81 protein-coding genes (1 of these 81 cut by a window edge) are annotated in these 85,121 nt (G+C 69.6%); 30 read left to right on the top strand and 51 right to left on the bottom strand.

The window, feature by feature from the left end; all coding sequences use genetic code 11:
* Positions 1 to 162 precede the first annotated feature (162 nt).
* From ABZV40_RS04150 to ABZV40_RS04115, 8 genes are all read right to left on the bottom strand, one after another.
* On the bottom strand, positions 163 to 915 hold the full coding sequence (locus tag ABZV40_RS04150; protein ID WP_355435453.1) for an FtsQ-type POTRA domain-containing protein: 753 nt from the start codon (positions 913 to 915) through the stop codon (positions 163 to 165).
* Positions 912 to 2,294 carry a UDP-N-acetylmuramate--L-alanine ligase gene (gene murC, locus ABZV40_RS04145; protein ID WP_355435450.1) on the bottom strand — a complete coding sequence of 461 codons (1,383 nt, stop codon included), beginning with the start codon at positions 2,292 to 2,294 and terminating at the stop codon, positions 912 to 914. The genes ABZV40_RS04150 and murC overlap by 4 nt, the downstream gene beginning before the upstream one ends.
* Complete coding sequence (murG, locus tag ABZV40_RS04140) at positions 2,291 to 3,394, bottom strand: undecaprenyldiphospho-muramoylpentapeptide beta-N-acetylglucosaminyltransferase (RefSeq protein ID WP_355435448.1); 1,104 nt, start codon at positions 3,392 to 3,394, stop codon at positions 2,291 to 2,293. The genes murC and murG overlap by 4 nt, the downstream gene beginning before the upstream one ends.
* A gap of 83 nt (positions 3,395 to 3,477) precedes the next feature.
* Positions 3,478 to 4,944 (bottom strand): putative lipid II flippase FtsW, encoded by a 1,467-nt coding sequence (gene ftsW, locus ABZV40_RS04135; protein ID WP_355435445.1) that lies wholly within the window; start codon positions 4,942 to 4,944, stop codon positions 3,478 to 3,480.
* Positions 4,941 to 6,308: a UDP-N-acetylmuramoyl-L-alanine--D-glutamate ligase gene (gene murD / locus ABZV40_RS04130; RefSeq protein ID WP_355435442.1), complete on the bottom strand. Its 1,368-nt coding sequence runs from the start codon at positions 6,306 to 6,308 to the stop codon at positions 4,941 to 4,943. The genes ftsW and murD overlap by 4 nt, the downstream gene beginning before the upstream one ends.
* Before the next feature lie 2 nt (positions 6,309 to 6,310).
* Positions 6,311 to 7,396 carry a phospho-N-acetylmuramoyl-pentapeptide-transferase gene (mraY, locus tag ABZV40_RS04125; RefSeq protein ID WP_355435439.1) on the bottom strand — a complete coding sequence of 362 codons (1,086 nt, stop codon included), beginning with the start codon at positions 7,394 to 7,396 and terminating at the stop codon, positions 6,311 to 6,313.
* Positions 7,393 to 8,853: a UDP-N-acetylmuramoyl-tripeptide--D-alanyl-D-alanine ligase gene (murF, locus tag ABZV40_RS04120; RefSeq protein ID WP_355435436.1), complete on the bottom strand. Its 1,461-nt coding sequence runs from the start codon at positions 8,851 to 8,853 to the stop codon at positions 7,393 to 7,395. Before murF ends, mraY begins: the two co-directional genes overlap by 4 nt.
* Positions 8,850 to 10,391, bottom strand: coding sequence for a UDP-N-acetylmuramoyl-L-alanyl-D-glutamate--2,6-diaminopimelate ligase (locus ABZV40_RS04115; protein WP_355435433.1), 1,542 nt, complete (start codon positions 10,389 to 10,391; stop codon positions 8,850 to 8,852). Before ABZV40_RS04115 ends, murF begins: the two co-directional genes overlap by 4 nt.
* Positions 10,392 to 10,666: 275 nt before the next feature.
* On the opposite strand from ABZV40_RS04115, the gene ABZV40_RS04110 reads away from it, so the two are divergent.
* Together ABZV40_RS04110 and ABZV40_RS04105 are read left to right on the top strand one after the other, a co-directional pair.
* The gene (locus ABZV40_RS04110) at positions 10,667 to 11,416 is read left to right on the top strand and encodes a universal stress protein (protein WP_355435430.1); all 750 of its coding nucleotides are present in this window, start codon (positions 10,667 to 10,669) and stop codon (positions 11,414 to 11,416) included.
* Between the two features lie 44 nt (positions 11,417 to 11,460).
* Positions 11,461 to 16,422, top strand: coding sequence for a TIR domain-containing protein (locus tag ABZV40_RS04105; RefSeq protein WP_355435427.1), 4,962 nt, complete (start codon positions 11,461 to 11,463; stop codon positions 16,420 to 16,422).
* Between the two features lies 1 nt (position 16,423).
* Here ABZV40_RS04105 and ABZV40_RS04100 read toward each other — a convergent pair whose 3' ends face one another.
* The 5 genes from ABZV40_RS04100 to mraZ form a co-directional block, all read right to left on the bottom strand.
* Positions 16,424 to 17,587, bottom strand: coding sequence for a putative glycoside hydrolase (locus ABZV40_RS04100; protein ID WP_355435424.1), 1,164 nt, complete (start codon positions 17,585 to 17,587; stop codon positions 16,424 to 16,426).
* Positions 17,588 to 17,820: 233 nt separating this feature from the next.
* Complete coding sequence (locus ABZV40_RS04095) at positions 17,821 to 19,731, bottom strand: penicillin-binding protein 2 (protein ID WP_355435421.1); 1,911 nt, start codon at positions 19,729 to 19,731, stop codon at positions 17,821 to 17,823.
* Positions 19,731 to 20,315 carry a hypothetical protein gene (locus tag ABZV40_RS04090; protein WP_355435418.1) on the bottom strand — a complete coding sequence of 195 codons (585 nt, stop codon included), beginning with the start codon at positions 20,313 to 20,315 and terminating at the stop codon, positions 19,731 to 19,733. Before ABZV40_RS04090 ends, ABZV40_RS04095 begins: the two co-directional genes overlap by 1 nt.
* Entirely contained in the window at positions 20,312 to 21,265 is a 954-nt protein-coding gene (gene rsmH, locus ABZV40_RS04085) for a 16S rRNA (cytosine(1402)-N(4))-methyltransferase RsmH (protein ID WP_355435415.1), read from the bottom strand. Before rsmH ends, ABZV40_RS04090 begins: the two co-directional genes overlap by 4 nt.
* 166 nt (positions 21,266 to 21,431) lie before the next feature.
* Positions 21,432 to 21,863 (bottom strand): division/cell wall cluster transcriptional repressor MraZ, encoded by a 432-nt coding sequence (mraZ, locus tag ABZV40_RS04080; RefSeq protein WP_355435413.1) that lies wholly within the window; start codon positions 21,861 to 21,863, stop codon positions 21,432 to 21,434.
* Between the two features lie 453 nt (positions 21,864 to 22,316).
* Between mraZ and ABZV40_RS04075 the strand changes: the two genes are divergently transcribed.
* Genes ABZV40_RS04075 through ABZV40_RS04065 form a run of 3 tightly spaced genes read left to right on the top strand, consistent with a single transcriptional unit; the run spans position 22,317 to position 27,029 of the window.
* Complete coding sequence (locus tag ABZV40_RS04075; protein WP_355435798.1) at positions 22,317 to 23,318, top strand: MoxR family ATPase; 1,002 nt, start codon at positions 22,317 to 22,319, stop codon at positions 23,316 to 23,318.
* 2 nt (positions 23,319 to 23,320) lie between these two features.
* Positions 23,321 to 24,586 (top strand): DUF58 domain-containing protein, encoded by a 1,266-nt coding sequence (locus ABZV40_RS04070; RefSeq protein WP_355435410.1) that lies wholly within the window; start codon positions 23,321 to 23,323, stop codon positions 24,584 to 24,586.
* Between the two features lies 1 nt (position 24,587).
* Positions 24,588 to 27,029 (top strand): DUF3488 and transglutaminase-like domain-containing protein, encoded by a 2,442-nt coding sequence (locus ABZV40_RS04065; protein WP_355435407.1) that lies wholly within the window; start codon positions 24,588 to 24,590, stop codon positions 27,027 to 27,029.
* A 58-nt stretch (positions 27,030 to 27,087) separates the two neighbouring features.
* On the opposite strand, the gene ABZV40_RS04060 is transcribed toward ABZV40_RS04065, so the two are convergent.
* On the bottom strand, positions 27,088 to 27,486 hold the full coding sequence (locus tag ABZV40_RS04060; RefSeq protein WP_355435404.1) for a DUF3040 domain-containing protein: 399 nt from the start codon (positions 27,484 to 27,486) through the stop codon (positions 27,088 to 27,090).
* 508 nt (positions 27,487 to 27,994) lie between these two features.
* Here ABZV40_RS04060 and ABZV40_RS04055 point away from each other — a divergent pair.
* Positions 27,995 to 29,503 (top strand): M48 family metallopeptidase, encoded by a 1,509-nt coding sequence (locus ABZV40_RS04055; protein ID WP_355435401.1) that lies wholly within the window; start codon positions 27,995 to 27,997, stop codon positions 29,501 to 29,503.
* A 37-nt stretch (positions 29,504 to 29,540) separates the two neighbouring features.
* Positions 29,541 to 30,641, top strand: a complete 1,101-nt coding sequence (locus tag ABZV40_RS04050; protein WP_355435399.1) for a DUF4034 domain-containing protein — start codon at positions 29,541 to 29,543, stop codon at positions 30,639 to 30,641.
* A gap of 232 nt (positions 30,642 to 30,873) precedes the next feature.
* On the opposite strand, the gene ABZV40_RS04045 is transcribed toward ABZV40_RS04050, so the two are convergent.
* The 3 genes from ABZV40_RS04045 to ABZV40_RS04035 all read right to left on the bottom strand — a co-directional run bounded on the left by ABZV40_RS04045 (position 30,874) and on the right by ABZV40_RS04035 (position 34,027).
* Positions 30,874 to 31,536, bottom strand: coding sequence for a hypothetical protein (locus ABZV40_RS04045; RefSeq protein ID WP_355435396.1), 663 nt, complete (start codon positions 31,534 to 31,536; stop codon positions 30,874 to 30,876).
* Between the two features lie 85 nt (positions 31,537 to 31,621).
* A complete protein-coding gene (locus tag ABZV40_RS04040; RefSeq protein ID WP_355435393.1) occupies positions 31,622 to 32,896 on the bottom strand; it encodes a DNA polymerase IV in 1,275 nt (424 codons plus the stop codon).
* Between the two features lie 33 nt (positions 32,897 to 32,929).
* Complete coding sequence (locus ABZV40_RS04035; protein ID WP_355435390.1) at positions 32,930 to 34,027, bottom strand: amidohydrolase family protein; 1,098 nt, start codon at positions 34,025 to 34,027, stop codon at positions 32,930 to 32,932.
* 12 nt (positions 34,028 to 34,039) lie between these two features.
* Here ABZV40_RS04035 and ABZV40_RS04030 point away from each other — a divergent pair, with 12 nt between their 5' ends.
* Positions 34,040 to 35,350 carry a glutamine synthetase gene (locus ABZV40_RS04030; RefSeq protein ID WP_355435387.1) on the top strand — a complete coding sequence of 437 codons (1,311 nt, stop codon included), beginning with the start codon at positions 34,040 to 34,042 and terminating at the stop codon, positions 35,348 to 35,350.
* On the opposite strand, the gene ABZV40_RS04025 is transcribed toward ABZV40_RS04030, so the two are convergent.
* The 6 genes from ABZV40_RS04025 to ABZV40_RS04000 form a co-directional block, all read right to left on the bottom strand.
* Positions 35,331 to 35,849: a sigma-70 family RNA polymerase sigma factor gene (locus ABZV40_RS04025; RefSeq protein WP_355435795.1), complete on the bottom strand. Its 519-nt coding sequence runs from the start codon at positions 35,847 to 35,849 to the stop codon at positions 35,331 to 35,333. The two genes, ABZV40_RS04030 and ABZV40_RS04025, sit on opposite strands and share 20 nt — an antisense overlap.
* 209 nt (positions 35,850 to 36,058) lie before the next feature.
* On the bottom strand, positions 36,059 to 36,736 hold the full coding sequence (locus tag ABZV40_RS04020) for a sigma factor-like helix-turn-helix DNA-binding protein (protein WP_355435384.1): 678 nt from the start codon (positions 36,734 to 36,736) through the stop codon (positions 36,059 to 36,061).
* Positions 36,737 to 36,787: 51 nt separating this feature from the next.
* Positions 36,788 to 37,354, bottom strand: a complete 567-nt coding sequence (locus tag ABZV40_RS04015) for a sigma-70 family RNA polymerase sigma factor (RefSeq protein ID WP_355435381.1) — start codon at positions 37,352 to 37,354, stop codon at positions 36,788 to 36,790.
* An 85-nt stretch (positions 37,355 to 37,439) separates the two neighbouring features.
* Entirely contained in the window at positions 37,440 to 38,156 is a 717-nt protein-coding gene (locus tag ABZV40_RS04010) for a class I SAM-dependent methyltransferase (protein WP_355435378.1), read from the bottom strand.
* Positions 38,153 to 38,722, bottom strand: coding sequence for a sigma-70 family RNA polymerase sigma factor (locus tag ABZV40_RS04005; RefSeq protein ID WP_355435375.1), 570 nt, complete (start codon positions 38,720 to 38,722; stop codon positions 38,153 to 38,155). The genes ABZV40_RS04010 and ABZV40_RS04005 overlap by 4 nt, the downstream gene beginning before the upstream one ends.
* A 100-nt stretch (positions 38,723 to 38,822) precedes the next feature.
* On the bottom strand, positions 38,823 to 39,542 hold the full coding sequence (locus ABZV40_RS04000) for a class I SAM-dependent methyltransferase (RefSeq protein WP_355435372.1): 720 nt from the start codon (positions 39,540 to 39,542) through the stop codon (positions 38,823 to 38,825).
* A 33-nt stretch (positions 39,543 to 39,575) separates the two neighbouring features.
* Between ABZV40_RS04000 and ABZV40_RS03995 the strand changes: the two genes are divergently transcribed.
* The 6 genes from ABZV40_RS03995 to ABZV40_RS03970 are packed head-to-tail and all read left to right on the top strand — an operon-like array spanning position 39,576 to position 44,605.
* Complete coding sequence (locus tag ABZV40_RS03995; protein ID WP_355435369.1) at positions 39,576 to 40,421, top strand: ParA family protein; 846 nt, start codon at positions 39,576 to 39,578, stop codon at positions 40,419 to 40,421.
* Complete coding sequence (locus ABZV40_RS03990) at positions 40,414 to 41,175, top strand: DNA-formamidopyrimidine glycosylase family protein (RefSeq protein WP_355435366.1); 762 nt, start codon at positions 40,414 to 40,416, stop codon at positions 41,173 to 41,175. Before ABZV40_RS03995 ends, ABZV40_RS03990 begins: the two co-directional genes overlap by 8 nt.
* 32 nt (positions 41,176 to 41,207) lie before the next feature.
* Positions 41,208 to 42,458, top strand: a complete 1,251-nt coding sequence (locus ABZV40_RS03985) for a cytochrome P450 (RefSeq protein ID WP_355435363.1) — start codon at positions 41,208 to 41,210, stop codon at positions 42,456 to 42,458.
* 51 nt (positions 42,459 to 42,509) lie between these two features.
* Positions 42,510 to 43,067 (top strand): RNA polymerase sigma factor, encoded by a 558-nt coding sequence (locus tag ABZV40_RS03980; RefSeq protein WP_355435360.1) that lies wholly within the window; start codon positions 42,510 to 42,512, stop codon positions 43,065 to 43,067.
* Positions 43,064 to 43,585, top strand: a complete 522-nt coding sequence (locus ABZV40_RS03975; RefSeq protein ID WP_355435357.1) for a hypothetical protein — start codon at positions 43,064 to 43,066, stop codon at positions 43,583 to 43,585. Before ABZV40_RS03980 ends, ABZV40_RS03975 begins: the two co-directional genes overlap by 4 nt.
* 42 nt (positions 43,586 to 43,627) lie before the next feature.
* Positions 43,628 to 44,605 carry a quinone-dependent dihydroorotate dehydrogenase gene (locus ABZV40_RS03970; protein WP_355435354.1) on the top strand — a complete coding sequence of 326 codons (978 nt, stop codon included), beginning with the start codon at positions 43,628 to 43,630 and terminating at the stop codon, positions 44,603 to 44,605.
* Here the strand turns inward: ABZV40_RS03970 and ABZV40_RS03965 are convergent.
* The 8 genes from ABZV40_RS03965 to rimO form a co-directional block, all read right to left on the bottom strand.
* A complete protein-coding gene (locus ABZV40_RS03965; protein ID WP_355435351.1) occupies positions 44,586 to 45,800 on the bottom strand; it encodes a glycosyltransferase family 2 protein in 1,215 nt (404 codons plus the stop codon). The genes ABZV40_RS03970 and ABZV40_RS03965 overlap by 20 nt on opposite strands.
* 171 nt (positions 45,801 to 45,971) lie before the next feature.
* Positions 45,972 to 47,225 (bottom strand): solute carrier family 23 protein, encoded by a 1,254-nt coding sequence (locus ABZV40_RS03960; protein ID WP_355435347.1) that lies wholly within the window; start codon positions 47,223 to 47,225, stop codon positions 45,972 to 45,974.
* Between the two features lie 167 nt (positions 47,226 to 47,392).
* Positions 47,393 to 48,214, bottom strand: coding sequence for a hypothetical protein (locus tag ABZV40_RS03955; RefSeq protein WP_355435344.1), 822 nt, complete (start codon positions 48,212 to 48,214; stop codon positions 47,393 to 47,395).
* A 34-nt stretch (positions 48,215 to 48,248) separates the two neighbouring features.
* Positions 48,249 to 49,100 carry a PspA/IM30 family protein gene (locus tag ABZV40_RS03950; RefSeq protein WP_355435341.1) on the bottom strand — a complete coding sequence of 284 codons (852 nt, stop codon included), beginning with the start codon at positions 49,098 to 49,100 and terminating at the stop codon, positions 48,249 to 48,251.
* A gap of 358 nt (positions 49,101 to 49,458) precedes the next feature.
* Positions 49,459 to 49,881 carry a helix-turn-helix transcriptional regulator gene (locus ABZV40_RS03945; protein ID WP_355435338.1) on the bottom strand — a complete coding sequence of 141 codons (423 nt, stop codon included), beginning with the start codon at positions 49,879 to 49,881 and terminating at the stop codon, positions 49,459 to 49,461.
* Between the two features lie 102 nt (positions 49,882 to 49,983).
* Positions 49,984 to 50,463 carry a CinA family protein gene (locus ABZV40_RS03940; protein WP_355435335.1) on the bottom strand — a complete coding sequence of 160 codons (480 nt, stop codon included), beginning with the start codon at positions 50,461 to 50,463 and terminating at the stop codon, positions 49,984 to 49,986.
* Complete coding sequence (gene pgsA, locus ABZV40_RS03935; protein WP_355435332.1) at positions 50,460 to 51,038, bottom strand: CDP-diacylglycerol--glycerol-3-phosphate 3-phosphatidyltransferase; 579 nt, start codon at positions 51,036 to 51,038, stop codon at positions 50,460 to 50,462. The genes ABZV40_RS03940 and pgsA overlap by 4 nt, the downstream gene beginning before the upstream one ends.
* Positions 51,035 to 52,456, bottom strand: coding sequence for a 30S ribosomal protein S12 methylthiotransferase RimO (rimO, locus tag ABZV40_RS03930; RefSeq protein ID WP_355435329.1), 1,422 nt, complete (start codon positions 52,454 to 52,456; stop codon positions 51,035 to 51,037). Before rimO ends, pgsA begins: the two co-directional genes overlap by 4 nt.
* An 80-nt stretch (positions 52,457 to 52,536) precedes the next feature.
* Between rimO and ABZV40_RS03925 the strand changes: the two genes are divergently transcribed.
* The 8 genes from ABZV40_RS03925 (at position 52,537) to ABZV40_RS03890 (ending at position 58,274) form a co-directional block, all read left to right on the top strand.
* Positions 52,537 to 53,229, top strand: coding sequence for a hypothetical protein (locus ABZV40_RS03925; protein WP_355435325.1), 693 nt, complete (start codon positions 52,537 to 52,539; stop codon positions 53,227 to 53,229).
* A gap of 56 nt (positions 53,230 to 53,285) precedes the next feature.
* Positions 53,286 to 53,735: an amino-acid N-acetyltransferase gene (locus tag ABZV40_RS03920; RefSeq protein ID WP_355435791.1), complete on the top strand. Its 450-nt coding sequence runs from the start codon at positions 53,286 to 53,288 to the stop codon at positions 53,733 to 53,735.
* A 63-nt stretch (positions 53,736 to 53,798) separates the two neighbouring features.
* Entirely contained in the window at positions 53,799 to 54,650 is an 852-nt protein-coding gene (locus ABZV40_RS03915; RefSeq protein ID WP_355435323.1) for a MerR family transcriptional regulator, read from the top strand.
* The gene (locus ABZV40_RS03910) at positions 54,634 to 55,422 is read left to right on the top strand and encodes a hypothetical protein (protein ID WP_355435320.1); all 789 of its coding nucleotides are present in this window, start codon (positions 54,634 to 54,636) and stop codon (positions 55,420 to 55,422) included. The genes ABZV40_RS03915 and ABZV40_RS03910 overlap by 17 nt, the downstream gene beginning before the upstream one ends.
* Positions 55,423 to 55,492: 70 nt before the next feature.
* Positions 55,493 to 55,918 (top strand): hypothetical protein, encoded by a 426-nt coding sequence (locus tag ABZV40_RS03905; protein WP_355435317.1) that lies wholly within the window; start codon positions 55,493 to 55,495, stop codon positions 55,916 to 55,918.
* Positions 55,915 to 57,069 (top strand): YcaO-like family protein, encoded by a 1,155-nt coding sequence (locus ABZV40_RS03900; RefSeq protein WP_355435314.1) that lies wholly within the window; start codon positions 55,915 to 55,917, stop codon positions 57,067 to 57,069. Before ABZV40_RS03905 ends, ABZV40_RS03900 begins: the two co-directional genes overlap by 4 nt.
* A gap of 3 nt (positions 57,070 to 57,072) precedes the next feature.
* Positions 57,073 to 57,726: a nitroreductase family protein gene (locus tag ABZV40_RS03895; protein WP_355435312.1), complete on the top strand. Its 654-nt coding sequence runs from the start codon at positions 57,073 to 57,075 to the stop codon at positions 57,724 to 57,726.
* A gap of 83 nt (positions 57,727 to 57,809) precedes the next feature.
* Positions 57,810 to 58,274, top strand: coding sequence for a phospholipase (locus ABZV40_RS03890; protein WP_355435309.1), 465 nt, complete (start codon positions 57,810 to 57,812; stop codon positions 58,272 to 58,274).
* A 148-nt stretch (positions 58,275 to 58,422) separates the two neighbouring features.
* Here the strand turns inward: ABZV40_RS03890 and ABZV40_RS03885 are convergent, their stop codons facing one another.
* Positions 58,423 to 60,798, bottom strand: a complete 2,376-nt coding sequence (locus ABZV40_RS03885; protein ID WP_355435306.1) for a DNA translocase FtsK — start codon at positions 60,796 to 60,798, stop codon at positions 58,423 to 58,425.
* A 118-nt stretch (positions 60,799 to 60,916) separates the two neighbouring features.
* Between ABZV40_RS03885 and ABZV40_RS03880 the strand changes: the two genes are divergently transcribed.
* On the top strand, positions 60,917 to 61,690 hold the full coding sequence (locus ABZV40_RS03880) for a lysophospholipid acyltransferase family protein (RefSeq protein WP_355435303.1): 774 nt from the start codon (positions 60,917 to 60,919) through the stop codon (positions 61,688 to 61,690).
* Here ABZV40_RS03880 and ABZV40_RS03875 read toward each other — a convergent pair.
* Genes ABZV40_RS03875 through ABZV40_RS03865 form a run of 3 tightly spaced genes read right to left on the bottom strand, consistent with a single transcriptional unit; the run spans position 61,587 to position 65,900 of the window.
* Complete coding sequence (locus ABZV40_RS03875) at positions 61,587 to 62,264, bottom strand: hypothetical protein (protein WP_355435300.1); 678 nt, start codon at positions 62,262 to 62,264, stop codon at positions 61,587 to 61,589. The two genes, ABZV40_RS03880 and ABZV40_RS03875, sit on opposite strands and share 104 nt — an antisense overlap.
* Before the next feature lie 48 nt (positions 62,265 to 62,312).
* Positions 62,313 to 63,086, bottom strand: coding sequence for an alpha/beta hydrolase (locus tag ABZV40_RS03870; RefSeq protein ID WP_355435297.1), 774 nt, complete (start codon positions 63,084 to 63,086; stop codon positions 62,313 to 62,315).
* 9 nt (positions 63,087 to 63,095) lie between these two features.
* Positions 63,096 to 65,900 (bottom strand): BTAD domain-containing putative transcriptional regulator, encoded by a 2,805-nt coding sequence (locus ABZV40_RS03865; protein ID WP_355435295.1) that lies wholly within the window; start codon positions 65,898 to 65,900, stop codon positions 63,096 to 63,098.
* 104 nt (positions 65,901 to 66,004) lie between these two features.
* Between ABZV40_RS03865 and ABZV40_RS03860 the strand changes: the two genes are divergently transcribed.
* Positions 66,005 to 66,619: a class I SAM-dependent methyltransferase gene (locus ABZV40_RS03860; RefSeq protein ID WP_355435292.1), complete on the top strand. Its 615-nt coding sequence runs from the start codon at positions 66,005 to 66,007 to the stop codon at positions 66,617 to 66,619.
* 12 nt (positions 66,620 to 66,631) lie between these two features.
* On the opposite strand, the gene ABZV40_RS03855 is transcribed toward ABZV40_RS03860, so the two are convergent.
* Complete coding sequence (locus tag ABZV40_RS03855) at positions 66,632 to 67,429, bottom strand: F0F1 ATP synthase subunit A (RefSeq protein ID WP_355435289.1); 798 nt, start codon at positions 67,427 to 67,429, stop codon at positions 66,632 to 66,634.
* Between the two features lie 160 nt (positions 67,430 to 67,589).
* Here ABZV40_RS03855 and ABZV40_RS03850 point away from each other — a divergent pair, with 160 nt between their 5' ends.
* The gene (locus tag ABZV40_RS03850) at positions 67,590 to 68,828 is read left to right on the top strand and encodes a DUF4143 domain-containing protein (RefSeq protein ID WP_355435286.1); all 1,239 of its coding nucleotides are present in this window, start codon (positions 67,590 to 67,592) and stop codon (positions 68,826 to 68,828) included.
* Between the two features lie 7 nt (positions 68,829 to 68,835).
* Here the strand turns inward: ABZV40_RS03850 and ABZV40_RS03845 are convergent, their stop codons facing one another.
* The 6 genes from ABZV40_RS03845 to thyX form a co-directional block, all read right to left on the bottom strand.
* Complete coding sequence (locus ABZV40_RS03845; RefSeq protein ID WP_355435282.1) at positions 68,836 to 70,515, bottom strand: ribonuclease J; 1,680 nt, start codon at positions 70,513 to 70,515, stop codon at positions 68,836 to 68,838.
* Complete coding sequence (gene dapA, locus ABZV40_RS03840; RefSeq protein WP_355435279.1) at positions 70,512 to 71,408, bottom strand: 4-hydroxy-tetrahydrodipicolinate synthase; 897 nt, start codon at positions 71,406 to 71,408, stop codon at positions 70,512 to 70,514. Before dapA ends, ABZV40_RS03845 begins: the two co-directional genes overlap by 4 nt.
* Before the next feature lie 19 nt (positions 71,409 to 71,427).
* Complete coding sequence (locus tag ABZV40_RS03835; RefSeq protein WP_355435276.1) at positions 71,428 to 72,039, bottom strand: TIGR03085 family metal-binding protein; 612 nt, start codon at positions 72,037 to 72,039, stop codon at positions 71,428 to 71,430.
* A gap of 2 nt (positions 72,040 to 72,041) precedes the next feature.
* Positions 72,042 to 73,481 carry a serine/threonine-protein kinase gene (locus ABZV40_RS03830; RefSeq protein WP_355435273.1) on the bottom strand — a complete coding sequence of 480 codons (1,440 nt, stop codon included), beginning with the start codon at positions 73,479 to 73,481 and terminating at the stop codon, positions 72,042 to 72,044.
* 70 nt (positions 73,482 to 73,551) lie between these two features.
* Positions 73,552 to 73,953 (bottom strand): ACT domain-containing protein, encoded by a 402-nt coding sequence (locus ABZV40_RS03825; protein ID WP_355435270.1) that lies wholly within the window; start codon positions 73,951 to 73,953, stop codon positions 73,552 to 73,554.
* A 5-nt stretch (positions 73,954 to 73,958) separates the two neighbouring features.
* On the bottom strand, positions 73,959 to 74,663 hold the full coding sequence (gene thyX / locus ABZV40_RS03820; RefSeq protein ID WP_355435267.1) for an FAD-dependent thymidylate synthase: 705 nt from the start codon (positions 74,661 to 74,663) through the stop codon (positions 73,959 to 73,961).
* 57 nt (positions 74,664 to 74,720) lie between these two features.
* Between thyX and ABZV40_RS03815 the strand changes: the two genes are divergently transcribed.
* Together ABZV40_RS03815 and ABZV40_RS03810 are read left to right on the top strand one after the other, a co-directional pair.
* Entirely contained in the window at positions 74,721 to 75,236 is a 516-nt protein-coding gene (locus ABZV40_RS03815) for a toxin-antitoxin system HicB family antitoxin (RefSeq protein ID WP_355435264.1), read from the top strand.
* 5 nt (positions 75,237 to 75,241) lie between these two features.
* Complete coding sequence (locus tag ABZV40_RS03810; protein WP_355435261.1) at positions 75,242 to 76,132, top strand: DUF4097 family beta strand repeat-containing protein; 891 nt, start codon at positions 75,242 to 75,244, stop codon at positions 76,130 to 76,132.
* Between the two features lie 87 nt (positions 76,133 to 76,219).
* Here the strand turns inward: ABZV40_RS03810 and ABZV40_RS03805 are convergent, their stop codons facing one another.
* The 3 genes from ABZV40_RS03805 to ABZV40_RS03795 are packed head-to-tail and all read right to left on the bottom strand — an operon-like array spanning position 76,220 to position 78,330.
* On the bottom strand, positions 76,220 to 76,714 hold the full coding sequence (locus tag ABZV40_RS03805) for a hypothetical protein (RefSeq protein ID WP_355435258.1): 495 nt from the start codon (positions 76,712 to 76,714) through the stop codon (positions 76,220 to 76,222).
* 18 nt (positions 76,715 to 76,732) lie between these two features.
* The gene (locus ABZV40_RS03800) at positions 76,733 to 77,341 is read right to left on the bottom strand and encodes a TetR family transcriptional regulator (RefSeq protein WP_355435255.1); all 609 of its coding nucleotides are present in this window, start codon (positions 77,339 to 77,341) and stop codon (positions 76,733 to 76,735) included.
* A gap of 5 nt (positions 77,342 to 77,346) precedes the next feature.
* Positions 77,347 to 78,330, bottom strand: a complete 984-nt coding sequence (locus ABZV40_RS03795; protein WP_355435252.1) for an aldo/keto reductase — start codon at positions 78,328 to 78,330, stop codon at positions 77,347 to 77,349.
* A 131-nt stretch (positions 78,331 to 78,461) separates the two neighbouring features.
* Between ABZV40_RS03795 and ABZV40_RS03790 the strand changes: the two genes are divergently transcribed.
* Together ABZV40_RS03790 and ABZV40_RS03785 are read left to right on the top strand one after the other, a co-directional pair.
* Positions 78,462 to 79,004 carry a helix-turn-helix domain-containing protein gene (locus ABZV40_RS03790; RefSeq protein WP_355435249.1) on the top strand — a complete coding sequence of 181 codons (543 nt, stop codon included), beginning with the start codon at positions 78,462 to 78,464 and terminating at the stop codon, positions 79,002 to 79,004.
* On the top strand, positions 79,001 to 79,867 hold the full coding sequence (locus ABZV40_RS03785; RefSeq protein ID WP_355435246.1) for an SRPBCC domain-containing protein: 867 nt from the start codon (positions 79,001 to 79,003) through the stop codon (positions 79,865 to 79,867). The genes ABZV40_RS03790 and ABZV40_RS03785 overlap by 4 nt, the downstream gene beginning before the upstream one ends.
* A 28-nt stretch (positions 79,868 to 79,895) precedes the next feature.
* Here the strand turns inward: ABZV40_RS03785 and ABZV40_RS03780 are convergent, their stop codons facing one another.
* Complete coding sequence (locus tag ABZV40_RS03780; RefSeq protein WP_355435243.1) at positions 79,896 to 80,402, bottom strand: hypothetical protein; 507 nt, start codon at positions 80,400 to 80,402, stop codon at positions 79,896 to 79,898.
* A gap of 21 nt (positions 80,403 to 80,423) precedes the next feature.
* Complete coding sequence (locus ABZV40_RS03775; protein ID WP_355435240.1) at positions 80,424 to 80,966, bottom strand: GNAT family N-acetyltransferase; 543 nt, start codon at positions 80,964 to 80,966, stop codon at positions 80,424 to 80,426.
* Between the two features lie 70 nt (positions 80,967 to 81,036).
* On the opposite strand from ABZV40_RS03775, the gene ABZV40_RS03770 reads away from it, so the two are divergent.
* The gene (locus ABZV40_RS03770) at positions 81,037 to 82,239 is read left to right on the top strand and encodes a crosslink repair DNA glycosylase YcaQ family protein (RefSeq protein ID WP_355435788.1); all 1,203 of its coding nucleotides are present in this window, start codon (positions 81,037 to 81,039) and stop codon (positions 82,237 to 82,239) included.
* Here the strand turns inward: ABZV40_RS03770 and ABZV40_RS03765 are convergent.
* From ABZV40_RS03765 to ABZV40_RS03750, 4 genes are all read right to left on the bottom strand, one after another.
* Positions 82,231 to 82,773: a GNAT family N-acetyltransferase gene (locus ABZV40_RS03765; protein WP_355435237.1), complete on the bottom strand. Its 543-nt coding sequence runs from the start codon at positions 82,771 to 82,773 to the stop codon at positions 82,231 to 82,233. The two genes, ABZV40_RS03770 and ABZV40_RS03765, sit on opposite strands and share 9 nt — an antisense overlap.
* A 296-nt stretch (positions 82,774 to 83,069) precedes the next feature.
* Positions 83,070 to 83,507, bottom strand: coding sequence for a hypothetical protein (locus tag ABZV40_RS03760; RefSeq protein WP_355435234.1), 438 nt, complete (start codon positions 83,505 to 83,507; stop codon positions 83,070 to 83,072).
* On the bottom strand, positions 83,504 to 84,241 hold the full coding sequence (gene dapB, locus ABZV40_RS03755; RefSeq protein ID WP_355435232.1) for a 4-hydroxy-tetrahydrodipicolinate reductase: 738 nt from the start codon (positions 84,239 to 84,241) through the stop codon (positions 83,504 to 83,506). The genes ABZV40_RS03760 and dapB overlap by 4 nt, the downstream gene beginning before the upstream one ends.
* Positions 84,238 to 85,121, bottom strand: partial view of a pitrilysin family protein gene (locus tag ABZV40_RS03750; protein WP_355435230.1) — the 3' portion only. The gene runs 511 nt beyond the window's last position; the window shows 884 of its 1,395 coding nt (coding positions 512-1,395); its start codon lies off the right edge, out of view; the stop codon is at positions 84,238 to 84,240. Before ABZV40_RS03750 ends, dapB begins: the two co-directional genes overlap by 4 nt.

Here is an 85,121-nt window from a genome sequence, read left to right as displayed (position 1 = left end):
CTGTTGGGGGGGGCGGTTGGCGCAGGGGGTTGGCTTTGGTGGCCCCCCTCAGCGGCTGTGGGTGGACTCCGGGCCCCAACACCCCACGGCAAGGGTCGCGCTTGGCCGGGCATGTCGCGCAACAAGATGGAAGAGGCTCGGTCTTTGCGGACGCCGCAACAGCTAGGAAACCGTGGCCAGGTCTGGAGACGACACGTCGTACGCCGTGCCGGGCCGGGAAAGCAGCACCAGCAGCACGGCCGCCTTGCGCGGCGTGTCGTCGGAACTGCCCCACTTCACCACGCGGTTACCGCTCAGCGTCAGCTTCACGTCGGCGCCGGACGTGGCCGACAGCTGCACCACGTCGGGCCGCAGCTTCTCCGGCAGGTCGTTCAACACCCCGACCGCGGCGCGAGTGGCCGGGTCAGCGGGCGACGGCGCGGCCAGGACCAGTTCCGGCACGCCCGGTGCCGCCGCGGGGAGGACCGCGTAGTCCTTGCCGGTCGAGTCGACGAGGTGGAAGCCGTCGGGCAGCTTCACCGAGCCGACGGGTACGCGTTCGGTGATCAGCAACCGGACCGTGCCCGGCAGCTGGCGTTCCACCTCGACGGCGGCGACGCGGGGCACGGCGGCCACGCGCTCGTGGATGCCGACGAGATCCAGGCGCACCAACGGGGAGCCGGGCTCGATGGCGGCGGCGCGACGGACTTCGTCGTCGGTCAGCACCACGGCACCATGCACGTCTACCTGGTGGACGCCCAGCAACGGCGTGAAGAACACGCCGTACGTCAAGCCCACGATGGACAGCAACGTCAGCAGCGCGACCAGGCGGCGGCGCAGGATGATCCTGCGCCGCGCCCGGTACTCGGCGCTCTTCGGCCTCCGGTTCGAGGCTTGGCGAACTCGTGTGGACCTGCCACGAACCGGGGCACTCATGACGGCTCTTCGAGTGGCAGTGCGCTGACGATCTCGGGGCCGAGCATCGTCACGTCGCCCGCCCCCATGGTGATCACCAGGTCGCCCTCGCGGACGAGCGACGCCACCAGTGCGGGCACGCGGTCGAACGACGGCTCGTAGTGCACGGAAGCCGTCACCTGGTCGGCGATCAGCGCGCCGGAGACACCGGGTTCCGGTTCCTCGCGGGCGCCGTACACGTCCAGCACCACGACCTCGTCCGCCAACGACAACGCGGCGGCGAACTCACTGGCGAACATGCGGGTGCGCGAATACAGGTGCGGTTGGAACACCACGACAACACGGCCCGCCGCGGCGACCGGACGCGCCGCACGCAGCTGCGCGTCGACCTCGGTCGGGTGGTGCGCGTAGTCGTCGTAGACGGACACGCCACCGGCACGGCCCTTGAACTCGAACCGCCGCCGCACGCCACCGAACGCCGCCAGGCCTTCGAGCAGCCCGGCCTGGTCGGCACCGAGCTCCAGACCGGCCAGCAGCGCGGCCACGGCGTTCAACGCCATGTGCTCGCCCGGCACGGCGACCTGGACCTCGACCGCCACGCCGTCGATCTCGACCGACGCCAGGCCGCCGCTCTCCGACGGCTTGTAGTCGATGATCCGCGCGTCCGCGGCCGTCCGGCCGTACTCGCGCACGCGGATGCCGCGGGCCCGGGCCTCGGCGATCAACCGCGCGGCACCGGGATCGTCCACACAGGACACCAGCACGCCGCCCGGCACGATCCGGTCGAGGAACGAGTCGAACACGGCCGTGTACGCCTCAACGGTGCCGTGGTGGTCGAGGTGGTCCGCCTCGACGTTCGTCACGACGGCCACCGACGGCGAGAAGAACAGGAACGAGCCGTCGGACTCGTCCGCCTCCGCCACGAACACCCCGCCGGTGCCCTGGTGCGCGTTGGCGCCGGACTCGTTGAGGTCGCCACCGATGGCGAACGACGGGTCCAACCGGCAGTGCTGCAACGCGACGGTCAACATCGAGGTGGTCGACGTCTTGCCGTGCGTGCCCGCGACACACACCACCCGGTGGTCTTCCATCAACCCGGCCAGCGCCTCCGCACGACGCAGCACCGTGATGCCGCGTTCGAGAGCAGCCGAGTACTCCGGGTTCGACGGTTTGATCGCGGTCGACACCACGACCTCTGTCGGTCCGCCGACCAGCTGATCCAGGTTCGCGGCGTCGTGCCCGACGGCGATCCGCGCTCCCTGGGCGCGCAACGCCAGCACGGTCCGCGAGTCCTTGGCGTCCGAACCGGACACCTGCGCACCGCGCGCCAGCAGGATCCTGGCGATGCCGCTCATGCCGGCACCGCCGATGCCCACGAGGTGAACGCGTTCGAGGCTCACTTCTTGATCACCTCCAGCACGGTGCGGGCCAGGACCTCGTCCGCCTCGCGACGGCCGGTGCCCAGCGTCGCGGCGGACATCTGCGCCAACCGGCCGCGGTCCGCCATCAGCGGCACGACCAGGGACGCGACCTTCTCGGGCGTCAGCTCCTCGTCCGGTACCAGCAGGCCACCGCCGGCGGCGACGACCGGACCGGCGTTGAGGGCCTGCTCGCCGTTGCCGATCGGCAGCGGCACGAACACCGCGGGCAGACCGACCGCGGACACCTCGGCGACGGTCATCGCGCCCGAACGGCACAGCACGGCGTCCGCGGCGGCGTACGCGAGGTCCATGCGCTCCAGGTACGGCACCGGCACGTACGCGGGTGCACCCGGAACCTGTTGCACCGCAACGCTGTTCTTCGGGCCGTACGCGTGCAGCACACCGACGCCGGCACGGGCGAACTCGGCCGCCACCGGCGCCACGGCCTCGTTGATCGACCGCGCGCCCTGCGAGCCGCCGAACACCAGCAGCGTCGGCGCGTGCGGGTCCAGGCCGAAGAACCGGCGGGCCTCGTCGCGCAGCGCCGCGCGGTCCAGCGTCGTGATGGACTGGCGCAGCGGGATGCCGATGATCTGCGCGTCGGTCAGCCCGGAGTCCGGCACGGCCGCCGCGACGTGCTCGGCGAACTTGGCGCCGACCTTGTTCGCGAGACCGGCCTTGGCGTTGGCCTCGTGCACGACGATCGGCACGCGGCCACGCGCGGCCAGGTAGGCGGGCAGCGCCACGTAGCCGCCGAACCCGACGACGACGTCCGCGCCGACGCGTTCGAGGACCTCACGCGTCTGCTTCACCGCGCCGCGCACGTTCAACGGCAGCTTCAGCAGGTCCAGCGTGGGCTTGCGCGGCATCGGCACCGGTGGGATCAGCTCCAGCGGGTACCCGCGGGCCGGCACGATCTTGGTCTCCAGGCCGCGCGCGGTGCCGAGCGCGACGACGCGTGCGTCCGGTCGCAGCCGCATGACCGCGTCGGCCAGCGCCAGTGCCGGCTCGATGTGTCCCGCGGTGCCACCACCTGCGACGACAACGCACGGACCACTGGGGGCGGGGTGCCCGGTCAAGACTTGCCTCCGGTATTCGTCTTCGGATCTGCAAGTACCGCCAACCGGGGTGTCGGCGGTACTTGCAGACGCCAGTTCAGGGATCAGTTGTATCGCCCGCGACCGCGGGTCGACCGGCCTTGTTCGGAACGGCTCTGGTTCACCCGCCGTGTTTCGCGGCGACGGTACTCCGACGGTGGAGCGGACCTTCCTGCCATACGACGTTCGTCGACGACCGGGAGTTGCGCGGTGCGCCTGCCCGGTGCGCGCGGCGGCGTGGACGGGCGGACCGGCTTGCGCTTGGGCGGCGGCCGGTACGCCTCGGGCGCGGGCAGCTTGAGCAGCCCGCCGACCCGGCCGGGACCGAGCGACCGCAGCGCCGCCACGGCGTCGGGCTCGTGCCGCGCGCAGTTCGCCAGGATGCCGAACACGATCATGGTCATCACGACCGACGTGCCACCGGAGGAGATCATCGGCAGCGTGATGCCGGTGACGGGCAGCAGCCGCACGACGTAACCGATGTTGATCGCGGCCTGCGCGACCAGCCACACCGTCAGGGTCGCGGACACGATCCGGATCCACGGGTCGGTGTTGCGCGCCGCCACCCGCAGGCCGATCCACGCGAGGCCGCCGAACAGCGCCAGCACCAGCGCGCACCCGACGAACCCGAGCTCCTCGCCGATGACCGCGAAGATGAAGTCCGACTCGACGTTGGGCAGGTACCGCCACTGCGAGCTGCCCTGCGCGAGCCCCTTGCCGAAGAACCCGCCCTCGGCCAGCGCGAACATCGCCTGCCGCGCCTGCAGGCCCGCTCCCTGCGGATCGGCGTTGGGGTCGAGGAACGACGTCACGCGCTGCAGCCGGTACGCGGCACCGATCGCGAGCACGACGGCACCGGCCAGCGCACCGCCGGCGATCACGCCGAACAACCGCATCGGCGCGCCCACGAACCACAGCAGGCTGATCAGCACCACGCCGAGCGTGATCGTGCCGCCGAGGTCGGGCTGCAGCATGACCAGCGCGAACACCAGCATCGCGACCGGCACGACGGGCACGAGCAGGTGCCGGTACTGCGACAGCAACGCCCGCTTGGTGACCAGGACGTGCGCGCCCCACAACGCCAGCGCGAGCTTCACGGCCTCGATCGGCTGGAACGAGATCGGCCCGACGGTGAACCACGACCGGGCGCCACCGCGGACGTCGCCCAACGGTGTCAGCACCAGCGCCAGCAGCAGCACGCCGACGCCCATCGCGGCGGTCGAGAGGTGCCGCAGCCGTCTGAGCGGGAACCGCAGCACCAGCCAGAACAGCACGGCACCGATGCACACGAAGATCAGCTGCTTCTGGAATACGCTGTACGCCGACACACCCGACGCGACCTGCCCCGGCGCCGAGGCCGACAGCACCATCACCAGACCGAGCACGGTGAGCATGCCGAAGATCGCGAGCAGCAGGTGGAAGTCGGCGAGCGGACGGCTCAGCCACGCGGTCAGCCCGCCGCGCAACGACGCGATGCGACCCGCGGGCCGCACCTTGCGCTTGGGTCTCGTCTTCTCCGCGACGACGCTCATCGGCCGATGAGCTCCTGCACCGCGGCCGTGAACGCCTGCCCGCGATGGGCGTAGTCGGTGAACATGTCCATGGAGGCCGCCGCCGGCGCGAGCAGCACGGTGTCCCCCGGCCTCGCGAGTTCCTGAGCAGCCCGTACCGCGACGGTCATGGGCTCATCGTCCCCCGTGTCAAGCACACGAACGGGGACATCCGGCGCGTGTCGCGCCAGCGCGTCCGCGATGACCTGGCGGTCCTGGCCGATCAGCACCGCGCCGCGCAGCCGGTGCGCCTCGGTGCGCACCATCTCGTCGACCGACGCGCCCTTGAGCAGGCCGCCGGCGATCCAGACGACGCTGTCGAACGCCCGCAGCGATGCCACCGCGGCGTGCGGGTTCGTCGCCTTCGAGTCGTTGACGTATCGGATGTCGGAGGAGTCCACGGCGACGAGCACCGCGCGGTGCGCCGCCGGTTCGAACGCCTCCAGGCCCTCGCGCACGGCCTCGGACGGCACACCGTAGGCACGTGCCAGCGCCGTGGCGGCGAGCGCGTCCGCGATGCCGGGAGGACCGGCCGGGCGGATCTTCGCCACCTCGACCAACGGCTCGTCGTCGGCGAACGCGCGGTCGACCAGCCAGCCGTCGCGCACGCCGAGCTGGCCTTCGAGCGGCTCGTCCAGGGTGAAGCCGACCCGGTCGCGGGCGGGCGAGGCCTCCAGCAGGTCCACGACGAGGTCGTCGTCGAGCCAGCCGATCGCCACGTCACCGGTGAGGATCCTGGCCTTGGCCTGCGCGTAGGCGTCCATGCCGCCGTGCCAGTCGAGGTGGTCCTCGGCGAGGTTGAGCAGCGCGCCCGCCTGCGGCCGCACCGACGGCGACCAGTGCAGCTGGAAGCTCGACAGCTCCACGGCGAGCACCCGGCGTCCGGCCAGCAGCGCGTCCACCACGGGCAGACCGACGTTGCCGCACGCCACGGCGTCCGCTCCGGCCGCGTGCAGGATCGACTCCAGCATGCCGACCGTGGTGGTCTTGCCGTTCGTGCCGGTCACCGCCAGCCACACCGGCGGGTCGGCCAGCTCGGCGGCCATCCGCCAGGCCAGCTCGACCTCGCCGATCACCTCGATGCCCGCCGACGCGGCGGCCGCGAGCAGCGGGCTCGACGGCTGCCAGCCGGGACTCGTGACGACCAGCGAGGTACCCGCGGGAGGTTCGGTCAGCCCCGGCACCAGCTCGACGCCTTCGAGCAGCGTCTCCAGCGCCATCAGCCGTTCCGGCGACGAGTCCGTCACCACGACCTCGGCGCCCGCCGCGAGCAACGCCTCGGCGGCGGACCGGCCGGTCACGCCAGCACCGGCGACCAGTACCCGTGAACCGGCCAGCTTCGTCATCCCTAGAACCCGCCCGTCAGCCACTCGCTGTAGAACACGCCGAGCCCGAACATGCAGCAGATGCCCGCCATCAGCCAGAACCGGATGATGACGGTGGTCTCCGCCCAGCCTGCTAGCTCGAAGTGGTGGTGGAAGGGGGCCATGCGGAACAAGCGCCGCCGTGAGGTGCGGAAGACCGCGACCTGCAGCGCCACCGACAGGGCCTCGACCACGAACAGGCCACCGATGACGATCATCAGCAACTCGGTGCGGGTCGCGATCGCGAGACCCGCGACCAGGCCGCCGAGCGCGAGCGACCCGGTGTCACCCATGAAGATCTTGGCCGGGGCGGCGTTCCACCAGAGGAAGCCGATGCAACCCGCCATCGCGGCCGCGGCGATCACCGCCAGGTCCAGCGGGTCGCGCACGTCGTAGCACCCGGCGACGGCGTAGCTGGAGCAGTTGTAGCGGAACTGCCAGAACGAGATCACGACGTACGTGCCGAGCACCATCGCCGACGAACCACCGGCGAGACCGTCGAGGCCGTCGGTCAGGTTCACGGCGTTCGACCACGCGGCGACCATGCCGTAGCAGAAGACGATGAACCCGACGACGCCGAACGAGACCACGGTGATGTCGCGGACGAACGACAGGTTGACCGACGCGGGCGTCAGGCCGTCCTTGTTCGGGAACTGCAGCACGAGGATCGCGAACGTGATCGTCGCGATGAACTGGCCGACCAGCTTCGCGGTCTTGTTCAGGCCCAGGTTGCGCTGCTTGCGGATCTTGATGAAGTCGTCCAGGAAACCGACGATGCCGAGCGACGTCGTCAGCATCAGCACGAGCAGACCGGACGCCGTCGGGTTCTGCCCGGACGCCGAGGCCGACATCGAGTTCACCAGGTGCGTGCCGAGGTAGCCGGCCCACATCGCGACCAGGATGGCGACGCCGCCCATGGTCGGCGTACCGCGCTTGGTCTTGTGGTGCTGCGGGCCGTCCTCGCGGATCTCCTGGCCGAAGCCCTGACGGGAGAAGATCTTGATCAGGTAGGGCGTCAGCAGGATCGACACCGCGAGTGCGATCGCTGCCGCGATCAGGATGCTCTTCACTTGGTTCCTGCCTCCAGCAGGGCCTCGGCGATGCGCCACAGGCGGTAGGCGTTGGATGCCTTGACCAGCACGACGTCACCGGGCCGGACTTCCGCGCGCAGCAACGCGATCACCGCGTCCACGTCCGGCACCAGAACGGATTCCTCTCCCCAAGATCCTTCCAGGTGCGCTCCCTGGTGCATCGCGCGGGCCGCGTCTCCGATGACGACGAGCTTGCTGATGTCCAGGCGCACCACGAGGCGGCCGATCTCGTCGTGCTCACGAACCGCGTCTTCGCCCAGTTCCGCCATCGGGCCGAGGACGGCCCAGCTGCGGCGGGCGGGGGTGGTGGCGCGCGAGATCGTCGCGAGCGCCTTCAACGCCGCCCGCACCGAGTCCGGGTTCGCGTTGTACGCGTCGTCGATGACGGTGACGCCGTCCGGCCGGTCGGTGATCACCATGCGGTGCGCGGAAACCCGCTCCGCGGCGCCGAGCCGTTCGGCGACCTCCTCCGGCGTGGCGCCCAGCTCCAGTGCGATCGCGGCGGCGACCAGGGCGTTGCCGACCTGGTGCAGACCGTTCAGCCCGAGCCTGACCTGCGCGTCGCCCTTGGCCGTCTTCAGCGTGAAGGTCGCACGGGCCTGCTCGTCGAGCACGATGTTCTCGGCGCGCACGTCGGCGTTCGGGTTCTCACCGACCAGCACGACCTTGGCCCTGGTGCGGCTCGCCATGCCCGCCACCAGCGGGTCGTCGGCGTTGAGGATCGCGACACCGTCTTCCGGGAGCGCCTCGACGAGCTCGCCCTTGCCCTGCGCGATGCCTTCCCTGGAGCCGAACTCGGACAGGTGCGCGCTGCCGACGTTCAGCACGGCGCCGAACTTCGGCGGCGCGACCTCGCACAGGTTCGCGATGTGGCCGATGCCGCGCGCGGACAGCTCCAGCACGAGGAACTTCGTGTCCTCTGTGGCCCTGAGCGCGGTCCAGGGGTGGCCGAGCTCGTTGTTGAAGGAACCGGGTGGCGCGATGGTCTCACCGGTGGGGCTCAGCACCTGGGCGATGAGGTCCTTCGTGGACGTCTTGCCCGCCGAACCGGTGATGCCGACGATCGTCAGGTCCTTGAGCCGGTCCGTGACGTGGCGGGCGAGCTTCGCGAGCGCTTCGAGCACCGCGGCGCCCTCGCCGTTCTTGTCGCCCGCGAGCACGTAGGCGTTGGCGTGCCTGGTCGGCACCGGCGGTGCGATCACCGCGGGGGCGTCGACCTCCCGGCCGGCCAGCACGCCGACAGCACCGGACGCGACCGCCTGGGCGGCGAAGTCGTGGCCGTCCACGCGTTCACCGGGCAGCGCCAGGAACAGGCCGCCCTCGGTGATCTTGCGGGTGTCGAACTCGATGGAGCCGGTGACCACCGGGCTGCCATCGGTTGCGTGCAACCGTCCGCCGACGATCTGAGCGATCTCGGCGAGCGTGAGTGCGATCAACGGTGCGCCTTTCTGATCGCGGCGGTCAGCGTCTCGACGTCCGAGAACGGGTGGATCACGCCGGCGATCTCCTGTCCCGTCTCGTGTCCCTTGCCCGCCACGACGACGACATCGCCCGGATGTGCGAGCTCCACGGCCTTGAAGATCGCGAGCTTCCGGTCACCGATCTCGAGCACCTCGCCCCTGTTCTCGGCGGCGAGGGCCCCTTCGAGCATGGCGGCCCGAATGGAAGACGCGTCTTCGCTCCTCGGGTTGTCATCGGTGATGATCAACACGTCGGCGCGCTGCGCGGCCGCCTCGCCCATCAGCGGGCGCTTGGCCCGGTCGCGGTCACCGCCGCAGCCGAGCACGATGATCACCCGGCCGTCGGTCTTGGCGCGCACGGCGTCCAGCGCGAGCGCGACTGCGGCGGGCTTGTGCGAGTAGTCGACGACCGCCGTGAACGCCTGGCCCTCGTCGACGCGCTGCATCCGGCCGGGCACCTGGACGTTCGCGAGACCGTCCCGGATCGCCTCGCCGGGGATGCCCTCCGCGTGCAGGCAGGCGATGGCGACCAGCGCGTTCGCGATGTTGAACGTGCCGGCCAGCGGCAGGTGGATCCGGAGGTCGCCGTCGGGGCCGTGCGCGGTGAACGTCTGCTCACCGGTCGGGCTCACCTCGACACCGCTCGCGGTCCACGTGGCGGGCTTGGTGGTGGCGACGGTGATCGTGTGGTCCTTGACGAGCCGGGGACCCCAGTCGCCGTCGACGCAGACGATCTCCCTGCGCGCGCGGCCGTCGAACAGCTGCGCCTTGACCTGGAAGTACTCCTCCATGTCGGCGTGGAAGTCGAGGTGGTCCTGGCTGAGGTTGGTGAACGCGCCGACCTCGAACTCGGTGGCGGCGACGCGGCCCATGTGCAGCGCGTGGCTCGACACCTCCATCGCCACGTCGGTGACGCCGCGCTCGGCCATCACCGCGAACAGCGCCTGCAGGTCCGGTGCCTCGGGCGTGGTGTGCGAGCTGCCGAGCTGCTCGGTGCCGATGCGGGTGCCGACCGTCCCGATGAGACCCGTCTGCCGTCCCGCGGCCTTGAGCACCGACTCGATCATGTACGTGGTCGTGGTCTTGCCGGACGTGCCGGTGACCCCCCACAGCCTGACCTTGGTCGACGGCCGTCCGTAGACGTGCGCGGCGAGCAGCCCCACGACCTCGCGCGGCCGCGGGTGGATCAGCACTGGCACGTCCTTCAGGGCTCCGACACTAAAAACAGGGCGCGCGGCTCCGGCCTCGTCCGTGAGCACCGCGACCGCGCCGTTCGCGAGAGCCGTCTCGGCGAAGTCGGCACCGTGCACGCGAGCACCGGGCAGCGCGGCGTAGAGGTCACCGGGGACCACGTGCTGGGCACGCAGAGTCACCCCGGTCACCTGGACGTCGGCATGCGCGGGCCTGGTCAGGTGCACGTCGGCGACCGCGGCGAGAGCAGCCGCGGATGCAGGTCGGATGCGGGCGGGGCGGGGCGGGGCGGTCGCGACCTTGCCCTCGAGCTTGGCAGGCACGGGCAAGAGGCTACCGGCGTGCACGGAGTGGCCGAGCGGCGCGTTGGCGTTCGGGTGATGATCGGCCGCGATGGGCCGATCGAGTGGCCGTTTCCGCTGGTCCTGCGGAGTGAGCCCGTCCGGCGGAACAAGTTCCTGCCCGCTTTGTGACTTCCGACCCTGTGGACGCGAGGACACGCGCGGTGAGGTGGAGACGGCAGGAGGCGGCGATGAGAACAACCACGACGGTGCAACCCAGGAGGTTTTCCTTCTGGGCACCTGATTTCAGTCGTTCCGTGACGGTCGGGGTCGACACTTCCGAAACCGCGTACCACGCGTTCGAGTGGGCGGCGCGCCACGCGTGGTCGTTGCGGACGGATCTTCAGGTGTACCTCGCGGACCCCGGCGACACGACGGTCCAGCGGGTCCTCGAACGACTCCCCATGCTCACCGCCCACTTCCGCCCGAGCGGTGACGACCCGGTGGCCGCACTGGTGAGGGCGTCGGACTCGAGCGCGACCTTGGTCTTGGGGTGCAAGGGCGAACAGCACCGCAGCCTGGGTCTGGGGTCCCTCGTCCTCCCGGTGTTGCGCCGCGCGCGGTGCGGAGTCGTAGTGGTGCGCGGACGGCCCCCGGCGATCCGTGGCGAGTACGGCTGGATCACCGCCGCCGTCGGCGGGTGCGAGGACCCGGTCGTGCTGCGGCGCGCGGTCGAGTTCTGCCGCACCCGCCGAGCGTCGCTGCGCCTGCTGCACGTCCACCCGCCGGCCCTGCACGGCGTCGTCATGCCCCGCGACGAGGCCGCCGTCCGGCGCGCGGTGTTGTTCCTGCGTACCACGGCCCCCGAGCTGACACCAGAGGTCGTCGTCGAGTCCCGGCACCCGCACGAGACACTGGCCTCTTTGGACTCCGACCTCGTGGTGGTCGGGCGCGGCGGGCAGAACGACGGCTTCGGCCTGATCACGCGGGCGGCTTTGTACCACGCTTCGTGCCCGGTGCTGGTGGCTCGGCCGGAGCCCCTTCACGACGATCGGGTGGTGCCGTGACCGATAGCTCGTTCGGGGACGCACGAGCTATCTAGCATGGGCTGATGCAGCCCGCCGCGACCACGCTCCGAGGCGCCCTGCTCGTTCTCGGTCGGAACGACCCGGCGTGGCTGGACGAGGTCGACCGGCAGCTCGGCAACGTCCTGACCGGCACCGAGCTGCACAAGTCGATGCACGGCATCCTGGGCTGGATCGCTTCGGGCAGCGAGGTGCCGGAGCTCGTCAGGGACGCGCTGCGGCACGCCGTCGAACGGTTGTCCTCCGTCCGCCGCGGCCGAGCGAGGCTCGAACTCGTCTCGGCGATCCACACCACGATCTTGGCGCGGACCTTCTTCGACCAGGTCCGCACCACCCTGGCCGAAGTGTTCGAGCTGCAGGTCAACGCCGCGCGCAACTGGCACCAGGAAGAGCACTCGTTCGTCTCGTACCTCTACTCGGACGACCTGCCGGTGCTCGACAGCGCACGAGCCCTCGACGCACATTTCGAGGACGTCAGAAGCTGGGTGGCCGACCGCGCTGAACGGGTGCACCGCGCGCTGTACCGACTACATCCTTGCCCCGGCATCGGAGTGCTGTCGGATTTCGGCTTCATCGACGCGACGACGTCCGCGTACTCGACGTCCTTCACGACGTTCGCCCAGGACGTGCCGGAGTTCGCGGTGTGGCTGGAAGCGACCGCCGAGCTGCTGCCGTCGCCGCGGGACCGTCCCCCGGTGGAAGGTCCGCTGGAGCGGCTGAGCCGCGCCAACCAGGCGCTGGTCACTCAACCCCTGGCGGGTGAATCCCACCTGCCGACCCTCGACCAGCTTTACGTCAGGCCGGCCTTCCGGACCGTGGCGGCAAGCCCTTCAGCGAGGTTCACCGACGACAGGTGGTGGTCGGAGGTCCCGGAGCGAAACGACTTCGAGCTGACCCTGGCCAGACATCTCAGCAGCCCTCGGGCCACCAGGGCGCCGCTGCTCGTGATCGGTGACGCCGCCGGGGGGAAGTCGGCGCTGACCAGAATGCTCGCGGCCTTCCCGCCGATGGGAGACGAGGCGGTCGTGCGCGTCCCGTTGCGATCGGCAAACCCGAGCCTGGCGGTGGCGGACCAGGTCGACGAAGCGTTGCGGTACTTCACGGGCGGCCAGGTCACGTGGGACGACCTCGCCGACCTCGTGTCCGTCGTCGTGCTCGACGGGTTGGACGAGTTGTCGTCGTCGAGGCCCGACAGCAACTACCTGTCCGAGGTCGTCAGGTTCCAGCAGAACGAGGCCGCCTGGGATCGCGCGGTCGCGGTCGTGGTCACCTCGCGCCCGTCGGGCCTGGATCACGTGCTCATTCCCGACCGCGTACCGGTGGCCCGGCTGGAACCGTTCGACGACGTGAGGATCCGGGCGTGGATCGAGCGGTGGAACGCAGCGACAGCGGGTACGCCGCGGCGACCTCTGCGAGCCGAAGCCGTGCTCGCCCACGCATCGCTGGCACGGCAGCCACGGCTGCTCTTCATGATGGCCAGGTACTTCACCGACCCGTCGATTCCGGAGCCACCCGGCAACCTCTCCACCACCGCTCTGCAGCAGCGGCTGCTGGAACTCCGCGCGCAACGGGTCGGCGTGGCGCCGGACCTGCTGGCCGTGGCGGCGCTGGGCATGTTGAACCGCAGCCGGCAGTGGATCTCCAAGGCCGAGTTCTCCGACGATGTCAGGGCGCTCGGTCTCCAGAGCGCCCAGGTGGACGACCTCCAGCTGCGATCAGGCCCCCTCGCCGACTTCCAGATCGCGTCCTACCTGTTGAAGTTGCTCACCGAACCGGACGACGAACTTCTCTTCGCGCTGCTCAGCCACGCGGACCTGAGCACACGGCCGTCCGTCCTGACGACGGCGGCGGAGTTGGCGCGCCCGGTGGCCACCCAGGTCCTGACCACCTTGGCCAGGAACTACCACCGGCCGCGAACGGGTGGACATCCGGCATACCGGCCAACGCCCCGTCCGTCCGAGTCGACCTTCACCGCGAACCTGCACCTTCTGCGTACGCACATCACGGCCGGCAGCAGTGCGGCCCAGCCGGAATCGGCGCGGACCGGCGTCGAGTTCGTCCATCGCGGGCTGAAGGCGGGCACCGAGCCGGTCGGACAGGTCACCTGGTCCTCCGACGGGCAGTTGCTGAGCATGAACTCCGGTCGCCGGATCAGGTACTGGACGATCACCGACGGCTCCGCCCCGCGCGAGCGGGAATCACATCCCGACGTCACGGACGTCACCTGGCACCCGACCAGGCCGATGGCCGCGGTCGTGCAGCGCGAGGACGGCGCGAACCACCGGATCGTGCTCGTCAGTTTCGGCAACGGGGAGACCAGCGAGCTCCGCCCGGTGAGACACGGCACTCGCATCAGCTGGTCGCCCAGCGGCGCGGAACTCGCGCTCCTCGACCCCTTCGGACTGCTGATCATCGGGGTTGCCACCGGCCGCACCCTGCGCGAGCGCGAGTTCAGCAGAGTGTCCACGCGGTACGTCCCGAAGCCGCGCTGGACCCGCGACGGGCGTCATGTCCTGGTGGTTCATCGCCAGAACGTGCGTCTGCTCCGCTCCTCCGACCTGGCACGGGTGTGGGAGCGGCACCTTGGCGGTGAGGCACTTGAGGTCTTCGTGTCCGACGAGAAGCACGCGATCGGCGTGTTCGCCGGCGAGGAGCACGCGCTCGTCCTGATCCACGACCTCGTCGCCGACAAGGCGGTCGCGGTGCTCAACGAGCACAAGGGTCCGCTCCTCAGCGCCAAGTTCTCCCCGGACGGTTCGCTGCTCGCGACCCTGGCCGAGGACGACACGGTGAAGATCTGGCGGTCCCGGGACTGGCAGTGCGTCGCCACCCTGGAGAGGAAACACGTCGAACGCCGCGGCGGACTCGCCTTCCACCCCACCAAGCCCCTGCTCGCGGTCAAGGACGGCAACACGGTCGACATCGTCCGCCTCGACCACGAGGTGCTGGATCGCATCGGCCCGGCGAAGACCGCCCGCCGGTACACCAACGCGAAGGTGGTGCTCGTCGGCGACACCGGCGTCGGCAAGTCCGGTCTGGGCCTGGTGCTGAGCGGCAAGCCGTTCGCCCCCACCGAGTCGACGCACGGCCGCACCGTGTGGACGTTCGAGAAGACCTACGCGACCCTGCCGAGCAGCGACGTGCAGACGCGGGAGACGCTGCTCTGGGACCTCGCCGGCCAGCCCGGCTACCGGATGGTGCACCAGCTGCACCTCAACGAGGTGGCCGTGGCTCTGGTGGTGTTCGACGCGCGCAGCGAGACCGACCCGTTCGCCGGCGTGCAGTACTGGAGCCGGGCGCTCGCGCAGGCCCGCAGGCTCGACGGGGCGAACGCCGTGCGGATGCGCGTGTACCTCGTCGCGGCCAGGGCCGATCGCGGCACCGCGGCCGTGAGCCAGGAACGGATCCAGGAGACCCTCAAGGCGTTCGGGTTCGACGGGTACGTCGAGACGAGCGCCAAGGAGGGTTGGGGTGTCGGCGACCTCGTCCGCTCCATCCGCGACGGCATCGACTGGGACGCGCTGCCCGTGGTCAGCTCCAACGAGCTGTTCGAGGCGATCAGGGACTTCGTGGTCGAGGAGAAGCAGCAGGGCCGCATTCTGTCCACTGTGGACGACCTCGTGCACAGCTTCCGCCGCACCCAGCCGGACGCGCCGTCCGCCGAGGAGCTCAGCGGCAGCTTCACGGCCTGCATCGGACGACTGGAAAGCGTTGGCGTGGTGCGGAGGATGTCGTACGGCGACTACGTCCTCCTGCGCCCCGAACTGCTGGACTCCTACGCTTCGTCGCTGGTCCAGGCCGCGAAGGACGAGCCGGACGGCCTGGGCTTCGTCCGGGAGGACGACGCGCTCGAAGGTCGCTTCCGGATTCCCAAGGACGAGAAGCTGACCCATCCGCAGCAGGAACGGATCCTGCTCAACGCCGTCGTGCAGGAGCTCCTGCGCAGGGAGATCGCACTGAAGGAGGTCACCGACCGGGAGGTCGACCTGATCTTCCCCTCGCAGTTCACCCGGGAGCGGCCCGACGCGCCGCGGCTACCCGGCCAGGACGTGGTGTTCGCGTTCGACGGCCACCTGTACTCGATCTACTCGACGCTGGCGGTGCGGCTGGCGCACTCGCGGTTCTTCGAGAAGGACGAGATGTGGCACAACTCCGCCACCTACAAGGCGGACGCGGGCCTGTGCGGCATCACCATCCGCGAGGTCGAGGAGGGCAAGGGCGAGCTGGCGCTGTGCTACGACGAGCAGGTGGTGCCGCTCGTGCGCAAGCAGTTCGAGGCCTACGTCGTCGAGCACCTGGAACAACGCGCCGGTGAGGTCACGATGCGGCGGGTGCGCAGGTGCGGGCTCTGCGGCTACACGATTCCCGACGACCTCGTGCGGGGCAGGCGGGCGCGCGGCAAGACGAAGATGACCTGTCCGCAGTGCGACGACTTCGTCATCCCGCTCGTCGACGGCCCCGACGAGGTCGGCGACGTCCGCCCCGCAGTGGCCGAGATGAACTCCAACGCGAACGCGCAACGGGACGAGGACGTCGCGGCGACCACGCTGCGGGGCAAGCGGGAGGCCGGGGACTACGACGTCTTCCTGTGCCACAACGTCCGCGACAAGCCGCAGGTGCTCAAGATCGTCGCGGAGCTGCACCGGCGCGGGATCCTGCCGTGGCTCGACGTCCACGACATCCAGCCGGGCTCGCGGTGGCAGCAGGAGATGGCCAAGGGCATCGAGAAGAGCCGGTCCGCCGCCGTGCTCATCGGTCCGGCGGGGCCGGGACCGTGGCACGAGGCGGAGATGGAGCTCATCAACGACTGGTCGGCGCGCAACAAGAGCCGCCGGGTCATCCCGGTCATCCTCGACGGCACCGACGGCGACCCGGAACTTCCCGGCTTCCTGCGGGTCTGGTCGACCGTCGACATGCGGACGGCCGACCCCGACCCGATCGAGCAGCTGGTCTGGGGGATCACCGGCAGGCATCCCCGGTGGCTCTGACTCAGCAGGACTTGCGGAGGATCGACCCGGTCGTGCCCGGCAGCGCCACCGAGCGGACGGACGCGCCCTTCTCGTTGGTCTGCGGCTCAGACAGCCGCACGGTGACGGCACGGCTGCCCGTCTTGTTCGCGTTGACGAGCACCGTGCCGCACGCGAAGTCACGCCGGAAGACGTTGGTGGTCACCTCGTAATACGAGCCGGCCGGTTCGCCGAGATCCCAGTCGTACTCGGCATGCCACGCGGACGCGTTGTCGTAGCGGTCGGTCTCCTCGATGTCGGAGATCGCCGCGTGCGAACCGGCGGCCAGCAGGTAGCTCGCGAAGGCGTAGCGGAACGGCTGCTCGGCTCCGCTGTGGTGCGGCTGCACCCAGGTGATCTTGCCCTTGGCCTCGTTCTCGGTGATCTGCGCGATCTGCCGGCTCCAGCCTTCGGGGTACTCGGAGAGCAGGTCCGTGTCGCTGAAGGTCAGCCACCACTCGTCGAAGCCGCCGTCGAGGTACTCGACGTAGCTGTCCCAGGCGCCCTCGTGCAGGCGGGCGTTGGACATGTTGGCGACGGTCTTGAGGCCCGCGTCGACGAACTTCTGCCGGGTGTTGGCGAGCATCGAGCGGTACGCGTCGCGCATCGCCTCGTCGGTCGGGTACGCCGCCGGGCAGACGCCGTCGTGGTAGGTGTCGCAGGCGAACAGCGCGTTGTCCATGAACACGCCGTCGAAGACGTTCCGCGACGACGCGATCACGTTGTCGGCCCAGGCGTTCTGGTAGTCGGTGTTGCCGACGTCCATCTGCCAGTGGCCCTCATATCCGCTGTATTCGAAACGCTCACCGTTTGAGTCGAGAAGAAACCACTCAGGGTGATTGACCGAGGCCTCGCAGTAACCGACACCGGTCGGCAGATCGGTGTTGTCGACGCCGTTCTCGCACGCGTAGCTGCGAGTCGAGGAAAGGTCTTTGTAGACGAACGTCCGGATCTTCGGATTGGCCGCCTTGAACTTCGCGGCAAGATCACCCTCCCAGGCGTTGAGCACGACGTACGAACGCCGCCGCGCTTCCTTGGTGATCATTTCATCAGTGGTCGGCGTGCTGTTCATGTGCAACCAGTACGACTTCGCCGTGGGGCTGCTTTCCCCCGCTTGGGCTGCGGGCACCAGGGTCACCGCCAGCACACCCGCCAAGATCGAAATTCCGAATGAACGCACGCCGAACCCCATCTCGCCTTGCACTCCGATTTCGGAGTATTAGACGGGACAAAGTTCGTCTCATTTGTAGTGAGCAACGCGAAAATTTTCACTGTTAATCGGAAAAGGCGGTGAGTTTCGTCATTGCCACGCCTGCGCGTGTCTCAAATCACTTGAAGAACCGGGGCGCGTCACGAACAATGCGCGCCCCGGCGGACGAGCTACATCTGCAGCTGCACGTACGGCGTCTGCTCCGCCGACATCGGGATCTGGAACCGCTGCGTCAGGTAGGTGGCGATGTCGTGGAACAACGGCGCCGCCGTACCGCTGAACTGGGTGCCGTGCGGGTTGTCGAGCATGATGCCGATGACGTAGCGCGGGTGGTCGGCCGGCAGGATGCCGCCGAAGGTGATCCAGTACTGCGACTGCGAGTAGCACTTGCAGTTCTGGTCGATCTGCTGCGCGGTACCGGTCTTGCCCGAGATCTGGTAGCCGGGCAGCGCGGCCTGGGGGCCGGTGGCGGTCTGGTTCGCGTCGCGGGGGTTGACCTGGGCCACGTAGCGGAACATGTCGCGGACCGTCTTCGCGGTCTGCGGCGACACCACGCGGACGCCGTCCGGGCGCGGCTTCTCGGACCGAGCGCCCTCCTCGCCGATCTCGGCGCGGATCAGGCGGGGCGGGATGCGCAGGCCGTCGTTGGCGATGGCCTGGTACATGCCGGTCATCTGCAGCAACGTCATGGAGAGGCCCTGGCCGATCGGCAGGTTGCCGAACGTCGAGCCGGACCACTGGTTCAGCGGCGGCACCACACCGGCCTCCTCGGCGGGCACACCGGAGTTGGTGCGCCGGCCGAGACCGAACTTCTGCAGCATCTCGGCGTAGCGCTCCTTGCCGACCTCCTGCGCCGCCATCAGCGTGCCCACGTTCGAGGACCTGGCGAAGACGCCGGTGAACGACAGGGGCACGGTGCCGTGCCCCCACCAGTCCTTGATCGTGCGGTCGGCGACCTTGATCGAGCCCGGCACCTGCAGCACGTCGTCCGGCTTGAACAAGCCGTACTCGACGGCCGCCGCCGCCGTGACGATCTTGTTCACCGAACCCGGTTCGAACAGCGAGGAGACCGCCGCGTTGCGGAGCTGGTCCTCGGTGGCCTTGCCGAAGTCGGTGGGGTCGTAGGTCTTGTCGTTGGCCATGGCGACGATCTCGCCGGTGCGGCTGTCCAGCACGATCGCCGACGCGGTCTTGGCGCCCGACTTCTTGGCGTAGTCGGTGACCATCCGCTGCACGGCGTACTGGGTGTCGACGTCGATCGTGAGCTCGAGGCTCTTGCCCGGCTGCGGGCGCACGAGCTCCTGCTCGGTGTTCGGGATGACGAGCGTGTCGTCGCCGGACATGGTGTCGACCACGCGCCGTCCCATGCGGCCGGCGAGCACGTTGTCCTGCGAGTTCTCCAGGCCGAGGATGCCCTGCGTGGTCGGCGGCTTCTCCTCCTGGCGCCAGTTCGCCGCGCCGATGATGTTCGAGGCCAGCTCGCCGTTCGGGTAGATCCGCTTGGCGCGGTACTCCGAGCCGATCTCGGCCGGGTACTTCGCGACGATCTTCGCGGCCTTCGCCGGTTCCGCCTCACTGACCAGGACCTCGTAGCTGATGTCCTTGACCAGCTGCTGGTAGACGGTCTCCTCGTCGGTCTTCTCGCCGTTGACCTCCGGGCCGAGCGTCGACGAGATGAACTTGGCGACCTCACGCATGTGGTCTTCGTAGGAGAGCGGGTACTGCTTCGGGTCCTTCTGGTGGGCGGCGTCCCAGTTCTTCCTGGCTCGCTGCGGAAGGATGTAGAGGGCCCTGACCTCGACGGAGAACGCGAGCTGGTTGCCGTTGCGGTCGAGGATGGAGCCCCGGCTGGCCGCGATGTTCTGGCGCGTCGTGCGCTGCAGCTTCGCCTGCTCCGAGAGCTCCTTCGAGTCCAGGCCCTGCACCTGCACCAGCTTCACGGCGGCGAGCACCAGCGCGCCGATCAGCAGGATGCGGCCGATGGCGAAGCGCATCCGGCTGTTGCCGCCGAGCCGTGCGGCGGGGCGAGGACCGCGCACCGACAACGGGCGGCGCGGCCCCCTCTGCTGGGGACCCGGCATCAGCCACCCGCCGGAGGCGTCTGGTTGCCCGCGGGCGGGTTCTGCCCCGCCGGCGGCTGCTGACCCGCGGGCGTCTCGGAGGACGGCGGCGGCGGAGGTGTCGACTTGGTCGGCGCGCTCGGCTTGCCGAACTCCTCGATCGAGCCGTCCGGGTTCTGCCGCAGCCGAGCCGGGTTCGTCGGCTCCACGAGGCCCATCTCGCCGGCCCGGCGCGCGAGGTCGGTCGGCGACTCCAGCAGCGCGACCTCGCGGCGCAGCTGCTCCGTCCGCAACTGCAGCTTCTCCGCCTCGGCCTTCGCCTCCTGCAGGCGGTAGGTGTCGGCGGCGGCCTGGGTCGAGAAGTACATGATCCCGGCGACGCCCGCGCCCAGCACGAGCATCACCAGCACCACGAACGGCGCCTTCGACGCGGGCTTGGGCTGCGGCGCCGCGGCACCGCCCCGCAGGTTCTGGGCGCGCTGGGCCCGGCGCGCGTAGGCACGTTCGGCACCGGCGGTCCGCCGCCGCGCCTTGTTCTGCTCTTCCGCCTTCTTCTTGGAAGGGTCGCGGGGCGACGGCCCACCGACCCTCGCGGGTGCCGTCATCTCGGTTCTCCGATCCGTTCCGCCGCCCGCAGCCGCACCGGCGCCGCGCGCGGGTTGTCCTCGATCTCCTGCTCCGACGCGAGCTCCGCGCCCTTCGTGAGCAACCTGAGCTCCGGTCCGTGCCCCGGCAGCTCGACCGGCAGACCCGGCGGCGTCCTCGACTTCGCCAGCTCCGCGAACGCCTGCTTCACCATCCGGTCCTCGAGCGACTGGTACGACTCGACGACGATCCGGCCGCCCACGCCCAGCACGCCCAGCGCGGCGGGAAGGGCCAGCCGCAACGACTCCAGCTCGCCGTTGACCTCGATCCGCAGCGCCTGGAACGTGCGCTTGGCCGGATGACCGCCGGTGCGCCGCGACGCCGCGGGGACGACGTTGTACAGCAGCTCGACGAGCCGCCCCGAGTTGGTGAACGGCGCCTTCTCGCGTTCCTTCAGCACCGCCGAGGCGATCTTGCCCGCGAACCGCTCCTCGCCGTAGGTGGAGAGGATGCGCGCGAGGTCGCCGTGCGAGTAGGTGTTGAGCACGTCCGCCGCCGTCATGCCGGTGCCCTTGGACATCCGCATGTCGAGCGGCGCGTCCTTCGAGTACGCGAACCCGCGCTCCTCCTCGTCCAGCTGCAGCGAGGACACGCCGAGGTCCATCAGCACACCGTCCACACGGGAGTAACCGAGGTCCGCCACGGCTTCGTCGATGTGGTCGTAGGTGACGTTGACGAGATGGACGCGATCACCGTGACGCGCCAGGCGTTTCCCGGCCATCTCGATGGCCTGCGGGTCGCGGTCGAGCCCGATGAGCGTCAGCTCGGGGTGCGCGCTCAACAGCGCGTCGGAGTGGCCGCCCATGCCGAGCGTCGTGTCGACCACGACGGCGGGCCTGCCTTGCAGCGCCGGAGCGAAGAGTTCCAGGACGCGGTCCAGCAGCACCGGAACGTGCCGCGGCTGATCCATCGTCCCTCGACTCCCCTGATGCGCGTTCGGGTGACGTCAGGTCCCCGCCCGCCCGTCGGACCTGGCGCCGGGGAAGGTGCGCCAGGGCCGGTAGTCGAGCGGACCGAGGCCTCACGGCACCCGAATCGCGTGTGGAACATCCGGCCTGTTGCTCGGCTGACCGCCATCAGAAGACGCCCGGTATGACCTCCTCGCGAGCCGTGGCGTAGCCGTCCTCGTGCTCGTCGAGATAGGTCTGCCAGGCCTGCGCGTCCCAGATCTCCAACCTGGTGAACGCGCCGACGACCACGCACTCCTTGGTCAGCCCGGCATACCGGCGCAGTTCCGGTGCGATCAGAACGCGGCCCTGACCGTCCGGACGCTGCTCGTCCGTACCTGCGAACAGATAACGCTGATAGGCGCGTACGGCGTCGTTGGTGAACGGCGCCTCGGCGACCTTCCTCGCCATCTGCTCGAACTCAGCCCGGGGAAACACGTACAGGCAGTGGTCCTGGCCTTTGGTGACCATGAGACCTCCCGCCAGTTCGTCCCGGAACTTCGCAGGCAGTGTCAGCCGACCCTTGTCGTCCAGGCGCGGGCAGTGAGTGCCGAGGAACACGGCAGCCACCTCCCTTGCCGGGCGACGGACCGGCAGCGGGGCCCCCGTCTGCCCCACCGGCCGCCACAGTACCCCACTTTTCACCACAGTCAACGCTGAAACAGGTGTTTGCACACCAACTCGTGACTCGTTTGCCCAGGTAGACAAGGGTGGGGAGGCGTGGGGGGACGGTGGGGGACGCGCTCCGGCTCCACCTGCGCGAGTGAGGGTTCTGGCCCGATTCACCACTCGAACGGCCTAGAAATTTCCGCCAAAACGAGGGGTTGAGACGCGTTGGTGGGGGAAGGTGGAAACTGGTGGGGCGAACCCGATGTAGCCCGCAGGTGTAGGGCACTTAGCCGTGGTTTGACACACTGCGTGAAACGCTCACACGTCCGTGTTCCGGACACGGCTGCTGGAGGTTTAGTGACACCGGGAAGCCCAAGCGCGAACAGCCACGCGCCGGTCGATCAGATCCTCGGGGAGTTGCACGGCGCCGTCCAGCGGATCGCCGCCAACGTCGAACGGGTGCTCGTCGGCAAACCCGACGTGGTCCGGCTCGCCCTCGTGACGCTGCTCGCCGAAGGGCACCTGCTCGTGGAGGACGTGCCGGGCGTCGGCAAGACGTCCCTGGCGAAAGCGCTTGCCCGTTCCATCGACTGCACCGTGAGCCGCGTGCAGTTCACGCCGGACCTGTTGCCGAGCGACATCACCGGCTCCTCCATCTACAACCGGCAGGAGAACGACTTCGAGTTCCGGCCGGGACCGATCTTCGCGAACATCGTGGTCGGCGACGAGATCAACCGCGCCTCCCCCAAGACGCAGTCCGCTCTGCTGGAGTGCATGGAGGAGCACCAGGTCACGGTCGACGCGAACACCTACCCGCTCGGCTCGCCGTTCATGGTGATCGCGACGCAGAACCCGATCGAGATGGAGGGCACCTACGCCCTGCCGGAGGCCCAGCGCGACAGGTTCACCGCGCGCGTGTCGGTCGGTTATCCCGACCCGGCCGCCGAACTGGCGATGGTCGACGAGCACGCGGGCCACAACCCGCTCGACGACCTGCGGCCCGTCTCGGACGCGGCCCAGGTCCTGCGGTTGATCGAGGCCGTGCGCCGGGTGCACCTCTCCCCCGAGGTGCGCCGGTACGCCGTCGAGCTGGTGTCGGCCACGCGCCGGCTGCCGGAGCTGCGGCTGGGCGCGTCGCCGCGGTCGACGTTGCACCTCGTGCGTGCCGCACGGGCGCAAGCCGCGCTGGCGGGTCGTGACTTCGTTGTGCCCGACGACATCCACGCGATCGCGATCCCGGTGCTCGCGCACCGGCTCGTGCTGACCGCCGAGGCGCAGGCCGCCCGCCGGTCCCCCGCCGAGCTGATCAGGGCGCTGCTGCAACGGGTTCCCGTTCCGACCGCGGCACTCGACCCGAGCGCAGCCTTTGTCCGCAGCATCAACAACAACGCAGGGACACCACGCTGACGATGCGCACCGCACTCTCCGGTCTGACCACACGCGGAAGATGCTTGCTGGCCGCGGGGTTCGCCGCCGGAGTGTGCGCCGCGGTGCTGAACGAACGCGACCTGCTGCGGGTCGCCGCCTTCGTGATCGCGCTGCCCCTGCTGGCCGCGTGGCTCGCGACGAGGGCACGGGTGGGGCTGCACGCCGCCCGGTTCCTCGCGCCGAGCCGCGTGCCGGTGGGGGCCGCGTCCGAGGTGAAGCTGGACCTGCGCAGCACCGGCCGGTTGCCGACGGGCGGGCTGATGCTCGAGGACACCGTGCCGTACGCGCTGGGCGCGCGGCCGCGGTTCCTCGTGGAACGGTTGCCGCGCAACACGCCCACGTCGTTGCGCTACCCGCTCAAGCCGGTGATGCGCGGCATCCAGCAGGTCGGTCCGCTGATGGCGCGGATCACCGACCCGTTCGGCCTCGCGGAGTTCGACCGCGAGCTGGCCGGCCGGTCGCGGCTGGTCGTGGTGCCCCGGGTCGTGCGGCTGGCCGGGCTGCCCGGCGGTTCCGGCATGGGCGCGGGCGACGACGGCTCGGTGCGGCTGCGGGCCGGTCAGGGCGAGGACGACGCCGTGGTGCGCCCGTACCGGCACGGCGACGACCTGCGGAAGGTCCACTGGCGGTCGACGGCCCGGCGCGACGAGCTGATGGTGCGCGTCGAGGAACGCCCGTGGCGCGGCGGAACGACGGTGCTGCTGGACCACCGGGTGTACGCGCACCGTGGCAGCGGCCCTACCGCGTCACTGGAATGGGCGATCTCGTTCGTGGCGTCGATCTGCCTGCACCTGCACCACTTCGGCCACCAGGTGCGCCTGGTCTCCGAGGACGGGCGGGTGCTCGCGGGCGGGTCGTCCGACGGCGGGCACAGCGACCACGTGGTGCTGGACTCGCTCGCCGCGCTGCAGGGTTCGCACCGGCGTGAGCTCAGCGCCGGCATCGACCCCGGCGCGGGCCAGGAGGTCATCGCGGTGCTCGGCGGCGTGTCCCCGGCGTCGGTGGAAGAGCTGATCAGGTACCGGCCGCGCGGCATGCGCAGCCTGGCCGTGCTGCTGGACGTGAACGCCTGGGCCGGCGGCTCCGACGCCACCGCGCCCGACCCCGAGGACGCGCGGCGGTTGCTGAGCAGCGCGGGCTGGGGTGTGGCGATCGCGAAGCCGTCGGCGTCGATGCAACAGGTGTGGCAGGAGTTGTGCGCCTCGGCCAGCCACCGGGGGCCGTCCATGCGCTCGGAGGTGGGCTGAGATGGGGTCGCGTTCCGCTCCCGCGAAGGGCGCCGAACCGGAGTGGTTCACCTCGGCCACGCCGTGGATCGCGGCGCTCGCCGTGCTGTGCGCGTCGACCGCGCTGTCCGGCGTGATCGAGGGCGACCTGTGGCTCGTCCGGATCGGCGTGGTGATCGTCGCGATCACCGTGACCGGTGCGTTCCTGCGGGCGACCAGGCTCACCCCGCCGCTGGTCGCGATCGCCCAGGTGTTCGTGCTGTTGTGCCTGCTCACGGCGTTGCACACGCGGTCGGGCATCTTGCTGTTCATCCCCGGTCCGCAAGCGCTGGGCGACCTCGGCGACGTGCTCTCGGAGTCGGTCGCGCAGGTGCAGACCGGGGTGCCGCCGGTGCACGCGACACCGGCGATCCAGGCGCTCGTGGTGCTGGCGATCGGCCTGGTCGCGGTGCTGGTCGACACCCTCGCGGTGGCCGCGGCGGCCCCGGCGGCGTCCGGGCTGGTGCTGTTGTGCGTGTTCGCGGTGCCCGCGTCGCTGGCCGACGAGATGCTGCCGTTCTGGACGTTCGTCCTCGGCGCGGCGGCGTTCGCGATGCTGCTCGCGGTCGACGGGCAGCACCGGCACGAGGCCTGGCGCGGCCGGCTCGGATCGGGTTCGGCGAGCGGCTCCGGCGGCTCGGCGACGGCGGTGGCGGGCATCGCGATGGTGATCGCGTTGATCGTCGGCGCGGGCTTCACGATCGTCGGCACGGTCGGGCGGCTGCCGATGGGAGGCAGCGGTGGCGGCGGCAAGGGCGGCATCGGGCTGAGCGAGATGACGTCGTTGCGCGGCATGCTGAACCGCGGCCGGACCGCCGAGGTGTTCTACGTGCGCGGCATGACCGAGCCGACCTACATGCGCGCGACCACGCTCGCCAAGTACGTGCCGGACAAGGGCTGGGAACGCGGCACCGACCCCGGCGGCCAGCCCGCGCGCGGCGAGCTGCCCCCGCAGGCCGGTGACCGCGGCGAGGGCAAGACGACGCGGATCGACATCGAGCCGCGCGACTGGCGGAGCTTCTGGCTGCCGACCTACGGCGCCGTCCGCCGCATCGACACCCCGGACGACGACTACCGCTTCGACGTCAAGAAGGGCGTGATCTTCAGCCAGCGGGAACGCGAGCCGGACCCGTACACGATCGACACGGTGCTCTCGACGCCCACCAAGCAGTCGCTGCGCCTGACCCCGGACTCGAAGAACGCGGTCGACGCCGAGTACTACAAGTTCGACGGCGTCGAGCAGAAGGTCGTCGACCTCGCGAACAAGATCGTCGAGGGCGCCACCAACAACTTCGACAAGGCCGCCGCGCTGACGTCGTACTTCAACAACCCGGTCAACGGGTTCAAGTACGACCTCAAGACCCAGGGCGACGTCACCAAGGACGCGCTGACCGACTTCGTGACCAAGGGCAAGGTCGGCTACTGCGAGCAGTTCGCGTCCGCGATGGCCGTGATGGCCCGCGTGGTCGGCCTGCCGTCCCGCGTGGCGATCGGCTTCACCGCCGGCGTCCAGTCCGCCGACCACTCGTACCGCGTGATCAGCACCGACGACGCGCACGCGTGGGTCGAGATCTTCTTCCCGAACCACGGCTGGATGACCTTCGACCCGACGCCGATCTCCGACGGCCGCGGCATCGTGCCGCCGTACCTGCGCGAGACCTCGCCGGGCGCGGAGGAGCAGCCGACCGCCGAGACCAAGACCGAGACGGTGGCACCGTCCGCGTCCGGCTCGGCCAAGCCGTCCGCGAAGGCCGACGGTGACCAGGGCGACCAGGGCCAGCAGCAGGCCCTCCAGGAGGACACCTCGAAGGACTGGGTCCCGTACGCGCTGCTCGCGGCCTTCGTCCTCGCACTGGTCTTCCAGCTCGTACGCCTCTTCAGGGCGAAGGGCAAACGCGTCACCGGCGCTGTCTCCACGGCACTGTGGGCCGTCGTGGCGCTGCTCGCCGCGGCATGGCTCTCGTACATCCTGATGGCGCTCGTCCTGCTGCTGCTCGCCACGGCCACCCCTGCGGCAATCCGTGCGCTGCGTCGGCGCAGCCGGCTGCACGAGGTCTCCCGGCTGGGTCCTGGCGCGGCCACGGCCGCGTGGAGCGAGCTCCTGGCGGAGTCGATCGACCGCGGCGCGCTCGTGCCGCCGTCCGAGACGATCCGGACCGCTGCCCGGCGGCTGGCGCGCGAGCACAACCTCGACGACGCCGGCAAGGACGGCCTGCGCGTGGTCGTCGGGGCGATCGAGCGGTCCTGGTACAGCGCGAACCCGGCAGCCGACCCGGCACTGCCCGGAGCGCTGGCCGCGGTGCGGCACTCGTTGCGGCAGAACGCGCCGTTGTCGTTGCGGGCGCGGCTGTTCCCGAAGTCGGTGCTCAAGCCGAGCCCCGCCCCGGTGGCCGAGACGCCCGAGCGCGAGCCGGTAGGCGTCTAGCTCCTCCGACGCGAAAGGGCCCGCTCCCTCACGGGGGCGGGCCCTTCGGTACGAAGGCTTACTGCTCCTCGTCGAAGCGACGACGGAAGCGCTCCTCCATCCGTTCGGAGAACGAGCTGCGGCTGCGCGTCGGCCTGCCGTCTTCCTGCGTCCCCTCGGCGACCTGGTCTCCGCGACGCAGCGTCGTCAGGGTGATGAGCATGCCGAAGAACATGAGCAGGAAGCCGAAGACGCTCACGACGGGAATCCCGACGATGGCGAGCTTCGACAGGAAGCTCACACCGGCGACGAGCGCCGCCACACCTACTACGAACAACACGATGCCCTGTACACGGCGCCGCTTGGACGGCCGCCGCAACTTGGCGCCTCGTACGGTGGATGCGAACTTCGGGTCTTCGGCGTAGAGCGCGCGCTCGATCTGGTCGAGCAGTCGCTGCTCGTGCTCGGAGAGTGGCATCGTTCCTCCTCCGGCACAGCGGTCGCGGGCGCCGGGTGTACTCGGTTTCCGCCGAACCCGGCGGACGACCCACCCTGGGGACGTCACTCTCCAGGATACGATCCGCGCGGCCCGGCGACTACCCAGTCGGCCCTCTCATACGGTCGGTTCTGTCACCATCATCCTTCTAGGGCAGCGGTGAGGCCGTCGTGAGGCCTTCCTGCGGCCCTTGCAGTCGCGCTTTCAGGCGTTCGATCCCCCTCCGGCACGGAGCGTGACGTCGCGGAGCCACCCGTCTCAGTTGGGAGCTGTCCGACGTTCCGGGCTCAGGTTGCGCCCCGGAAGGCGCGGACGATCGTCGTCTCACCGGTGTTGCTCGCGCGGACGCCATCCCGCAGAGGTACGAGCAGCGGCCGATCGACCGGTTGACGGGTTCGCCGCTCATTCGCCGTTGAGTCGTGATCGTCCATGATGCACACTGCGTGCTGCCGCCGTCTGTGCGCGGCACCGGGGGAAGGTCGCTCTGCTCATGCGTGTTTCGTTGCGTGCTGCCATCGCGGTCGCGCTGCTGGTCGGGTTCTACGTGCTCGCCTCGGGGTTGATCGGCGGGCTGCTCGCGTTCGAGGCGTACGCGTTGGTGAACCGTCCGTTCGTCGGCCTGAAGCTGCTGTTCTTCGTGGCGCCCGTGGTCTTCGCGCTCGGCAAGGGCCTGATCTCGCTGGAGCGCCGCGTGCAGGACGGCGAGGTGCCCGGCACCCTCGTCACGCCCGCGGAGCAGCCCGCGCTCTGGGACCTGGTCCGCCGCCTGGCCGTCGACGTGGGCACCCGCCCGCCGGACGAGATCCGGATCTTCGCCGAGGCGAACGCCGGTGTCGCCGAGGACACCCGGTTCCTGGGGCTGCGCGTGCTGAAGCGCAGGATGTTCATCGGTGCTCCTCTGCTCACCTCCTTGACCGAGAAGCAGCTCATCGCCGTGCTCGCGCACGAGCTGGGGCACTACGCCAACAAGGACACCCGCCTCGCCGGAGTCGTTGTCTCCGGCCGCAACGCCATGCTGCGCGCCGGCTCGCACATGAACGCCGAGCACTGGTTCCAGCGCATGATCGTCAAGCTGTTCCGCAGCTACGCCAAGCTCTACTTCCGCGTCTCCCGGGCCATCAGCCGGCGCCAGGAGTTCGCCGCCGACCGCTTCGCGGCTCAGCTGGCCGGCTCCTCCGCGGCCTCGTCCGCACTGCGCGAGCTGGCGGTGATCGATGTCGCGTGGGCGCTCTTCACCGACCGCCACCTCACCGTCGCGTGGGAGCTCGGCTACCTCCCCGCGACGTTCTTCGACGGCTTCGCCCGCCTGCGCACCGCCCCCGAGCTCCGCGAGGAGCTGGAGGAGATCCGCCGGCACCCGTCCGACCCCGACCGCGGCCCGTACGACACGCACCCACCGCTGCCGGACCGCATCGCCGCCATCGACGCCCTGGCCCTGGAACCCGAGTCGGGCTGGGGCGACCGCCCGGCGGTCGAACTGCTCACCGACCCGATGCCGCTGCTCGACTCGGCCGTGCTGAACTCCCTGAACGCCGAAGCCGGTTCGAAGCAGCGCGTCGACTGGGCCACCCTCGGCCACATCGGCGCCCGAGCCCGCGTGGTGCACGGCACCGAACGGCTGTTGCAGGCGGCCGCCGAGGCGATGAACCAGCCGCCGTCACTGACGACGGTCCTCGACGCGCTCGACGCGGGCCGGCTGGCCGACCTGAGCACGGCGACCCCCGGCAACAGGGAAGCCGGCGCCCGAGCCCGCCGCGAGATGGCCCGCGGCGAGGTGCTGCCCGAGCTCTCCGCCTTGGTGGCACTGGCGTTCTCGGACGCGGGACTCGCCCGCTGGGAACTGGACTGGCTGGGGCGTGCCACGTTCGTCACCTCCTCCGACGACTTCGACATGGCCGGCCACCTGGACGCCGCGGTGGCCGACCACGGCAGCACCGAGGGCCTGCGCGAGGCGCTGGCCGTGGCCGGTGTCGCGCCCGGCTACCGCCCGGCGCGCTGACCGCCACCGACTTCCGCGCCTCGACTGGAGAAATCCCGTGGTCCTCTCCCTCCTGTTCAAACCCAAGGAACTCATCACCGTCATCCGCCTGATGCGCGAGGCCAAACGCCTCGGCGTCGAGATCGAAGACCTCCCCGACGACGTCGTGGCGGCCCACGTGCTGCCCAAGACCCACCCCGAGCGCTACGGACTGGTCCCCGACGCCGAGGTGACCACCTCCACGCCCATCGAGGACCTGGCCCTGGCCGCCGTGAAGGACGACGTCCGCGCCGGCAACTGGCAGAACGCCGCCGACCTGGTCGCCACCACCCTCGGCGACTGGGACCGCCGCCAACGCGTCGTCAGGGCCCTGGCCGACCTGGCCGCCAAGGACGACACCTGGATGACGGCCTGGCAAGCGGCCCGCCCAGGCGACCCGCACTGGGCCGTCGTGCACGCGATGTCGCTGGTGTCCCTGGCTTGGGACATCCGCGGCAGCGCCGCCGCCTCCGAAACCACCCGCTCGCAGTTCGACGGCTTCCACCGGGTGCTGCTCGAAGCCCGCGAAGCCGCAGCGGTGGCCGCCTCCGCGCTGCCGGAGGACCCGACGCCCTGGAACACGATGCTCACCCTCGCGCGCGGCTTGCAGGTGTCGCACGACGAGTTCCGTGTCATCTGGACCGAGCTGATCTCGCGGGATCCGTTGCACCACAACGGACACCAGCAAGCCCTGCAGTACTGGTGCCGCAAGTGGCACGGCTCCGACGAGATGGCGCTGGAGTTCGCGCTCGCAGCCGCCGCCAAGTCGCCGAAGTTCCTGGCGTGGCCGCTGCACGCCGCTTACGAGGCGCAGAGCACCTCCCCGGGCATGTGGAAGTCGCCTGCGGTGGTGGCCTCCTTGGACGCGTTGCTGGACCGGTTGGCTGATCAGGGCTCGGACACGTACTCGGTTCGCGACGACCGGGGTTATGCGGCCTTCGCACTGATTCAGCTGCAGCGGTTCGAGGAGGCGGTGGGGCAGTTCCGGGCTTTGGGCGCCTTGGCCGATGCCGGGCCTTGGGACTACTCGGAGCAGCCTCGGCTCGTGTTCCTGGCGTCTCGCGGGGAGGCGGTCACGGCCATGGCTCGGGGCAAGGGAGTCAAGGCTCCGCTTCGGTAGGAGGCATTCGAGGGCTCCAGTTCCTGGGCTCGAGTTGGGTTGGGGACAGCTAGGGCTTGCGGGTGCAGGCCTGGCTCGGGCACGAGTCGGTTTGGTTCGGACTCCGGCAAGGGCTCTCACAGCAACGGTTTCCGGCGAACCGAGGCACACCGGCGCGAGCGTTGGGCAGCGGCCTGGCGCGGGCGCCAGGCGCGCCGTTCTGTGGGCCTGTCGATCCCTTGTGGGGCAAGGGTCAGCCGACTGCGGCCGGTACGCGGGCCGGGGTGAGGGATGGTGGGGTTCGGCGTTCCAGCACCGCGCGTTCCAGTTGACGGGCCGGGGACTCGCCCAGGAGTTTGCGGGCCAGGGCCGTGCCTCGGGTTGGGGCGAGGGCCAGTTCCATGCGCAGGGCCTGGACGCCTACGAAGTGGCTCACCTCTTCCAGGATGGCTTTGGTGTCGGGGATGGACTTGGTTCGGCGGACCGCGTCGATCGCGGCTCGTTCCAGCGGGGCCGTGTGGAAGCCTCGGCGGACCACCGGTTTCGGGAGGCGGTCGGTGTGCTCCAGGCGCAGGGCGCCGTAGCCCATGGCTCGGGAGCGGCGTGGGGCCAGGACGTGGATCGGGCCCAGCAGCGGGATCGCGGACTTCATGCCGTGCAGGCAGAGGGCGTCGAAGGCGGTGAGCATGGCGCCTTCGCCCGCGTACATGAGGGCCGCGTGGACCAGCTGGGTGCGGCTGGGGCCCGCTCGGCTCAGGAGCAGGATGCCCGGTAGGAGACGTTGCCACGGGCCACCTGGACGGCAGCGTTGCTCTACCAGGGGCGGGGTCAGTCCTATGTGGAGCAGGGCGGCTGCCGGGGCTACCCGGTGGTCGAAGAGGGTGCCGAGGGCTTCGAGGTCGATGGGGTGGCGCATGGGTTCATGGTGCGCCGGATGCGGGCGGGGGAAGTGGGGCGAGCCGGAAGCTGTGGACAACTTCCGGGTTGTGGACAAGTCGCGATCACTCGGGCTTGGGCTCGAACTCGGCTGTCCTGTCCGGACTGTTGCCGAGCAGGGAGGCCGGACGGACAGCCAGTGAGCCGAAGCGGGAACGGGCCTGGTCAGCGGCTTGCTCGGCTTCGCGCCAGCCGCGTTCCGGGGCGTCGAAGATCAGTTGCTGGGCCGAGTCGGCGTTGTCAAGACCCTCTATTCGGACGCCGATCAGGCGGACCGCGCCGGGCGGGACCTGGGTGTCGAGGAGCTCGGCGGCGATGCGGTAGACCTCCTGGGTCACGTCGGTCGCCACCGGCAGGGTTCGGGAGCGGGTGATCGTGGTGAAGTCCGAGAAGCGGACCTTGATGGAGACGGTTCGGCCGCGCAAACCCTTGGCGCGCAAGGAACCCGCCGAGCGTTCCGACAAGCGCAACAGCTCGCGGCGCAGCAGCTCGCGGTCGTGGTGGTCCACCTCGAACGTTTCCTCGGCGCCGATCGACTTCTCGCGCGTCACGGGCACGACCGCGCGCTCGTCGACGCCGGCGGCCAGGGCGAACAGGTGCTCGGCGAGAGCGACACCGACCATGCGGCGCAGGCGGGGCAAGGGCGTCGCGGCGACGTCGGCGACCGTCTCCAAGCCCAGTTCCTCGAGGCGCGCAGCGGTTTTCGCGCCGACACCCCACAACGCGGACACCGGCAGCGGGTGCAGGAAGTCCAGCACGGCGTCGGACGGCACGACCATCATGCCGTCGGGCTTGCACATGCCGGAGGCCAGCTTCGCGAGGAACTTCGTCGGCGCCACGCCCACCGAGCACGTCACCGAGTGCTCGGCGAACACGCGCGACCGGATCAGCTCCCCGACGCCACCCGGCGTCAGGCCCAAACGGCGAAGTGCACCGCCCACGTCCAGGAACGCCTCGTCGAGAGAAAGCGGCTCCACCAACGGCGTGATGTCGCGGAAGATCGCCATGACGCCGCGCGAGACCTCCTGGTAGAGGTCGAACTGCGGTGGCAGGTACACGGCGTGCGGGGCCAGACGGCGCGCGTGCGCGGTCGGCATCGCCGAACGCACGCCGTACTCGCGAGCCAGGTAGTTGGCGGAGCACACGACACCGCGACCGCCGACACCGCCGACCACGACCGGCACCGAGGCGAGCTCCGGCCGTTCGCGGATCTCCACCGACGCGTAGAAGGCGTCCATGTCCACGTGCAGCATCCGACAGCCCGTGTCGTCGGGCCAGACGCCATCACGGGCACGGAACCGGTCGCGCAGGCCGCGTGGCAGGTTCGCACTGCGACCCATGAACACCCCCTCGAACGCCAGTTCGAGGGAATCCTACAGTTTGTACACCCGTGCCGCGTTCTCCGACGCGATGAGTCGCGCGATCCGGTGCGCGTCCTCCTCCAGGAATGCGTCACGACGCAAACCGTCGGACAGGAAGTCGGACAACGCGCGCCGGAACAGCAACGCGCCGAGGTAGTACAACTCGGGCAGACCGAACGCGTCCGACGAGAACAGGAACTTGCCGTAAGGCACGATCTCCAACGCCTCCGCCAGCACGCGCGGCGCCTGATGCCCCAACCCGTGCGTGGCGAGCCCGAGGTCGCAGAACACGTGCGGGAACACCTGCGCGAGATACCCGGCCTGCCGGTGGAACGGGTAGTTGTGCAACAACAACACAGGCACACCCAGACGAGCAGTCGCCCGCAGGAACGGCGTCAGCAACGACGGATCGCATCGGTGCAGATCGAGGTCCGAGTCGCCATAGCCCACGTGGAACTGCAACGGCAGCCCGGCGTCCAACGCCTCCCACGCCAGCCAAGTGATCACCACCGGATCGGCCAGCCGCCCGCCCGGCCACGCCTTCACCGCCGCGACAACGTCCGCATCGGCAGGCCGCACCCCGGGCAACGCGAGCCCGATCCGGTACGCCGCAACGGATTTCGCGCCGACCGCACCGCCGGACGCCAGCCGCGCACGCACCGCGGACACGAACTCCGCAGGCGCGACCGAAGGCCGCAACGACTCGGCCAGGTGCTCCAACCGCACGATGTCGTGCGAAACCGCTCCCGCCAGCGACGAGAGCTCCGGGCCCGACAGCAGCCGATCGGGCTGGAACCCGCCGTCCACCAGGAAGGTGTGGATCCCGGACGCCATCAGGAACGTCCGCGACACCTCGGTGATGTGCAGCGAATTCCTCCGTTCGAGGTACGCCGCAGCCGACGCGTGCCGGGGCAGGTCCAGCAGCGGAGCGCACCACCGCCGCACCGCGAACCCCAGCGCCGAGTCGAAGAACGACCCGCCCGACGGCCCCGCCGAGTCGCCCTCCAGGAGCAGCGACTCGAACTCCTCACGCGTGCTGTCGACGCGCAGCACACCGTGGCAGTGGTGATCTATCAGCCCGAGTTCGGCGACGAACGGCAAGATGCCCATAACCTTAGGATCGTGGACTCTGCGGAGCGGGACCAGCGGTTCGACCGGGCGACGGAACTCTTCGACGGGCTGAACGCCAGGGACGTGCGCGTCGTGGCGCTCACCTGGGTCGACAACAGCGGCATCGCGCGCACCAAGTCCGTACCTCTGCGCCGGCTGGCCCACGCGGCGGCACACGGCGTGGGCGCCTCACCGGTGTTCGACGTGTTCCTGTTCGACGACTGGATCATCCAGGGCCGGTTCGCCGGCGGGCCGGTCGGCGACCTGCGCCTGCATCCCGATCTCGACCGCCTCACGGTGCTCGCGGGACAGCCGGGCTGGGCCTGGGCACCCGCCGACCGCCACTTCCAGAGCGGCGTCCCGTACCCGATGGACCAGCGCCTGCAGGCCCGCAAGGCCCGGCAGAACCTCGCCGACCGGGGCCTCACCGCCAAGGCGGGCTTCGAGATCGAGTGGTGCGTCGGCAAGCCCGACACCGACGACTACGTCCCAGCCACGAGCGGTGCAGCCTATGGACACGCACGGCAGGTAGAGCTGTCCGACTACTGCGTGGACGTCCTCACGGCGTTGGACCAGCAGGACGTCGAGGTCCTCCAGTTCCACCCCGAGTACGCCGCCGGTCAGTTCGAGGTCTCCACGGCACCGGAAGACCCGGTCGCAGCAGCAGACACCGCCGTACTCGTCAAAGAAACCATCCGCGCCATCACGATCCGCCACGGCATGCGCCCGTCGTTCTCCCCCAAGGTGGTCAACGGCGGCGTCGGCAACGGCGGCCACCTGCACCTCAGCCTCTGGCGCGACGGAACGAACCTCTTCGAGGACTTCCAGGACGAGGCCAGGCAGTTCAGTGCGGGCGTCCTCAACCACATCCGCGCGTTGTGCGCTGTCGGTGCGCCCTCTCTCGCGAGCTACCTCAGGCTCGTGCCGCACACGTGGTCGGCACCGTTCGTGGCGTGGGGCGAGGAGAACCGCGAGACCGCGCTCAGGCTGATCCGGGACAACCTCGAGATCAAGTGCTTCGACCTCACCGCGAACCCGTACCTGGTCGTCGCGGGCGTCGTCGCGGCCGGTCTGGACGGCATCGCCACGCAGGCCACGCTCCCCGAGGGCCTCAACGTCGATCCGGCGCTGCTGGACGGCGTCCCGCGGCTGCCGGCGTCACTGCGGGAGGCCGTCGAGGAGTTCGAGAAGGACTCGGTGCTCACCGAGGCGTTCGGCAAGGAGCTGGCGGGCACGATCGCGGACGTGCGGCGCGGCGAGATCGAGCGCTACAAGGACGCGAGCCCGCAGGGCATCGCGAACGTCACTCGCTGGCGCCACTGAGTTCTTTGCGCAGCCGCGTCAACGCCCGGTGCTGAGCCACCCGCACCGCGCCGGGCGTGGAGCCGACCGCCTCGGCCGTCTCCTCCGCCGACAACCCCACCACCACGCGCAGCACCACGATCTCGCGCTGCTTCTCGGGCAACACGCGCAGCAGAGCAGCCATCTGCGCGGACAACTCCCCTTGCACCGCACGCTGCTCCGGTCCGGCCTCCGCGTCCACCGACTCGGGCAGCTCGGGCACGGGCTCCGCGCGGTTCCTCGTGAAGCTCCGGTACGAGTCAGCGACCTTGTGCGCCGCGATCCCGTACACGAAGGCCAGGAACGGCCGCCCCTGATCGCGATACGACGGCAACGCGGTCAGCACAGCGAGGCACACGTCCTGCGCAACGTCGTCCGCCGACGCGAACGATCCAACGCGCGCGCGGCAGTACCGCACGACCAACGGCCTGATGGTCCCGAGCAGCCGGTTGATCGCCGCACGATCCCCCGCCACGGCCAGCGCGACGTGGCTGTCCGCCGCCTCGGGCCGGCTGGAGTAGTAGGAGGGCGCCGGCGGGTCGACCGGCTCCTGGCCGCCCACGCCCGCCGTCCGCTCGACCAGCGAGTCGAGCGTTTCCTTCGAGACGTCGACCGCACCGCCCACGGACGAGCGCTGAACGGCCTCCGCGGGGACCTTGCGATGCAGACCGGGTGTGAACTCCACGCGGATCACCGTTCCTCGTCCGTGTGCTGGCGTGCGGTGAGGCGGGCGCGCCGGAGCCGTCCCTCGACGGCACGCGGGGTGAGCCGCGTGAGCTCGGCGATCTCCGCGTGCGAGTAGCCCTGCTCGTGCAGGATCAGCAGTCGGCGGCTGTCCTCGCTCAACGCCGCGAACGCCGCGTTGGCCGCCTGCTGCTCTACGACCGCGTCCTCGGGGTTTCCCTCGGCCACGACCTGTTCGAGCGAGGCGAACGAGTCCAGCAGGTCCACGTCCCGCCAGCCGCTCATGCGCGTCTGCCAACGCCGGTAGACGTTCGGGAACGCCAGCACGCACGCGTTGACGAAGTACTCGTTCAACGGCTGCCCGTGCTCGACCGACCACTCCCGGCCCAGCAGGCCGCGCTCGCAGAAGATCACGAACCCCTCGAAGACCGCGTCGCTCGCGAGCTCCTCGGCCTCGTCCAGCGGAATGGCCTGCTGGTGCAGGTACCGGCCGTGCCGGCCGCAGCGGGCGAACATCGCCCCCGACCGCACGAGCTTGGTAACGATCGTGAGTCCGTGCCCGAGAAGCTGGCGGTGGAACTGGTCCCAGCGCGACCCCGTCAGTCCTGACTCGCGGAAGTGCTGCACGAGCACCCCGTCGACGCGCAGCCGTTCGGCGGCGTGCGCTGGGTCAGAACTCCTCATGCCCTTAGGTATGTCGTTTGGATGCATTTAGCCCACGCGCCCAAACGAGATTCACCCGATCGGGACACTGGCGGCGGCGATCTCCTTGCGCAAACGCCCCAATGCCCGGTGCTGAGCGACGCGGACGGCGCCCGGCGTCGACCCCACTGCCTCGGCGGTCTCCTCAGCGGAGAGACCCACCACAACGCGCAGCACGAGGATTTCGCGCTGCTTCTCCGGCAGCATCCGCAACAGCTCGCCCATGGTGCCGTTCAACTCGACCTGAAGCGCGAAGTCCTCCGGCCCGGTGCCGCGCGACGCCTGGTCGGGCACCTCGGCCATCGGCTCCGCACGGTTGCGGGCGAGGGCGCGATGCGCATCGGCGACTTTGTGCGCCGCGATCCCGTAGACGAACGCCAGGAAAGGCCTGCCCTGCTCCCGGTAGTTCGGGAGCGCTGTCAGCACGGCCAGGCAGACGTCCTGCGCGACATCGTCCGCAGTTGTCGCGGAACGCCCCACACGCGCGCGACAGTACTTCACCACCAACGGGCGCAGGTAGCGAAGCAGCTGCTCAACGGCCCTGCGATCACCCTGCACGGCCAGGTTGACCAGCTCCGCGGATAACGCCGAACTTTCCATCCGAAGCTTCCCCTCCTCGACATCCCGTGGGAGAGACGTGCGGAACGTCACTCCTTATGCGGAAAGTAGGGAGAAACTTCAAACGTCACCCGTTCGGCGCAACCATCAGCGGTTGGTAATAGGCGTGGAGCAACCACTCCACGTAACCGAAACCCGCGCGTGCCGCCAATTCGGTGAGTTCATGACGGGTAATCGCCCAATATCGTGCCTTGCTCACCACCACACGCCACGAATCGGCCTCGTGCAGCTGGAACATCTCCAACTCGTACCGGTCACCATCCCAGTGCCAGAGCTGGAACCACACGACACGACCAGGCCCGACGGACGGTGGTGTCGACAACGGCCGTTCGCGCCGGATCGTGTCGTAGTCACGCGTCGAGAGAATGAGCCGACCACCAGGCCGCAGCACCCGTCGCATCTCTCGCAACGCCGCAAGGACGTCATCAGCGGCCAACAGGTGCGGCACGGCGTTGTCGGCAGCGAGCACGACGTCGAAGGAGTCATCAACGAACGGCAACGCACGCATGTCTGCCGCAAACGCGGGCAACGACACCCCACGCGCGAAAGCCTCCGCAACGGCCCGAGAAGCCGCCTTGGGGCTCAGATCCGACCCGACTACGGAGTAGCCGCACTGAGCCAGACCGATCGCCTGCGTCCCGATGCCGCACGCGCAATCGAGAACGCGCGCGCCGAGCGGAATGAACTCCGAGAGCTGCGCCGCCTGCCGAGCCATCGACGCGTCCCAGTCCGGGAACATCAGGTCGTACGTCCCGGCCAGCCCGTCGTAGAAGGCGCCGGTCAAATCAGCTCCTCGACCCCCACCGACGACCGCAGTTTCGCCAGCGCCCGGTGCTGAGCCACCCGCACGGCACCCGGCGTCGACCCGACCGCCTCGGCCGTCTCCTCCGCCGACAGTCCGACGACGACGCGCAGCAGCAAGATCTCGCGCTGCTTGTCCGGCAACCCGTTCAGCAGCCGGCCCAGCCGCACCGAGAGCGACCCGAGCAGCGCGTTCTGCTCCGGGCCGACCGTCAGCGACGGCCCGTCCGGCACCTCGGCCACGGGCTCTGACCGGTTGCGCGCCGACCCCCGGTGCACGTCCGCCACCTTGTGCGCGGCGATGCCGTACACGAACGCGAGGAACGGCCGGCCCTGGTCGCGATACGTGGGCAACGCCGTCAGCACCGCCAGGCAGACCTCTTGCGCCACGTCGTCGGCCGACGCGTACGCGCGTTCGCCACGACCGACACGCGCACGGCAGTACCGCGACACGAGCGGCCGGACAGACGTCAGCAACCGTTCGACGGCACGCCGATCACCCGCGACAGCCTCGTTCACGAGTGAAGCCAGCAAGCCGGAACTCTCCATGGCGTCAGTCCCTACGTCGGCAGCGGACACAACTATCTTTCGCCGCAAAGTCGTTTGGGACCAGTCACCGGGACCACGAACCCCGGGAACTAAGACTCTGTCAGGCGGAACGGCGGGCGAGTACGTGCAAGCGGGCGGCGACGTCCCTGAGCGGAGACCGGGTGGCGGCAGCCAGTTCCAGTTCGGCGAGCGCGTCGGCGGCACCGGGGTTCGCGTCCAGCACCACGCCGGGCACGAGGTCGGAGACGATGCCGTGACCTTGCAGGAGCTCGACGGAAAGTCCTGCCTCCAGGACCAGCTTCTCAAGCCCTGGAACGTCGAATCTGCGTTGCAACGGATCACGCGTGCCCGCGAGCTGGCCCGCGTCGTCGTCCAGCAACCGCCGCGCGTCGACGATACGGCCCGCGATCGCGCGGTGCAGGATCGCCGCGAAACGGTTCGCGACCAGCACCGACACCGCGCCGCCGGGCGCGACGGCCGCGGCCAGCGAGGTGAGTGCGGCGGGGGCGTCGTCCACGACCTCCAGCACGCCGTGTGCGAGCACCAGATCGGCCTCACCAGGGGAAACGCCGAGCGAGTCGGTGTCGCCCTGGACCGCGTTGATGGTCACCCCGGCCTCGCGCGCGCGGGTGTTCAACGTGGCGAGTGCGTTCGGCGACGGCTCGACGACCGTGACCGCACAGCCCGCCGCGGCGAGGGGCACGGCCCAGACGCCGCTGCCACCACCCACGTCGAGGACGCGCGGGGGTTCGCCACCCCGGCGCGTGCGGGCGGCGGCCAGTTCGGCGTCGAGCACCCTGTGTACGGCGTCCGGTCGCATGGCAGTAAGAGTAGGAGACCCTAGAGTAGGTCTGTGCATACGGTGTCCGTGCTCAGCCTCAAGGGAGGCGTCGGCAAGACGACGGTGGTTCTCGGCCTCGCCTCGGCCGCGCTCCGTCGTGGCGTCCGCACGCTGGTGATCGACCTCGACCCGCAGTGCAACGCCACGTCGACGCTCGAACCGGAGGAGTCCAAGGCGAGCATCTACGACGTCCTGCAGGACCCGTCCGAGGAGAACCTGGAGCAGGCGATCCGCCCGAGCAGGTGGGGCGACGGCATCGACGTGCTGTCCGGGTCGGAGGACGCCGAGCTGCTCAACCACCCGGACCCGAACGAGTCGCGGCTGCACCGGCTGAAAGACGCGTTGCGCACGTTGCGTGACATGTACGACGAGTTCCCGTACCAGCTCGTACTGCTCGACTGCCCGCCGTCGCTGGGCCAGCTGACCCGCTCGGCACTGGTGGCCGCGGACCGCGCGTTGCTGGTCACGGAACCGACGATGTTCGCGGTGGCGGGCGTGCAACGGGCCTTCGAGGCGGTGCAGAACGAGCGCGAGCAGAACAACGCGGACCTGCAGCCGCTGGGCGTCGTGGTGAACCGGGTGCGGCCGCGGTCGCACGAGCACCAGTTCCGCATCGACGAGCTGCGCGACATCTTCGGCCCGTTGGTGATGCCGGTGGCGTTGCCGGACCGTCTGGCCGTGCAGCAGGCACAGGGCGCGTGCATGCCCATCCACGAGTGGGGCACGCCGGGTGCGCGCGAGGTGGCGCTGGCGTTCAACCTGCTGCTCGCCCGCATCCAGCGCATCTCCCGCAGCCGGCGCCGCGCGGTGCACCAGGACTTCGACGACGACGAGATCCAAGAGGCGGTGGATGCCTGAGGGCGACACCGTCTTCCTGGCCGGGCACCGCCTGCACGAGGCCCTGGCCGGGAAGACGCTGCGGCGCGGCGAACTGCGCCACCCCCGGCTGTCCACCCTGGATCTGGCCGGGCTCGACGTGCTCGGGGTGCGCACCTACGGCAAGCACATGTTCACCCGGTTCTCCGACGGGAACAGCCTGCGCAGCCACTTCCGGATGGACGGCGCGTGGCACCTCTACCGGCCGGGCGAGCGCTGGCGGCGTCCCGCGCACCAGGCCCGCGCGGTGTTCGAGGTCGACGACCGGCAGGCCATCGGCTTCGCGCTGCACGACATGGAGTTCGTGCCGACCGCCCACGAGGATCGGCTGATCTCGCATCTCGGACCCGATCTGCTCGCGCCGGACTTCGACGCCGCCGAGGCCGTTCGGCGGTTGACCGAGGACCGTTCGCGGCCGATCGGTCTCGCGTTGTTGGACCAACGGGTCATGGCCGGCGTCGGAAACCTGTACCGCGTGGAAGTTTGTTTCCTGCTGCGGGTTTCGCCGTGGGCGCCCGTGTCGTCGATCGACGCGGAACGCGCGGTTGCGTTGTCCCGCAAGCTCTTGCAGGCCAACCAGTGGCGGCCGGAACAGATCACGACGTCTGATCCGCGGGTCAAGAACTGGGTTTTCGAACGCACCGGCAAACCGTGCGTGCGTTGCGGCACAAGGGTCCGATCGGGCGACATGGATGCCAGAACTGTGTACTTCTGTCCCAGTTGCCAATCCGTTTGAACCGCGGCCGCGTTCTGTTCGTGTCCTCGAACATGGCGGTCAATCTGGATGCCCTGCGCCCCGGCTTCACCGAGGACCCGTACGCGGTGCTGAAGGACCTGCGGGAAGCAGGCCCCGTGCACCAGATCGAGGTCTTCGGCATGTCCATGTGGCTGGTGACCCGCTACGCCGACGTGCGCGCCGCGCTGAACAACCCGTTGCTGGCCTCTCACGGCTCCGCTGCCGGCCCCGTGCCGCGTACGTACCCCATGGTGGCCGGAGGGTGGTTCAGCGACGTTGCGGACCACATGCTGATGAGCGACGTACCGGACCACACGCGCCTGCGCCGTGCCGTGTCGCGTGAGTTCACTCCGCGCCGCATCGCCGCGCTGCGCCCGCGCATCGAGCAGGTCGCGTCGTCGTTGATCGACTCGTTCGTGAACGACGGCCAGTGCGACCTCATCTCGTCGTTCGCCTCGCCGCTGCCGGTCACGGTGATCATGGAACTGCTCGGCGTGCCCGAGGTCGACCGCGAGAACTTCAAGTACTGGGCCGACGTCGTGACCGGCGTGAACGAGGGCGACCACGAGCTGGTCGCGGGCATCCACGAGGAGGCGTCCGGGTACCTGCGCGACCTGGTGGCGTGGAAGCGGACCTCCGGCGACACGGACCTGATCGGGTCGCTGGCCCGCGTGACCGGTGAGGACGCGCTGAACGACCGCGAGCTGGTGTCGTTGGCGTTCCTGCTGCTCGTGGCGGGCTACGTCACGACGATCGACCTGATCGGCAACGGCATCCTCGCCCTGACGCGCAACCCCGAGCAGCAGGAACTGCTCGCGCGGTCGCCGTCGCTGCTGCCGGGCGCGATCGAGGAGTTCCTGCGGTTCGACCCGCCGACCTCGCACGCCACGCTGCGGTTCGCGCGGCCGGGCCTGCAGATCGGCGGCGTGCCGATCCCACCCGGTGACGTCGTGCTGCTCTCGCTCGCGTCGGCGAACCACGACGCGGCGCGCTACCCGCGGGCCGACGTGCTGAACATCGAGCGAGCCGACCGGCAGCACCTCGCGTTCGGGCACGGGATCCACTTCTGCCTGGGCGCACCGCTCGCGCGGCTGGAGGGCGAGATCGCGTTCCGGACGTTGCTGCAACGGTGTCCCGGGCTGGTGCTGAACCCGGACGAGCCGCTGGCGTGGCGGGTGTCGATCAACATCCGGGGGCTGAAGTCGCTGCCGGTGCGGTTCCGGACCAAGCCCGCCATGCCGCTGGACGAACAGGCAACGATCAAGGTGCCCAAGCCGTCCTGACTCGCGTAACGGCGTTGCCGGAAGTCGGCAACCATCAACGTGAGCCAGCCGATGACAGTCCCAGTTCCAGTCCACCCGCCACCGCTCGCCCCCGCGGCGCGCGCGTTCGAGGCGATCTACCAGGCCGAGTTCGACGTCGTGATGGCGTACTTCGCCCGGCGCACCGCCGAACCGCAGACCGCCGCCGACCTGACCGCGGACACGTTCGTCGCCGCCATCACGTCGTTCGGCAGCTTCGACTCCTCTCGCGGTACTGCGCGCGCCTGGTTGTTGGGCATCGCCCGCCGTGTGTTCGCACAGCACTGTGAGGCCGTCACGCGCGGCCGGGACGTTGTCGTGCGCATGACCGGCCGACGCGCGCTTTCCGGTGACGAGATCGACGACCTGGTGGGCCGCATCGACGCCGAACGCGCGGGCCGCGACCTGGTCGCCGCCCTGTCGACGTTGCCGGCGCTCGACCGCGAGGTGGTCGAGCTCGTCGACCTGGTCGGCATGACACCGAAGGAAGCCGCGGCCGTGCTGGGCGTCTCGTCCGGCGCGGTGCGGATCAGGCTTTTCCGGGTGCGCGGCAAGATCCGCGACCTGGCGGCACACGGGGGACAGCGATGACTTTCAAGGACAACCTCCTGGAGGACCTGATGAGCGAGCACGGTGCGGCGCTGGTGGACGCGCCGGAGCAGCGCAAGAGGTCCGCACGGCCGTTGCTGGTGGCGGCGGCGGTGCTGGCGGTCGCGGGCGCGGCCACGGTGGCGATCACCACGAGCGGCAACGCGCCGGAGGCGTGGGCGGTCACCAAGAACGCCGACGGCTCGGTCACGGTGTCCATCCGGGACATCAAAGGAGTCGACGCGGCCAACGCGAAGCTGCGCGAGTACGGCATCCACGCCAAGGCGGTGCCGATGTCGAAGGACTGCGCCGACCTGGACGAGAGCAAGCTGCTCAAGGGCGGTTACGCGGTGCCACGCACCAGCGAGGACGGCTCGGTGACGATGAGCGCAGGCGACGTGCCGGCCGGGTACACCGTGCTGCTGGGCGTGTCGAACCTGCCGAACCGCGCGACCGGGCTGGGCCTGACCGCACCGACGCAGGACCCGGCGCCGAACTGCTTGGCCGAGGTCGGTAGCTGAGGGCCGCGCGCCCACCCTGAACTGGCGTTATAGGGTGGGCGCGTGGTTTACAAGCAGGTGGTTCGCAGGGCGTTGTTCGGGATGCACGGCGGCGACGCGGAGCGGGTCCACGAGACCACGCTGAACGTCATGGCCCGCCTCAGCCCGCTGGCGAGGTTCGCCCGCAACCAGAACAACCCGCGCACGGTGTTCGGTGTCCGCTTCCCCAACCCCGTCGGGCTCGCGGCCGGTCTGGACAAGGACGGCAGGGCGCTGCCGGCGTGGGCCGCGCTGGGGTTCGGGTTCGTCGAGGTCGGCACGGTCACCTGGCACGCCCAGCCGGGGAACCCGAAGCCGCGGCTGTTCCGGTTGCGCGAGGACGAGGCGATCATCAACCGGATGGGCTTCAACAACGCCGGAGCCCAGGCGCTGGCGCGGAAGCTCGACCGGACGACGCTGCGGGCGCCGCTCGGCATCAGCCTCGGCAAGTCCAAGATCACGCCGGTCGAGGACGCCGTGCAGGACTACCTGAACTCGCTCGAAGCGCTCAAGGACCACGGCGACTACTACGCGATCAACGTCAGCTCGCCCAACACGCCAGGTCTGCGCAGCCTGCAGGACAAGGGGGCGCTCACCGAGCTCGTGCGGGCCCTCACCGCGGCCACGGACAAGCCGATGCTGGTCAAGATCGCGCCGGACCTCACGGACGACGCCATCGAAGAGGTCATCCAGGTGTGCGTGGACAACGGCATCAAGGGCCTCATCGCCACGAACACGACCCTCAGCCGTGAGGGCCTCAAGAGCGCCCTCCGGAACGAGGCCGGTGGGCTCAGCGGCCGTCCGCTCACGCGGCGGGCCAACGAGGTGGTCCGGTTCATCACCAAGAACAGCGAGCTGCCGGTCATCGGGGTCGGTGGCATCGCGACTGCCGACGACGCCAAGCGCATGATCGACGCCGGGGCGAGCCTCGTGCAGATCTACACCGGGTTCATCTACGAGGGACCGGGGCTCGTCAGCCGGATCAACCGGGCGCTGAGGTGAGCGTGCGCTCCACGTGCTCCCAGCGGCCGACCGGACGGCAGCCGCGCAGCACGGTCAGCAGTGAGCGCACCACGGCGACGAAGTCGACGAACACGATCACCATCAGCAACGGGTAGGCGAACGGCACAAGCGCCAGCAACGGCGTCTTGGCCCGCCACGGTTCGGTCAGGTCGCCGACGATCGTGAAGAAGGCGACGCCCGTGTAGACGGCGCACAACAGAAGGATGCCGGTGAACCAGCCGGTCTGGAACGTTGCGCTGACGACGACGTACACGAAGAGAGGTTCGAACAGCACGAGAACCTCCCCTGCTGCCGTGTACGGCAGGTGCAGCCACGAGAGAAGGCGCGAGCAGGACGTACCGAAGAAGAGCGAGCGGTGTTTGTAGAACGCTTGCAGACGGCCGAACTTCCAGCGGAACCGTTGACGCAGCAGGCCGTGCAGTGACGGCACGGCCTGGGTGTGGGCGATGGCGTCGGCGGCGAAGATGATCCGCCAGTCGTAGTTGCCGCGCACGGACAGGATCTTCATGGAGAAGTCGATGTCCTCGGTCATCGTGTCGGTGTCGAAGTAGCCGCACGCGCGCACGATCGAGGTCCGGAACATCGAGCCGACACCGCCGATCACGTACTCGCAGTTGAACACCGTGTAGCCCTGCTTCAACCGGTGCACCACGGCGTACTCGAGCCGCTGCACCCACCCCAGCACGCCCTGCGGACAGGCGATCTTCACGTTGGCCGCGGCGGCGAGCACCACCGGGTCGGCGAAGTGCGCGACCATCCGCGCGACAGCCGTCCTGGACAACGTCGAGTCGGCGTCCAGCACCATCACCAGCCCGTCGCCGACGAGGCGCATGCCGGTGTTGATCGCCGCGGCCTTGCCCGCATTCGGTTGCGAGACAACACGAACGCGCGCACCGAAGCCCTGCAGCGCGGCGACCGTGCCATCGCTGGAACCGTCGTCGACCACGATCACCGACACGTCGGCGTAGGTGCTGTCGAGGACCGACCGCACCGCACGGGCAACGCACAGCTCTTCGTTGTACGCGGGAATCACGACCCACACCGGTGGCGCGTACGGCGACGGCCGCGCGCGGTGCAACGACAGGTCGTAAAGATCAGCCGCCACCAGGACGACGCACACCCGCACCACGCCGATCGCCGCCAGCGGCACCATGAGCCACGTCAGCGAGGTCATCGGCGGTGCCGGAGCAGAAGGATGCGGGACGCGACCAGACTGCCCGCGATGACGGCGCAGGCCAGGAACAGCACCACGTAGTACGCGGCGACCATGGCGGAACTCCCTCCTTGGACCGGAAGCAGGATCGGTCCGAAGTGGAGGGACGAAAACCACACGAAGGTGTGGCCGCTAGTTACGACGTGCTGCCCTCAGCCAGCGCATCACCGGGTGCAGGATCACGACCAGCAGCGAGCCCCAGACCAGGCCGCCCATCTGCAGGTCGCCGATCTCGATGGTCAGGTCGCCGACGCCCGCCACCAGCGCCGCGCCGCCGACCATCGCGTTCGCCGGGTTGGCCAGGTCCACGCCGCGGTCCATCCAGATGCGGACGCCGATGAGCACGATCAGGCCGTAGAGCACCAACGTGCAGCCGCCGAGCACTCCCGGCGGGATGGTGCCGAACAGCGCGATGGCCTTCGGGGAGAACGCAAGAGCGGCGGCGAACACACCGGCGAACGCGAAGGCCGCCGTCGAGTAGACGCGGGTCACGGCCATGACGCCGATGTTCTCGGAGTACGTCGTCGTTCCGACGCCGCCGCCCAGGCCGGACAGCGCGGTCGAGAGGCCGTTCGCGATGATCGCGTCACCCGCGCTGCCGTCGAGGTTGCGGCCGGTCAGGGCCGCGACCGCCTTCACGTGCCCGACGACCTCGGCGACCAGCACGATCACCACGGGCAGCATCAGCAGCACCACGGACGGCCGCAGCTCCGGCTGGTAGAGCTTCGGCAGGCCCACCCACGCGGCGGCGCGCAGGTCGGCGAACTTGGCGTCGGGCACGGCGCCGAACAGCACGCCGCCGATCCAGATCGCGACGAAGCCCACGAGGACCGAGAACCGGAACAGCAGGCCGCGGCCCAGGACGCCGGCCAGCAGGATCACCACGGTGGTCAGGGCGGCCAGCAGGGGCTGCGCGGCGAAGTTCGAGGTGGCCTGGTGCGAGAGGTTCAGGCCGATGATGATCACGACGGCGCCGCTGACGACCGGCGGCATGACCGACTCCAGCAGGCGGACGCCCAGCGCCTTGACCGCGATGCCGACGACGATGACCAGCAGGCCCGCGGCGACGACGCCACCGAGCTGGGCGGCGGTGCCCTGTTCACGGGCGGCCACGAGGGGGGCGACGAAGGCGAAGGACGAGCCGAGGTAGCTCGGGACGCGGTTCTTGGTGATCACCAGGAACAGCAGCGTGCCCAGGCCGGAGAACAGCAGCGTGGTGGCGACGGGGAGGCCGGTGACGGTGGGGACGAGCACGGTCGCGCCGAACATGGCGACCAGGTGCTGCACCCCGAACCCGATGGTGAGCGGCCAGCTCAGCCGCTCCTGCGGTGCGACGGTTTCACTGTCGGTGATCCGACCGTCCCCGTGCACGGTCCACAACGCCAACGCACTGCCTCCCGGCAACCCAGCCGGACTTCCCGCAGACCGGCCCCGGAATCCTGCCACGCCATGTAGTGGCTACGGCTAGATAACGGTCTGATAATCACACGATCGCCGTAAAGATCTCTACAGGGAACCGCCGAATAGCGGCACGCGACTACAGAACGTCACTTTCAGTACGCTGAATAGCCTGACACGTCTCGCATTGCCGACGCGAGACCGGCCATGTGGTCGGTGGCGTCGTCGAGCACCTGACGCGGGTCCTGGAACGCCGTGCTCGCCGCCAGCGCCTGACCGGCGGCCGCCACCAGCGAACAGTAGCGGTCCACGCCGTCCGCCAGTTGGATCCTGAGCACCCGCACGCCCTCGACCAACGGCGCGCGCTCCAGCGGCGGTGCGGTGTTGCGCGCCCGTTCCACGGCCTGGAGCTGTGCGGACACCGCACGGATGGCCGAGGAGGCCTCCTGGGCGGTCTGCCGGGCGTGCTGCACGGACTCCGTCGGCATCGACGTGAGCGCCGGCGAGTCGAGCTGCCGCAGCAGCTCGTGCATCGCGTCCTCGGCGCTGTGCAGCTTCTCCATCGGGATGCGCGCGGCCGAGATGTGCGCGGGCAGCGGCGGCCGGACCGCGGGCGGCGGAGCCAGCTCCAGCCGCTGCTTCGAGGCCTTGAGCTCGCGCAGCTTGAACCCGCTGCGCACGGCGAGCAGGCCGGGCAGGGCCGCGCCGATCGTGCCGCCGACGGTGGCCCACGTGCCGAGCACGCCGGTGAAACCGAAGACGGCCAGCGTGCCGAAGATGGTGATCAGCGCCAGCCAGAACGTGAGCACGGCGTTGGTGCGCTTGCGCTTGCGCTCCAGCTTGGCGCGCGGGTCGTTCCACTTCTGCAGGCGGTAACGCGCCTGTTCGGCCAGCGGGTGGCCCTGGAGCGACGCACCCAACTCGGTGACGACCTTGCGGACGATCTCGTTGTTGGGACGGTTTCTCCAGGGCTCCATGATCACCTGCTGACTCCTCCCCCGTGGCGCAGCGTCAGTGCTGAGCCGGCGGGACCTGCTGCTGCGTGGTCTTCTGCTCCTGCTGCACGCGCTGAGCGATCTCGGCCTGGATCTGCGCCGCCGCGCTGTTGCCCGCGGTGACCTGCGCCGGCGTGCTCGAAGCACCACCGGACATGGACGCGCGGATCTGCTCCAGCCGGGAGGCGCCGGCGAGCTGCGTGGTCGAGGCCTGCACCTCGAGCATGCGGCCCTGCACCGAGTTCTGGGCCAGCTCGGCCGACCCGATCGCGGTGGCGTACCGCTTCTCGATCTTGTCGCGGACCTCTTCCAGCGACGGCACGTTGCCGGGTGCCGCGAGCTCGCTCATCTGGGTCAGCGACGCGGAGACCTGCTCCTGCATCTTCGCCTGCTCCAGCTGGCTGAGCAGCTTCGTGCGCTCGGCGAGCTTCTGCTGCAGCATCATCGAGTTGCGCTCGACCGCCTGCTTGGCCTGTGCGGCGGCCTGCAGCGACTGGTCGTGCAGCGTCTTGAGGTCCTCGATGCCCTGCTCGGCGGTGACGAGCTGGGTGGCGAAACCCTGCGCGGCGTTCTCGAACTGCTGCGCCTTCTGCTCGTCGCCCTTCGAGCGCGCCTCGTCGGCGAGCACGAGAGCCTGGCGGGCGGAGGCCTGCAGCTTCTCGACCTCGCCGAGCTGCCGGTTCAGCTTCATCTCCAGCTGACGCTGGTTGCCGATGACGGCCGCGGCCTGCTGAGAGAGCGCCTGGTGCTGACGCTGCGCCTCCTCGATGGCCTGCTGGATCTGCACCTTCGGGTCAGCGTGCTCGTCGATCTTGGACGAGAACGATGCCATCAGGTACTTCCAGAACTTCACGAACGGACTGGCCATCTCCTACGCCTGCCTTCTCGGTGCCGGTGTTGGATCCATCGTCTCAATTGTGCGTCGGCGGTTCCACCAACCCGGGGAGATATCCGGGAAGACCCCGACCCTCCCCGGGACTTTGGAGTGAACGCCCGACGGCGCCCAATCCTGCCCGCACCCGCGCCCCGAGACGCGGTGACCCAACGTGCTGTGGCCAAGCCGTTGCCTGCCGCCCAGCGTGCTGGCGTCGTTGTTGAGTTGAACGCGCGAACGGGCAATCTTGTTGCAGCGCGTGACGTGGCGGGGGCCACAGCCCTCAGACGTTCACCCGAATGCCAGCGACCCCGTCCACTCGAACGTGGACGGGGTCGGAAACGACATGGCATTAAGCTGCGACAACTGCCTTCGGCGTCTTGCCGATCTTGCTCGTGAGCCGGTGGCTGAGCATCGGCTGCAGGCGCAGGTCGGACAGGTCGTCCGAGAGCGTGGTCGGCAGCACGCGGCCGCCCTCCAGCTTCCCGCGCTCCGAGCGGCCGTCGGGGACGGTGTCGGGCACCGTGTCCGGCGTCTGCGAGACGGCGCCGATGTCGGAGGCGACGTGGTGCAGCAGCTCGGACAGCGGAAGCTCCAACGCTTCACAGATGGCCGCGAGGAGTTCGCTGGACGCCTCTTTGCGGCCGCGCTCCACCTCGGACAGGTACCCCAGGCTCACGCGGGCGGTCCGAGAGACCTCGCGCAGCGTGCGGCGTTGGTTGGTGCGGGCATGGCGAAGCCGATCACCGATCGCCTCGCGTAGCAGCACGGTCATCGCGCGCCTCCTTCCGGCCGGCCGTGTCCCTACGTTACCGATCGACACCGACAACGGGCAGTGACTTCCGAACACGTCCGCCAAGGGCGAACGAACGCGGAGTCATCGTTTGTTCCCGTCCTCGGTCACCAGCAGGTAATCCGACAGCAGGACCAGCGCTTTTTCCACGGCTGTGAAACGCACCGCTTTTCTGTCACCACTCACCGTGATGGTCCGCACTGTGGACACTCCAGGCCCGCTCAAGCCGATGTGAACCGTTCCTGGAGCGACACCGTCCTGCGGATCAGGTCCGGCGACGCCGGTGAGTCCGATCCCCCAGTCCGATTTGCACCGGTTCCGGGCTCCCTCCGCCAGTTGGATCGCAACGTCGGGGTGCACGGCACCGTGCTCGTCGAGCAACTGCTGGTCCACGCCGGCGAGCTCGTGCTTGAGCTCGGTGGCGTAGACGATCAACCCACCGCGGACCACGGCACTCGCCCCCGGTGTGTCGACGATCGTCGCGCACAGCAGACCCGCGGTCAGCGACTCGGCAGTGGCTACGGTCTGCCCGCGCGCCTTCAGCAGTTCGACGACGTTCGTCACGCCACCGCCCTACCCGCACGGGCCTTCAACTTAAACGCACGGACGACGTAGTCGATTCCCGTGGCGACCGTGAGCACCAGCGCCGCGGCCATGATCACCCACGCGATGACCGCGACGACGTCGTGGTGCGGCAGCAGGAACAGGCCGATCGCGACGACCTGCAGCAACGTCTTGGCCTTGCCGCCGCGGCTGGCCGGGATCACGCCGTAGCGGATCACCCAGAACCGCAGCAGCGTCACGCCGACCTCGCGCACGGCGATCACGATCGTGATCCACCACGGCAGCACGTCGAGGATGCTCAGGCCGACCAGCGCCGATCCGGTGAGCGCCTTGTCCGCGATCGGGTCGGCGATCTTGCCGAAGTCGGTGATCAGCCCGTGCTTGCGGGCGAGCGTGCCGTCGATGTGGTCGGTGAAGCTCGCGACGGCGAAGATGCCGAACGCGACGAGCCGCCACGTGGTGTCGAAACCGCCCGCCGCGAACAGTGAGAGCAGGAAGACCGGGACCAGTGCCATCCGCGCCATCGTGAGGACGTTGGCGACGTTGAGCAGCGGGACCTTCCTGGCCTCCGTCATGTCGCCACGACCTCGACGATCAGGTCCACGCCCTCGGAGTCGACCACGCGGCACCGCACGAGGTCACCGCGCTTGAGGTCCTCGCCTCCGAGCACGATGCACTCGCCGTCCACCTCGGGCGCCTGGTGCTCGGCCCGGCCGACGCAGTCGCTCTCCTCGTCCTCCTCGTGCTCGATCAGCACGACGACCTCGGAGCCGACCCGGTCCTCCGCGCGCTGGCTGGTGAGCTCCTCGACGAGGTTGCCGATGCGCTGCACCCGTTCCGCGATGGTGTCGGCGTCGAGCTTGCCGTCGAGGTTCTCGGCCTCCGTGCCGTCCTCGTCGGAGTAGCCGAAGACGCCGACCGCGTCGAGGCGCGCCTCGGTCAGGAACCGCTCCAGCTCGGCCAGGTCCTCCTCGGTCTCGCCGGGGAAGCCCACGATGAAGTTGCTGCGGATGCCGGCCTCGGGCGCGTGCTCGCGGATCTGCCACACGAGCTTGAGGAAGCTGTCGGTGTCGCCGAACCGGCGCATGCGGCGCAGCACGTTCTCGCTGGAGTGCTGGAACGACATGTCGAAGTAGTTCGCGACCTTCTCGGTCTTCGCGATGGCCGCGACGAGGCTGGGCTTGGTCTCGGCCGGCTGCAGGTAGCTCACCCGCACCCGCTCGACGCCCGGGATGCTCGCCAGACGCGGCAGCAGCTGCTCCAGCACACCCTGCTCACGCGGCAGGTCCTTGCCGTAGCTGGTGCTGTTCTCGCTGACCAGGAACAGCTCCTTGACCCCGTTCTCGGCGAGCCACACGGCCTCGGCCACGACCTCGTCGGGGTGCCGCGACACGAACGCGCCGCGGAAGCTCGGAATCGCGCAGAACGAGCACCGGCGGTCGCACCCGCTGGCGATCTTCAACGGCGCCACGGGTGCGTCGTCGAGCCGGCGGCGCTGCACCTTGGTGGGACCCCAGCCGTGGCCGGGCACCTGGACGTCCTGTGCGGCTTCCTGGCGCTTGACCGGCGTGATCGGCAGCAGCGTGCGGCGGTCCACCGGCACGTGCGACTCGACCGGCTTGCCGTGCAGCACGTCGTCGAGGCGCTCGGCGAGGTCGTTGTACTGGTCGAAGCCCAGCACGGCCGCGGCCTCGGGCAGGCTGTCCGCGAGCTCCTTGCCGTACCGCTCGGCCATGCAGCCGACCGCGACCACCTTGGCACCGGTGTCCGACGCCGCCAGCAGCGTGTCGACCGAGTCCTTCTTGGCCTGCTCGACGAAGCCGCAGGTGTTGACGACGACGACGTCCGCTTCGGCGCCCTCGTCCACCAGCTCCCAGCCGCCCTCGCCGAGCCGCCCGGCGAGTTCCTCGGAGTCGACCTCGTTGCGGGCGCAGCCCAGGGTCAGCAGCGACACGCGGCGCGCAGCGGTGGGCGGAGTGGTGGGAGAAGACACGGTGCTCAGCGTAACCGCCCCAGGTCTCACACCATTAATCAGCGGCGCCCGACCGGTCCGCGTCGCTACCGTCCCCGACCGTGGATCTGTTCTGGTCGGTCCGGCCCGACCTGTCGGGCTACCACGGCTCGCCCGAACCCGCGCCGGGAACGCGGGTCTTCTTCGTCTACGAACGGTGGCGTGAGGCACAGCTGGCCGAAGGGCACTCCCCGCCGCCGGAAATGCCGGACATGGTCGGCTTCCACGTCTTCAACCGTGCCCGGGACGTGTCCCATTGGCCATGCCGGCTGTTCCGGGTACGGGATCTGGACGTCCACCACCAATGGCCCGGCATCCACGGCTGGTACTGCTGCCGCATGATGACCTTGGTCGAGGAGCTGCCGTCCTGGCAGGCACTCGGTCCGCACGGCGAGCGGGTCGCCGTGGTCCTCGAACAGGCACGGGCGCTGACGCCGGAGCAGGTGGCGCAGATCGCTGCGATGGACGGGACGGCCGAACGACGGGTGCACGCACGGGGCCAACCGCGCGACGTGGGACACAGCGGGTCCTACCTGAGCCGGGCGGTCCACGCCGCGGCTGACCACAGCGGCGAGAAGGTCCGCAGGTGGGACAGCGGCTTCCAGGTGCACCTGCCGGCTCATCGCGGGTGGCTGGAGGCGTTGCAGGCGGCGCACGCGATGCTCTGGGCGACCGCCGCGCCCGAGGCGTACACGCCACGAGAGCGCGAGACCCTCTCCCGCCGGTGGACCGCCGTGCTCGGCGCTCATACTTGACCACCGTGACCAGTGGGGTAGTCGTGCGGCGCGCCCGCACCAGCGACGTGCGCGCCATGAAGGCGTTGATCGACGGGTACGCGGGGAAGGTCCTGCTCGCCAAACCGCTGGTCACCCTGTACGAGGCGGTGCAGGAGTTCTGGGTGGCAGAGGAGAACGGCGAGCTGCTCGGCTGCGGTGCCCTGCACGTGATGTGGGAGGACCTGGCCGAGATCCGCAGTGTCGCGGTCTCCCCCATGGCGCTGGGCAGGGGCGTGGGCCACCGGATCGTGGCGCAGCTCGTCGCCGTGGCGAAGGAGCTGGAGCTCAAGCGGATCTTCGTGCTGACGTTCGAGACCAAGTTCTTCGGCAAGCACGGGTTCGTGGAGATCGAGGGCACGCCGGTGAGCCCGGAGGTCTACGAGGAGATCATGCGGTCGGTCGACGAGGGTGTCGCCGAGTTCCTCGACCTCAGCTACGTGAAGCCGAACACGCTCGGCAACAGCCGGATGCTCCTGGAGCTGTAACTATTCGAGTGATTACTCGAATAGTCTTGACTCGACGAACCTGGACACGCCAGGATCGGCCGCGTGCCCGAATCGCTGACCATCGACGAGCTCGCTGCCCGGATCGGCCTGCCCAGCAGCACCATTCGCATGTACCAGACGAAGGGTGTGCTGCACGCGCCGAGACGGCAGGGGCGCGTGGCGTACTACGACGCCTCGCACGTCGAACGGTTGACGTTGGTGCAGCGGTTGCAGCAGCGGGGGTTCTCGCTGCCCGCGATCGCGGAGCTGATCCAGGCGAGGGAGAAGGGCGAGTCGGTCGCCGCGGTGCTCGGCATGGGCGAGGCCGAGGGGCCCGACGACTGGGTTCGGATCAAGGTGCGCGACATCAAGCACCTGATTCCGATGGGAGACGTCCAACCGCGACTCCTCCTCCGGGCTATGCGGTTGGGCTTGGTGCGGTGGAAGTACGGCTGGCCGCACGCGCGTCGCTGGGCACTCGAAGCGGGCGGCAGGCTCGCCGGCCTCAGGGTGCCCAGCGATGACGTCATGGACAGCTTCACGCGCCTGCGCACGGCGACCGACGCGATCGCGGCGGACTTCGTGCGGTTGTTCGAGCAGCAGTTCTGGCCGGAGCTCGCGCGCAAGGCGGGCGACGAGAACCAGCTGGAGAACGTCCGCGCGTTGCTGGTCGAGCTGACCTACACGGCGGAGACCGCGGTCGTGGGGACGCTGCGGGAGTCGATCCGCGACGCGGCGGAGGAGTTCGCGTCCCGGCACGGGCTGCTGCCCAGCGACGACTTCCAGCCCGCGTGGGCCGAGCAGCCGTTGCCGCCTATCGCCGAGAACATCGTCGACCCGGCCGGCGACCTCCCCACCGTGCAGGAGATCGAGAACTTCCTGGCGAGGGGGGACGAGGATGAGTCTGGTCGCTGATCCCGCGTGGCACGCCCAGGTCAGAGACGAGGGCCTGGTCGTCTACGCGGGAGCTGACCTCGCGTATTTGATACCTGACCTGCCCAGGGCGGTGGCCGTGGCGCTGGCGGGACTGTTCGAGCCGGTGTTGAGGGGAGTGGCTCGAACGGTCGACGAAAGCCGGTTGGGGGAACCGGTGCGCCGGCACGTGGCCCAGCTGAGGACCCTGGGCGCTCTCCGCCCGGCGCGGTTGCCCGCCGACGAACGCAGGCCGATCGGGGTCGGCACGCGGTTCGTCGGCGAGGCACCCGCCGGGCTGGTGGAGCGGTTGCCGCACCACGAGAATCCGGACCTCCTGCTGGTGGTGCGAACGACTGGCACGTTGGTGGACCTGGTCGAGGTGGCGCGCGAAACGCGTGTCCCGCACCTGTTGCTGGACCTCGCGTACCACCACACCGCGGCGATCGGCCCCTTCGTGGTGCCCGGGGCAGGCGCGTGCCTGGCGTGCCTCGCGGTGCGGGCGGGGCGGCGGTGGGGAGATCCGCCGCCTCCACCGCATCCGGCGGCGATGTCGTCGGAGCTCCCGATTTCGCTTGCCCTGCAAGCTGTTCAGAACATCCGCGACGGCTCGCTGGCACTGCTCGACGCGGTCGTGACCGTCCACCTCGACGAGTTCACGACGACGCGCGAGAGCGTGCTGCCCGCCGCCGGCTGCGAAATCTGCCCGGCCGTCGAGTTCGGGCGTGTGTCCTTGCCTTGGGGGAACGATGACCACAGCGATTCGGTTACCTGACCAGTTCTCACCCGGTGCGGCCGCCACGAACGCCGCGACGCCCACCTGTTGCTGTTGTTGTTGCTGTTGCGTGGTTTCCTCGATCGGTGCGGCCGTGCACATCCCGGAAGCGCTGTACCAGGACACCAAAGAGCTCGAACGTCCGCGCAGCGCGCTCGTGCTGCCGGCCGCGCTCTACCCGCTCCTCGTCCTCGTGCTGCCCTTCGTCACGATGGGCGCGATCTTCGACGTGCACTGGGGCTGGTGGGCCGGCGGCTTCGTGGTCGCGCTCGCGTGGGCGCTCGCGACCGGGTTCATCGCCAGGTCGCCGAAGCCGTTCATGAGCGCGGTGCGGTTGCTGGGCTGGTCGGTGCTGTGGTGCCTCGAACCTTTCGTCGTGTTCTTCACGCTCGGCCCGATCGCCACGCACACGCACCTCGCGGTGGGACTGGTGATCTACGGTGCGGCGGCGCTGGCGATCGCACACGCCGTGTTCCGGCGCCGGAGGAAGCGGTGAAGACCGTCGCCGAGGCGCTCATCGAGCGCGCGGTCGGCTGGCGCCAGGGCGTGGTGTCGCAGCTGCACCCCGTACCGCATTCTCTGTCCGATGTGGACATGGAGGGCTGGGCGGCCGTGCCGGAGCCGTTCGCCACCGGCGGTACTTCCGGTGGCACGACTCGGGTTGCGGCGCTCGCCGAGGCGCTGGAACGGCACGCTGCCGCACGGGCACGGTTGGACATCGTCACCGAGGGCGAGTGCTGGCCGTTGGAACACTTCAGCCTGCACACCGTCGAGCAACGCGTCCGCGGCGACTACCGGTACCGCAAGGGCTACGTCGGCACCCCGTACACGCGGGCGTGGACGTTGCCCGGCAACGAACCGATCCGCGTGCCGGCCGGACTCGTCAGCCTGGACGCGTCCTACGGACTGCCGACGACCTCCTCAGGGCTGGCGGCCGGCCCGTCGACGACGAGTGCGTTGCTGAGGGCCACCCAGGAACTGGTCGAGCGCGACGCGTTCACCACGACCTGGCTGCACTCCATTGCACCGCAACGGTTCGCGGCCGATCTTCCGCACGGCGCCCAGGCGTTCGACCTCACCCCCGCCTACAGCACGCACCCGGTGATCGCGGTGGCCGGGTCGTTGCCGATCGCCGGCAGGCCGCGGCCGACCGTGGGTCTCGCCTGCCGCGCAACGGTCGCGGACGCGCTGCGGAAAGCTTTCGAGGAGTGGGTGCAGGGCACGGTGTTCATCGAGGTCTGGTTGGCGCGCAACGGCGACCAGCCCGTCGACGAGGTCACCGACTTCGACAAGCACGCCGTGTACTACGCAACGCACCCCGGCGAATGGGACGCGCTGCCGTGGTTCAACGGCATCGAGACGGACCCGCCGCGCGACGCCGAATCCGTTGGTGTCGAAGCGGAACTGACCGAACTGGTGCACGCGCTGGACCGTGCGGGCATCCGGCTCGCCTACCGCGAGCTGACCACGCCGGAGCTGTCCGCGGTCGGGCTGCACTGCGTCCGCGTCCTCTCCCCCGACCTCGCGCCGCTGCACTCCGACCACCGCTGGCCCCACCTCGGCGGCCGCGCCCGTGAGCTGGCGTGGCGCTACCCGCACGCCTCACCGGGCGTGTTCCCCAATCCCGCACCGCATCCGCTGGGGTGAGCCGTGTTCGACGACTTCTGGGCCGCGAGCCGGTTCTCGCCGCTGCACCAGCGCAGACTGGGCGAACGGTGGCGCGACTTCCGGCCGGAGCCGCCGTTGGTCGATCCGCTGGAGCTGCCTTCCGCACCGGTGCCGCTGCCGCGCCCGAAGGACCGGCTGCAGAAGCTCTTCCAGGCGCGCAGAAGCACGCGGGAGTTCACGGCGGAACCGTTGACCGACAAGCAGCTCGGGTCGGTGCTCGGTGCGCTGGGAGACAACAGCTACCCGTCCGCCGGTGGCCTGCACCCGTTGCGCTGCTACGCGTTCCGCAACGGCCGTGCGGTCCGGTACGACATCGCCCGGCACGCCCTGCAGGACATCGGCCCGGCACCCGAGAACCTCGCGGAGATCCTCGGCACGCCCGAGGTGCCGCCGCTCGCGATCGTCCTGGTGCTCTCCGACGACGAGGTGTTCGAGAAGTACGGCGAACGCGCGGGCAGGTTCGGCCTGATCGAGGTCGGCGCCGCGGCCCAGAGCATCTGCCTGCGCCTGGCGCAGCAGAACCTCGGGGGCTACCTGCTCGGCGGCGTAGCGGACAACGAGATGCTTCACTCGCTCGGACTACCGCGGACTCTTCGGGTCGCCACGGCGATCGCGTGTGGTCACATGATCACCTGACGTTCATCAGATCGTGTCTACCTAGGCCCGCCGATCCCCGCTACAACATGGCGAGACCCTGCTCACACCCCGAGGAGCTCGCCATGTCGAAGACCCTGCGCTCGGCATTCGTGGGTACCGCCGCGTCCGCGGCCCGGATCTTCACGGGCAGCCCGGCCCAGGCCGTGGACATCGCCGCGGTGACCGACGGCTACCTGTTCTCGACGGCCCTCAGCCAGTTCGAGACGCTGCGCGTCCAGCAGCCCTACGCCGACCAGCTCGACTGGTCGTCCGACGGCTGCTCGTACTCGCCGGACAACCCGTTCGGCTTCAAGTTCCTGCCGGCCTGCCACCGCCACGACTTCGGCTACCGCAACTACAAGCGGCAGACTCGGTTCAACGAGACCACGCGGCTGCGCGTCGACAACAACTTCAAGTCCGACATGTACAACCAGTGCGGCGGCAACTGGGCGTGCAAGCGCACCGCCGACATCTACTACAAGGCCGTGCGCGAGTTCGGCGGCACCGCTTCCTCGACCGCGACGAGCATCCAGCAGGCCGGCGTCTGACGTCCCTGCCCACGTTGCCGCCGTGCGGCTCCGGCCGCTCGTCGCGGTGGATGAAGGGCGCCTTCGTCCACTTGAGGTGGATGAAGGCGCCCTTCATCGACAACAAGGCGCGACCGGAACAGCCAGGCACAACAGGATGGACTCAGCACTACTGGTCCTCGTCGGCGGGGCCGCCTCCACGCATCAGGTAGATCACGGACTCGAGCTCGTCCGGCTTGACCAGCACCTCACGTGCCTTCGAGCCCTCGGACGGCCCGACCACGCCGCGGGTCTCCAGCAGGTCCATGAGGCGCCCCGCCTTCGCGAACCCCACGCGGAGCTTGCGCTGCAGCATCGACGTCGAGCCGAACTGCGACGTCACGATCAGCTCGGTCGCCTGCACCAGCAGCTCCAGGTCGTCGCCGATGTCGGCGTCGATCTCCTTCTTCTCGCCGGCCTTCTGCGCCGTGACGCCGTCGGTGTACTCGGGCTGGGCCTGGTTCTTGGTGAAGTCGACGATCTGGGAGATCTCTTCGTCACCAACGAACGCGCCCTGGATGCGCACCGGCTTCGAGGCGCCCATCGGCAGGTACAGCCCGTCGCCCATGCCGATCAGCTTCTCGGCACCCGGCTGGTCCAGGATGACCCGCGAGTCCGTCAGCGACGAGGTCGCGAACGCCAGCCGGGACGGCACGTTCGTCTTGATCAGGCCGGTGACGACGTCGACGGACGGGCGCTGGGTCGCGAGCACCAGGTGGATGCCGGCGGCACGCGCCTTCTGCGTGATGCGCACGATCGCGTCCTCGACGTCGCGCGGCGCGGTCATCATCAGGTCGGCCAGCTCGTCGACGATCGCCATGATGTACGGGTACGGCCGGTAGACGCGTTCGGAGCCGGGAGGCGCGCTGATCTCGCCGGACTTCACCTTGCGGTTGAAGTCGTCGATGTGGCGCACCCGGTTGACCTGCATGTCCTGGTAGCGCTGCTCCATCTCCTCCACGAGCCACGCCAGCGCCGCCGCCGCCTTCTTCGGCTGCGTGATGATCGGCGTGATCAGGTGCGGGATGCCCTCGTACGGCGTCAGCTCGACCATCTTCGGGTCGATCAGGATCATCCTGACCTCGTCCGGCGTCGCGCGGGCCAGCAGCGACACCAGCATCGAGTTGACGAACGACGACTTGCCGGAACCCGTGGAACCCGCGACCAGCAGGTGCGGCATCTTGGTCAGGTTCGCGGTGACCATGTGGCCCTCGATGTCCTTGCCGAGGCCGATCACCATCGGGTGCGTGTCCTTCAACGTCGACGGCGCGCGCAGCACGTCGCCGAGGCGCACCATCTCGCGGTCGCTGTTGGGCACCTCGATGCCGACCGCGGACTTGCCGGGGATCGGCGCGAGCAGCCGGACGTTGTCGGTGGCGACCGCGTACGCGATGTTCTTGGTCAGCGCGGTGATCTTCTCGACCTTCACGCCGGGGCCGAGCTCGACCTCGTACCGCGTGACTGTCGGGCCGCGGGTGAAGCCGGTGACCTGGGCGTCGATCGAGAACTGGTCCAGCACGCCGGTGATGGCCTCGATCATCTGGTCGTTGGCCTTGCTGCGGGCCTTGGGCGCGTCGCCGTCCTTGAGGATCGTCGGCGGCGGCAACTGGTAGTCGCCTTCGACCGCGCGCACGGCCATGTCCTGAACCGGCGCCTTCTTCGGTTCCTTGACGGGCTTCGCGGGCGCGGGTTCGGATTCCTCCAGCGGAAGCTCGGCCTGCGGCTCCTCCTCGACGGGCGCGGCGGCCTGGCGGCGGCGCGACGGGCGGCGCAGGCGAACCGGCTTCGGCTCTTCGGCCTCCTCGGCCTCCTCGGCCGCTTCCTGCGACGGCTCGCGGTGCACGAGCGCGCGAAGTCGTTGCGGCACTTCACGAACCGGCCAGTGCAGCACGCAGAGCAACCCGAAGGCGAAGATCAGCACGAGCAACGGACCGGCGACCCACGGCGTGAGGCCCTGCGCGAGGAACCCGCCGGCCAGATAGCCCAGCGCGCCACCCGCGTCCCGGCGCGCCAGCGGATCCATCGGCAGACCGCCGATCAGGTGGAACATGCCGAGCACGCCGATGCCGATCAGCACGCCGCCGACGACCAGCCGGAACCGCTCCTCCGGCTTCGCGTCCGTGCGCATCAGCGTCACGCCGATGCCGAGCAGCACGACCGGAACGATCACCGCGGGGAACCCGACGGAGCTGCGCACGGCGACGTCGACCCACTGGCCGACCGGACCGCCCGCCTGCCACCACACGCCCGCGCCCGTGATGAACGCGAGCGCGATCAGGAACAACCCGATGCCGTCGCGCCGGTGTTCGGGATCGAGGCCCTTGGTGCCGGTGATCCCGCGCACCACGGTGCCGACACCACGTCCGATGCCACCCCACACGGCGCTGATGGCGCCACCGCTCCTGCGCGGAGCGGGTTTCCTGGACGCGGCGGATCGCGCCCGCGGCTTGGCAGGTGCTTTACCGCGTGACGTGGTCTTGCGTGAAGTCCCTGTACGCCCGGCCATGTGTATAAGGTAGTCCCTCGCGTCTCACCAGCCCCGTTTGCAACTGGGACGCGTGCGAATCCCCATGGTTCCCCGGATCCCGCACGGTGTCGTTCCGACACGCCGTACGCTGCCCCGCGTGTCCACACCGCTCTTCTGGCGCGTTCTCACGGCTCTCGACCGTGGCTTCGTCGCGCTGACCGGCAAGCTCGAGGTGTCCGGGGACGTTCCACCGGAACTGCTCGGCAAGCCGTTGCTCCTCGCTTCCAACCACATCGGCAACCTCGACCCGTTCGTGCTCATCGCGGCGTGTCGCAAGATGGGCATCAACCCGCGCTTCATGCTCGCGGGTGGGTTGCTCGACGCGCCGATCGTGGGGCCGGCGCTCAAGGCGTGCGGCCATCTGCGCGTCGACCGGGCTTCGTCGAACGTCGGCGAGGCCATGCACCGCGCGGTCGAGGCGCTGGGGAAGGGCGGTGACCCGATCGCCGTCTACCCCGAGGGCAAGATCACGCTGGACCCCGGCATGTGGCCGGAGCGGGGCAAGACCGGTGTCGCGCGGATGGCGCTGGGCGGTGGCATCCCGGTGATCCCCATCAGCCAGTGGGGCGCGCACGAGGCGGTGTACTGGGGCAACCTGCACGTGGGCGGCTGGAAGGACTTCCTGCCGTACCTGACGTCCTGGCTGTCCGCGATCCGCAGGCGCCCCACGTTCAAGGTCCACTTCGGCAAGCCCGTCGAGCTGTCGGACCTGTCCGCGGAGACGATGGGCGACGCCCGCCGCGCCCACGAGCGGATCATGCGCGCGATCACCGAGGGCCTGGTGCCGCTGCGCCTCGACGAGCCGGACCTGCCGCGGTTCCACGACCCGACGCGGCCGACGACCGGCCGTTCCCCCTGGCGGCCCGCCTGATCGCGTAGGCGATCACCGTGATCAGCATGAACACCGGCGTGGGGTTGCCCGTCCACAGGCTGAGCGCGAAGTCGGCGGCCGGGACGACCAGGGCGAGCACGAACGCCGGGGCGCTCGCCGTGGGCAGCTTCCGCGAACCCGTCCACGGCGTGCGGCCCCACGGCTTCGCGACGCTCAGCCACGTCTGGAAGGCGATCGCGCCGATCATCAGCGCGGTGCCGACGGGCATCCACGCCGACAGGTGGCCGTTCGCGGCCGCTTCGAGGCGGTGGCCGAGGATGAAGATGCCGACGTAGAGCTGGCTGACGGTGATCGCGAACTTCGCGAGCACCCACCAGTACCGGAAGTAGCCCCACGGCGTCGTGGCGCTCAGCATCATGCCGGTGAACGCGCTGACGTTGGCCATGATCGCGAGCACGTTCTGGTCGAGGACGCGGGCCATCCGGAAAGCGTTGACGTCACTCGTCTTGATGCCGTACAGCAGCAGGGCCAGCAACGCCACCGCCTGGCTGAGCCAGCCGACGGACGTGACGACGTGCAGCCACACCAACAGGGTTCTCGTGCGTTTCGCCATGACATGTAGCTTGCCTACACATCATGGCGTCGCGCATCAGGGATCCCCCTACTGGTGGGCCACCCGGTCGAGCCACTCCCCCATGAGCGCGTTGAACAACACCGGCTGCTCGATCTGCAGGTTGTGCCCGGCGGTGTCCAACACGACGAACGACGCGTACGGGTAGTGCGGCAGCAACGCGTACACGTCCTCGTACCCGGTGGCGTTGTCCTGGCGTCCGGTCAGGAAGAGCGCGGGCCGTTGGTAGCTCCCCAGCTCCGGCCCTGCCGAGAGCTCCCAGTCGAGCTGGATCCGCGCCATCGCGGCGCGGTCCGCCAGCTGCAGGCCGGGCAGGATCTCCTCGGCGAACCGGCGTGCCGTCTCCGCCGTCCGCACCACGGCCATGCCGTCGAACTGCGCGGCCAGCTCGGGGTCCAGCACGACGCCGTCCGACCTCCGCACCTCGAACTCCGGCACGGTCCGTTCCGCGGCCGGCAGCTTCGTCCCGGTCGGGCAGATCAACGCGAGCCCGCGCACCTGGTCTGGCCGCCGATTCGCCAACGCCCGCGCGAGGTAGCCGCCGTAGGACTCACCGATCACCAGGAACGGTTCCGCGCCGATCTCCGCGTCGATGAACTCCTCAAGTGCCGCAAGGACGTCGTCACTGGACTTCACGTCGTTCGCCGGCGACTTCCCCATCGCCGGCAGGTCCGGGTACAGGCGGCGGTAGCCGGACCTCGTCTCGAAGAGCGGTTCCAGGCAACCGAGCATCAGGCGGTGGTCAGGCGTCCAGCCGTGGATGGCGAGCACCGGAACGCCCGCACCATGTTCAACGAAATGCACGCCGCATTTCTACGCGAGCTCGTGCAGCCGCGCCCGCACTTCGGGAATGAGCGGGTGGTCGTAGTCCTCGTAGATCGCCAACGCTTCCAACAGGTGCGTGCGCGCCACCTCCGGCTGGCCGGAGCTCACCTCGCCCAGGCCGTGCAACGCCTCCGCGAGGCTCTTGCGGTCGCCGAGCACCCGCAGGAACTCCAGCGCGTGCCGGAACGAGTCACGCGACTCGACGCGCTGTCCCAGCTTGAGCTGCGCCCAGCCGATGCTCACCAGCGCCATGGCCTTGCCGTGCACGGCGTCGTGCGAGTCCATCAGCTCGAACGCCGTCCGCGCCGAGTCCAGCGACGCCTCGTACTGCCCGGCCAGGCGCAGGATGTCGCTCAGGAACAACCGGGTGCCGCCCAGCCCGAACCACGATCCCGCCTCGGCGTGCCCGTCCAGCGCCTCGCCGAACCTGTCGACGGCGAGGTCGAACTGGCGCAGGCCGCCGTACGCCATGCCCAGACCGGTCAGGCTCCACGCGGCGCCCAGGCGGTCGTCGATGGCACGGCGGATCGACAGCGCGCGGTCGAAGAGTTCCAGGGCGTCGGCGAACCGCTGACCGCGGAAGGCGGCGAGGCCTTGGCCGTGCACCGCCCACGCCCGCGCCACCTGGTTGCCGTCGCGGGCAGCGGCACGTTCGGCGACGCGGTAGGTGCGCGTCCACTCGTCCAAAGCGCTGGAGACGATGAAGTAGTTCCACAGCGCGACCGGGATCCGCCAGGCCTCCGGTGAGTGCTCCTCCTCGGCCAGGCGGCTCACCGCCAGCAGGTTCGAGGACTCGGTGCGGCACCAGGTGAAGGCCTCGTCGTGCGAGGTGAAGTCCTGAGTGGACAGCGGAGGCAGCAGGAACGACGGGTGGTCCGGTGGCGCGATGACCGTGCCGGCGGCGTTCGCCGTGTCGCGGTACCACCGCAGCAGGCGGGAGATCGCCTCGGAGCGCCCCTCGGCGGACTCCTCGGTGGCGCTGAGTTCCGTGGCGTAGAGGCGAAGCAGGTCGTGCAGGCGGAAGCGGCCACGCGCGACCTCCTCCAGCATGTGGCCACCCGCCAGCACGTCGAGCAGCGTGCGCGCTCGTGCCGCGGACACGCCGGTCAGCGCGGCCACGGCGTCCAGGCTGATCTCGGCACCCGGATGCAGTCCGATCAACCGGAACATCCTGGCCGCGTCGGGTTTCAGGGCCAGGTACGACCACGAGAACGCCGCGCGCACGGCCGTGTCCTCGTCGTCGCCGGTCGCGAGCACGTTCAGGCGGTCGCGTTCGTCGGCCAGGTCGCCCGCGAGGTCGGCGAGCGTCAGGTGCGGGCGGGTGACGACGCGTTCGGCCGCGATCCGCACCGCCAGCGGCAGGTGACCGCACAGCTCGACGAGCTTCGCCGCGGCCTCGGGCTCGGCGGCGACGCGGTCCGGTCCGACCGCGGAACTCAGCAACGCCAGCGCTTCGTCGCGGGTCAGCGTCGACAACGTCACCGAGTGCGCGCCGTCGCGCGCGACCAGGCCACCGAGGTGGTTGCGCGACGTCACCAGCACCATCGACGACGACCGGCCGGGCAGCAGCGGGCGGACCTGCTCGGGCAGCCGCGCGTTGTCGAGCAGCACCAGCACCCGCTTGCCGGCCAGCACACTGCGGTACAGCGCGGACTTCGCGGGCAGGTCGTCCGGGATGCGTTCGGCCGGCACGCCCAGGCTCTGCAGCAGCTGGTGCAGCGCGGCGGCGGGCTGGACCGGCGGCGACGACGCGTCGAACCCGCGCAGGTCGACGTGCAGCTGACCGTCGGGGAAGCGGGAGGCCACCTGGTGCGCGAACCGCACGGCGAGCGCGGTCTTGCCGATGCCACCGGTGCCGGTGATGGCGACGAGCACCGGGGAGTGGTCGTGCGGAACGATCTCGGAGAGCTTCGCGAGTTCCTTGGCACGGCCGGTGAAGTCCCGGATCTCGTGCGGCAGCTGGACGGGCACCAGGACGGGTGCCGCGGGCTCCGGTTGCGGGTCGTGGCGGCCGACGAGCAGTTGTTCGTGCAGCTGGCGGAGTTCGGGACCGGGCTCGATGCCGAGCTCCTCGATGAGCAACCGGCGCAAGTCCGTGTAGACGGCGAGCGCCTCGGCCTGCCTGCCGCCGCGGTACAGGGCGGACATCAGCAGGCCGTGCAGCCTCTCCCGCAACGGATGCGCGGTGACCAACGTCGTCAGCTCCCCCGCCACCTCCGTCTCACGTCCGACAGAGAGCATCAACGCGGCGCGCTGCTCCACGGCCGTGAGCCGTAATTCAGCCAGGCGCGCGCGTTCCACCGCGGCGAACGGTCCCGGCACGCCGTCCAGAGCTATGCCACGCCACAGGCCCAAAGCGGCGTCGAACGCGGCGATGGCCTCAGCCGGTTGGCTGCGCAACCGTCCCGCCTCGTCCAGGTGGGCGCGGAACTGGGCGACGTCGGAACTGCCGGACGGGAGCCTCAGCAGGTATCCGGCGTCTGTGGAGAGCAGCACGGAACTCGGTGCGCGCGAGGCCCTCTGCGGTTCGAAAAGGCGCCGCAGTCCTGCCACGTAGGTGTGGATGCCGTTGTCCGCGCTCGCCGGTGGCTCGTCGCCCCACACGGCGTCGATCAGCTCGCTGCGCGACACGACGTGGTTGGCGCGCAAGGCGAGCACCGCGAGCACAGCTCTCTGCCGCGGCGGACCCAGGGTGAGCTCCTGACCGTCCACCGTCGCCGCGAGCGCGCCCAGCAGACTGACACGCAACTCGTTCTGCACCCTATGTCCCACTTCGTCGCTGTCCGCAGTCACCCAGCAACCTACCGTCAGGATCCGTCCAGAAGCCATCCAGAGTCCGTGCAGAGGGCTTCTCCACACTTCACATCAGGTGGATTGGGCCGAAATGAGGGGCGGAGATGAACGCGGCCGAGGTCTTCGACACGCTCGGACTGGAATATCAACGCGCTTGGTCGCACCAGCCCGCACTGCACGGCACCCTCGCCTGGTTCGCCGCGACGCAGCCCTCCGGCTCGCGCGTGCTGGACCTCGGTTGCGGCACGGGCGTTCCCGTGGCCCGCACCCTGGCCAAGGCGGGCATGAAGGTCACCGGTCTCGACGTCTCGCCGGTCATGGTCGACATCGCGACCGCCCAGGTTCCCGAAGCGACGTTCCACAAGATCGACATCCGCGACTTCGAGTCGCCCGCCGGTTCGTGGGACGTCATCTGCGCCGTCTTCTCCCTGCTGCAGATGCCGCAGGCCGAGATCATCCAGACCCTCGGCCGCGTCTCGACCTGGCTGCGGCCGGGCGGGCACTTCTTCCTCGCCACCGTGGCGATCGACGCCGAGCAGGTCACGTTGCCCTGGATGGGCCAGGAGATCGAGGTGTCGTCGTTCTCCGAGGAGAACTTCGAGTCCCACCTCGGCGACGTCGGCCTGCGGGTCGTGCGCCGGAGCCGTCCGGTCTTCACACCGTCCTACCCCGGCGCCATGCCCGAGGAGTCGCTGCACCTGGTGTGCCAGCGCCCCTGATGCTTGATCGGCTCAGTGTTGTTCGGCCAGCGCTCGTCCGATGAAGTGCGCTGACAGCAGGGCGAAGATGTACGCCTGCAGCACCTGCACCAGCGCCTCCAGGAAGATCAGCCCGATCGCGAGCGCGAAGCCCAGCACCGACGCGGGCTTCAGCCAGATCGGGCCGTGCAGCAACAGGAACTCGCCGCCGAGCGTGAACACCAGCACCAGCAGGTGGCCCGCGAACATCGCCGCGAACACCCGGATCATGAGGTTCACCGGGTCGAAGAAGAACTTCAGGATGACCTCGGTCGGGATCAGCAGACCCCACAGCACCGGCTTGGGCACGTCCGGGATGACGAACTGGTTGCGCAGGTAGCCGCGCAGCCCGAACTTCCTGATGCCGACGATGTGGTAGAGCGGGTAGATGATCACCACCACGGCGAACGGGAACCCGCTGTGCGTGAACGTCGGGAACTGCACGAACGGTATGAGCCCGTAGAGGTTGTTCACCAGCGCGAAGCAGAAGATGCTGACGATCAACGGGATGTACGGCGTGAACTCCTTCGCGCCGATCTGCTCGCGCGCGATGGTGTTGCGGCCGAAGTCGTAGACCGACTCGGCGGCGAACTGCCAGCGCGACGGCACGAGCTTCAGGTTCCTGGTCGTGATCAGGAAGAACGACAGGATGATCGCGATCGACAGGACCAGCAGCACGTGCGCCTTGGTCACCGCGAGATCGATCGGCAGTCCGAACGGCTGGTGCCAGGTGAAGATCGGCGGAAGAAAGATGTCTTCCTTGCCCGGTGGAGAGAAAACGTCATCGGCCATGAGGCGACCCCCTCGTCCATGGTCTGGGACTTGACCTTAGCGGACGCTCAACATTCGGTAACGGCCGGGTCACGAACCACGGGAAAGTTCCTGCTAAAGTGTCATCAACAGACCTGCTAAACCGTCATTGACCATGCTGCTGAAGCGTTACCCTCATGCCGTGAGCAGCGATTATGTACCACGCCTTGCCGACCGCCTCATTGGCGACCTGTTGACCGAGTTCGCCGCGCTTCTCGTGCTCGGCCCCCGCGCAGTCGGCAAGACCACGACCGCAGCACGGCATGCACGCACGACCCTCCGGCTTGATCAGCCCAGGATCGCTGCCGCTGTTGAAGCGGATCCCGACGCAGCGCTGCTGAACCTGGAAGAACCGGTCCTGATCGACGAGTGGCAGCTCGTACCGTCCGTGCTCGGCGCGATCAAACGCTCTGTCGACGCGAACAGCGCTCCAGGCCGATTCATCGTCACGGGGTCGGTGCACGGCGACCTGGACCACCAGACCTGGCCGGGCACCGGCCGTCTGTTGCGAGTCGACATGTCCGGCCTGACGGTGCGGGAACTCGACCGTCGGCCGCTCGACGCACCACCGTTCCTCGATCGGGCACGTACCGGGACGTTCAGCAGTCCAGCCGATGCGCCAGATCTCCGCGGCTACGTGGAGCTCGCGGTGCGCGGCGGCTTTCCGCAGCTCGCTTTGCGCGACTCCGCGCAGGGACGCGGCCGTTGGGCTCGTACCTACCTGAACGAGCTTTTCACCCGTGACGTCGGGCAGCTCAACGGTGGCCGGGATCCCAAGCTGCTGCGCCGTTACTTCCAGATGTTCGCCGCGAACACGTCCGGCGTGGTGACCGAAAAAACGATCTTCGAAGCAGCCGGTGTCTCGCGGAACACGGCAATCGCCTACGAGAAGCTGCTGAGCGACCTGTACATCGTGGACATCGTGCCCGCCTGGCACACCAACCGGTTGAAGCGGCTGGTGAAGCTGCCGAAGCGGTACGTCGTCGACACCGGGCTGGTGAGCGCGGCACTCGGCGTCGGCATCGACGCCGTCATGCTCGACGGCGATCTCATCGGTCGGCTGCTCGACACGTTCGTCGCGGCCCAGCTGCGGGCCGAGCTCCAACTCGGTGAACGGGAAGCGACCTTGTACCACCTCCGCGACGCGAACGGGTCACGCGAGGTGGACCTGCTGATCGAGTTCGACGACGGCCGCGTGATCGCCTGCGAGATCAAGGCCACCGGCGCACCGCGCAAGGAGCACGCGAAGCACCTCACCTGGCTGCGCGACGAGCTCGGCGACAGGTTCGTCGCCGGGATCGTCTTCCACACGGGTCCGAGGGTGTTCCCGCTCGACGAGAAGGTGTCAGCTGTGCCGATCTGCGCGATCTGGCACAGCTGACCCGAACTCACACCGGGATGACCGTGGGCACGATCATCGGACGGCGCCGGTAGGTCTCCGCCACCCAGCGCCCGACCACCCGGCGCACGGCCTGAGCGACCCGGTGCGTGTCGGTGATCCCCTCGGCCTCCGTCCGCGCCAGCTCCATCTCGACCAGCGGCACGACCTGGTCCAGCGCCTTGGGGTCGTCGGAGAAGCCGCGCCCGGAGATGGTCGGCGGCGCCACGGCCCGCCCGGTCGCGGTGTCGATGGCGACGGAGATCGAGATGAACCCGCCCTCGCCCAGCACCAGCCGGTCGGACAAAGTGGACTCGCCGACGTCGCCGACGGACAGTCCGTCGACGTAGACGTGGCCCACCACAACGCGTCCGGAGACAGCCGCCTTGCCGTCCACGAGGTCCACGACCACGCCGTCCTCGGCGATCACGACGTGGTCCTCGGCGACACCCGTGGCGACCGCGAGAGCCGCGTTCGCGCGAAGGTGCCGCCACTCGCCGTGCACCGGCATCACGTTGGACGGCCGAACGGCGTTGTACAGGAACAGAAGTTCACCGGCCGGCGAGTGGCCCGAGACGTGCACCTTGGCGTTGCCCTGGTGCACGACGGTGGCGCCGAGCTTGGCCAGGCCGTTGACGACGTTGAAGACCGCGTTCTCGTTGCCGGGGATCAGCGACGACGCGAGGATCACCGTGTCGCCCTCGCGGATCGAGATCTGCCGGTGGTCGCCCCTGGCCATGCGCGACAACGCCGACAGCGGCTCGCCCTGCGAACCCGTCGACACGAAGAGGACCTCGTCCTCCTCCATCCGCATGGCCTCGTCGAGGTCGACGAACAACCCGTCCGGCACGTTCAGGAAGCCGAGATCCGCGGCGATGCCCATGTTGCGCACCATCGAGCGGCCCACGAACGCGACCTTGCGCTTGTACTGCACGGCGACGTCCAGCACCTGCTGCACGCGGTGCACGTGCGAGGCGAAGCACGCGACGATGACCCGCTGGCGGGCCTTGCGGATCACGTTCTCCAGCACCGGGCCGATCTCGCGCTCCGGCACGACGAACCCGGGCACCTCCGCGTTGGTCGAGTCGACCAGGAACAGGTCCACGCCCTCGTCGCCCAGGCGGGAGAACCCGGCCAGGTCGGTCAGGCGGCCGTCCAACGGCAGCTGGTCCAGCTTGATGTCACCGGTGTGCAGCACCAGACCGGCGGACGTGCGGATCGCGATGGCGAGCGCGTCCGGGATCGAGTGGTTGACCGCGAAGAACTCCAGCTCGAACGGACCGAACGAGCGCCTTTCGCCCTCCCGGACCTCCACCAGCTGCGGGTTCTGCCGGTGCTCGCGGCACTTGGCGGCGAGCAGCGCCAGCGTGAAGCGCGAGCCCACGACCGGCACGTCGGGGCGCAGCTTCAGCAGGAACGGCACGGCGCCGATGTGGTCCTCGTGCCCGTGCGTCAGGACGATGGCGTCGATGTCGTCGAGCCGGTCCTCGATGGCGCGGAAGTCGGGCAGGATCAGGTCGACGCCCGGTTGGTCGTCTTCGGGGAACAGAACGCCGCAGTCGACCACGAGCAGCCGGCCGGCGTGCTCGAAGACGGTCATGTTGCGGCCGACCTCGCCGATTCCGCCGAGTGCGACGACCCGCAGGCCGCCTTCCGGCAGAGCGGGCGGGATTTCGGTCGATTGGGTCACGCGTTGACTCCCAGTTCGGCCGCGATGGCCTCGATGTCTTCGGCCGCGGCCGGCACGAGCGGCAGACGGGGGTCACCCACGTCCAGTCCGCGCAGGCGCAGTGCGGCCTTCGTGTACGTCACGCCGGGAACCCGGCGGAAGGGTCGCAGCAGCGGCAGCAGCGACTCGTGGATTTGCTTCGCCCGGACCACGTCTCCGGCTTCATACGCATCGATGAGATCCCGCAGGCGGTCCGCGGCCAGGTGCCCGATGACGCTCACGAACCCGACGGCGCCCACGGACAGCCACGGCAGGTTCAGCGGGTCGTCACCCGAGTAGTAGGCGAGATCGGTGTTCGCCATCACCCGGCTGCCCGCGTGCAGATCGCCCTTGGCGTCCTTCACGGCCAGGATCCGCGGGTGCTCCGCCAGCCGCAGGAGGGTGTCGACCTCGATCGGCACGACCGCGCGCGGCGGGATGTCGTAGAGCATCACCGGCAGCCCGGAGGCGTCCGCGACTGCGGTGAAGTGCGCCAGCAGCCCCTCCTGCGGCGGCCGCGAGTAGTAGGGCGTCACGACGAGAACGCCGTGCGCGCCCGCCTTCTCGGCCTGCTGCACCAGGTGGATGCTGTGCGCGGTGTCATAGGTGCCCGCACCCGCCACCACGGTCGCCCGGTCCCCCACCGCCTCCACGACGGCCGTGATCAGCGCGGCCTTCTCGCGGTCGGTCGTGGTCGGGCTCTCCCCGGTCGTGCCGTTGACGACCAGGCCGTCGTTACCCAGGTCCACCAGGTGTTTCGCCAGCTCCTGCGCCTTGGGCAGGTCGACTTCGCCGCGCGAGTCGAAGGGCGTGACCATGGCGGTGAGAACGCGGCCGAACGGGCGGTCCGGCCCTGCGCACGGGCTTGCAGGCATGCGCAGAAACTACCCGAGATCAGACACTTCGGTTCAACGACCGCACCCGTTGCACCGCGTCGGCGTCACCGCTGTATTCCACCCGAGCCTGATCACGCCCGAACGCGAGCATCACCAGTTCCGAAACCTCACCCGTGATCACCACGCCGTTCGCCCCCGGCTTGGCCACGACGTGCTCGCCGTCAGGCCGTACGAGGGTGACGCCCACCGGCGACGACTTGTACGTCATGCGCGCGGTGAACGGCAGCAGTTTCCACAGCGCCTTCTCGCGGTGCTCGTCGTACGGCCGTGGCTCCCAGTCGGGCTGTGCGCGGCGCACGTCCTCGTGGTGCACGAAGTACTCGCCGGTGTTCATCAGGTCGTCGACCGGCTGGATCCAGAACGGCGGCGTGCGCACGAGGTCGAGGAGTTCGCTCCACGCCTTGTGCGTGTAGTCCTCCTGCACCTTCTCGGTCCACTTCGCGAAGACCGGCAGCACGATGCCGGGCGCGGTGTCGGGACGCCGTTCGCGGATCGCCAGGTGGGCGGCGAGGTCCTTCGTCGACCACGTGCCGCACAACGTCGGCGCGTCCGGGCCGAGCTCGGTCATGAGGTCGACGAGCGCCTTGCGCTCGTCGCGGGCGAGACTCACGTCTAGCTGCCCTTCTTCGCGCTGATCGTGCTGGTGAGCTGGCTACCGTCCTTCTTACTCGCAACGCAGTAGATGCGGCGCTGCGCGTTGTCGTTCTTGTCCTTCTTCCACGCCGAGTCGGTCGGGATCAGGGTGGTGAGCTTGAGCTTTGCGCTGTCCTTGACCCACTGTGATTTCAGCGTCAGTTCGCAGCGGGAGACGCCCATGGTCTTCAGCGCGTCCACGCCGGGGTAGGTCGCGTCGGGCAGGTTCGATTCGACCGGCAACGTCTCCACCGCCTCGAACACCTCGAAGTCGTGCGGCTTGTCGCACTCTTCGCGGGCCTGCGAGTCGAGCTGCTTGGTGGGCGCGACCTGGCCGGTGCCGCACGTGTTGTCGGAGAGGCCGAAGACGGGAACCTCGCCGCCCTCGCCGTAGGTCAGCGCCTGGCTGCCGCTGCCGCCGGGTTCCGTGAACCAGCTGTGCGCGTAGATGCCGCCCGTGAACGCCAACGCGGCGATGGCGACCGCACCGACGATCGCGAGGATGCGGTTGCGCTTCTTCTTCGCGGGGTCGACCGCGGACGTCTGCTGGTACTGCTGCGTCTGGACCGGCGGAATTCCGGTGGGCGGCGTCGGCTGGTTGCCGATGCTCGACAGCATCGCGCGGGCCTGCGGGCCGGACAGCCGCGCGTTCGGGTCGGCGATCAGCAGACCGGTGATCACCGCGCCGAGCACGCCCGTCGCACGCGTCAACCGGGGCGTCTCGCTCATGATCGCGTGCAGCGTGGAGGCCGTGGACGAGCGCTCGAACGGGCTCCAGCCCTCCACGGCGTAGCAGAGGGTCGCACCCAGCGCCCACAGGTCGGACGCGGGGCCGGCCTCGTGGCCGTGGATGCGTTCCGGCGCCATGTACGCGGGCGAACCGATGAGGCTGCCGCTGGTCGTGAGGCGCGGGTCGTCGACGGCCTGGGCGATGCCGAAGTCGGTGAGCTTCAGCTTGCCGTCCGGGCGGACCATCAGGTTGCCCGGCTTGACGTCGCGGTGCACGATCCCGGCCTGGTGCGCGGCCTCCAGCGCGGACAACGCCTGCAGCGCGATCGACACGACCTGGTTCGGCGGCATCGGGCCGTGGGTGCTGATCAACGTCGACAGCGTCGCCGCCTCGACCAGCTCCATGACGATGTACGTCGTGCCGTTCTCGTTGATCGCGTCGTAGACCGTGACGATGGACGGGTCGTTGAGCTTGCCCGCGGTGCGCGCCTCACGCAGAGCGCGCTCTTCGAGCACACGGCGTTCCTCGTGCGCGATGCCGTCGGGGAGGTGCAGTTCCTTGATCGCGACGAAGCGTCCGATGTGACGGTCCTGTGCACGCCACACAATGCCCATGCCACCGCGGCCGAGCTCGGCCACCAAGGCGTACCTGCCGGCGATGACGCGCGGTTCGACAGCCTGTCCGTGCAACGTGCTCTCCTACCAACGGAACCGGGGGGCGTTGACGGTACTTCAGACCCGCCACACAGGTGATCGGTTCCTAGGCTTCCGGTGCTACGACCAGTTCGTGACCCGCGGCACGCAACGCCAGCACGGCGCGACCGAGGTCGGTGTGCTTCACCAACAGGTGGTCCGTGTCGTAGCTGGACAACGCGAACAACGAGATGCCCGCGGCCGCGAGCTCGCCCGCGAGCGCGGCCATGATGCCGGTGAGCGTGAACTCCAGCGGCCCGCGCACGGTCAGCAGCCGCCAGCCCTCCTCGGCGTTGTCGCTCGCGATGGCGAACGACGACGGCGCGATGACCGACATCTCGTCCGGTGTCCTCGTCACGGACACCAGCGCGTCGGTCAGGTCGAGCAGCCCGGTGGGGACCGGGGCGTCCGGCGCCAGGCGTGAGACCGTGTATTCACCAGGCCGAACGTCCACGATGAGCCGCTTCATGGGCGTCAGCCTTCAACCACCAGTGGGCTCGAAGCAACTTCTGTGCCGTCCGGGAGTGTCGAGATGACGAAGTCCGCGAAGGCGTTGGGCGCGGCCTTGATCAGTTCGCGCAGGCAGGCGACCGCGAGCTCGCGCAGTTCGACGTTGATGTGCTCGGTGGCGCGCATCGCGATGAAGTGCCGCCACGACCGGTAGTTGCCCGTCACGACGATCTCGGTGCCGGTGGCGTTGGGCAGCACGGACCGTGCGATCTGCCGCGCGCGCCGCCCGTTGACGGTCTTCTCAAGGCTTTGCACGAGGTCCTCGTACGCCTTGAGGCTCGCCTCGGTGGCGGCGACGAACCGCGCGTGCAGCTCGGGGTCCCGCGCGATCAGGTCGGGCTCGACGACGTCGGTCGGGTCGGTGCGCTGGGACAGCTGCGAGTACGAGAAGTGCCGGTGCCGGATCAGCTCGTGGGTGAGCGACCGCGGCAGCTCGGTCAGGTAGAGCGTCGCGCTGCCGTGCTCGAACGCGGCGAGGTGCCCGACGTCGAGCAGGTGGTGCAGGAACGTCGCGTTGGTGTTCGTCATGGGGTTCGAGCGGTCCCACGACTGGTAGCAGGCCCGGCCGGCGAACTCGACGAGCGCCGCGCCGCCGTCCGCGTCGGTCGTCCACGGCACGTCGTCCGGTGGGATGAACTCGGTTTTCGCCACCAAGCGCACTCTCGGCATGGCCCGAGACACTAACTGATGGTTGCGCGACACCACATGTGACGTCATAGTGGTGTCATGGATCTGTCGCCGTACATCGCGTCACTGCGCGAAGACCTGGCGACGGCCGCATCAGCGGGGGACGAGAACACCCGTCGAACGGCCGCCGCGTTGTCCGCAGCGCTTGAGCCAGCCGCGCGACTGGCAATCATGAACGCACTGTCGGACCTGGCCGCCGAGGTCACCGCCTCACTGGAAGGCCAGGTCGTGGAGGTTCGACTGGCGGGCAGGGACGTCCAGGTGGTCGTCACCGGGTCCGCCGGACCGGAGCCCGAGCCGGCCTCCGAGCAGGAGGCGCCGCCGAACTACGGCGCCGGTGACACCACGGGTGACATCAGCCGCATCACACTGCGCATGATCAACGAGCTCAAGGCGAAGGCCGAGGCCGCCGCGGCCGCTCAGGGCGTGTCGCTGAACTCGTTCATCCAGCAGGCCGTCGGGGGCGCGGTGCACGGCAAGCACAAGCATCAGCACAAGGGGTGGCAGGGGAACGCGGGCTCCGGTTCGCGCGTCCGCGGATGGGTGCAGGGGTGAACGAGATGACCGAACCGTCAGGCGTGGTGCGGCAGCAGAGCTTCGAGTTCGCGGGCATCGCCGAGATCGACATCTCGCTGATCAGCGGGCGGGTGCAGGTGCAGCTGGTGGACGCGCCGGGCGTGCACGTGGAGGTGCGGCACGACCCGACCGCGGGCAACTCGTGGACCGAGGGCCTGTCCAGCGTGCTGAGCTGGGTCAGCGGTCAGTTCGGCCCGGACAAGGGCGCTGCTCCGGCCGTTCCCGAGGAGGCCGTCCGCGAGGCCCGCGTCGAGCTGCTGGGCAACCGTTTGCGCATCGAGTCGTCCAAGGCGCTGCCGTTGCGCGCGGCACCGCTGTCCGTGGTCGTGACAGCGCCGGTGGGGTCAAACGTGACGTCACGGACCGGCGCGGCTGACGTCATCGTGACCGGTGGCGCGGGCCGCCTCGACCTCAACACCGGCACGGGCAGCGTGTCGGCGGACCGGGCGACCGGCGAGGCCAAGGTGAACTCCGGCGCGGGCACCGTCCGGCTGGGCACGATGCTGGCGGGACTCAAGGCCAAGACCGGCAGCGGTGACGTCGAGGTGTCGTCGGTGGGCGGCAACAGCACGTTGATCACCGGCACCGGCGACGTGTGGCTGGGTGCCGTGCAGAGCGACGTCATGGTCCGCACCGGCAGCGGCGACCTGACCGTGGCCGACGCGGCCTCCGGCGAGATCCAGCTGGCCACCGGCTCCGGCAACATCCGCGTGGGCATCCGCCAGGGCACCCTCGCGCGCATCGACCTCGTGTCCACGTCCGGCAACGCCCGCAGCGACTTCGACGTCTCGTCCGAGCCGCTGGGAGAGGCCTCGCTGACGGTCACGGGCCGCACGGGCAGCGGCACCGCGCTGGTGACCGCCGCCGCAAGCTGACCGGGGGGTCGGAGAAAAAGCACGCGGGGCGCCTTCGTGCGCTCAGAGCGAACGAAAGCTCCCCGCGTGCATTGAAAAACGCGGTCGTCACGGCTCCTGGAACGGTTTGGAGCCGCCGGGGACGTCGTCCGGGAAGATCGGGCAGCGGATCTCGCCGGTCAGGAACTTCCGGGTGAAACTCGAGAAGTTCCCGTCGTACGACCAGCTCTGCCGCAGATCCGTGATCACCACGGTCCACTCGTCCGGCTCGCCGCGGGTGTACCAGAGGCAGTGCTCGCCGCCCAGCGTCGTGCCCCACGGCAGCAGCCCCGGCACGTCCGGGTGCACGCGCAGGCCGGGTTGCCTGCGCAACGCCCGCAGCAGCTTGGGCGCCTGCGCCATCCAGTTCATGAACCCCGCGCGCGCCGTGGGGTGCAGGATCCGGACGTAACCGCCGACGATCAGCGGTGGATAGGCCTCCGCGAGGTGCACGTAGTCGGTCGGCAACGCCGTGCCGGCACGTGCGATGACCGCGTCCCAGTCAACCGGGTCCGGACGCCTTTCGGGCGCTCCCAGCAGATCGATCCACTCGTCAGGCGGCACCGCTCACCTCCGTGACCCTCAAGCATCGCCTGCGGCACTCGGGATTCGGTTGTACCGCAGTCCAGCGATGACCAGTGAGACGACGGCGTCGAACGCGTCCTGAATGTGAGGATCCCCCCACTCCTGGGCGTGGGCCGGGTGGTGGAACATGTCGGTCGCGTCCCACACCGCCTGTGCCGTCTTCCGCACGTCGTCGGTCACGAACTCCTGGGTTTCCACTCCCGCCGAAATGATGCGCGCGACGTGACCCACCAGGTGCCCGACGTGGTAGGTGGGGATGGTGTCGCTCTCCTTGACCAGCACCTGGAACGTCGCGAACAGTTCCGGTTCGTCGACGTGCGAGTGCCGCTTGCGGTCGAAGAGCCGCTGCAGCCAGTCCCGCAACGTCTCCGCGGCGGTGAGGCCCTGGTCGAACCTCGGCTCCATCTCGGTGTGGATGGCGTCGAGCCAGCGCCGCGTCACGGCTTCCCGCAACGCGGCCTTCGTCGGGAAGTGGCGGTAGACGCTGCCGTGGCTGACCCCGAGCGCCTTGGCGACGTCGACCACCGTCGCCTTGGCCGGCCCGTACCTGCGCAGCACCTCTTCGGTCGCCGCGAGGATCGCCTCCCCGGTCAACGTCTCCGCCACGTCGCTCACCTCTCGCTGTCCAGCATGGCCATCTGCTCCGCGGCGTACCGCGTGCCCGCAGCTGCCCCAACCGGAACAACGGCCTCGATCTCCTGCAGTTCCCGCTCGGTGAACGTCACGTCGACGGCACCGATCGCCTCGCTCAGCCTCGCACGCTTGGTCGTGCCGACGAGAGGCACCACGTCCTCTCCGCGCGACGCGACCCAGGCGATGGCGAGCTGCGCGACGGTGACGCCCTTGTTCTTGGCGATCTCGTCGAGCTTCTCGACCAGCGCCCGGTTGCGGGCCAGGTTGTCGCCCTGGAACCGGGGCGTGTGGCCGCGCCAGTCGCTTTCACCGATGCTGAGCGGCGTGGCCGAGATGAGGCCGCGGGACAGCACGCCGTACGCGGTGATGCTGATGCCGAGCTCACGGGTGGTCTGCAGGATCTCCCGCTCGACGCCGCGCTCCAGCAGGCCGTACTCGATCTGCAGGTCCACGATCGGGTGGACCGCGTGGGCCCGGCGGATGGTCTCCGCGCCGACCTCGGACAGGCCGATGTGCCGGACGCGGCCCTTCTCGATCTGCTCGGCGATGGCGCCGATGGTGTCCTCGATCGGCACGTTCGGGTCGAGCCGCGCCGGCCGGTAGACGTCCACGTGGTCGGTGCCGAGCCGCTGCAGCGAGTACGCCAGGAAGTTGGCGACCGCGACGGGCCTGCTGTCGAAGCCGAGGAACGCGCCGTCCGCGTCCCGCATCCCGCCGAACTTGACGCTGAGCTGCACCTCGTCGCGGCGGCCCTTGATCGCCTCCGCGATGAGCAGTTCGTTGTGCCCCATCCCGTAGAAGTCACCGGTGTCGAGCAACGTGACGCCCGCGTCCATGGCCGCGTGGATCGTCGCGATGCTCTCGTCGCGATCGGCCGGACCGTAGGCGTTGGACATGCCCATGCAGCCGAGGCCGATGGCGGACACGACCGGACCGGTGGTTCCGAGCTGACGCTTCTGCATTGCCGAACTCCTTCGTCTCTCTTCGGTGAGTTCCACCCTGCCCGATGGACTGACAGATTTCAATATCTGTCAGTCGTCATCTGTCCGGACGATTGACAAAACTATTTTGAACGTTCAAAGTTGTTTTCGCGATGAGAGACGTGATCTACCTGGACCGGATGGAGCAGGCCGAGACCCTGCTCAAGCCGCAGCGCGTGGAGGTGCTGCGGCAGCTCGCCGCGCCGCGTTCGTGCACCGAGGTCGCCGAGGTGCTCGACCAGACGCCGCAACGCGTGCACTACCACGTGAAACAGCTGGTCAAGGCCGGTCTGGCGAGCCAGGTCGCCGAACGCAAGGTGCGCGGCGTCCACGAGGGCCTCTACCAGGCCGTGGCCCGCTCGTACTGGTTGTCACCGCGGCTGGTGGGGCGCATCGGGTCGCGCGACGAGCTGGCGCTGGGCCACCTCGTCGACCTCGCCGAGCAGGTGCAGGCGGACGTGGCGGCACTGGACCGCTCCAGCGAGCTGCCGTCCGTCGGCGTGTCCGGCGAGATCCGGGTGAAGCCGGAGGACCGGCAGCGGTTCCTGACCGAGCTGCAGACGACGTTGCAGGACCTCTTCACCCGATACGGCGGCGCGGAAGGGGATGCGTTCCGCATCGCGCTCGCCTGCTACCCGAAGGGAGACAACCGATGAGCACCGGAACCGTCCGCGTTCGCACGTCCGCGCCGGTCGAAAGGGTCTACCAGTCGCTCACCACCGCCGGTGACCTGCGCGTGTGGCTGGCCGAGCACGCGCACGTGGACCTGGAGGGCGGCCAGTTCGAGTTCTGGGGACGCCACACCCCGGACGGCGAGCGCGGCCGGCAGAAGCTGCTGGACTTCGACGACAAGTCGGTGCGCTTCTCGTGGTTCCTGTACGACACCGAGTACACGGTCGAGCTCAGCGTGGAGCAGCGCGACGGCGAGACGCTCGTCGCGGCCACGCAGTCGCCGTATCCGACCTGGGGCCAGGGCTCTGACCGGTCAGAGGTCCTGCAGACGTTCTGGCCGCTGGTGCTGGCGAACCTGGTCGACCACGTCGAGGGCCGGCCGGTGCTGGGGTTCTGCGACTTCACGACGCCCGAGCAGCGGTTCGAGTTCGACATCGCGGCACCACCGGCGGCCGTCATCGAGGCGCTGACCGACCCGGACGTGTTCCCGCGGTGGTTCGGGGCGCGCATGGAGATCGAGCCGCACGTCGGCGGCCGGTGGACGATGGGCAGCCTCGCCGAGGACGAGCACCCGGCGAAGATCCTCGCGCTCGACGAGGAGCGCTTCGCGCTGGAGTTCCAGGAAGGCATGGTGACGTCCTGGGAGCTGAAGGGCTCGGAGGGCAGGACGCACCTGACGTTCGTGCAGAGCGGGTTCGACCCGTCCACGCCGCCGTACGGGCCGTGGCTGGGCTGGCTCAGCGGGTTCGCGGACCTGAGGCGGATGCTGGAGCTGCCCGGCTGGCGGCCGATGTGGCACTCGTTCGAACTCCCCGGCTTGCCCGATGGCGTTCTCGTACTTGAATGATCGTGACGGCGTCGATCCTCTTCAGCTGCTAGAACCAGGCCATGACCAGGGCAGGTGAGGCCGCGAGGAAGCTGAACCGCGCGAAGCGGCCCACCATGCCGGTCGCGATGAACATCGCCGTGGACATGCCCGCGAGCCCGGCGAGCACGCTCGTCGCCATGAACGGCGGCACGCCCACCAGCGCGCTCACCGCGTGCGTGCCGGCCATCCAGTTGGGGTGCGCCTTGCACTTCACGTGGATCCAGTCGCCCCACCGGTGCATCCGCGTGCCCGGCCCGACCCAGCGGGCGAACTTGGACGGCTTGGGGTTTTCCTTGCGTTGCATGAACTTCGGCAGCTTGATGTCACCGCGCGCCGCGTAGAAGTACAGCAGCTTGCCCGACACCTGGGCGACCGCCACGACCAGGCCGACGAGGAAGCACGACACGCCGGGCCACCGCGCGCCGACGCCCACCACCCACGCCTCGACGGAGATGAAGGGGATGAGAGCCGAGCCGAGCGCGACCCCGAAGGTGAGGCCAACCAAGCCGAACACCCGCCCGAGGCTACACAGATCTCAGTCGCCGAGTCGCACGGCCAACGGCCCGGTCACCCGTATTTCGCGCAACGGACGCCCGCCCGCGTCCAATGTGCGCACCGTGCCGTCACCCGACCAGCCGAGCCGTTCGTAGAAGTTCCGCGACGCCTTGTCCGCCTCCGGCACCCACGCGATCCCCCGCGTCGCACCGGCTTCGGTGAGCCTCCGGCACGCCTCGGCGACGAGCCGCGTGCCGTGCCCGCGCCGCCCCCACCGCGGTTCGACCAGAACGCTCAGCAGCGCCGTGGTCTCCGCGTCGTCGGGCAGCGACCCGTCCGCTTTGGCCACCTCGTCGTCCGGAGCCTTGCTCGCCACGACGAACCCGACCGTCCACTCCCCCTCGGTCGCCTTGAGCACCGCACCGCTCTGGACGGCCAGCGCCCACGCGTCGTCGGTGTCGAGCGTGTCCAGCACGTCCTTCGGGAGCAGCTGGGCGTAGGCGAGCCGCCACGTCTCCCGGTGGATGCGGATGATCTCCGTGAGGTCAGCAGCAGTGGCGAGGTGCACGCCGGCGTCGGCCATAGCCGCACCTTATCGACGCCGCGTCGCGGAATTGTCAGGGGTGCGTGGCAACATCGGCCACGTGCAGAGGATGAGCGCGGACGTCGCACGCCGAATCGCCCTGGGCGCCCAGGGCTTCACCGACCTGAGGCCCTCCGCGGCCACCCGCAGGCACCTGCAACGCGTTCTGTCGCGCGTGCAGCTGCTGCAGATCGACTCGGTGAACGTGGCGGTGCGCGCCCACTACATGCCGCTGTTCTCGCGCCTCGGTGCCTACGAGTCCTCGTTGCTCGACGACGCCGCGTGGACGCACTCGGTCCGCAAACCGCGCATGCTCGTCGAAACCTGGGCGCACGAGGCGTCCCTGGTGCCCGTCGGCGACTGGCCGCTGTTCCACTCCGGCGCGAAGAAGCGCGGCTGGTGGCAGAACTACCAGGCCATCCTCGAACGCTCACCGCAGCTGGTCGACGAGGTCCTGGCCGCGATCAAGGAACTGGGCCCGATCGGCGCCGGCGCCCTGGAGAAGGCCCTGATCGGCGGCTCCGGCCGCGTGAAGGGCCCCTGGTGGGACTGGTCCGAGGTCAAGCGCGTGTGCGAGGTCCTGTTCGGCGTCGGCGTGCTGACCACCGGCACCCGCCGGTCGTTCGAACGCCTCTACGACCTGAGCGAGCGCGTGATCCCACCGGACGTCCTGGCCCAGAAGTGGACCCCGGAGGAGGGCGCACGGGAACTGGTCACGCGTTCCGCCGTGGCACTGGGCGTGGCGACCGAACCCGACCTGCGCGACTACTACCGCCTCGACCCGCGCCGCTCCCAGGCCGCCGTGGCCTCGCTCGTGGAGGACGGCGTGCTGGAACCGGTGTCGGTCGACGGCTGGCGCGGCGTCGCCTACCGCCACGTCGACGCGAAAGCCCCGCGCCGCGTGGAGGGCAGGGCGCTGCTGTGCCCGTTCGACCCGCTCATCTGGGAGCGGGCGCGCACCGAGCGGATCTTCGGCTTCCGCTACCGCATCGAGATCTACGTGCCCGAGCCCCGCCGGGTGCACGGCTACTACGTGTTCCCGTTCCTGCTGGACGGCTCACTGGTCGCGCGCGTGGACCTGAAGGCCGACCGCGCGGCCGGACTGCTGCGGGTGCAGTCGGCGTGGGCGGAGGAAGGCGTGGAGCGCGGACGCGTCGCGGCGGAGCTGGCCGGGGAGCTTCGGCACATGGCCGAGTGGCTGGGGCTGGAGGACGTGCTGGTGGTGCAGAAGGGAGACCTGGCGGCCGAGCTGGCCGCGGCCTGCTCAACGTGACCAGGCGCCCAGCCACTGCTCGGCGCCGAACTCCTCGAACCGCTCCACCTCGACGAACCCCAGCTTCTCCGCGAGGCGCATCGAGGCAGCGTTGGCGGTCTGCGTGGTGAGCACCACCGGATCACCGGGACACGCACCGCGAAACCAGTCGAGCGCCGCCGCGCACGCCTCGGCGGCATACCCGCGCCCCCACGACGCCGGCAGGAAGAGGTACCCGAGCTCGGCCTCCCCGCCCTCCGGCGTGAAGCGCCCCTTGCGCCCCGCGTCACGGCGGTCGAACGTGATCATGCCGATCACCGAGCCGCCGAGCTCGACCACGAAGAACCCGAAACGCCTACCGGGCACCTCGGGCACCGCACGCTCGAGTTCGTCACGCGGCCTGGCGCCGCCGATGTAGGTGCCGACCTCCGGCGAGGCGAACAGCTCGATGAGCGCCGGCCGATCCCCGGCCTCCGACTCGCGGAGCACCAGCCGCTCGGTCCGGATCGGGGAAGGCGGCCAGGCAGGTCCAGGTTGGTCGCTGCAGGTACTCATGATCGGTCCCCCAACGCGCCGTCGGCGCGGATTCGAGTTGCAGGGGTTGGCGCCCCTGCGACCGAAGGTACCCGTGATCGACTTCCGGTCAGCGCTGCCGATTCCTCCGCAGCCACAGGCCGCGTTCTCGGGCCCGCTCACCAATCGCAACCTACGTCTGCTCCCCCGCCCGCGCGGACACAGCCGCACCTCACGCTGACGCAGGGCTCATCGCGGTGGATGAAGGGCGCCTTCATCCACCTGAGGTCGATGAAGGCGCCCTTCATCGACAACGGGATTCGCGACCACCGACAAGATCAGGAGTGCAGCTGGATCGCCTTGCGCATCGTCTCGCGCGCCCGCCCGCGGTCCCCCGCGACGTCGTAGGCGTACGCGAGCCGGAACCACGCCCGCCAGTCGTCCGGCGCGGCCTCGACCTCGGCCCGCCGTTCCTCGAACCACGCGTCCGCGGCGTCCCGGTCCACCCGCCCCGACGGCCGCCGGGGCAGGTGGGAGGCGTCCGGCAGCAGGCCGTCGGCGTCGAGTTCGCGGGCCATCTTCTCGGTCTGCCAGCCGAAGCGCAGGTTCGAGTACACGAGCCACACGCCGAGCAGCGGCAGGATCAGCACGCCGACGCCGAGCAGCACGCCGACCAGCGAGCCGGTCTGCAGCAGGGCGAGAGCACGCCCCGCGAGCAGGACGAAGTAGACCGCGAGGGCGACGACCAGCAGCCCTACGGTGAGCCGGACCTTCACAGGTCCAGGTACTTGTCGAGTCCGACGGCGAGACCCGGCCGGGACACGACCTCCCGCACACCCAGCACGACGCCGGGCATGAACGACGTGCGGTGCAGCGAGTCCTGGCGCAGGGTCAGGGTCTCGCTCTCCCCACCGAACACGACCTCCTGGTGCGCGATCATGCCGGAGATGCGCAGCGAGTGAACGCGCACGCCGTCGACCACGGCACCGCGCGCGCCCGGCTCCTCCTGGGTGGTGGCGTCGGGCATCGGGTCCATGCCGGCGCGCGCCGCCGCGATCAGGCGGGCGGTGTGCGTCGCGGTGCCCGACGGGGCGTCGGCCTTGCGCGGGTGGTGCAGCTCGATGATCTCGGCCGACTCGTAGTAGCGGGCGGCGATCTCCGAGAAGCGCATCAGCAGCACGGCGCCGATGCCGAAGTTCGGCGCGATCAGCACGCCGACGGACGGCTGGTCGGCGAGCAGCGCGGCCACGGCGTCCAAACGCGGCTGATCGAAACCGGAAGTGCCGACCACGCAATGGATTCCGTTGGCGATGCAGAACTCCAGGTTCCCCATCACCACGTCGGGGTGCGTGAAGTCGACGACGACCTCCGCGCCGGAATCCACGAGAGCCTGCAACGGGTCGTCGGCGTCGATCGCGGCCACGACCTCCATGTCCTTCGCGGCCTCGACCGCGCGGACCACCTCGGAACCCATGCGGCCCCGCGCGCCGAGAACTCCGACGCGAATCATGCAATCACCTCGTGTACCTGGTCCGGCAGATCGTCGGCATGATCGTATGGCCCGACCACCGCGGCAGCGACCGGGCGGCGAAGCAGATCACGTGCGAGCAACGCCACTTCGTCGGCGGAAACAGCGTCGATGCGCGCCAGCGTCGCTTCAACGCTCAGGTGGTCGCCGTAGTTCAGTTCGGACTTGCCGATGCGCGACATCCGGGAGCTGGTGTCCTCCAGGCCCAGAACCAGAGCGCCGCGCAGCTGTCCCTTGCCCCGCGCCACTTCCGCGTCCGACAGGCCGCCCTTGGCGACGTCCACGAGCACCTCGCGGATCACGCCCGCGACGTCACCGAGACGGTCCGGCTGACAGCCCGCGTAGACGGAGAACGTGCCGGTGTCCGCGTACAGGCCTACGGACGAGTACACCTGGTACGCCAGGCCACGTCGCTCACGCACCTCCTGGAACAGCCGGGAGCTCATACCACCACCGACGGCCGCGTTCAGCACGTTCAACGCGAACCGGCGTTCGTCGTGGCGATCGAGGCCCTTCATGCCGAGCATCAGGTGCGCTTGCTCGGTGTCGTCGGTGTGCAGCACCAGCTTGCGGGCGTCGGCGATGCGCGCACGGCCCGCGCGCGGAGCCACCGCGCTGCCCTCTCGCGACAGCCGGTCACCGATCGCCTTGCGCACCAGGCGCATCACGTGCGCGTGCTCGATGTTGCCGGCGACGGCGAACACCATGCGCGGCAACGTGTAGTTCTTCTTGTAGAACGAGTAGAGGTTGTCCCTCTGCATGTCCTGAATGGACTGTTCGGTACCGAGCACCGGGCGCCCCAGGGCATGTCCGCCGAACAACGCCTCGATGAACGCGTCGTGCAGCAGGTCCTCGGGGTCGT

It is taken from the genome of Lentzea sp. NPDC004782, assembly GCF_040609115.1.
Taxonomy (GTDB): domain Bacteria; phylum Actinomycetota; class Actinomycetes; order Mycobacteriales; family Pseudonocardiaceae; genus Lentzea.
This window is presented reverse-complemented; position numbering and strand designations above follow the sequence as displayed.

Bases quoted from the DNA above. Each gene is read 5' to 3' on its own strand.
- ABZV40_RS03860 (WP_355435292.1), top strand. From the start codon at position 66,005: ATGAACGCGGCCGAGGTCTTCGACACGCTCGGACTGGAATATCAACGC.
- ABZV40_RS04045 (WP_355435396.1), bottom strand. From the start codon at position 31,536: ATGCGCCACCCCATCGACCTCGAAGCCCTCGGCACCCTCTTCGACCAC.
- ABZV40_RS04060 (WP_355435404.1), bottom strand. From the start codon at position 27,486: ATGCCACTCTCCGAGCACGAGCAGCGACTGCTCGACCAGATCGAGCGC.
- ABZV40_RS03965 (WP_355435351.1), bottom strand. From the start codon at position 45,800: ATGACCTCGCTGACGTGGCTCATGGTGCCGCTGGCGGCGATCGGCGTG.
- dapA (WP_355435279.1), bottom strand. From the start codon at position 71,408: ATGCCTGCAAGCCCGTGCGCAGGGCCGGACCGCCCGTTCGGCCGCGTT.
- ABZV40_RS03795 (WP_355435252.1), bottom strand. From the start codon at position 78,330: ATGCAGAAGCGTCAGCTCGGAACCACCGGTCCGGTCGTGTCCGCCATC.
- ABZV40_RS04055 (WP_355435401.1), top strand. From the start codon at position 27,995: ATGCGTGTTTCGTTGCGTGCTGCCATCGCGGTCGCGCTGCTGGTCGGG.
- ABZV40_RS04090 (WP_355435418.1), bottom strand. From the start codon at position 20,315: ATGACGGCACCCGCGAGGGTCGGTGGGCCGTCGCCCCGCGACCCTTCC.
- ABZV40_RS03885 (WP_355435306.1), bottom strand. From the start codon at position 60,798: ATGGCCGGGCGTACAGGGACTTCACGCAAGACCACGTCACGCGGTAAA.
- thyX (WP_355435267.1), bottom strand. From the start codon at position 74,663: ATGCCGAGAGTGCGCTTGGTGGCGAAAACCGAGTTCATCCCACCGGAC.
- ABZV40_RS04020 (WP_355435384.1), bottom strand. From the start codon at position 36,736: ATGAGGAGTTCTGACCCAGCGCACGCCGCCGAACGGCTGCGCGTCGAC.
- murD (WP_355435442.1), bottom strand. From the start codon at position 6,308: ATGACGAAGCTGGCCGGTTCACGGGTACTGGTCGCCGGTGCTGGCGTG.
- ABZV40_RS03810 (WP_355435261.1), top strand. From the start codon at position 75,242: ATGACCGAACCGTCAGGCGTGGTGCGGCAGCAGAGCTTCGAGTTCGCG.
- ABZV40_RS03985 (WP_355435363.1), top strand. From the start codon at position 41,208: ATGGCGGTCAATCTGGATGCCCTGCGCCCCGGCTTCACCGAGGACCCG.
- ABZV40_RS04150 (WP_355435453.1), bottom strand. From the start codon at position 915: ATGAGTGCCCCGGTTCGTGGCAGGTCCACACGAGTTCGCCAAGCCTCG.
- ABZV40_RS03770 (WP_355435788.1), top strand. From the start codon at position 81,037: ATGAGCGCGGACGTCGCACGCCGAATCGCCCTGGGCGCCCAGGGCTTC.
- ABZV40_RS03790 (WP_355435249.1), top strand. From the start codon at position 78,462: ATGAGAGACGTGATCTACCTGGACCGGATGGAGCAGGCCGAGACCCTG.
- ABZV40_RS03815 (WP_355435264.1), top strand. From the start codon at position 74,721: ATGGATCTGTCGCCGTACATCGCGTCACTGCGCGAAGACCTGGCGACG.
- ABZV40_RS04000 (WP_355435372.1), bottom strand. From the start codon at position 39,542: ATGCGACCGGACGCCGTACACAGGGTGCTCGACGCCGAACTGGCCGCC.
- ABZV40_RS04065 (WP_355435407.1), top strand. From the start codon at position 24,588: ATGGGGTCGCGTTCCGCTCCCGCGAAGGGCGCCGAACCGGAGTGGTTC.
- ABZV40_RS03785 (WP_355435246.1), top strand. From the start codon at position 79,001: ATGAGCACCGGAACCGTCCGCGTTCGCACGTCCGCGCCGGTCGAAAGG.
- ABZV40_RS03855 (WP_355435289.1), bottom strand. From the start codon at position 67,429: ATGGCCGATGACGTTTTCTCTCCACCGGGCAAGGAAGACATCTTTCTT.
- ABZV40_RS04095 (WP_355435421.1), bottom strand. From the start codon at position 19,731: ATGCCGGGTCCCCAGCAGAGGGGGCCGCGCCGCCCGTTGTCGGTGCGC.
- ABZV40_RS04005 (WP_355435375.1), bottom strand. From the start codon at position 38,722: ATGGAGAGTTCCGGCTTGCTGGCTTCACTCGTGAACGAGGCTGTCGCG.
- ABZV40_RS04035 (WP_355435390.1), bottom strand. From the start codon at position 34,027: ATGGGCATCTTGCCGTTCGTCGCCGAACTCGGGCTGATAGATCACCAC.
- ABZV40_RS04070 (WP_355435410.1), top strand. From the start codon at position 23,321: ATGCGCACCGCACTCTCCGGTCTGACCACACGCGGAAGATGCTTGCTG.
- ABZV40_RS03825 (WP_355435270.1), bottom strand. From the start codon at position 73,953: ATGAAGCGGCTCATCGTGGACGTTCGGCCTGGTGAATACACGGTCTCA.
- ABZV40_RS04040 (WP_355435393.1), bottom strand. From the start codon at position 32,896: ATGGGTCGCAGTGCGAACCTGCCACGCGGCCTGCGCGACCGGTTCCGT.
- ABZV40_RS04105 (WP_355435427.1), top strand. From the start codon at position 11,461: ATGCAGCCCGCCGCGACCACGCTCCGAGGCGCCCTGCTCGTTCTCGGT.
- ABZV40_RS03890 (WP_355435309.1), top strand. From the start codon at position 57,810: ATGTCGAAGACCCTGCGCTCGGCATTCGTGGGTACCGCCGCGTCCGCG.
- ftsW (WP_355435445.1), bottom strand. From the start codon at position 4,944: ATGAGCGTCGTCGCGGAGAAGACGAGACCCAAGCGCAAGGTGCGGCCC.
- ABZV40_RS03955 (WP_355435344.1), bottom strand. From the start codon at position 48,214: ATGGAGCCCTGGAGAAACCGTCCCAACAACGAGATCGTCCGCAAGGTC.
- ABZV40_RS04015 (WP_355435381.1), bottom strand. From the start codon at position 37,354: ATGGAAAGTTCGGCGTTATCCGCGGAGCTGGTCAACCTGGCCGTGCAG.
- rsmH (WP_355435415.1), bottom strand. From the start codon at position 21,265: ATGGATCAGCCGCGGCACGTTCCGGTGCTGCTGGACCGCGTCCTGGAA.
- pgsA (WP_355435332.1), bottom strand. From the start codon at position 51,038: ATGACGGAGGCCAGGAAGGTCCCGCTGCTCAACGTCGCCAACGTCCTC.
- ABZV40_RS03910 (WP_355435320.1), top strand. From the start codon at position 54,634: ATGAGTCTGGTCGCTGATCCCGCGTGGCACGCCCAGGTCAGAGACGAG.
- ABZV40_RS03920 (WP_355435791.1), top strand. From the start codon at position 53,286: ATGAAGGCGTTGATCGACGGGTACGCGGGGAAGGTCCTGCTCGCCAAA.
- ABZV40_RS03945 (WP_355435338.1), bottom strand. From the start codon at position 49,881: ATGACCGTGCTGCTACGCGAGGCGATCGGTGATCGGCTTCGCCATGCC.
- ABZV40_RS03980 (WP_355435360.1), top strand. From the start codon at position 42,510: ATGACAGTCCCAGTTCCAGTCCACCCGCCACCGCTCGCCCCCGCGGCG.
- ABZV40_RS03765 (WP_355435237.1), bottom strand. From the start codon at position 82,773: ATGAGTACCTGCAGCGACCAACCTGGACCTGCCTGGCCGCCTTCCCCG.
- dapB (WP_355435232.1), bottom strand. From the start codon at position 84,241: ATGATTCGCGTCGGAGTTCTCGGCGCGCGGGGCCGCATGGGTTCCGAG.
- ABZV40_RS03975 (WP_355435357.1), top strand. From the start codon at position 43,064: ATGACTTTCAAGGACAACCTCCTGGAGGACCTGATGAGCGAGCACGGT.
- ABZV40_RS03875 (WP_355435300.1), bottom strand. From the start codon at position 62,264: ATGGCGAAACGCACGAGAACCCTGTTGGTGTGGCTGCACGTCGTCACG.
- ABZV40_RS03990 (WP_355435366.1), top strand. From the start codon at position 40,414: ATGCCTGAGGGCGACACCGTCTTCCTGGCCGGGCACCGCCTGCACGAG.
- ABZV40_RS03775 (WP_355435240.1), bottom strand. From the start codon at position 80,966: ATGGCCGACGCCGGCGTGCACCTCGCCACTGCTGCTGACCTCACGGAG.
- ABZV40_RS03950 (WP_355435341.1), bottom strand. From the start codon at position 49,100: ATGGCCAGTCCGTTCGTGAAGTTCTGGAAGTACCTGATGGCATCGTTC.